Genomic DNA, 114,294 nt, shown 5'->3' on the forward strand with positions numbered 1-114,294 from the left:
ACCTTCTTCGACCACAGCGTCGCGCCGGCTTCGTCGACCACAGCCACCCAGTGATGGCCCTTGCCGGCATCAACACCCGCCCAGACATGGGTCCTTCGCTCGCTCACTCGCCCCTCCTCGATCCCAGCGACATCCCGTTGGCCCGAGGAACACCCCGCCGTCGTCTCCGTAAACAGCGACCGCACACAGCGCGCATATCTCAATCAGCAGCCAGGGCGCCCCGGAGAGCCGGACGGCCACTCCTCAGAAGCCACTGAAGGCAGAGAACCATAAGCCACATCCGGCCCTCCCGGGCCGCCTAACACCTTACGGAGAACCATGACCGTTCCCGCCGGACCGGCCGCCCGGTGGGCTCGCTGGACGGCCCTGCTGCCGGACCGGCGCACTCTCGCCGGTCTGTGCCGCGCACCGCGCGCCGACCTGCCGGCCGGGCTGACCGTCGCCGTGGTCGCCCTCCCGCTCGCCCTCGGCTTCGGCATCTCCTCCGGCGCGGGCGCCGCCGCCGGACTCGCCACCGCCGTCGTGGCGGGCGCGCTGGCCGCGCTGTTCGGCGGCTCCGACCTCCAGGTGTCGGGGCCGACCGGCGCGATGACGGTGGTGCTGGTCCCGATCGTCCACCGCTACGGCACCGACGGGGTGCTGACCGTCGGCCTGCTGGCCGGCGTGCTGCTGGTCTGCCTGGCGCTGCTCCGGGCCGGGCGCTGGATGGCGTACGTGCCCGTCCCCGTGGTGGAGGGCTTCACGCTCGGCATCGCCGGAGTGATCGCGCTCCAGCAGGTCCCGGGCGCGCTCGGGGTGCCCAAGCCCGACGGCGACAACCCGGCGGCGGTCGCGGCCCGGGCGGCCGGCGCCTTCCTGGGCACCCCGCACTGGGCGGCCCTCGGCCTCGCGCTGGGCGTCGCCGCCGTGCTGCTGATCGGCACCCGGTTGCGCCCCGCCGTCCCGTTCTCCCTGCTCGCGGTGGTCGCCGCCACCCTGCTCACCCGGTGCGCGGACCTGCCGGTGGCCACCATCGGCCACCTGCCCGCCGGACTCCCGGCCCCCTCGCTGGACTTCCTCCGGCTCGCGGACCTGCCCACCCTGCTGCCCCCGGCCCTGGCCGTGGCGGCGCTCGCCGCGCTGGAGTCGCTGATGTCGGCGACCGCGGCCGACGCCATGCGGGTCGGCGAACGGCACGACAGCGACCGGGAGTTGTTCGGCCAGGGCCTGGCCAACCTGGCCGCCCCGCTGTTCGGCGGCGTCGCCGCGACCGGCGCGATCGCCCGGACCGCCGTCAACGTCCGCTCCGGCGCGGTCTCCCGGCTGGCCGCGCTGACCCACGCCGCGGTCCTCGCCGTGATCGTGTTCGCCGCCGCGCCACTGGTGTCCGGCATCCCGCTCGCCGCGCTGGCCGGCGTGCTGATCGCCACCGCGGTGCGGATGGTGGAGGTCGGCTCGGTCCGCGCACTGGTCCGCAGCGGGCGCGGCGAGGCGGCGGTGCTGCTGCTCACCGCGGTCGCCACCCTGGCGTTCGACCTGGTGACGGCCGTCGTGGTCGGCCTGCTGGTGTCGGGCGTGCTGGCGCTCGCCGAGGTGGCCCGGGCCGCCCGGGTCGAGCAGGTCCCGCTGCACGAGGACCTGCCGCCCGCCGACCACCACGACGAGGAGCGGGCCCTGCTCGCCGAACACATCGTGGCCTACCGGATCGACGGGCCGCTGCTGTTCGCCGCCGCGCACCGCTTCCTGCTGGAACTGACCGGGGCGGCGCAGGTCCGGGTGGCGATCCTGCGGATGTCCCGGGTCAGCGCGATCGACGCCAGCGGCGCGACGGTGCTCGGCGACGCGATCACCGAACTGGAACGCCGCGGCACCCTCGTCCTGGTCTCCGGCCTCCGCGCCGAACACCACCGCCCCCTGGACGCCCTCGGCGTCCTGGACCGCCTCCGCGCCGAGGGCCGGGTCTTCGGCACCACCCCGGAAGCGATCGGCTGCGCCCGCCGCCACCTCCAGCACGACCGCACCCCGGGCGTCTGAACCCCTGACCGTGACCGGCGGCCGGCGGCGGAACTGCGCGCAGGTCCTCCCGGTCGGGGCGGCCGGGTCATTCTCCGGGACCGCACCGGGGCGGCCGGCCGGTGGCCGCCAGTTGCCGGCCACGGGAGCGCGGCCACGGGCCGAACCGCCTGCTCCGCCCGGCCCGGCCTGGCACCGCTTCGGCCGCCGAAAAGGTCGCGCCCGGGCGGCGGAGGCGGGGCAGAATCGGGGCGTGGCGGAGATGCGGGCGTTCCTGGAGGCGGTGGTCGGCCGGGCGGCCGGGCCGGAGGGCGGTTCGGCGGCCGAGGTGGCGGAGGCGGCCCGGCGGGCCCGGGTGCGGACGGCGGTGCTGCTGGAGGGCCTGAGCGACCTCGCGGCGGTCGAGGCGCTGGCCGCCGCCCGGGGGCGGGACCTGGCGGCGGAGGGGGTGGCCGCCGTCCCGATGGGCGGGGCGATGAGCGTGGGCCGGTTCGCCGCCCTGCTCGGCCCGCCCGGGTTGGGGCTGCGGCTGGCCGGGCTCTGCGACGCGAACGAACGCGGCTGGTACGAGCGGGGGTTGGCGCGGGCCGGGGCGCCCGGGGACGGCATCTTCGTCTGCGCCGCCGACCTGGAGGACGAGCTGGTCCGGGCCCTCGGCACCGCCCGGATCGAGGAGGTGTTCCGGTCCGCCGGTGACCTCCCCGCCTGGCGGATCTTCGAGCGCCAGCCCGCCCAGCGGGAGCGGACACCGCAGCAGCGCCTGCGCCGTTTCCTCGGCACCCGGAAGGGCCGCAAGATCCGCTACGGCCGGCTGCTCGTCGAGGCCCTCGACCCGGCCGCCGTTCCCGCCCCGCTCGACGGCCTGTTCCGGTACCTCGGGACGGCTCCGACACCCCACTGCTAGAATCCCCACAGGTTCCCCGACGCGGGAACCTTCTTCGTTTTCCGGGCGGTTCGGCCGCCCCCACTCCCATCCGCGCACCCGTACCGGCCCCCGGTACGGGCTTTCGGCATGCCCGCGCACCGCCGACGCGCCCCGCCCCGCCCCACTCCGAGAGGACGCCCGACCGGCCATGACGAACAGTCAACTCCCTTCCCCGCTACGGACCGCGGCCTTCCGCCGCTTCTGGCTCTCCCGGGCGGTGTCCGGCCTCGGCTCCGCCGTCACCACCGTCGCGCTGCCCGTCCTGGTCTACCGGGAGAGCGGGTCCCCGCTGCTGGTCTCGCTGGTCGCGGCGGCCGGCACCCTGCCCTACCTGGTGTTCGGCCTGCCGGCCGGCGCGCTCGCGGACCGGGTAGACCGGCGGGCCCTGATGGTCGCGGCGGACACCCTCAGCGCCCTGGCGCTGGCCTCCGTCCCCGCCGCCCGGGCGCTCGGCGTGCTGACGGCCGCCCAGGTGGTGGCCGTGGCCTTCCTGGCGTCCGGCCTGGCGCTGTTCTTCGACGCGGGCGGGTACGGCCTGGTCCCCGCGCTGGTCGGCAAGGAGCGGCTGGCCCGGGCCAACAGCGCGCTCTACGGCGCGGAGACGGTGGTGCGGATCGTCGGCAGCGCCGTCGCCGGCGGACTGATCGCGCTGTTCGACCCGGCCGGGGCGCTGGCCCTGGACGCACTGAGCTTCGCCGGGTCCGCGCTGCTGCTGCGCGCACTCGGATCGGCGGGTGCGACCGCAGACCGTCCCGCAGCCGAGGCCCGACCCGCCGCCGAGGCCCGCGCCATGACCGGGGACCGTCCCGGCCTGGTCGCCGAGGTCCGCGAGGGCCTGCGCTTCCTGGCCGGCCACCGGACGCTGCGCACCATGACGGCGGTCGGCACCCTGCAGTCGTTCTCCGGCGGCGCGGTGGTCGGGCAGTTGGTGGTGCTCGCCGACCGGGGCCTGGGCCTGCACGGTGCGGACGGCCGGATCGGCCTGCTGTACCTGGCCTGGAGCGGCGGCGGCATCGGCGGCTCGCTGCTGCTGCCCCGGCTGCGGCGGCGCTTCGGGGCGTTCGAACTGCTGCTGGGCGTGCTGCCGGCCGGGGCGCTGCTGGGCACCGCGGTGGTGCTGGCCACCGACTGGCGGATCTGCGTCCCGGCGCTGGCCGCCTGGGGCACCGCGTACCTGGTCGTGCTGGTCAACACCATGACCTACGCGCAGGAGGTCACCCCGCCGGAGCTGCAGGGCCGGGTCAACACCGCCCGCCGGACGCTCTCCTCCGGTCTGGGCGTGCCGCTCGGCGCGCTGGTGGCGGGCACCGTCACCGCCACCGCCGGCCTGCGCCCGGGCCTGGCGACCGCCGTGGTCGCGCTGCTGCTGGCCGCCGCCCTGGTCTGGAGCGTCCACCTGCGGGACACCCGGGGGCTGCGCCGCCGGGCGGCGGTCAGGACCGGCTGACGACCACTCGGACGACCGTCCTGGACCCCTCGGGGGTGAGCACCGCCGTCCCGGCGGGGGAGAAGTTGAGGACCCGGTGCGGCAGTTCGGCGGGGAAGGTCCAGTCGACGCCGTCCCGGCGGCGCAGCTCCCGGGTGTCCCGCAGGGCGGCGTCGGGGTGGGCGTCGGAGGGGGAGGCGTGCAGGGCGGCGACGTAGGACTCGGCGTCGGCGGGCGGCAGGGCGAAGCGCAGGAAGAACACGTCCGGGCCCGCGGCCGAGTCGTCGTCGCTGTAGTAGCGCACGCCCTCGGCGCCCTTGGGCAGGGTCAGGCCGTAGTAGCGCAGCAGGGTGGGCAGGTTGCGCGGGCCGCCCAGGTTGGCGCAGTCGTACTGCCGGTACGCGCGGGCGTCGTGCGGCCTCAGCGGCCAGCAGGCGCCCCAGGCCCGCCGGGCGCCGAACAGGCCCCCGCCGAGCACCAGCAGGACCACCAGCACCCAGGCCAGCGGCCTGCGGCTCCAGCTGCGGACAGCCGTCACTTCCCACCCCCGGACGATTCCCGCCCGGGGACGCCTGCGGTCGGCGCACACGGACGACCCGCTCCCGGGCAGCGGTTCATCGGATCATAGAACGGACCGGCGGACCGTCGGCGCCGCCACCGGCGTCCCGGCCCCGACGAAGGCCGCCAGCAGGAACACCGCGGTGGGCCCGATCCACTGCACCCGTACGGACGTCCGCCTCTCACCCGGAATCCGTCCCCCACGACGATCCCGCCCCGGCTTTCGCCCGCCACTGCGCCCACCTGCACCCCCTTGTCGGGGCAGCGGGCCGTCAGGCCGCCGCCAGGGCGGGCAGCCGGTGTGCCAGCAGGGCCAGTTGCACCTGCGTGGTCACCCCCGTTTTGGCCCGGATCCGGCGCAGGTAGGTGTCCACGGTGTGCGGGCTGAGCCCGAGCCGCCGGGCGATCAGCGCGTAACTGGCGCCCTCGCCGACCAGGCGCAGCACCTCCAACTCGCGGCGGCTGAACCCGTCGGCGGACGGTACGGACGAAGCGGACGGGGGCGGGGCGGTGCGCATCTGGGCTCCTGGGGGACGGCGGTGGAGAGGGGCGGGTCAGGACAGCGGACGGCAGAGCGGCAGCTCGCAGGCGCCGCCCCAGGCGGTGTCCATGCCCCGCGGGACGCCCACCGGACCGGGCTGTTGCGGCAGTTCGGCCGCGCCCCCGGCGGCCGACGGGACGACAGCCACCGGGACGGCGGAGACCAGCGGCGCGCCCGCGAACAGGACGGCGGCGGTGAGGGCGGCAGTGGCGAGGGCGCGCTTCATGGGGGTCTCCGGGAGGTGACGGGACACGGGGAAGAGGCCGGTCCGGCGGTGCCGCCGGGCGTCTTTCGGCCTGCGCCTAGCATGTCCCTGCGCAGGTCGCGGCACCATCGTCCGGCCACCTCAGCAACTGCGGTGGCAACAAGCTGACCGGGGGACAGACATGGACATAAGCTCCGCAAGGCCCCGATCCGACGCCGCCGCCGACCCGGCCGAACTCGCCGTCTACGACTGGGTGCTGCGCCACGGCCGGTGCGAACCCGGCGCCCTCGCCGGGCACTTCGCCGCCCTCGGCCTCGACCCGGACCGCGCCCCCGCCGCCCTCGACCGGCTGGTGGCGCACCGCCTGGTGCACCGCGACCCCGCCGACCCGCACCGGGCCCGCGCCGTCGGGCCGGACGCCGCCGCGAACGACCTGGCCGTCCCCGCCGAGGCCGAGATCGCCCGCCGCCGCGCCGAACTGGCCGCCGACCAGGCCCGGGTGGCCGCCTTCCTGCCCACCTGGCAGCACCGGGAGACGGCCGCCCCCGCCGACCGCGACTTCGAGGTGCTGCCCAGCCTCCCCGAGGTCCGGGCCGCCCTCGACCGGGCCTCCGCCGACTGCCGCACCGAGGTGCTGGCCAGCCAGCCCGGCGGCAACCGCGACCCCTCGGCGATGCAGGAGGCGCTGCGCCGCGACCACGCGCTGCTCTCCCGCGGCGTCCGGATGCGCACCCTCTACCACCACACCGCCCGGTTCAACGGCCCCAGCCAGACCTACGTGGAGGCCGCGACCGCGCTCGGCGCCGAGTACCGCACCGTGCACGAGCTGTTCGGCCGGATCATCGTCTTCGACCGCAGCACCGCCTTCGTCCCGCTCTCCGACGGCTCCTGGGGTGCCCTGGTGGTCCGCGAACCGTCGATGGTCGCCTACCTGTGCGGGATCTTCGAGCAGAGTTGGGCGGTCGCCCGGCCGTTCGCCTCCGCCGCCGAGGACGGGCTCGAACAGGTCGCCCAGGAGATCGACCGGACCATCCTGCAGCTGCTCGCCGCCGGACTGAAGGACGAGACGGTGGCCCGCCGGGTCGGCCTCTCGCTGCGCACCGCCCGCCGCCACATCGCCGACATCATGGCCCGGTTGGGCGCCGAGAGCCGCTTCCAGGCGGGCGTCGCCGCCGCCCGGGCCGGCCTGCTCGACGCGCCGGAGGAGCCGGCCGCGGACTGACCGGCCGCGGACTGACCGCCCACCCGCTCACCCCGCCCGCCGTGTCACGGGACCCCGGGACCGCGACCCCGGTACCGGCCTCTCGTGACTGTCCGTCACCGCGCCCGCCGCGCAGGATGGTCATCACAGCGAGCGACGCCGGACCGACCGGCGCGAACCTCCGGGAGGTGGCGGCCGTGCAGTGGTACGAGGACCTGGAACCGGTCCGGGCGGCGCCCGAACCCGGCGGGCTGGAAGCCGAGTTGGCGACCTTCCTGCGCGGTGCCACCGGCCGGGCCGACCCGGCCCTGCTGTGGAGCGAACAGGAGCCGGCCGGGGCGGACACGCCCGACGTGCTGGCCGGGGCGCTCCGCCGGGAGCTGCGGCGCACCGTGCTGGCCGTCGCCGACGGCCCGGCCGGCCCCTGGCGGCGGCACGCCGCCGCCGTGCTGCTGGTGCAGCGCCGCGGCGCGAGCGAGGTGGTGCTCAGCCCGCCCCCGGGCGGGGCCGGCCGCCGCCGCGCCTTCCGGCTGCGGGCGGCCGCCTGCCTGCTGGTCCCCGCAAGCTGGAGCTACCGGCTCGACCCGCGCGGCAACGGGCAGCCGTTCGCGCTCGCCCTCCCCTAGATCCCCCGCCGGATCCCCCGCTGGATCCCCCCCGCCGACTGCGCACCGGTCGGCCCGCACCCCCTCCGTACGGCACGGCACGTCCGTCCGTCCCATCGCATCCGATCGAGGATAGTGACATGAACATGAAGAGCAAGCTGGGCCGAGCCACCGTCGCGGGCCTGTTGAGCACCGTCCTGTGCGCCGGAGCGACCGCCGTCGAGGTGGTCGCGACCGCAGGCCCGGCAGCCGCCGAATACACCGACCCGTTCGGCTGCGGCAACACCTGCAACACGACCGGCGCGGTCACCGCCGCCATCGGCGCGGCGCGCGACGCCGCCAACACGGCGAAGGCCGACAACGCCCGCTTCACCCAGCAGGTGGTGAGCGGGATCGCCCAGGAGGTCCCCGGCTACAACATCCTGGTCTTCAAGTACATGGGCACCGACAGCTACGACATCCCGTGGTTCTACAACGACTTCGACGCCTCCGGCCTCCGGGGCGTGGTCTTCAGCCAGGAGGTCAAGCTCCAGCACTACGACTCGATCGGCGGCCCCGCCGGCTACGACCGGTTCTACATCTGGGTGTTCTACGGCGACTCCACCTTCGTCAACAAGGGCGACGGCGGCTTCATGAACTGGGCCTTCCTCGGCCAGGACTCCGACAGCACGGTGAGCGGCGGCCGGCGCATCCACTTCCCGGACCGCTCGGTCGCCCGGTACGACCCCAACACGCCGATCACCCCGGGCGTGCCCGCCACCCCGGGCACCCCGTCCACCCCGTCCGCCCCGGTCGACCTGGGTGCCCCGATGACCAGCGGCATCGCGTCGACCGACAGCACCGTCAAGGCGCTCAGGCCGACCGTCATGAACGGGCGGACCCCGCTGGTCAAGAGCGGCAGCGTGGTCGCCGCCCCCTCGGGGAGCGCCGCCACCGGCTGGACCTTCAACCCGCTCGGCGGCGGCAAGTACAAGATCGTCAACACCGCCACCGGACTCGCCCTCACCGAGAACACCAAGACCTACTTCGCCGGGGCGAGCGCCTGGACCGGCGCCGCCACCCAGAAGTGGGAGGTGGTCGCCAAGGGCGTCGGCTACCAGATCCGGATCGACGCCGACAACTGCCTCACCTACGACGAGGACAACAAGACCCTCGGCGTCTGGACCTGCACCTCCGACGCGAACCAGCAGTGGAAGCTGCTCTGACCGGGTGTCACCCCTCCTCGAACGGCTCCTCGCTGAACCGGAACCGGGCCCGGGGCGGTTCGACGTGCAGCAGGAACTCGGCGACCGGGCCGTCGGGGGAGTGCAGGGCGCAGGAGGCGGAGATCTCGTCGTAGGCGCGGTCGAACCCCTCCCGGTCCTCCGCGTCGGCCAGCCGACGGGTCTCGGCGAACAGCGGGGCGACCGCCGGGAAGGCCGGGCCCGGGGTGAACTCGCCCGCCAGCCAGGGGAAGTCGGCCTCGGTGATCCGGATCGAGCCGGCCGGCTCGGTGCCGTGGAAGAGCTGCCAGGTCTCGTCGGTGAAGGCCATCGGGGAACTCCTTGGGGAGGGGAAGCGGGGCGGCACCATCCTCCCGGGTGGGGCGGACAGCGGGGTGGCCCGCCGGGTGTTCACTCGTCCGAGTGGATTTTGGAATCCGGACGGGTCAACGGGGTACCGGTGACGACGGGCTCACGGGCTCGTTAGGCCGTGCGCCGACAGTTGTCGACGATTCATGACGATTCATCAGGGGCGGGACCAAGTGGCTCAGCCGTTCGAACTGCCGGACTTCTACGTGCCCTACCCGGCGCGGATCAACCCGCACTACGAGGAGGCCCGGGTCCACACCAAGGACTGGGCCCGCGCCTTCGGGATGCTGGAGGGATCGGGCGTCTGGGAGGAGCACGACCTCGACTCGCACGACTACGCGCTGCTCTGCTCCTACACCCACCCGGACTGCGACAGCGAGGCGCTGAACCTCGTCACCGACTGGTACACCTGGGTCTTCTTCTTCGACGACCACTTCCTGGAGATCTTCAAGCGGACGCTGGACCGCGAGGGCGGCAAGGCCTACCTGGACCGGATGCCCGCCTTCATGCCGATGGACCCGGACGCCGAGTACCCGGAGGCCACCAACCCGGTCGAGGCCGGCCTGGCCGACCTGTGGCAGCGCACCGTCCCGCACATGTCCGCCGACTGGCGGGCCCGGTTCGCCGAGTCCACCCGCAACCTGCTGAACGAGTCGCTCTGGGAGCTCTCGAACATCAACGCGGGCCGGATCTCCAACCCCGTCGAGTACATCGAGATGCGCCGCAAGGTCGGCGGCGCCCCCTGGTCGGCCGGCCTGATCGAGTACGCGGCGAACGCCGAGGTGCCCGAGGCGGTCGCGCACTCCCGCCCGCTGCGGGTGCTGCGGGACGCCTTCTCGGACGGCGTGCACCTGCGCAACGACCTGTTCTCCTACGAGCGGGAGATCGGCGAGGAGGGCGAACTCTCCAACGGCGTCCTGGTCCTGGAGACCTTCCTCGGCTGCTCCACCCAGGAGGCCGCGGACGCCGTCAACGACCTGCTGACCTCCCGGCTCCAGCAGTTCGAGAACACCGCGCTCACCGAACTCGTCCCGCTGTTCGCCGAGCACGGCCTGGACGCCGAGCAGATCGCCCGGGTCGGCGCCTACGTCAAGGGCATGCAGGACTGGCAGTCCGGCGGCCACGAGTGGCACATGCGCTCCAGCCGGTACATGAACGGCGGCGGCGCCGCGGCCCCCGTGCCCGGCCCCCGGGGCCTGGGCACCTCCGCCGCCAACATCCGCCTCGCCGCGGGCATCCGCGGCCTGCGCAGCTTCAGCCACACCCCGCACCGCAAGGTCGGCCCCTCGGTGCTGCCCGAGTTCCCGATGCCCTACCCGCTCACCCTCAATCCGCACCTGGGCGCCGCCCGCGAGTACGTGGTCGGCTGGGCCCGCGAGCACGGCCTGCTCGACCCCGAGCCCGGCGTCCCCGGCTCCGACATCTGGAGCGAACGCAAGCTCCGCGACTACGACTTCGCGCTCTGCGCGGCCGGCATCGACCCCGACGCCACCCCCGCCGAGCTCGACCTCTCGTCCGCCTGGCTGACCTGGGGCACCTACGCCGACGACTACTACCCCGTGGTCTTCGGCCGCCCGCGCGACCTGGCCGGCGCCCGGGCCGCCAACGAGCGCCTGCACGCGCTGATGACGATCGACGGCACCCTCCCCTTCGCCCCGCGCAACGCCCTGGAGACCGGCCTCGCCGACCTCTGGCGGCGCACCATCGCCCCGTTCTCCACCGCCGACCGGGAGAAGTTCCGCAAGGGCGTCGGCGACATGCTCGACAGCTGGCTGTGGGAGCTCGCCAACCAGGCGCAGAACCGCATCCCGGACCCCGTCGACTACATCGAGATGCGCCGCGCCACCTTCGGCTCCGACCTGACGATGGGCCTGGCCCGGCTCGCCCAGGGCTCGGTGATCCCCGAGGCCGTCTACGCCAGCGGCACCGTGCGCGCCGTCGAGAACTCGGCGGCGGACTACGGCTGCCTGGTCAACGACCTGCACTCGTACCAGAAGGAGATCGAGTACGAGGGCGAGTTCCACAACCTGGTCCGGGTGGTGGAGAACTTCTTCTCCTGCGACCACACCGTGGCCGCCGCCATCGTCGCCGACCTGATGGCTTCCCGGCTGAGCCAGTTCCAGCACGTCGTCGACGGCGAACTCCCGCTGGTCAAGGAGGACTTCGCCCTCGACGCGGAGGCCGGGGCGGCCCTGGACGGCTACGTCCGCGGGCTGCAGGACTGGATGGCCGCCGTCCTCAACTGGCACCGCCAGTGCCACCGCTACGGCGAGGACGTGCTGCGTCGGCACTTCGCCCCGAAGACCGCCGTCACCCCGGAGCTCGGCACCTCGGCGATGCGCATCCTGCAGTCCATCGGCCGCTAGCCGGCACGCAGCAGGGGGAGGGGCCGCGAACGACCCCTCCCCCTCACAAACCGCCGACCGCTACTGCCAGTTGTTCGGCTGCTGCTGCTGCTGCTGCTGGTGCTGCCCCTGGTGCGGGACGGGACCGGCCGCCGGCCGCGGCGGGTGGCGGTGGCCCCGCGGGTGCCGGGTCAGGGTGTAGCCGAGCACCCCGGCCAGCGCGGCCAGCACGCCACCGGCGACCGTCCACCACCAGCGGGTGTTCCAGCCGGAGAAGAGGTCCGAGTACCAGTGGGTCTCCTCCGCGACGGGCGCCGCCGCGTGCGCGGCACTCGTGCTCGGAGCCGGCGTCGCGCCCGCCCCCGCACCGCCCGCCCCGGCCGCCGCCGTCGCGCCGGCGTTCACCGGCGGCACCAGCGGGGCCTTCAACTCGCCGCCCTCGGGCTGCGCGTCGTCCACGCCGCCCTTGGTCGCCACGTGCACGTGCACGGTGGAGGCCAGGCCGAGGTCGGTCTGCGGGATGTCCGTGGTGGACAGCTTCACGTAGTACGTGCCGGGCAGCGGGTCGCCCGACCAGGGCTCGGCCCAGGACCGGATCTGCCGCAGCGTGCAGCTCAGTTCCAGGGCGCCCGCGCCCTGCTCGGCGGTGCTGGTCTGCGGCCCGGCCGTGCAGGACTGGCGGCGGCGCAGCCCGTCGAACAGCTCGACCGACCAGGTCTGCGGGCCGTGCCGGTCCGCGGCCGCCGGCAGGGTGACCTTGACCTGCACGGTCGCGGTCTGGCCCGCCGAGGCCGGGAACGCCCAGTACAGGTAGTCGCCGGTGGAGACCGGGACGTCCGCGTCCTGCCCGGCCGCCAGCGTGGTCGCGGTCAGGAAGCTGGTGCCGACCGAGTTGACCACCGGCTTCGCGGTGCCGCTCGCGGACGGCGAGGCCGAGGCCGCCGGGGACGCGGCCGAGGCGGTGCCGGGCGCCAGCAGGAACAGCCCGGCCAGGGCGGCGGCGGAACCCGCCGCGGTGAGGAGCTTGCGCATCGTCAGTTCTCCCGCCAGACGGCGATCCGCCAGCGTGCCAGCCAGCCGAAGATCAGACCGGCGAGCAGGCCCGCCAGGGTGAGGACACCGAGCAGGATCCAGCCGCGGCCGAGGCCCATCGCCGGACCGTCGGGCGCCGGGGAGGCCGCCGTCACGTCGACCGTCAGCTCCAGCGGCAGACCGGAGTCGGCCTGCACGTTCGCCGTCGAGGCGAAGGAGTTGCTGACGACCAGGCAGACCGTCCGCCCCGCCGCGCCCTTGGACCCGGCGGTCGGCGAGGGCGAGACCTCGTCGTCCGCCGAACCCGGCGCCGACCAGCGCACGCCCGTGGACGCCACGTCGGTGCGGCCCGAACCCGCGTCGTTGCCGCGCACCAGCTCCTGGCCGGTGCTGTCGGTGGCCTGCAGCAGCACCCCGTAGTCCCGGGCCACCGCCCGGTCCGGGGTCACGCTCACCGAGGCCCGCAGCTCCTGGCCCGGCTGCACCGGCACCCGGTACACCCGGTGCTCGGAGAACTTCTCCCGGTCGGTGTACACGCCCGGCGTCAGCACCGGCGCGTCCGCGCACTTCTCCGCACCGGCCACCTTCGCCGGGGTCACCGCGTGGGTGTCCTGGGCCCGGTTCACCAGCTGCTTGACCCGCTGGGTCATCTGCTCCTGGGTGCGGACGTCGGTGAAGGTGCCGCCGGTCGCGTTGGCGATGCACAGCAGCTGCTGGCGGGTCTTGTCGTCGTGCGCCAGGCCCAGCGTGTCGATCACCAGGTGGATGCCCTGGGCGGCCAGCTCGCGGGCCACGTCGCACGGGTCCGGCGGGGCGCAGGTGTCCTCGCCGTCGGTGATCAGCACGATCCGGCGGGTGGTCGGTCCGGTGCCCAGGTCCTGCGCGGCCGCCCGCAGCGCCACCCCGATCGGGGTCCAGCCGGTCGGCCGGACCGTCGCCACGGCCGTCTTGGCCTGCGTCTTGTCGGTCTTCCCGACCGGGTAGAGCTGCTGGGTGTCCTTGCAGCCCTCCTTCTGCTCGTTGCCCGGGTAGGTCGCGCCGAGCGTCCGGATGCCGAACTCGGTCTCGGCCGGCAGCGCGTCGATGACCTCGTTGATCGACTGCTGGGCCACCGCCATCCGGCTCTTGCCCTGGATGTCGGTGGTCCGCATCGACCCCGAACCATCCAGGACCAGGTCGACCTTGGGCGGTTCGGTGGCGGCGGGCGGGGCCCCTGGCTCGTCGGCGTGTGCGGGGAGCCCGCCGAGCACGGTGGCCGCGGCTATCGCGAGCGCACCGAGCAGCGCGGCCCCGCGGGCCGTCCGTCGTGGTGTCTTCGTGGTGATCACCCGCCGCATCCTAGGGACCGTCAGTTGCGATCACCCAATGCGGGTCCACCCCGCCGCCTAGGCTGGGGACCGGTCACGGCGGCGACGGGGGAGAGCCCATGACGGTGCGTCTGACGGGGGTCGGCAAGCGGTACGGGCGCGGCGGCCCGTGGGTCCTGCGCGAGGTCGAACTCTCCCTGGAACCGGGGGAGATCGTCCGGATCGAGGGCGCCAACGGCAGCGGCAAGTCCACCCTGCTCAAACTCCTCGGCGGCCTCGAACGCCCCAGCGCCGGCACCCTCACCGCCCCCGCCCGCCGCGCCTACGTCCCCGAACGCTTCCCGCCCGCCCTGCCGTTCGACGCCCGCGCCTACCTGCGCCGGCACGGACGCCTGCGCGGCCTCTCCGCCGCGGAGGCGCTGCGCCGCGCCGACCACTGGCTCGAACGCTTCGGCATCACCTCCTACGCGGACACCCCCGTCGGACGCCTCTCCAAGGGCACCTGCCAGAAGGTCGCCGTCGCCCAGGCCCTGCTCGCCGAGGCCGAACTCCTCCTGCTCGACGAAGCCTGGACCGGACTCGACCGGCCCGCCCGCACCGAACTCGACCTGGCGGTCGCCGAACGCGCCGCCGCCGGCGGCCTGGTCGTCCACGTCGACCACGACCCGACCCGGCTGGCCGGCCTGCTCACCGCCGTCCGCACCGTCGAGGACGGCACCCTGCACACCGCCCACCTCCCCACCCCCGACCAGGACGGCCCCCGCACCACCCTCGTCGTCTCCGCCCCCACCCTCCCGCCCTGGCTCCCCCCGCACACCCTGCACCCCGACGGCACCGCCGAGTTGGACGTCCCCGCCACCCACTCCGACACCGTCCTGCGCCGCCTCCTCGCGGCGACACCCCCGGTGCACATCCACGCCGTGCGCTCCAGGGTTGTGCCTTCCGGGCCTGCTGGGAGCGAAGCTCCGGGGGCCCGAGGAACGGCGGAGCCGAGTGGCTGAGGTCCAACAGGCTGCGATGCGCCACCCCGTTTCGGGCCGAAGGTCCTTGGCCGACGCCCCGTAGCGCCCCGCTCGGTTCCGGCGCCCAGCCCCTCGGCCCCGCCGTTCCCCGGGCCCCTGGAGCTTCGCTCCCGGCGGGCCCCTGAATACGACTCCGCCTGCCGAAAGGGAATTCCTCCGTGACACTGCGCGTGCTGACCCGCTATCACCTGGAGCTGCTGGTGCGCTCGCAGAGGTGGCTGGCCCCCGGGCTGGCGTACGTGGTGGTGCTGGGGTTGGGGCTGTCGGGCGGGGACGACGTGCTCTCGGCGGCGGCGTTCTCCGCGGGGCTGCTGGTCCCGGTGACGGTGTGGCTGACCCGGGGGGCGGTGACGGCGGAGCCGCCGCAGTCGCGGGCGTGCCTGGTGGTGGCGGCCGGCTGGCGGCGGGTGCAGCTCTCGGCGCTGTTCGCGGCAGCGTCGGCGGGCCTGGCCCTGGGCGGGCTGGGGCTGCTCGCGGTGCTGCTGGTGGGCAGCGGGGGTTCGCCGGCGGCGCTGCTCGCGGGGGTGGTGGCGACGGTGGTGTGCGCGCTCTCGGGGGCGGCCGTCGGCGCGCTGTGCAACCGGCCGGTGGTGGTGGGCGCGCAGTACGCGGTGCCGCTGGGGCTGGGCGGGGTGGTGGCGGTGCTGCTGGTGCCGGGGTCGCCCGCGAACGCGGTGGTGCGGGCCCTGGTGCTGGGGTCGCGGCGGCACGCGGCGGGGGTGCCGTGGTGGACGCTGCCGGTGGCGGCGCTGCTCGCGGCGGCGGGCTGGTGGGCGGCCGCGCTGGCGGCCGAGCACCGGGGCGAGTAGCGGGCACGAGGAAACGGACACACCGGTCGGGATCGGGAGGAAAGCGGTGAATCCTGGCTAGGGTGCTGGGGGACGTGCCCGCATCCCCGTCGGAAGGAAGCCCCGCCGTGAGCAACCTCTTTGCGATCGCCTACCCGGACGTCTCCACCGCGCAGAAGGTCCGCGACGAACTGATCGGCCTGCAGAAGCAGAAGCTGATCGACCTGGAGGACGTCGTCGTCGTGGAGCGCCGCGAGGACGGGAAGATCAAGCTGCACCAGGCGGTGTCCAACACCGGTCTCGGTGCGGCCTCCGGCGCGCTCTGGGGCGGCGTGATCGGCCTGCTGTTCTTCATGCCGTTCCTCGGCGCGGCGATCGGCGGCGCGACCGGCGCGGCGGTCGGCGCGTCCACCGACACCGGGGTGGACGACAACTTCATGCGGCAGGTCGGGCAGAAGATGGCCCCGGGCAGTGCCGCGGTGTTCGCGCTGGTCCGCTCCGCGACCGAGGACAAGGTGGTCCCGGCGATCGCCCAGTTCGGCGGCGAGCTGATCCAGACCTCGCTGAGCCACGAGGAGGAGGAGCACCTGCGCGAGATCGCCGAGGCGGCGAACCCCGCGTCGACGCTCTGACCGGCACGTTCTGACCGCCGGTGGCGACCGACTCGGTGACCCGGCCGGCCCGGGCGTCCGGCGCGCCGCGGGCCCGGACCGGCCGGTGGACCGAACTGGCGCTGGTGCTGGCCGCGGTGGGCCTGGCCGTGTTCGGGTACGTCGAGGTCGGTGTCGACCTGGACGGCCGGGCCCCGGCGGACGTTGCCCAGTACGGCGGGGCGCTCGGCGTGCTGGCACTGCTCGCGCACGGGGTGGTGCGCTGGCGGGCCAAGTGGGCGGACCCGCTGCTGCTGCCGATCGGGGTGCTGCTCAACGGCATCGGACTGGTCGTCATCTACCGGCTGGACCGCAACCCGGGCGGCGCGGCCGCCCCCACCCAACTGCTCTGGTCCACCCTCGGGGTGGGCCTGTTCATCGGCGTGGTGGTGCTGCTGCGCGACCACCGCCGCCTCCAGCGCTACGCCTACGTCGGCGCCTTCGTGGCGCTGGTCCTGCTGGTGCTGCCGGTGTTCTTCCCGCCGGTGTACGGCTCGCGGATCTGGATCCAACTGGGCCCGCTGTCCTTCCAGCCCGGCGAGTTCGCCAAGATCCTGCTGGCGGTCTTCTTCGCCGCCTACCTGGCCGCGCACCGGGACGCGCTCGCCCTGACCGGCCGTCAGGTGCTGTGGTTCCGGCTGCCGCTGGGCCGGGTGCTCGGGCCGGTGCTGCTGATCTGGGCGGCCTTCGTCGGGGTGCTGGTGCTGGAGACCGACCTCGGCACCTCGCTGCTGTTCTTCGGCCTGTTCGTGGTGATGCTGTACGTGGCCACCGCGCGGACCGGCTGGATCGTGATCGGCCTGCTGCTGTCCGCCGTCGCCGCGGTCGGCGTCGGCCGGCTCTCCCCGCACGTGCACAGCCGGGTCACCGAGTGGCTGCACCCGATGGCCTCGATCGAGGCCGGCCGGGGCGCCAACCAGATCGCCCAGTCGCTGTTCGCCTTCGCCTGGGGCGGCGAACTCGGCACCGGCCTCGGCCTCGGCCACTCCGCGCTGATCGGCTTCGCCACCAAGTCCGACTTCATCCTGGCCACCATCGGCGAGGAACTCGGCCTGACCGGCCTGCTCGCGGTGTTCCTGCTGTACGCGCTGCTGGTCTCCCGCGGCTTCCGCACCGGCCTGGCGCTGCGCGACCCGTTCGGGCGGCTGCTGGCCGTCGGCCTGGCCGCGCTGATCGCCCTCCAGGTGTTCGTGGTGGCCGGCGGCGTCCTCGACCTGATCCCGCTGACCGGCATGACGCTGCCGTTCATCGCCCAGGGCGGCTCGTCCGTGGTCACCAACTGGGTGATCGTGGCGCTGCTGGTGCGGATGAGCGACCTGGCCCGGCGGCCCGCCCCCGAGGAGCGCCCGTGAGGCCGACCCGCCCCGAGGGCACCAACGGCGGCCCGCAGGGACTGCCCGGCATCTCCACCACCGGCCGCCGGGCCGGCACCTTCTGCGTGCTGCTGATGGTCGCCCTCGCCGTGCAGGCCACCCGGGTGCAGGTCTTCCAGAAGCACGAGCTCGACCACAACAGCGCCAACCAGCGCCCGCTGATCCAGCGCTACGCCCAGCCCCGGGGCAACCTGCTGGTCGCCGGACAGCCCGTCACCGGCTCCGCCCCCACCGGCGGCCGGCTCGCGTACAAGCGCACCTACACCGACGGCGCGCTGTACGCCGCCGTCACCGGCTACTCCTCGCAGACCTACGGCAACACCCAGCTGGAGGGCGTGTACGACGACCTGCTCTCCGGCACCGACCCCGCGCTGGCCGGCTGGGCGGTCTGGGACGCCGTCACCTGCAAGCAGCGGCCCGGCGGCGACGTGGTGACCACCATCGACCCGGCCGCCCAGCGCGCCGCCCTGCAAGGGCTCGGCGGCCAGAAGGGCGCCGTCGCCGCGATCGAACCCGCCACCGGCCGGATCCTCGCCCTCGCCTCCACCCCCAGCTACGACCCCGGCACCTTCGCCGGCACCTCGGCCGCCGACCAGGCCGCCTGGAAGAAGCTCCAGGACGACCCCGACCAGCCGATGCTGAACCGGGCACTGCGGCAGATCTACCCGCCCGGCTCCACCTTCAAGGTGGTCACCGCCGCCGCCGCGCTGGCGAACGGCGTGGTCGCCGACGTCGACGCCCCCACCAACGCCCCCTTCCCGTACGTGATGCCGGGCACCACCACCCCGCTGAACAACGACACCACCGCCTGCGACCGGGCCGGGCTCTCGCTCGACGAGGCGATGACGCTCTCCTGCAACAGCGTCCTGGGGTACCTCGGCGTGCAGACCGGACTCGACCCGATGGTGGCGATGGCGAAGAACTTCGGCTTCGACGACGCCAGGCTCGACATCCCCGTCCGGGCCGCCCGCTCCAACTTCGACACCGCGATGAACAAGTCGCAGCTGGCCCTCTCCTCGATCGGCCAGTACAACACCGCCGCCACCCCGCTGGTGATGGCCATGGTCGCCGCCGGGGCCGCCGCCGACGGCCAGGTGATGTACCCGCAGCTGGTCGACCGGCTCACCGAGGCCGACGGCAGCCAGGTGAAGCTGCTGCGCCCCACCCTCTACCGGCAGGCCTTCGGCGGCGGCGTCGCCAACCAGCTGCGCCGGCTGATGGTCGACGTGGTCGAGAACGGCACCGGCCGCAACGCCCGCATCCCCGGCGCCGAGGTCGGCGGCAAGACCGGCACCGCGCAGCACGGCGTCGACAACTCCGGCACCCCCTACGCCTGGTTCATCGCCTGGGCCCGCCCGGCCGGCTCCACCGCCACCCCGCCGGTCGCCGTCGCCGTGGTCGTCGCCGACAGCCAGGCCGACGAGATCACCGGCGGCGGACTCGCCGCCCCCATCGCCAAGTCCGTCATGCAGGCCGTGCTCGGCCGCTGAGACCCGCCCGCCGAGCCCCGTCCGCCGAGCCCCGTCCGCCGAGACCCGCACCCCAGGAGAACAGGACACCGATGAGCACCACCCGCCTGCTCCGGCGCAAGCCCGTCGACACCCTGATCGCCGAGGCGGGCGGCACCGGCGCCGACCACCTGCGCCGCTCGATCGGACTCTGGCAGCTCGCCGCGATCGGCATCGGCGCCACCGTCGGCACCGGCATCTTCTTCGTCCTCACCACCTCCGTCCCGGAGGCCGGGCCCGCCGTCGTCCTCTCCTTCGTGATCGCCGCCGTCACCGCCGGCCTCACCGCCCTCTGCTACGCCGAACTCGCCTCCGCCATCCCGGTCTCCGGCTCCTCCTACTCGTACGCCTACGCCACCATGGGCGAGGGCGTCGCCTTCGGCGTCGGCGTCTGCCTGCTGATGGAGTACGGCGTCTCCGCCTCCGCGATCGCCGTCACCTGGGGCCAGTACCTCGACCGGTTCACCGACCTGGCCTTCGGCGTCCGGCTGCCCGCCGCGCTCACCGCCCCGCCCGGCGACGGCGGCACGGTCAACCTGCCCGCCGTGGTCCTGGTGCTGCTGGTCACCGTCCTGCTGATCCGCGGCATCGGCGAGTCCGTCAAGGTCAACGCCGTGATGGTGGCGATCAAGCTGACCATCCTGGTGCTGTTCGTCGCCGTCGGCCTGACCGGCTTCAGCGCCGGCAACTTCACGCCCTTCGCCCCCAACGGCTGGGAGGGCGTCCAGACCGCCGCCTCCACCATCTTCTTCTCCTTCATCGGCCTGGACGCCGTCTCCACCGCCGGCGAGGAGGTCCGCGACCCGCGCCGCACCCTCCCGCTGGCCATCCTGATCTCGCTCACCGTGGTCACCCTGCTCTACGTCGCCGTCGCCGTCACCGCGGTCGGCGCCCAGCCCTGGCAGCGGTTCGACGGCCAGGAGGCCGGGCTCGCCCGGATCCTGCAGGACGTCACCGGCCAGAGCTGGCCCGCGCTGGTCTTCGCCGCCGGCGCGATCGTCTCGATCTTCTCCATCACCCTGGTGGTGATCTACGGCCAGACCCGCATCCTGTACGCGATGGGCCGCGACGGCCTCCTCCCGTCCCTCTTCACCGAGGTCTCGCCGCGCACCGGCACCCCCGTCCGGAACACCGTCGTGGTCGGCACCGCCGTCGCCCTGCTCTCCGCGGTCTTCCCGCTCCGGCTGCTCGCCGACCTCACCTCGATGGGCACCCTGTTGGCGTTCACCGCCGTGTCGATCGGCATCGTCGTGCTCCGCCGGACCCGCCCCGACCTGCCGCGCGGCTTCAAGGTCCCGCTCTACCCCGTCACCCCGCTGCTCAGCACCGCGTTCTGCGTCTACCTGATCACCAAGCTGCACCGCGACACCTTCCTCGCCTTCGCCGTCGCCCTGGCCCTCGCCGCCGTCCTCTACTTCGGCTACAGCGCCGGGCACTCGAAGCTGGAACGCGGCTGACCGTCGCTAGGGTGGCCGAGGCACACCGCTCGAACACGGGAGTGACATTGGGCGCCACCGGACGACGCCGCTTCCTCGGACTGGCCGCGGGCGCGGCCGCCGGCCTCACCGCCTGCGGGCCGGGCGGCCACCCCGCCCACCCCGGCGCCACCGGCACCCCCGGCCCCGCGCCCTCCCCGTCCTCTTCCGGGGCCGCCGTCACCGAGAACTCCCGCCCCGGTGACGCCGACTGGCGGATCGTCAACGCCGGACCGGCCCGGGCGATCGAGGGCTGGGCCGACCGGGTCAGCGCCCTGCCCGGCGAACCCGTCGGCCTGCACGTCTCCACCACCGCCCCCGGCTTCACCGTCACCGCCTACCGGATGGGCTGGTACGGCGGCGCCCGGGCCCGCAAGGTCTGGAAGTCCGGCCCGCTCCCCGGCACCGCCCAGGCCCCGCTCACCGTCGACAAGGCCACCCGCACCGTCAGCACCGCCTGGCCCCGCAGCACCACCCTCGACACCACCGGCTGGCCCGAGGGCTGCTACCTGCTCCGCCTCGACACCGACGGCGGCGCCGGCCAGCGCTACGTCCCGCTGACGATCCGCTCCCGCGCCACCGCCGGCACCACCGTGCTCGTCAACGCCGTCGCCACCTGGCAGGCCTACAACGAATGGGGCGGCTACAACCTCTACAACGGCCCCACCGGCGGCCTCCCCACCCGCTCGCTCGCCGTCACCTTCGACCGCCCCTACCAGTACGACGACGGCGCCGGACTCTTCCTGGTCTACGAGGCCCCGCTGCTCGCCCTCGCCGAGAAGCTCGGCATCCCGCTCTCCTACACCACCGGCATCGACCTCGCCGCCGACCCCGCCCTGCTGCACGGCGCCAAGGCGCTGCTCTCGCCCGGCCACGACGAGTACTGGTCCCCCGAACAGCGCGCCCACGTCACCGCCGCCCGCGACGCCGGCACCCACCTCGCCTTCCTCGGCGCCAACTGCTGCTACCGGCGCGTCCGTTACGAACCCTCACCGACCGGCCCCGACCGCACCGTGGTCTGTTGGAAGGGCGCCTGGAAGGACGACCCCGGCTACCGGGCCGGCCACCCCGCCACCACCGACTTCCGCTCCCCGCCCGCCGCCGACCCCGAATCCTCCCTGCTCGGCGTCCTCTACGACGGCTACCCCGTCGACGCCCCCTACGTCGTCACCAACCCCGGCCACTGGCTCCTCGCCGGCACCGGCGCCAAGAACGGCGACAGCTTCCCCCACCTCGTCGGCGTCGAGTACGACCGGGTCGACCCGTCCTTCCCCACCCCCGCCGGCATCGAACTGCTCGCCCACTCCCCGGTGGTCTGCGAAGGCCGCCACTCCTACGCCGACACCGCCCTCTACACCGCCCACAGCGGGGCCCAGGTCTTCGCCACCGGCACCATGCGCTGGGTCGAGTCCCTCGAAGCCACCGGCCCCGCGGGCAACGGCGCCATCCACAACATCGACGGCCGCGCCGGCGACTTCACCCGCCGCGTCACGGAGAACCTGCTCCGCAAGTTCAGCGCCTAGGCGCACACCGGGGCAATCAGGGGCCCGGGGAACGGCGGCGCCGAGGGGCGGGTGGCCGACGGGCCGCGAAGCTCTGACCCCGTTTCGGGCCGAAGGTCTTTGGCCGACGCCCCGTAGCGCCCCGCTGGGTTCCGGCCCCACGCCTCTCGGCCCCGCCGTTCCCCGGGCCCCTGAATTTCTCCCGTCCCGCCTGCCGAAGAGTTCCCTACTTGTTGCCGATGTGCAGGAGCTTGGACACCGCCGGCCCCGCCGCCGCCGCGCCGTGGCCGCCGCCCTGGACCTCCGCGGCGACGGCGAGGTTGCCGGAGTAGGCGGTGAACCAGGAGTTGGTGTCGGCCGAGTTGTCGACCTCCGCGGTGCCGGTCTTCGCGCCGGACCCGGCCGGCAGCGCGGGCTTCACCACGGCGGCAGTACCGCTCTGGACGGTCTTGGTCATCAGGGTGCGCAGATCCTGGGCAACCTGCGGGGAGAGGGTGCGGGCGGCCTTCACCTGGTCCATCCCGGGGACCAGGACGGGCTGCCGGAAGACCCCGGACTGCACGGTCGCCGCGACCGAGGCCATGGCGAGCGGGTTGGTGCGCACCTTGCCCTGGCCGATGAACTCGCTGGCCGCGCCCGCCATGTTGCTCTCGACCGGGATGTCGGTGTCGAAGTTGGACAGGCCGGTCTTCCAGACCAGCCCGAGGCCGAACACGTCCTTGGCGATCGAGGGCAGCGAGTTCGGCTTGAGGACGTCCTTGCCCTTCTCGATGAAGGAGGTGTTGCAGGAGTTCACGAACGCGTCGGTGAGCGTGTAGTCGGGGTGCGCGCCCGGCTCGTCGTTGGTGACGGAGCGTCCGGTGACCATGGTGGTCTCGGGGCAGGGCATCGGGGTGGTCGGCGTGATGCCGGCCTCCAGCAGGGCTGCCGAGGTGAGGATCTTCATGGTGGAGCCGGGCGCGGTGCCGCCGGAGAAGGCCCGGTTCTGGCCGGTCGCGGGGGAGAAGGCGTAGGCCAGGATGTTGCCGGTGCTGGGCTCGACGGCGACCAGCGAGGAGGGCTTGCCCTGGGCGGAGATCGCCGACTCGGCGGCGGCCTGCAGGTCCGCGTCCAGGGTGAGCTTGAGGTTGGGGACGGGCTTCGGCTCCTTGATGGTGAAGAGCTTCTCGGGCGTCCCGGTGCCGCCGTCGTTGGTGATCACCACGCCGCTGCCGGCGTCCTCGGGCTTCCCGCCCTGCGGCGTCGCCGACTTGAGCTGGTTGAGCAGGCCGGTCAGCGATGGGTACCCCGTGAGCGGCTTGTTGTTGCGGTCGGTGACGGTGGACGGCGCGGCGTAGACGGGCTTCACCGCGAGGGTCTGGCCGGTCTTCAGCTTGGGGTGCAGCACGCTCGGCGCCCAGTGCACGGCGGCGGTGTTGTCGCTCATCTTGACCACGCCGAGCACGCCGTCGTAGTTCCACGGGACGCCGGTGTCGGCGAACTCCAGCGAGGCCTTGAAGCTCTCCAGCACCCCGGTCGGCCCGGTCGGCGCACTGGCGCTCGCGGAGGCGCTCGCCGCACCCGAGGGCGCCGCCGAGGCGGACTTGCCCGCGCTGGGGGAGGGCGCCGTGGTGGGGCCGCCGGCCGTCAGGTGGACGGCGCTGGGCTTGACCGAGGTCTGGAAGGCCTGCAGCGCGGCCTGCGCCCGGTCCGGGTCGTCGGTGAGCTTCGCGGCGCCGGCCAGGTCGCCCTTGCCCCAGGCGTCCAGGAAGGCCTTGGCGCCGGACGCGGCCAGTTCGGGGCTGGGAGGCTCGGCGACCACGGTGCGGGGCTTGGGCGCCTCGGCCTTGCCGGAGCCGCCGGAGACCAGGGCGTACGCGCCGTAGCCGCCGCCGACGAGCAGCACCGCGGCGGTCGCGGCGACACCGATCTTCGCGCCCTTGTTCACGTGGAGTCCCCCAGGGTGAGTCGTGGCCGTCGACAGTCAGCGGCCACGACACCATAAACGGGCACCATCCGTGCACTCACGACACGCCCCCCGTTTGTGACAGTTCCGGTACATGTCGACGGGTGTGGCCGCCGACCGGGCCGGGCCCGGTCAGATCCAGGTGCTGAGCCACATCCGGGCCCGCCAGTCCGGCATCGGGATCGTCTCGCCGGTGAACAGCGGGAAGAAGTACAGGAAGTTCCACATGATCGCGGCGACCAGCAGGCCCGCCCCGGTGGCGCCGGCCAGCCGGCGGTCGGGGGAGGCGTCGGCGGGGCCGAGCAGCGCGCCGACCATCATCGTCACGGCCAGCACCAGGAACGGGACGAAGCAGACCGCGTAGAACAGGAAGATGGTGCGCTCCTGGTACAGGAACCAGGGCAGGTAGCCGGCCGCCAGGCCGCACAGCACCGCGCCGGCCCGCCAGTCGCGGCGCAGCAGCCAGCGGTACAGGCAGTAGAGCACCGCGGCGATGCCGGCCCACCACAGGAACGGGGTGCCGATCGCCAGCACCTCGCGGGCGCACTCGGTGGTGGTGCAGCCGGCCTGGCCGTTCTTCGGGGACTCGTAGAAGAACGAGACCGGGCGGCCGAGGACCAGCCAGCTCCACGGGTTGGACTGGTAGGTGTGCGGGCTGTGCAGGTGGGTGTGGAACTCCCAGACCTCGTGGTGGTAGTGCCACAGGCTGCGCACCCACTCCGGGATCCAGGGGTAGTCGGTGCTGCGCCCGGTCGCCCAGTTGCGGTAGTAGCCGCCCTGGCCGGGCTCGGTGGAGGAGGCGATCCAGCCGCTCCAGGACACCAGGTAGGTGACCAGCGCGGAGGCGCCGATGGTCAGGCCGGACCAGAAGAGGTCCCAGCCGCCGCGCAGCATGACCAGCAGCAGGGCGATCCGGCGCTGCAGCCATGGCGCGGACGACCCGGGCGCGGCCAGCTCGTCGAGCGGGGTCCGCAGGCGGCCGCCGACCAGGCGGCGGGCCGAGGACTCCCAGAGGGCGGTGAGCAGCACGAAGGCGAGGATCGCCGGGCCGCCGCTCCACTTGGTGCCCATCATCAGACCCAGGCAGACGCCGGCGGCGATCCGATAGGGGCGCCACCCGAGGACCCACCAGCCGCCGTCCAGGCCCCGCGCGGCCCGCTCGGCGATCAGCGCCCGGCTGCGGTCCCGGTCGATCAGCAGCAGGCCGAACGCGGCGAGGAACCAGAACATCACGATCAGGTCGAGGATCGCGGTGCGGCTGAGCACGAAGTGCAGGCCGTCCACGGAGAGCAGCAGCCCGGCCACGCAGCCCAGCAGGGTCGAGCGGAACATCCGGCGGGCGATCCGGGCGATCATCAGCACCGACAGGGTGCCGAGCACGGCGACCATGGATCGCCAGCCGAACGGCGTCATGTGGAACAGCCACTCGCCCAGGCCGATGATCCACTTGCCGACCGGCGGGTGCACCACGTAGGCCGCGTCCGGGCGCGGCGAGACGAACGGGTTGGGCGCGGTGATCAGGCCGTTGGCGTCGTCGGGCCAGTTCGTCTCGTAGCCGCCGTGCCAGACCGTGTACGCGTCCTTGGCGTAGTACGTCTCGTCGAAGATCAGCGCGTGCGGGTTGCCGAGGTTCACGAAGCGCAGCACGCCGGCGAAGACCGCGACCAGCAGCGGGCCGAGCCAGCCGGACCAGCGGCACAGCCAGGACCAGAGCGGCGCGGGGACCCGCAGGCCGAGCCGGGCCAGCAGCGGGGACGGCTCGACCACGGCGGGGGTCACGCCCGGGCCGTCCGGCATCGGCGGCACCAACTGCTCGTCCAGCGGCGGGCGGCGCGGTGCGCGGTAGCCCGCGCCGACCAGGGCACGGGCCCATCGGGAGGCCGGTCCGCTCTCCGCGCGCGGCGCCGGAACGGCGGCCGGGTCGGCCGAATCCAGCACGGTCACGCCGCCCCGCTCGGGGTGGTCCATACCACTCTCCATGTCGCCGTTCACGGCCACATCGTAGGGGCAACGGCGGAAGTCACAAGGGGCACCCACCGGCCCCGGTCCGGGCCGGGGCGCGGCCGTCCTGCCCAGCACCGCTCCGGGTAGGGGAGGATGGTGCCGTGACTGGTGTTCTCGTACTGGCAGGTACCCCCATCGGCGACGTCGAGGACGCGCCGCCCCGACTGCGCGCCGAACTCGCCGGGGCCGACGTGATCGCGGCCGAGGACACCCGGCGGCTGCGCCGGCTGACCCAGGCGCTCGGCGTGGTCCCGGCCGGCCGGGTGGTCTCCTACTTCGAGGGCAACGAGGTCGGCCGCACTCCCGAGCTGGTCGCCGCGCTGCTGGACGGCTCCCGGGTGCTGCTGGTCACCGACGCCGGCATGCCCTCGGTGTCCGACCCCGGCTACCGGCTGGTGGACGCGGCGGTGGCCGCCGGGATCAAGGTGACGGCGGTGCCCGGGCCGTCCGCGGTGCTGACGGCGCTGGCGCTGTCCGCGCTGCCGGTCGACCGGTTCACCTTCGAGGGCTTCCTGCCGCGCAAGGCCGGCGACCGGTCCCGGCAGCTCGCCCAGGTCGCCGCCGAGCCGCGCACCATGGTGTTCTTCGAGGCCCCGCACCGGATCGCCGAGACGCTGGCGGCGATGGCCGAGGCGTTCGGCGCCGACCGGCCCGCCGCGGTCTGCCGGGAGCTGACCAAGACCTACGAGGAGGTCCGGCGCGGCCCGCTCGGCGAGCTGGCCGCGTGGGCGGCCGAGGGCGTCCGGGGCGAGATCACCGTGGTGGTGGCCGGCGCCCCGCCGGCCGCCCCCGAGGAGGTCGGCCCTGCCGAGCTGGCCCGGCTGGTCGCCGTCCGCGAGGAGGCCGGGGAGCGCCGCAAGGAGGCGATCGCGGCGGTCGCGGTCGAGCTGGGCCTGCGCAAGTCGATCGTCTTCGACGCCGTGGTGGCCGCCAAGCACGCGCCCTGACCGGCGCGAAACACCATGTGCTGATCGGCTTGTATGGCAATGGCCGGATTCGCGCGTACGTTGGAATGAGCACCCCAGCGGAGGGCCAATTCGGGACCAAGACTTGGCAAGCCGGGCATCGGACGGAGCCTCCCGGGCATTCCCTGGGATGGAAAGACCCGCACCGGACCCCAGGTCCGGTGCCGGGCTCCGAGCGAAGCGAGGTGGCGCATGAGCGACACGATCGACAGCCCCCGGAACGGCGGAGAACCCAGCGGACTCGGCGTGGCCAGCAGGCCGCGCACCGTCGTGGAGACGGTCCGCGAGGCCTACTCCTTCGCCTGCCTCAACTGCGGCTACGGCTGGGAGCAGGCCTACGACATCGAGCACCACGTCGGCCGCGACGGCCGCACCGTGGTGGAGTACAAGGCGAACGGCGTGCGGGTGCCCTCGCCGCTGCGCGAACTGGTCTGCCCGGGCTGCGGCGGTGAACGCGTCCGGATCATGCGGGCCGGCCGGGTCGCCGGCGTCGCCACCCTGCCGGCCCCCGGCTGGCCCCCCACCGCCGAACCCGAGGGCCCCCCGGAACCCACCCGCCTCCGGGCCCGCCGCCGCCTCTTCTTCCGCTTCCGCCGCACCGACTGACCCCGCTGGCCCCGCCCGGGCCGGGCCGGGCCGACGAAAGTCCCGGGCTCCGCCAGGGCGCGTCGGACTCGGCCAGGACGCGCCCGGGGGTGCGGAGCATGCGGGTCGGACGTGTGCTCGGCGATGGTCCGGGAGCCGTGCGGCGGCTCGAACCGGTGGTAACGCCCCCGGTCGGCGCGCGGGTCGAGCACCGGGTCCGAGCGGTGAACGCAGGGCCCGAGAGAACGGACGAGGCGGCCGGACCACTAGGATTCCGGGGTATGGCGGCCCCGGAAGAGCACACCAGCACCGACGCGTACTACGTCACCACCCCGATCTACTACGTGAACGACCGGCCCCACCTGGGGCACGCGTACACCACCGTCGCGGGTGACGTGCTGACCCGCTGGCACCGCCAGCGCGGCGAGGACGTCTGGTACCTCACCGGCACCGACGAGCACGGCCAGAAGATCCTGCGCACCGCCGAGGCCAACGGCGTCACCCCGCAGCAGTGGTGCGACCAGCTGGTCGAGGAGGCCTGGAAGCCGCTCTGGGAGCACCTGCGGATCGCCAACGACGACTTCATCCGCACCACCCAGGCCCGGCACACCGACCGGGTCCAGGAGTTCGTCCAGGACCTGTACGACAAGGGCGAGATCTACCGGGGCAGTTACACCGGCCCGTACTGCGTCGGCTGCGAGGAGTACAAGCTCCCCGGCGAACTGCTGCCCGGCGCGACGGACGCGGAGAAGCTCTGCCCCGTCCACAAGCGCCCCGTCGAGTGGCTGGAGGAGGAGAACTACTTCTTCCGGCTCTCCGCGTACGGCCCGAGGCTGCTGGAGTTCTACGCCGCCCACCCGGACTTCATCCAGCCCGCCTCCGCCCGCAACGAGGTGCTGCGCTTCGTCGAGCAGGACCTCAAGGACCTGTCGATCTCCCGCTCCACCTTCGACTGGGGAGTCCCGCTGCCCTGGGACGACAAGCACGTCCTGTACGTGTGGGTCGATGCCCTGCAGAACTACATCACCGCGGCCGGCTACGGCACCGACCCCGAGCGCTTCGCCCGGCTCTGGCCCGCCTCCGTGCACCTGGTCGGCAAGGACATCCTGCGCTTCCACGCCGTCATCTGGCCCGCCATGCTGATGGCCGCCGGACTGCCGCTGCCGCGCCGGGTGGTCGCCAACGGCTGGCTGATGGTCGGCGGCGAGAAGATGAGCAAGTCCAACCTGACCGGCATCGCACCCACCGACCTGACCTCGCACTTCGGCGTCGACGCGTACCGCTACTACTTCCTGCGGGCCATCCCGTTCGGCACCGACGGGTCGTTCTCCTGGGAGGACTTCACCGCCCGCTACACCTCCGAACTCGCCAACGACTTCGGTAACCTGGCCTCCCGGGTCGCCGCCATGGTCGGCAAGTACTTCGACGGCGCGCTCCCCGCCGCCACCGCGCCCGGCCCCGCCGAACAGGCCCTCGCCGACGCACTGGTGAAGGCCACCGCCGAGGCCGACCGGAAGATCGGCGAGGAGCTCGACTTCGCGGGCGGCATCGCGGCCGTCTTCGAGTTCGTCAAGCTGGTCAACGGCTACCTCACCGAGCAGGAGCCCTGGAAGGCCGCCAAGTCCCCCGACGGGCAGGACCGGCTCGCCACCGTTCTGTACACCGCCGCCGAGGCGCTGCGGGCCACCGCCGTCCTGCTCAATCCGCTGATGCCGGACTCCGCCGCCAAGCTCTGGGCCTCGCTCGGCGCCGAGCCCGCGCTCGGCGCGCTCGCCGAGCAGCGGATCGCCACCGTCGCCGACTGGGGGCGGCTGCCCGCCGGGGTCACCGTCACCAAGGGTGAGATCCTCTTCCCCCGACTCGAAGAGAAAGCAGTCTCCTGATGGCCGGCAAGAAGGAACAGGACCGCACCCCGCCGCCGCTCCCCGAGCCGCTCGCGGTCCCCGTCGCCGACTCGCACACCCACCTCGACATGCAGTCCGGCACCCCCGCCGAGGGGCTGGCCCGGGCCGCGTCGGTCGGCGTGACCACCGTGGTCCAGGTCGGCTGCGACGTCCCCGGCTCGCGCTGGGCCGCCGACCTCGCCGCGCAGTACGAGCAGGTGCACGCCGCCGTCGCCCTGCACCCCAACGAGGCCCCGCGGATCTTCCTCGGCGACCCCGACGGTTGGTCCGGGCAGCGCCGCGCCCCCGGCGGCCAGAAGGCCCTGGAAGAAGCCCTCGCCGAGATCGACCGCCTCGCCGCCCTCCCGCACGTCCTGGCCGTCGGCGAGACCGGCCTCGACTACTTCCGCACCGGCCCCGAGGGCGTCGACCTGCAGAAGGAGTCCTTCCGCCGGCACATCGAGATCGCCAAGCGGCACGGCAAGGCCCTGGTCATCCACGACCGCGACGCCCACGACGACGTCATCGCCCTGCTCCTCGAAGAGGGCGCCCCCGAACGCACCGTCTTCCACTGCTACTCCGGCGACGCCGCGATGGCCCGCACCTGCGCCGAACACGGCTGGTACCTCTCCTTCGCCGGCCCCGTCACCTACAAGGCCAACCACCCCCTCCGCGAAGCCCTCACCGCCACCCCCCTCGACCGCGTCCTGATCGAGACCGACGCCCCCTTCCTCCCCCCCCACCCCTACCGCGGCCGCCCCAACGCCCCGTACCTGATCCCGGTCACCCTGCGCGCGATGGCCGACCACCTGGCCCTGGGCGAGGACGAGTTGGCGACGGCGATCGCGGCGAACACGGCCCGAGCCTTCGGCTACTGAGCGCATCCGGATGGCGGGCGTGCTCGTTAGCATGGAGGCAGTGAGGAGGCTGTGATGACCGCCGAACCGATCGACTGGATGCGCCCGCCCTCCAACGGCTGGACGTACGACCAGCTCAGCGTGATCGATCTGCCGTTCAAATGGGAACTGGTGGACGGAGCGATCGTGGTCCGTGGGCAGACGAAGTGGTGGCATGACCGGGTGCGCAACGAGCTGTACTCGGCGCTTCGGGGGGCTCGGGTCGAGCCCTATGTCGCGGACGCCGAGAGGTGCGTTCTGTTCGACGAGTACACCGTCCTCCTGCCCGATGTCGTCGTCTTCGACAAGACCGGCTTGAACGTGTTCGAGCTGGAGTGCACTCCGCCCGAGTCGGTAGTCCTGGCCGTTGAGGTGGTGTCGCCCGGCTCACGTGTCATGGACCGCTTCAGCAAGCCCGGAATGTACGCCGAGAAGGGCATCCCCTCCTACTGGCGTGTCGAGCGCGGTGACGACGACCTGCCCGTCGTCCACGAGTTCCGGCGTGACGAGTTGCAGGGCGTCTACCTCCCCGTCGCCGTGCACGAAGGGTTGCTCCGCACCGAGCTGCCGTTCCCCGTCGAGATCGACCTCAAGCAGTTGGTGGAGCTCTGAGCCTTATCCTTGGCGGGTGAGCACCACCGAACCCACCTCTGACGGCCACCTGCTGGGAGCCGCCGACATCCGTGCGCTGGCCGAGGCGTTCGGCGTGAAGCCGACCAAGCAGCGCGGGCAGAACTTCGTCATCGACGGGAACACCGTGCGGCGGATCGTCCGGGCGGCGGGGGTGACGGACGAGGACGCGGTGGTCGAGGTCGGGCCGGGGCTCGGGTCGCTGACGCTGGCGCTGCTGGAGGTGGCGCGGCACGTCACGGCGGTGGAGATCGACCCGGTGCTGGCCCGGCACCTGCCGGACACCGTCAAGGGCCGGATGCCCGCCAAGGCGGACGGCTTCGACCTGGTGCTCAGCGACGCGATGGAGGTCACCGAGCTGCCCGGCCCCGCGCCGACCGCGCTGGTGGCGAACCTGCCGTACAACGTCGCCGTCCCGGTGCTGCTGCACATGCTGGAAACCTTCCCCAGCATCGAGCGCACCCTGGTGATGGTGCAGAGCGAGGTCGCCGACCGGCTCGCCGCCAAGCCCGGCAACAAGGTGTACGGCGTGCCGTCCGTGAAGGCCAACTGGTACGCGGACGTGAAGCGCGCCGGGGCGATCGGCCGGAACGTGTTCTGGCCCGCGCCGAACGTCGACTCCGGCCTGGTCTCGCTGATCCGCCGCGACCCGCCGGTCACCACCGCCACCCGCCGCGAGGTGTTCGCCGTGGTCGACGCCGCGTTCGCGCAGCGCCGCAAGACCCTGCGGGCCGCCCTCGCGTCCTGGGCCGGCTCACCCGCCGCCGCCGAGGAGGCGCTGCGCGGCGCCGGCATCGACCACACGCTGCGCGGCGAGATGCTGACGGTGGAGCAGTTCGCCGCGATCGCCGAGCACAAGCCGAAGTCCCAGCCCCAGGAGCAGTGATGGTCACCGTCCGCGTCCCCGCCAAGGTCAACGTGCAGCTCGGCGTCGGCGGGGTCCGTCCCGACGGCTACCACGACCTGGCGAACGTCTTCTTCGCCGTCGCGCTCGGCGACCAGGTCACCGCCACCCCGGGCGAGGGCGTCACGCTCAGCTGCACCGGGCCGGACGCGGCCGCCGTCCCGCTCGACGACAGCAACCTGGCCGCCCGCGCCGCCCGCCTGCTCGCCGCCCACCACGGCCTCGCCGACCCGGGCGTGCACCTGCACATCGACAAGGCGATCCCGGTGGCCGGCGGCATGGCCGGCGGCAGCGCGGACGGTGCCGCCGCGCTGCTCGCCTGCGACGCGCTGTGGGGGCTGGACACCCCGTTCGAGACCCTGCTCGCACTCGCCGCCGAACTCGGCTCCGACGTCCCGTTCGCGCTGCTCGGCGGCGTCGCGCTGGGCCGCGGCCGGGGCGAGCTACTGGAACCGCTGCCGGTCACCGGCATCTTCCACTGGGTGTTCGCGGTCGCCGACGGCGGACTCTCCACCCCGGCCGTCTACCGTGAGTGCGACCGCCTGAGGGAAGAAGCCGGCCTGGGATCGTCCGCCGCTGACATCCCGGACCCGGACGCCGACCCCGCCCTGCTCGCCGCCCTCGCCGCCGGCGACCCCGTCGCCCTCGCCGCCGCCCTCACCAACGACCTGCAGGCCGCCGCCGTCTCGCTGCGCCCCTCGCTCGCCGCCACCCTGCGGGCCGGCACCGAGGCCGGCGCCCTGGCCGCCCTGGTCTCCGGCTCCGGCCCCACCTGCGCCTTCCTCGCCAAGGACGCCGACGCCGCCACCACCCTCGCCGCCGCCCTCCGCACCTCCGGCACCTGCCGCACCGCCCACCCCACCCACGGCCCGGTCCCGGGCGCCCAGGTGGTCAGCGCACCCAGGCCTTGAACGCCTCGGTGTCCAGGGTGATCCCGACCGGGTCGGGCAGCACGGCGGGCTTGCCGAAGGGCCGCCGCACCAGGCTCACGTACTGGCCGTCCTCGGGCTCGCTGTGCACCAGCACCTCGCAGCTGTCCCGGTCGACCAGCAGGTAGACCGGGATGCCGGTCTCGGCGTAGGCCCGCGGCTTCTCGTCCCGGTCGCGGCGGTCGGTGTCGCTGTCGTACGAGGTCACCTCGACGACCATGACGACCTGGTCGGGGTCGGCCCACTCACCTTGGCCGGCGAAGTTTCCGTCGGGGGCGAGCACGCCGTCCGGCTTGGCGTTGCCCTTGCGGTAGGTCTCCACCCGCAGGCCGCGTTCGGGGTACAGCCACAGGTCGGGGCGTTGCTGCATGCACTGCTTCATCACCCAGCGGATGATCTCGTCGTGGTCGCCGTCGGGCACCGCCTTGACTCCGATCCGTCCGTGGATGAACTCCATCCGGACACCCTCGCGCTCGGCCGCCAGCGCGATGCGCTCGAACTCCTCGGCCAGCATCTGCGGCCGGTTCTCCACCGCCGTCATCACAACCTCCGGCTCACCGTCGTGGTCCTCGCACGGTACCGCGCCGCGGCGACGGGCAGGGAGACGACGGGCGCCCGCCGTCCGCCGTGCGCGGGTGGTGGTTCAGACCTCTGCTTGACCTGGAGCGCGCTCCGGGTTCCAGACTCGTGGACGCGGCCCGCACCGGGCGGGTCGCGGAGACGAGGGGAATCCCGGCCATGCGCAAGCGCACCATCGGTACCGATCCGCGGACCCGGCGCGAGGTCAGCGTGCTCAGCCTGGGGGCGATGCTGTTCGGCACGCTCACCGACGAGGCGACCTCCTTCGCGGTGCTGGACCGGTACGTCGAGGCGGGCGGCACGTTCGTCGACACCGCCAACAACTACGCGTACTGGCAGGACGGCAGCCAGGGCGGCGTCAGCGAAGAGGTGATCGGGCGGTGGCGGGCCAGTCGCGGGATCACCGACGAGGTGGTGATCGCCACCAAGCTCGGCGCCCGCCCGAAGGCCCCCGGCACCGGGTTCGTCGAGAACGGCGAGGGCCTGTCCGCCGAGGTGATCCGGACCTCCTCGGAGGCCAGCCGGAAGCGTCTCGGCGTCGACAAGCTCGACCTGCTGTACGCGCACATCGAGGACCGGACGGTGCCGCTGGCGGAGACCGTGCACGCGTTCGGGGAACTGGTGAACGAGGGGACGGTCGGCCTGCTCGGCGTCTCCAACCACTGGTCCTGGCGGGTCGAGCGGGCCCGCAACCTCGCCGCGCAGGCGGGCCTGCCGGGGTACGAGGTGCTCCAGTACGGGCACAGCTACCTGCGGCGGCGCGGTGACCTGCCCGGCCTGACCTGCGCGGACGGCGACCAGGCCGCCGTCCAGGGCGACCTGATCACGTACCTGAAGGAGAGCCCGGAGCTGACCCTGGTCGCCTACTCGCCGCTGCTCGGCGGCGGCTACGTCCGGGCGGACAAGCCGCTCGGCCCGTCCTTCGACCACGCCGGCACCCCCACCCGGCTCGCCGCGCTCGACACCGTGGCCCGGGAGACCGGCGCCACCCGCAACCAGGTCGTGCTGGCCTGGCTGCTCGGCGGCGAACTCCCGGTCATCCCGCTGGTCGGCGCCTCCTCGGTGGCGCAGCTGGACGAGAGCCTGGCCGCGCTCGACCTGGAACTGACCGCCGAACAGCGGGCGTTGCTGGACGCCGCCCGGTAGGACGGGGAGCACGGCCGCGCGGCACTAGGCTGGAGGTTCGTTACAGCCCCTTCCTCAGGAGTGCAGCTTCGTGGCCGTCAACCTCGCCACCATCGAGTCCGTCACCAAGGTGTACGGCACCAGGGCCCTGCTGGACGGGGTCAGCCTCGGCGTCAGTGAGGGCGACCGGATCGGCGTGGTGGGCCGCAACGGCGACGGCAAGACGACGCTGATCCGGATGCTGGCGGGGCTGGAGGAGCCCGACAGCGGGCGGGTCACCCACTCCGGCGGGCTGCAGATGGCGGTGCTCACCCAGCACGACTCGCTGGACCCGGAGGCCACCATCCGGCACGAGGTGATCGCCGACCGGGCCGACCACGAGTGGCTGGGCGACGCCCGGATCCGCGACATCATCCAGGGCCTGTTCGGCGGCCTCGACCTGCCGGGCTTCCCGAACGGCCTGGACACCGTGATCGGCCCGCTCTCCGGCGGCGAGCGCCGCCGGATCGCGCTCGCCAAGCTGCTGCTCGGCGAGCCCGATCTGGTGGTGCTGGACGAGCCCACCAACCACCTCGACGTCGAGGGCATCGCCTGGCTCGCCAAGCACCTGCAGAACCGCCGCTCCGCGCTGGTCTGCGTCACCCACGACCGGTGGTTCCTCGACCAGGTCTGCACCCGGATGTGGGACGTCCAGCGCGGCGAGGTCCGGGAGTACGAGGGCGGCTACTCGGACTACGTGTTCGCCCGCGCCGAGCGCTCCCGGATCGAGGCCACCGAGGAGCAGAAGCGGCAGAACCTGGCCCGCAAGGAGCTGGCCTGGCTGCGCCGCGGCGCCCCGGCCCGGACCTCCAAGCCGCGCTACCGGATCGAGGCCGCGAACGCGCTGATCGCGGACGTGCCGGAGCCGCGCGACAAGTCCGAGCTGATGAAGTTCGCCAACGCCCGCCTCGGCCGCACCGTCTTCGACCTGGAGGACGTGACCGTCAAGGCCGGCGACAAGCTGCTGCTGGAGCAGCTGACCTGGCAGCTCGGCCCGGGCGACCGGATCGGCCTGCTCGGCGTCAACGGCGCCGGCAAGACCTCGCTGCTGCGCGCCATGCAGGCCGCGTACGCGACCGAGGGCGACGTGCAGCCGGCCGGCGGCGTGATCAAGGTCGGCAAGACCGTCCGGCTCGCCTACCTTTCCCAGGAGGTCGCCGAGCTCGACCCGGCCACCCGGGTGCTGCAGGCCGTCGAGCAGGTCCGCGGCCGGGTCGACCTCGGCAAGGGCCGGGAGATGAGCGCCGGGCAGCTGTGCGAGCAGTTCGGCTTCGGCAAGGACAAGCAGTGGACGCCGGTCGGCGACCTCTCCGGCGGCGAGCGGCGCCGGCTCCAGCTGCTGCGGCTGCTGATGGACGAGCCGAACGTGCTGTTCCTCGACGAGCCCACCAACGACCTCGACATCGAGACCCTCAACCAGCTGGAGGACCTGCTCGACGGCTGGCCGGGCTCGATGGTGGTGATCAGCCACGACCGGTTCTTCATCGAGCGCACCACCGACACCTGCTACGCGCTGCTCGGCGACCGCCGGATGCGGATGCTGCCGAACGGCGTCGACGAGTACCTGGAGCGCCGCACCGCGATGGCCGAGGCCGCCGCGGCCGCTGCCGCCGCCCAGGTCCCGGCCGCCGCCGCGGACCCCTCCGGCCTCTCCGCCGGCGACCTGCGGGCCGCCAAGAAGGAGATGCAGAAGCTGGAGCGGCAGATCGCCAAGCTGGACCAGCAGGAGTCCAAGCTGCACACCCAACTCGCCGAGCACGCCGCCGACTTCTCCAAGGTCGCCGAGCTGGACGGGCAGCTGCGCAAGGTCCGCGAGGAGAAGGAGGAGCTGGAGCTGGCCTGGCTGGAGCTGGCCGACCAGGTCTGAGCGCTCACCCCGCCAGCAGCTGGTCAAGCTCGTCGGCGGCCCGGGCCAGCGCGCTGCGGTCCGGGTCGTGCGGGCCGGTCGGCCGCTCGGTCCGCCCGGCCGGCGGCCGGTGCGCCCGGGCCGCCCCGGTCAGCCGGTCCAGCGCGTCCAGCACCCGTGCCACCACGGCCGGTTCGGGCTCCCGCCCGCCGTAGCGCAACTGGGCGGCGTACGCGGCCACCGCCCCGGACAGCCGCTCCAGGGCGGCCGTCGCGGGCAGCCACCGCTCGGCCAGCCGCCCGGCCGGCGGCGGCTCGGACAGGCCCAGGGCCACCTGCTGCCGGGCGTCCGCCAGCGCCCGGTACGCCGTCCGGCGCAGCCACACCTGGGCCACCGGCTCGTCCCGGCCCGCCACCACCGAGGCCAGGTAGGCGCGGACGGCCGCGGCGGCGGCCACGATGCCCGGCTCGATCCGGTGCGGCGGGCGCTCCGGCCACAGCAGGTAGCCGAAGACCAGCACGATCGCACTGGCCAGCACGGTGTCCAGCACCCGGGGCCAGAACTCGGCGGCCCCGCTCCCGCCGCCGAGCTGCACCAGCAGCAGCGCCACCGGCGTGATCACCGCGGTGTTCAGCCCGTAGTGCGCGGCCGCCGAGTACGGCAGCAGCGCCACGCAGCCCGAGACGACCGCCGCCAGCACCCAGGAGTCGGTGGTCAGGGCCAGCAGCACCGCCGTCACCGCGACGCCCAGCACCGTGCCCAGCGCCCGGCTGACGGCGCGCTGGAACACCGAGCCCAGGTCCGGCTTCAGGACGAACGCCACCGTCATCGGCACCCAGTAACTGCGCTCCAGTGTCAGCCCGTTGACCACCGCCTCGGCGACCGCCACGCACAGCGCCACCCGCAGGCCGTAGCGCACCGAGCCGCGGGAGAGCAGCCGGGCCCGCAGCCGCCACGGGTCGGGCGGCGGCGGGGCGGCGGTGCCCAGCGCGGCCGGGCGGCCCGCCACGGTGTCGGCGGCGGCCCGCAGCGCGGTGTCGAAGGCCGTCCGGGACGGGGTGTCCGGCACCCAGTCCGGATACCGCGGCTCGGGGCCGCCGGTGATCTGCGCCGCCAGCCGGACCGGCAGCTCCGCCACCTCCGGCGGCACCGGCCGCCAGGCCCAGAGCAGCCCCGCCGCGGCCTCGGTCGCGCCGAGCGCCGCCTCGTACGAGCGCCGCAGCCGGCCCAGCCGCTCCGACTCGGCCCGGCCCGGCCGGAGCGGCGGCAGCAGGTCCTGCAGGTGGTTGAGCCGCCCGGTCAGCAGGCGGCGGGCCGCCGGGCCCTCCGCGGTGCCGAGCGCGGCCAGCAGGCCGCCGAGCGCGGTGTAGACGTCGGCGAGGGCCCGGGCGCGCGGATCGGTCCGGACGTCGGTGCGGTAGCGCAGGCCCAGCAGCAGCACCAGGGCCGCGCCGCACGGCAGCATCGCGGGCGCCGCCCACCACGGGTGCGGCAGCGCCATCCCGCCGCCCAGCGCGGCCGAGACCAGCAGCAGCATCCCGGCCGCCGAGCCGCGCGGGCCGGTCGCGGAGAGCGCCCCGCCCGCGAAGCCGACGACCGTCAGCGCCGCCCCGGTCGGCAGGCCGCCCGCGCCGGCGTGCTGCAGGCCCGCCCCGATCAGCATCCCGCCGGTGGACGCGGCCAGCGCCAGCCCGATCCGCGGCGCCCGCAGCCGCAGCGGCTCCACCCGGTCGTTCATCGTCGCGTGCAGCGCCCCGAGCGCCGCGAACACCCCGAGGTCCAGCCGCCCGCCCAGCAGCCCCGCGAACAGCGGCACCGCCGTCCCCAGCGCGGCCCGCACCATCGGCCCCCACGCCACCGCCGGCCGGCTCGGCCGCAGCGCCAGCGCCCACCAGGCGGACCCCGTCCGGGGAGCACGACCGCGGCCGGGAGCTGACACAGGATCACGCGCCTTCGCTGCAATGGAGTTCGCGGCTGCTGGGCGACATTGCACGGCAGATCGGGTCTTCTCGGGCAGTTTAGCCCTCCGACCTGGCGGAAGCGGATTTCCCAACGGGTCGGGCGAGCATGTAATGTCTTCCTCGTCGCAAGGGGAAGCCGCGAGGTGGAACCGAGCAACAAGCCCCTATAGCTCAGTCGGTAGAGCGTCTCCATGGTAAGGAGAAGGTCTGCGGTTCGATTCCGCATGGGGGCTCGGAACCAGAAGGCTCCGCCGTGAGGCGGGGCCTTCCGCGTTTTCCCGGAGGGTCCTCTGGCGGGCCGGGCGATTGTGCGCTGTGATGGTGCGTCGGTCGGTCGGCCGGACCGGGGAGGTGGCGGGGATGAGTGCGCGGCTCGTGGTGGCGGACGACCACCGGTTGATGGCCGAGGCCCTGGGGTCCGCCCTGCAGCAGCGCGGGCACCGGGTGCTGGGCGTCGGATCGCCGTGCGCCGGAGTGCTCGACCTGGTCGCGGGACGCCGCCCCGAGGTCTGCCTGCTCGGCACCGGGGACCGGCCGGAGGACCCGTTCGAACCGCTGCGCCGACTGCGCCGGGAGCGGCCGGAGATCGCCGTCGTGGTGCTCGGCCCGCTGGGCGCGCCGGCCCGGGTGGCGGCGGCGTTCGCCGCGGGCGCGGTCGGCTACGTGCGCAGTGACGAGCGGATCGACGTGGTGGACCGGGCGATCGCCCGGGTGCGGGCCGGGGAGGCAGCGGTCGCGGTCGACGTGCTGCGGGCCGCCTTCGACCACCTGCTGTGGCCGGTCGCCGAGCCGGACGACGAGGCGGTCCGGCTGCTGCGCCTGCTCACCCGCCGGGAGGTCCAGGTGCTGGCACGGATCGCGGACGGCGAGGACACCGCGGCGATCGCCGCCGCCATGCGGATCGCCCCGTCCACCGCCCGGACGCACGTGCAGCGGGTGCTCACCAAGCTGGGCGCGCGCTCCCGACTGGAGGCGGCGGCGCTCGCCGCCCGGACCGGCCTGCTCGACCAACTGGCCTGAGAACCAGGGAACTTGCAGGCACGCGGACGGGAGAGATCAGGGGCCCGGGGAACGGCGGGGCCGAGAGGCTTCGGGTCGGGGCACGGTGGGGCGCGACGGGGCTGTCGCCGAGGACCTCCGACCCGGAACGGGGTGGCGCCCAGCGGCCCGTCGGACACCGGCCCCTCGGCTCCGCCGTTCCCCGGGCCCCTGACGGGGCTTCGCTCCTCGGGCTCGGAAAGCCTCGGGAAACTGCCGGTTCAGGCGGATGTCCTATGCTCCGGACCAGGAACACCTGAATGTCGCGGAGGTCGAGGGCATGAGCAAGTACCTGGTCACGGGCGGAGCCGGCTACGTGGGGAGCGTGGTGGCGGCGCACCTGCTGGAGGCCGGCCACCAGGTGACGGTGCTGGACGACCTGTCCACCGGGTTCGCCGAAGGGGTGCCGGACGGCGCCGAGTTCGTCCGCGGCCGGATCCAGGACGCCGCCGACGTGCTCGACCCCTCCTTCGACGGCGTGCTGCACTTCGCCGCCTCCTCGCAGGTCGGCGAGTCGGTGGCCGACCCGGAGAAGTACTGGCGCAACAACGTCGCCGGTTCGCTCGAACTGGTGACGGCGATGCGCAAGGCCGGCGTGGGCCGACTGGTCTTCTCCTCGACCGCCGCCGTGTACGGCGAGCCGGAGGAGGTGCCGATCAAGGAGACTGCGCGCACCTCGCCGACCAACGCCTACGGCGCCACCAAGCTCGCCGTGGACCACCTGATCACCTCCGAGGCGATCGCCCACGGCCTGGCCGCCGTCAGCCTGCGCTACTTCAACGTGGCCGGGGCGTACGGCCGTTACGGCGAGCGGCACGACCCGGAGTCGCACCTGATCCCGCTGGTGTTCCAGGCCGCGCTCGGGCAGCGCCCGCACATCTCGGTGTTCGGCGAGGACTACCCGACCCCGGACGGCACCTGCATCCGCGACTACATCCACATCGCCGACCTGGCCGAGGCGCACCTGCTGGCGATCGCCGCCGCCAAGCCCGGCGAGCACCTGATCTGCAACCTCGGCAACGGCACCGGCTTCTCGGTGCGCGAGGTGATCGAGTCCGTCAAGCGGGTCACCGGCCGGGAGATCCCGGTCCAGGTGGCCGGCCGCCGCCCCGGCGACCCGGCCGTCCTGGTGGCCGCCGCGGACCGCGCCCGGGACGCCCTCGGCTGGGTCCCGAAGCGCCCGAACCTGGACGAGATCGTCGCCGACGCCTGGGAGTTCACCGTCGCCCACCGCGCCTGACCTGCCCGCTCCCGAGCCCGGCCCCGACCCCCGAAGTCCCTGTGTACAGGAACTTCACCAAACCCCCACGCCGCCCGGGCGTCCGCCCGTACGCTGAGTGCGGCACCGGTGGGGGTCGGGCCACGAGCAGGGGGGCAAGGACGAATGGGGCGGATTCGCGTCCTGGTGGTCGACGGCCACCGGATCTTCGCCGAGGCGCTGGCGACCGCACTGGCCGCCGAACCCGACGTGGACGTCGGGGCGGCGGGCAGCGCGGCAGCGGCCGAACGCGCACTGGAACGGGCGGCGACCGAACGCCGCCCGTACGACGTGGTGCTGATCGACGTCGACCTCGGCGCCACCCCGGCACCCGCCCGCCCGACTGTGGTGCCGCCGCCCCGGAGCGTCCCGGCCGGGCCCCAGCAGCGGCCCGCGGCAGCACCGCTGACGGTCCATCAGCTGCCCGCCGAGGGCCGGCCGCTGCCCGACGGCACCGCACTGGTCGCCCGGGTCCGCCGGGCCCACCCGGAGCTGCGCGCCGTGGTGCTGGCCGCCGCCGACGACCCGCAGCGGGCCGCCCGCGCCCTCCAGGCCGGCGCCAACGGCTGGGTGGCGCGCGAGAGTTCGCTCGGCGCGCTGATGGCCGTGGTGCGCGGCGTGCTGCGCGACGAGACCCACCTGCCGCCCGCGCTGCTGACCGGCGTGATCCGCGAACTCACCTCCGCCCGCCGGGACCGCTCGGAGAGCGAGCGCCTGGTCGCCGCGCTCACCCCCCGCGAGGAGGAGGTACTGCGCTGCATGGTGGCCGGCCTCGGCCGGCAGGCGGTCGCCGAGCGGCTGTTCCTCTCCCCGCACACCGTCCGCACCCACATGCAGAACGTCCTGGGCAAGCTGGGGGTGCACTCCACGCTCGCCGCGGTCGCCGTCGCCCGTCGGGCCGGGATCGCCCCCTCCGAACCCCCGGGTCCGTTCCCCGCGCCCGTCCCCCCGCCGACCGTCGCCTCAACCACAGGCCCCGGCGCGGGCTGACCGAGCCCCGCCTTCCCGCACGTTCCACTCCGTGAGTCGAGTCAGGGATACCGGAGGACAGATGTCGCCGCACCCCACTGCCGCACGCCCCGAAGCGTCAGGTGTTCGCACGCCCGCCCAGCGGACCGGCTCCACCGGCCTGCGCACCCTCGTGGTCGGGGGCGGGGCCGCCGGAACCGCGCTGGTCCGCGACCTGGGCCGGACCCCGGAGTTCGGGCTCGTCCCGGTCGGGGTGCTCGACGACGACCCGGGCAAGGCCGGGCAGGAGGTCTCGGGCAGTCGCGTGCTGGGCCGCCTGGCCGACCTCACCCACCTGGCCCTGGCCCACCGCGCCCAGGTGGTGGTGCTCGCCATCCCCGGCCTCCCGCACCAGCGGGTCCGCGAACTCGCCACCGCCGCCGCCGCGGCCGGCGCCGCCGTCCGCTACCTGCCGTCCTTCCTCTCCGCGCTCCGCCGCGAGGTGGTCGGCTCCGACATGCGCACCCTGGACGTCAACCGGCTGATCGGCCGGCACGAGGTGCACGTGGTCTCCCCGGACGTCCGCACCGTCATCGAGGGCCGGCGCGTCCTGGTCACCGGCGCGGGCGGCTCGATCGGCAGCGAACTCTGCCGCCAGGTCCAGGCGTTCGGGCCGGCCGCGCTCTACATGCTCGACCACGACGAGTCCAACCTGCACCGGCTCCAGCTCGACATCTGGGGCGAGGCGCTGCTCACCGACGAGTCCCTGGTGATTGCCGACATCCGGGACCGCCCCCGGATCCAGCAGATCTTCCGCGACCTCCGCCCCGACGTGGTCTTCCACGCCGCCGCGCACAAGCACCTCCCGCTGCTGGAGCGCCACCCCAGCGAGGCCGTCAAGTCCAACGTGCTCGGCACCGACCACCTGGTCGAGGCCGCGCTCGCCACCGGCGTCGAACGCTTCGTGCTGATCTCCACCGACAAGGCCGCCGACCCGACGTCCGTGCTCGGCGCGAGCAAGCGGCTCGCCGAGCTGATCGTCCAGGCCAACGCCCGGGACGCCCGCAACCTCGGCACCGGGGTCTTCGCCGCCGTCCGCTTCGGCAACGTGCTCGGCTCGCGCGGCTCGCTGCTGTCCGTGCTGGAGGAACAGCTGCGCAGCGGCGGGCCGGTGACGGTCACCCACCCCGACGTCACCCGCTTCTTCATGACCATCGAGGAGGCCGTCGGCCTGGTCCTGGAAGCCGGGCGGATGGCCGAGGGCGGCGAGGTCTTCGTCCTCGACATGGGCGAGCCGGTCCGGATCGTCGACCTGGTGCACAACTTCGCCGAACAGGTGCAGCTCGGGGCGGACGAGGTCGAGATCCGCTACACCGGCCTGCGGGCCGGCGAGAAGCTGAACGAGGCGCTGTTCTCCGACGCCGAGGAACGCCTCCCCACCGTCCACCCCCGGATCTTCGCCACCGTCGCCGACCACGCGACCGTCCCCGAGGACCTGGCCGGCGGCCTCACCGGGCTCTACGACGCGGCGACGGTCAACTCCGACCCCGAAGTCCGCGAGCGCCTGGCGGCGCTGCTCCCCGGCTACCAGACCGCCCACCCGCGCACCCCGGCCCTGACCACTCCGTACCCGGACGGCTTCTGAAACCAGGAGGCTCGGGAGGGCAGAACCAGGGGCCCGGGGAAACTCTGCGGCAGACGCTGAGTAATCAGGGGCCCGGGGAAACTTTGCGGCACACGAGACGGCATTCAGGGGCCCGGGGAACGGCGGAGCCGAGGGGCTGATCGCCGGGACACAGTGGGGCGCTACGGGGCGTCGGCCAAAAGACCTTCGGCCCGAAACGGGGTCGGCGCTTCGCGGCCCGTCGGTCACCCGCCCCTCGGCACCGCCGTTCCCCGGGCCCCTGGAGCTTCGCTCCCAGGGCGGAGTTTCGCTCCCGGCGGGCCCGTGGAGCTTTGCTCCCGGAGGCTCAGCCTGCGCGGTCGAAGGGGGCGACCAACTGGCGGAGGAGGGTGGCGAGTTCGGTCTGCTGGGCGGGGGCGAGCTGGGAGAGGATCTCGCGTTCGTGGGAGAGCAGGCCGGCCAGTGCCTGGTCGGCCTTGTCGCGGCCCTCGTCGGTGAGCCGGACCAGGACGCCGCGGCGGTCGTCGGGGTCGGGGAGGCGGACGACCAGGCCCTTCGTGGTGAGGCGGTCGATCCGGTTGGTCATGGTGCCCGAGGTGACCAGGGTCTGGGTGAGGAGCTGACCGGGGGAGAGCTGGTAGGGGGAGCCGGCCCGGCGCAGGGCGGTGAGGACGTCGAACTCCCAGGGTTCGAGGCCGTGCTCGGCGAACGCGGTGCGCCGGGCCCGGTCGAGGTGGCGGGCGAGGCGGCTCACTCGACTGAGGACCTCCAGCGGGTCCACGTCGAGGTCGGGGCGCTCTCGGCGCCATGCTGCGACCAGGCGGTCGACCTCGTCCTCCATGACGATCAGTGTATCGGGGGTTGTGTCGATGTGAAGTCTCTTGACATCAAGAGATAACAAAGGAAGTCTTCGGCGCGACAGAGATATCTTGACGTCGAGATACTTCGGAGGTCCGCCGTGCCCGCCGCCTGGGACGCCGAGCAGTACCTGCGCTACGCCCGCGAACGCGCCCGCCCGATGGCCGACCTGCTCGCCCGGGTGCCCGAACTCCCGCCCGCGCCACGCATCCTGGACCTCGGTTGCGGCCCGGGGAACTCCACCGCCGCGCTCCGCCGCCGCTGGCCGGACGCCCGTTTGCTGGGGCTGGACAACTCGGCCGCCCTGCTGGCCGAGGCCCGGACGGCCGGCGAGCCGTCCGCGGAGTACCGGGAGCAGGACGTCACGGCCTACGACCCGGCGCCCGAGCACCCGGACCTGATCGCCTCCAATGCCGCCCTGCACTGGATGGACACCGACACCGCCGACCACCTGGAGCTGCTGCCGCGCTGGGCGGCGGCGCTGCGCCCCGGCGGGGTGATCGCCTTCCAGCTGCCGGGGAACTTCGCCGCCCCCAGCCACACCCTGCTGGCCGAGCTGCGCCGCGGCCCGCGCTGGCGCGACCGGCTGGCCGCCGCCCGCCCGGACGCCTCCTGCCACGCCCCGGAGCGCTACCTGGCGGCGCTGGCGGCGGCGGGCTGCACCGCGGACGTCTGGGAGACCACGTACCTGACCGTCCTGACGGGGGCGGACCCGGTGCTGGAGTGGGTCAAGGGCTCCGCGCTGCGCCCGGTGCTGGACCTGCTGCCCGAGGAGGCGGAGCGGGCCGCGTTCCTGGCCGAGTACGGGGCGCTGCTGCGCGCGGCGTACCCGGCGGGGGAGCACGGCACGGTGTTCCCGTTCCGCCGGGTCTTCGCGGTGGCGGTCAAGCAGTGAGCGGAGGACGGACGGTCCGTCAGTTCTTGCGGTCGCCGACCAGTTTGGGGTGCCGCTCCAGGCCCTCCAGGCCGTGCCAGGCCAGGTTGACCAGGTGGGCGGCGACCTCCGCCTTGCCGGGCTTGCGGACCTCCAGCCACCACTGGCCGGTCAGCGCCACCATGCCGACCAGCATCTGCGAGTACATCGGCGCCAGCCGGGCGTCGAAGCCGCGGGACTTGAACTCCAGGCCGAGGATGTCCTCGACCTGGGTGGCGATGTCGCCGATCAGCGAGGCGAACGAGCCGGTGGACTGGGCGACGGGGGAGTCCCGGACCAGGATCTTGAAGCCGTTGGTGGAGGTGTCGATGTAGTCCATCAGCGCGAAGGCGGCCTGCTCCAGCAGCTCGCGGGAGTGCCCGCCGGTGAGCGCGCCGGTGACCATGTCGAGCAGGAGCTGCATCTCGCGGTCGACGACCACCGCGTACAGCCCCTCCTTGCCGCCGAAGTGCTCGTAGACGACGGGCTTGGAGACCCCGGCGCGCTCGGCGATCTCCTCCACCGAGGTGCCGTCGTAGCCGCGTTCGGCGAAGACCGACCGGCCGATCTCCAGCAACTGCTCGCGGCGCTGCTTGCCGGTCATCCGCACGCGGCCGCTCCGGCCCCCGCCGCGTCGCGGGGGCTGCTGATGGCCGGCGCTGTCTCCGTTGGTCCCGTTCACCCCTCCATCATGCTGTAGGCGCTGACTCATGCGGCGCGGCGGGCGGCGATCCGCTCCGCGCCGGGCCAGCGGACGTCCCGGGCCCAACCCGCCTGCTCGAACCAGCGGATGATCCGGGCGGAGGAGTCGACCTGGCCGCGCAGCACGCCGTGCCGGGCCGAGGTGGGGTCGGAGTGGTGCAGGTTGTGCCAGGACTCGCCGCAGGACAGCACGGCCAGCCACCACACGTTGCCGGACCGGTCGCGGGACTTGAAGGGGCGCGAACCCACCGCGTGGCAGATCGAGTTGATCGACCAGGTGACGTGGTGCAGCAGCGCGACCCGGACCAGCGAGCCCCAGAAGAAGGCGGACAGCGCGCCCTGCCAGCTCCAGGTGACCAGGCCGCCGACCACCGGCGGAACGGCCAGCGAGATCAGCGTCCAGAGCCAGAACAGCCGGGAGATCGTCCTTATGGCCGGATCGCGGACCAGGTCGGGGGCGTAGGTGAGCTGCGAGGTCTGCTCCTCGTCGAACAGCCAGCCCATGTGCGCCCACCACAGGCCCTTGAGCAGCGCGGGCAGGCTCTCGCCGTAGCGCCAGGGGGAGTGCGGGTCGCCGTCCTTGTCGGAGTAGCGGTGGTGCTTGCGGTGGTCGGCGACCCAGCGCACCAGCGGGCCCTCGACGGCCATCGAGCCGGCCACGGCGAGCGCCAGGTGCAGGCCGCGGCCGGCCTTGAAGGAGCCGTGGGTGAAGTAGCGGTGGTAGCCGACGGTGATGCCGTGGCAGGTGAGGAAGTACATGAAGACGCCCAGCCCGGCGTCCAGCCAGGACAGCCCGCGGCCCCAGGCCACCGGGACGGCGGCGGCCAGTGCCAGGAAGGGCACCGCGATGAACAGGGCGAGGGCGACGCGTTCCAGGGGGCCCTGGCGCTCGCCGCCCCTGGTGGCGGAGAGCTGCTGGGGGATCGGGTGGTCCTCGGCGGCGCGCGGCGGCGCCTGCCCGGCCTCGATGGTCATGGCGCTTCCCGGGGGGAGGAGGGGTGGGGTGCGACGAGTACCTACGTCTGCGTAACTTACGGCATCGTAGGTAGTGCGGGCGGGGAAGCGGAAGAGGGCCCGGGCGCCGTGTCGCAGTGTTCGCCCGGCGGATTCCGACCGGTCGGCGCGCGGGGGCCGGGGCGTCGTTCGGGTGCCTTGACGGAAGGTGGTGGAGCTACGGGCCGTCAGCCCGTAGGCTGTGCTGGGCGCGGAGACGCGCTTTTCCGCCGTGGTGTAATGGCAGCACAGGGCCCTTTGGAGGCCTTTGTCTGGGTTCGAATCCTAGCGGCGGAGCCCGTTCCGACCGTTTCGGACGCTTTTCGTCCAGCTCGTCTCGGTATTCTCGGTGCACGCTCGTCCCGCATCGACCGAGGAGCTCCCCCGCGTGAGTGCCAACCAGCCCGCTGCCGTGATCGTGCTCGCCGCCGGCGGCGGCACGCGGATGAAGTCCAGGGCCCTGCCGAAGGTGCTGCACGAGATCTGCGGCCGCTCGCTGGTGGGCCACGCGGTCGCCGCGGCCGAGGAGTTGACGCCGGGTCAGCTGGTCGTGGTGGTCGGCCACCTGCGCGAGCTGGTCGAGGCGCACCTGGCCGAGCAGTACCCGGCGGCCCGCCCGGTGGTGCAGGAGCAGCAGAACGGCACCGGCCACGCGGTGCGCACCGCGCTGCAGGCGCTGGCCGCGGACGGCGTGAAGCTGGACGGCACCGTGCTGGTCACCACCGGCGACGCCCCGCTGCTGACCGGCGCCACGCTGGGCGCGCTGGCCGCCGCGCACGCCGAGCAGGGCAACGGCGTCACCGTGCTGACCGCGGTGGTCCCGGACGCCACCGGCTACGGGCGCATCCTGCGCGGCGCGGACGGCGCGGTCGCCGCGATCGTCGAGCACAAGGACGCCACCGCCGAGCAGTTGGCGATCACCGAGATCAACTCCGGGGTGTTCGCCTTCGACGCCGAGCTGCTGGCGCTCGCCCTCTCGCTGGTCGGCACCGACAACGCGCAGGGCGAGGAGTACCTGACCGACACCCTGGAGATCCTCCGCCGGGAGGGCCACCGGGTGGGCGCGGTGGTGGCCGCCGACCACCGGGAGATCGTCGGCATCAACGACCGGGTCCAGCTGGCCGAGGCCCGCCGGCTGCTGAACGACCGGCTGCTGGAGAACGCCATGCGGGCCGGCGTCACCGTGGTCGACCCCGCCTCCACCTGGTTCGACGTCCGGGTGACCTACGAGCCGGACGCGCTGGTCCACCCGAACACCCAGCTGCACGGCGCCACCCGGCTGGGCGAGGGCTGCGAGGTCGGCCCGAACACCACGCTGACCGACACCTCGGTCGGCGCCGGGGCCCGGGTGAGCAACACCACGGCCGAGCGCGCCGAGATCGGCCCGGAGGCCGTGGTCGGCCCGTACGCGTACCTGCGGCCCGGCACGAAGCTGGCCCGGAAGGCGAAGGCCGGCACCTACGTGGAGATCAAGAACTCCGAGCTGGGCGAGGGGGCGAAGGTCCCGCACCTGTCGTACATCGGGGACGCGACGATCGGCGAGGGCACCAACGTGGGTGCGGCGTCCGTCACAGTGAACTACGACGGCGTGGACAAGCACCGGACCGTCATCGGGGCGCACTGCCGCACCGGTTCGGACAACATGTTCATCGCCCCGGTGACGGTCGGTGACGGGGCCTACACCGCCGCCGGATCGGTCATCACCCATGACGTACCTGCGGGTTCGCTCGGCGTGGCCCGGGCCCAGCAGCGCAACATCGCGGGCTGGGTGGCCCGCAAGCGGCCCGGTTCCGCCTCCGCCCGCGCGGCCGCCGAGGCCGGTGGGACGGAGTAGCCGGGAGGGGTTGCCGGGGATCTTGAGGAGTGGTCCCCGGCCGCCGGTCGCGGCCCGGGGCGCGTAACCTGAAGTACACACGTGCGCCATCGGGCCTGCTCGGCCGTGCCCCGGCGTACTCACTCAGCGTTGCAGCAACCCGAGGAGACGGTGCAGTGAGCGGGATCACGACCTCCGGCGAGAAGAAGCTCAAACTCTTCTCCGGCCGTGCCCACCACGAACTTGCCGAGGAGGTCGCCCGGGAGCTGGGCACCGAACTCGTCCCGACCAAGGCCCTGGACTTCGCCAACGGCGAGATCTACGTCCGCTTCCTGGAGTCCGCCCGCGGCGCGGACTGCTTCGTGATCCAGAGCCACACGGCTCCGATCAACCAGTGGATCATGGAGCAGCTGATCATGATCGACGCGCTGAAGCGCGCGTCGGCCCGCAGCATCACCGCGATCCTCCCGTTCTACGGCTACGCCCGGCAGGACAAGAAGCACCTCGGCCGCGAGCCCATCTCGGCCCGCCTGGTCGCCGACCTGCTCCGCCAGGCCGGTGCCGACCGGCTGATGGCCGTGGACCTGCACACCGCGCAGATCCAGGGCTTCTTCGACGGCCCGGTGGACCACCTGTTCGCGCTGCCGATGCTGGCCGACTACGTGGGCGACCGCGTCCCGGACCGCTCCAAGCTGACCGTCGTCTCCCCGGACGCCGGCCGGGTGAAGGTCGCCGACCAGTGGTGCGACCGCCTCGGTGCCCCGCTGGCGATCATCCACAAGCGCCGCGACATGTCGCAGGCCAACACCATCCTCTCCGCCGAGGTGGTCGGTGACGTCAAGGACCGGGTCTGCGTCCTGGTCGACGACATGATCGACACCGCCGGCACCATCTGCGCCGCCGCCGACGCGCTGTTCGACGCGGGCGCCGCCGACGTCATCGTCGCGGCCACCCACGGCGTGCTCTCCGGCCCCGCCGCGGACCGGCTGAAGAACTCCCGGGTCAGCGAGTTCGTGTTCACCAACACCCTGCCGACCCCGGCCCAGCTCAACCTGGACAAGATCACCACGCTGTCGATCGCCCCGTCGATCGCCGCCGCGGTGCGCGAGGTGTTCGAGGACGGCTCGGTCACCAGCCTCTTCGAGGGCGTGCACTGACCCCTCGTCGGACCCCGGTCGGCCCCCTGCTCCGCCCCGGAGCCGGGGGCCGATTTCACGTCCGCGCCATCGCCCGGTTAGGCTGGGGAGAATGCTCGGCGAGGGTAGCCCTTCACAAGGTGCTCCGTGATCGACGCGCGAGAACGATGCGCCTTGATCGAACCGCCGAGCGTCCCCCTGAAACACTGAGGGTGTGGCCCGGCGGTTCTGTCGTTCCTGCACCCCTTCGCCTTCCCGAGGAGCGCAGTCGTGTCCGAGATCCGCCTTGCCGCCGAAGCCCGCACCGAGTTCGGCAAGGGTGCCGCCCGTCGCGCCCGCCGCGCCGGCTTCGTCCCCGGTGTCGTGTACGGCCACGGCCACGCCCCGGTGCACCTGAACCTGCCCGGCCACGACCTGATGATGGCCCTGAAGACCCCGAACGCGCTGCTGGTCGTCCCGATCGACGGCAAGGACGAGTTCGTGCTGCCGAAGGCCGTCCAGCGCGAGGCCATCAAGCGCAACATCGAGCACGTCGACCTGCTGCTGGTCAAGCGCGGCGAGAAGGTCACCGTCGAGATCCCGGTCCACACCGAGGGCGAGCTGGCCCCCGGCGGCAACCTGATCGAGAACGTGCTGAACGCCCTCCCGGTCGAGGCCGAGGCCACCCACCTGCCCGAGGCCGTCACCGTCTCGGTCGAGGGCCTGGAGGCCGGTACCTCCATCACCGCCGGCGACATCACCCTGCCCTCCGGCGTGACCCTGGCCGTCGAGGCCGACACCGTCGTGCTGCAGGTCATCGGCGCCCAGGCCCCCGAGGCCGTCGAGGACGAGGCCGCCGGCGACGAGTCCGCCGAGGCCTGACCACCTCCCGCCCGCTGCCCCGGCCGTCCCGCACCCGCGTGGACGGCCGGGGCAGCGGCGTGTCCGGGACGGCGGCGGTACCGGGATGATGGCGGTACGGAGAACACCCGCGTGAGGAGCGGCATGAGCGAGTACGACGGCCCCTGGCTGGTGGTGGGCCTCGGCAACCCCGGCAAGGAGTACGCCCGCAACCGGCACAACATCGGCTTCATGGTGGTCGAACTGCTGGCGCAGCGGATGGGCGCCAGGTTCAAGGCCCACAAGAGCCGCGCCCAGGTCGCCGAGGGGCGGCTGGCCGGCCGGCGGGTGGTGCTCGCCGAGCCGATGACCTTCATGAACCTCTCCGGCGGACCGGTCACCGCGCTGCGCGACTTCTACAAGGTCCCGACCGCCGCGATCGTCGCCGTGCACGACGAACTCGACCTGGACTACTCGGCGTTGCGGCTCAAGCTGGGCGGCGGCGACAACGGCCACAACGGCCTGAAGTCGATCACCAAGTCGCTCGGGCCGGACTACTACCGGGTGCGCTGCGGCATCGGCCGCCCGCCCGGCCGGATGGAGGTCGCCGACTTCGTGCTCAAGGACTTCTCCGCCACCGAGCGCAAGGACCTGGACTGGTTCGTCGACCGGTCCGCCGACGCGGTCGAGGCGCTGCTCCAGGACGGCCTGGAGCGGGCCCAGCAGAACTACCACTCCTGACCCCCGGTGCACACCACGCTCCGTGCACAACGTTCATGCAACGCTTGCCCGGTGGAAGCTGACTGGGGGTCAGCAGCGGCCCCGGATCGGATACCGTCGGAGTCGGTCCACAAGGATTGAAGTGCCGTCTCTGGGGGTAAGGCCGTGATCCGGTCGAAGCGGATGGGCAAGGTCGTCGGAGGAGCCGTGCTGTGCCTGGCCGCCGGGGGGTGGGGCGCCGCGCCCGCCGCGGCCGCCGAACCCAGCGCCGGCCCCGAGCCCGCCGCCGCCAGGCTCGCCCCGCCCACCGGCTCGGTGGGCGCGGTCGGCGTGTACGCCGTCGGCGGCGGCCTGGTCGTGGCGGCCGGCGGCGCGGCCACCTGGCTGCGCAAGCGCAAGAAGGTCTGAACGCACTGCGGCCCGGCTCCCCGGAGGGAGCCGGGCCGCGGCCGTTCCGGGCGGGCCCCGGTCAGCCGGTGTTGCGCAGGCCCGCCGCGATGCCGTTCACGGTCAGCAGCAGCGCCCGGGCCCGCAGCGGGTCCTCCGGGCGGCCCGCCGCCACCTCCTCGCGCTGGCGGCGCAGCAGCGCCACCTGCAGGTAGGAGATCGGGTCCAGGTAGGCGTCGCGGACGTTGAAGGTCTGCTTCAACACCTCGTTGTGCTCCAGGAGTTCGCTCTCGCCGGTGAGCCGCAGCACCTCGCGCAGGGTCAGGTCGTGCTCGGCCACGATCTGGTCGAAGACGTGGTGCAGCTCGGCCGGGACCAGCTGCTCGACGTAGTGCCGGGCGATCCGCAGGTCCGTCTTGGCCAGCGTCATCGCGACGTTGGACAGGAAGTTGCGGAAGAAGTGCCAGTTGGCGTGCATCTCGTCCAGCACGTCGCCCAGGCCCGCCGCGCGGGCCGCCGCCAGGCCGGAGCCGACGCCGTACCAGCCGGGCACGATCTGCCGGGACTGGGTCCAGCCGAACACCCACGGGATCGCCCGCAGGCCGTCCAGGCCCGCGCCGGAGTCCGGGCGGCGGGACGGGCGGGAGCCCAGGTGCAGCGAGGCCAACTGGTCGACCGGGGTGGCGGCGAAGAAGTACTTCGGCAGGTCCTCCTGCTCGACCAGCGCCCGGTACGCGGTGTGCGCGGCCTCGGAGACCCGGTCCATCGCGGCGTCCCAGCGGGCCAGCTCCTCCGGAGCCTGCCGGGGCGCGGTGTGCAGCGCGGACGCGGCCAGCGTGGCGGAGAGGGTCAGCTCCAGGTTCTCCCGGGCCAGCGACGGCAGCAGGTACTTGTCGGAGATCACCTCGCCCTGCTCGGTGACCTTGATCTCGCCCTCCAGCGTGCCCCACGGCTGCGCGAGGATCGCCTCGTGCGAGGGGCCGCCGCCGCGGCCGACCGTGCCGCCGCGGCCGTGGAACAGCCGCAGCCGGATGCCGTACCGGTGCGCGACGTCGCGCAGCCGGCGCTGGGCCCGGTGGATCTCCCACTGCGAGGTGGTGATGCCGCCGAACTTCGAGGAGTCCGAGTAGCCGAGCATGACCTCCTGGATGTCGCCGCGCAGCGACACCAGCAGCCGGTACGACGGGTCGGAGAGCATCTCGTCCAGGATCCGGTCGGCCTCCTGGAGCTCGTCGGTGGTCTCCAGCAGCGGCACGATGCCGATCTTGGCGATGCCCGCGTGCAGGTCGATCAGGCCGGCCTCGCGGGCCAGCACCGCGGCCGCGAACACGTCGTCCGCGCCCTGGCACATCGAGATGATGTACGACTCGACGATCTCGTCGCCGAACCGCTCGAAGCCCTCGCGGATGGTGGTGAACACGCCCAGCGTCTTGGCACCCGCGGCGTCCAGCGGCGCCGGGGTCGGGGCCAGCGGGCGGCGCGAGCGCATCTCCTTCGACAGCAGGCGCTGGCGGTACTCGCGCGGCATGTCGGTGTAGCGCCACGCCTCCTCGCCGAGCCGGTCGAACAGCTGGCCCAGCGCGTGGTGGTGCGCCTCGGCGTGCTCGCGCACGTCCATGGTGGCGAGCTGCAGGCCGAATGCCTCGATGGTGCGGATCGCCCGGGCGAGGCGGCCGTCGGCGATCAGGCCGCCGCGGTGCGCCCGCAGCGAGTCCTGGATCAGCCGCAGGTCGGCGATCAGGTCCTTGGTGCCGACGTAGTCGCGGCCCGGGCTGGGCGCGGTGCCCGCGGCCAGCCGGTCCCGGGTGTTCTCCAGCTTGATCCGGACGCAGGTGGCCTTCAGCCGGTACGGCTCCTCGGCGTTCATCCGCTTGTAGCGCGGGCTCAGCTCCGGCAGGTGTGCCAGGTCGGCGTCCAGCGAGGCCAACAGCTCCTCCGAGGCCCCGGCGAGCCGCACCGAGGTGGAGAGCGAGGCGCGCAGGTCGTCGACCGCCTCCAGGGCGTCCTTGATGCCGTACTCGTGCTGCAGGTTGAGCACGTCCCAGGTGACCCGCGGGGTGACGTTCGGGTTGCCGTCCCGGTCGCCGCCGATCCAGGTGCCGAAGGTCAGCGGGCGCACGCCCTCGGGCAGCGTCAGCCCGACCCGGGCCAGCTCCTCGTGCAGCTCCTCCAGCACCTCCGGGACGGCGTCCCGGTACAGCTCGTCCAGGTAGTAGACGGCGTTGCGGGCCTCGTCGGTGGGCTCCGGGCGGGCGATCCGCAGCTCGTCGGTCTGCCAGAGCAGGTCGATCACCTCGGCGAGCCGGCGGTCCGCCTGGCGGCGGGCCGAGGTCTGCCGGGCGCTGTCGACCCGGCCGGTGGCGGCCTGCTCGCGGTGGATCCGCTCCAGCAGCTCGCCGATCCGGCGCAGCTTGTTCAGCACGCTGCGGCGGGCCGCCTCGGTCGGGTGCGCGGTGAACACCGGGCGCACCGCGAGGTTGGCCAGGGTGTCCGCCAGGTGCTTCGGGTCCGCCTCCTTCAGCTCGTCCACGGTCTGCGAGAGCAGCGAGCCCTCGCGGGCCCGGCGGGCCGCGAACTCCCGGCCGCGGTGCACCTGTTCGGTGACGTTGGCCAGGTGGAAGTAGGTGGAGAACGCCCGCACCAGCTTCGCCGCGGTGTCCAGGTCGATCTCGGCCAGCAGTTGCGCGGTCGCCTCGCCGTCGGTGCGGCTCAGCAGCCGCACCTGCTCGACCAGGCCCAGCAGTTCGGGGCCCTCCTGGCGCACGAGGGTCTCGCCGAGCAGGTCGCCGAGGCGGCGGATGTCCGCGCGCAGGGCGGCGTTCTCTGCTTCTGCGTCGGCGATCGGGGATGGGTTGTCCGCCGAGGTGGGGACCGGAGCGGTCACGGCTGGCTCCCTGTGGTGGTGGGGTTCGGCAACGGCTCTGCCATCACCGCGGTGCGGGTGACGGGTGCGGACCGCGCTGTCCGACGGGCAACAGCATAGGTGGCACGGGGTGCCAGAACGGAGAGGTGGCCGGATGCCGGACAGGTCGCGCGGTTTTCCCCGCCGCCCCCGTTTGTGCAGGTTTCCGCGCGGCCCCCCGCAGGGGGTTGCGTATCGTGGCCGCATGAGTGAGAAGCCGGCGGGGGACGGCGTGTGGTGGTGGGCGCGGCGACGCAGTGCGGTACTGGACGTGGGGCTGGCGGTGGTCTCGGGGCTGGAGTGCGCCTTCGGGGCGTACGGGCTGATCCAGGACCGGCTGCACCTGGGCGTCCCGGCCGCCGTGGTGTGCGTGGTGCTGGGGGCGCTCGCGGGGGCCTCGCTGCTGGTGCGGCGCCGGTGGCCGGTGCTGCCGGTGGTGGTGGCGCTGGTGTTCGTGCCCGGGTTCTTCGGCGTGGTGCTGCTGGTGGTGTCGCTGTACACGCTGGCGGCGACCTGGGAGTGGCCCTTGCGGCGCGGCCGGGTGGTCGGGCTCGCCGCGCTCGCCATGGTGGAGACCTTCGGGATGGTCTGGTTCGCCATGTCGGCGCCGCCGAAGACGCCGCCCGCCGAACCGCTGCCGCCGACCTGGGTGTACGCCGTGACGGCGGCCTTCGTCGCGGTCGGCATGGCGGTGGCCCCGGTGGTCAGCGGCCTGTACGTGGGCGCGCGGCGGCGGCTGGTGGAGTCGCTGAAGGACCGCGCCCAGGGCCTGGAGACGGAGCTGACGCTGCTGGCCGAGCAGGCCAGGGAGCGGGCCTGGCGGGCCCGGGCCGAGGAGCGCACCAGGATCGCCCGCGAGATGCACGACGTGGTCGCGCACCGGGTCAGCCTGATGGTGGTGCACGCCGCCGCGGTGGAGCGGATCGTCCCCAAGGACCCGGTGAAGGCCCAGCAGTCGGCGAAGCTGATCGGCGAGACCGGCCGGCAGGCGCTGGACGAGCTGCGGGAGATCCTCGGCGTGCTGCGGATGACCGAGCCGCGGGAGCAGGTGGAGGCCCCGGTCGGCGGCCTCGGTGAACTGCCGGAACTGGTCGAGCAGTCCAGGATCGCGGGCATGGCGGTGTCGCTGACCGTCAGCGGCGACCCGGCCGGGTACGCCGCCGAGGCCGAGCAGACCGCCTACCGGGTGGTGCAGGAGGGCCTGACCAACGCGCACAAGCACGCCGGCGGGGCCCGGGTGGCGGTGCTGCTGGCGTACGTGCCCAACGGGGTGCGGGTGTCGGTGGTCAACGACTGCCCGGGCGCGGACGGGGTGGCGCTGCCGAGCGGCGGCAACGGCCTGGTCGGCATGCGGGAACGGGTGCTGGCGCTCGGCGGGGCGTTCCACTCCGGGCCGGAGCCGGACGGCGGCTTCCGGGTCGAGGCGGTGCTGCCCTCCCGGCTGCGGCTGGCCCGCGAGCCGCTGGGCTGACGGGCCACTGGGCTGACCGGACGCCGGGCTGACGGGCCGTCAGCGGGGTCGGGGCCCCGGCGGTCAGTCCTCGGCGGTGCGCAGCCGGTGCGGGGCCAGACCGAGCACCAGGGTGGCGATCGCCCGGTCGACGCCGTGCCCGAGGAACCACTCGCCGGTGTGGTCGAGGCTGTAGACCCGGCCCTGCTCGTCGATGGCCAGCAGCGCCTGCCCGTGCAGCTCCTCGCCGAGCGGGGCCAGCCGGGTGTCCAGGGCCCGGCCCAGGTCGGCCAGCGCGCGCGGGGCATGCAGGCCGCACCGCGGGTCCAGCAGGAACGGCGTGCGGGCCAGCACCTGCCCCGGGCCCGGCACGTCGAAGGCCAGGCCGCCGAACTCGGCCCAGGCCTCGATCGCGGCCGGGAACACCGCGTGCTGCGGCTCCAGCGGGCCGCCGTGCGCGACCAGGGCGTCGGCCCACTGCTCGGCCTGCCGGATCTCCCAGCGGCCGGGGTGCCAGCCGGCCTGCTTGAGCGCGGCGGCGACGTCGGCCGGGAACCTGGGCCGGTTGCGGACGGTGCTGGCGTTCAGGGCGGGCTCCGTGGTTCGGGGACGGGGGACGTGCGGTGCGGCAGGACGCGTGCTGCGGCCGGCGGCGGGACGTGCGATGCGTGCAGTGCGGTGCGGTCAGCGGCCGGACGGTCCGACCTGCACGCTGGCCACGTTCAGATGATCCAGCAGCGGGCCGCAGGAGCGGCACGGCGGGGCGTGCGTGCCGTGCGCCGGGTCGCCCTCCTCGCGGATCCGCACCGTGGTCATCCGGGCCCCCTTGAGCGCCTTGCGGGCCTCGTGCAGCGTCATCGGCTTGCGCGCCGCCCGCTTCGACCGGGAGGCGTCCACCTGCGCCAGGTACTGCGACAGCAGCGCCGCCTCCGGGCAGCGGCCGAGGAAGCGCTCGCGCTTCTCCACCGGCAGCGCCGCCAGGAACTCGCCGACCAGCGGGTGCAGCATCGGGGCCGGCGCGGACTTCTCCCCGGCCAGCGTGTGCACCTCGCCGCCGCGCAGCGACAGCGCCGCGGCCACCGCGGGCAGCAGGCTGTCGCGCTGGTGCCGCAGCACCGGGGGCGGGCCCGACTCATCCATGACTGCTCCTCGGCTTCGGTGCGGCGCACCGGCAGTTCTCAGCTGCCGGGGGTCTGCTGACGGAGGGTGAAAACCCGCGGGCCGGACGGTCCACGGAGAGTGAATCCTCACCCCGGGACGTCCAGCCTGCCAAACCGCACCGACGCCCGCGGCGCCGGGGTCCGGACACGGGGCGCACGGAGGTGTACGGAGGGCCGAACCGCCGCCGCGCGCGCCCCGGGCGGCCGCCCCCGGTTTTGCCGATTGTCCCCCGACGGCCCCGGCCGGGCCGGTACCGTTCGAGCGACGCGGCGGCAAGGGGGGTCTTGCGATGGGGTCGAACGTCGTGGCGCACGAGGCGCCAGGGGAACACGTGCCCACACCGGGCAGCACCGAACGACAGCCCGACCGGCGGATCGGACTCGCGGTGGTCGGGGCCGGCTACTGGGGCCCGAACCTGGTCCGCAACGCCCAGCAGACCGCCGCCCTGCGGCTGCACTGGCTGTGCGACCTGGACGAGCAGCGCTCCCGCCGGGTCCTCGGCGAGTACTCCACGGTCGCCGCCACCACCTCCTTCGACGAGGTGCTGGCCGACGAGCGGGTGCAGGCGGTCGCCATCGCCACGCCCGCCGCCGCCCACCACCGGCTGGCCCGGGCCGCCCTGGAGGCCGGCAAGCACGTCCTGGTCGAGAAGCCGATCACCACCACCGTCGAGGAGGCCGCCGACCTGGTCGCCCTCGCCGAGCGGCGCGGCCTGGTCCTGATGTGCGACCACACCTTCTGCTACACCCCCGTGGTGCGGCGGATCCGCGAACTCGTGCACGCCGGCGAGCTCGGCGACGTCCAGTTCTTCGACTCGGTCCGGATCAACCTCGGCCTGGTCCAGCCCGACGTCGACGTGCTCTGGGACCTCGCCCCGCACGACCTGTCGATCCTCGACTTCGTGCTGCCGCCCGGCGTCGAACCGGTCGGCGTCAGCGCCCAGGCCGCCGACCCGATCGGCGCCGGCCGGGCCTGCGTCGCCTACCTGACGCTCCGGCTGTCCAACGGCGCGCTCGCGCACTGCCACGTCAACTGGCTCTCCCCGACCAAGGTCCGCACCACCATGATCGGCGGCTCCCGCCGCACCCTGGTCTGGGACGACCTCAACCCGCAGGCCCGGCTCGCGATCCACGACCGCGGCGTCGACCTCACCCCGCCCGACGAACTCACCGACGCCATCCGGCACCGCGCCCTGATCTCCTACCGGGTCGGCGACATGGTCGCCCCCGCCCTGGTCGAGCAGGAGGCGCTGCGGAACGTGATGGGCGAGTTCGCCGCCGCCATCACCGAGGGCCGGGCCCCGCTCACCGACGGCCGGGCCGGACTGCGCGTGCTGCGCCTGCTGCACGCCGCCTCCCGCAGCCTCGAACTCGGCGGCGCGACCGTCCCCGTGGACGCCACCGGCTCCGACACCGACCTGATCATCCGTCAACTCCACGCCCAAGCCCAGCAGAAGGCCGCCGCACGATGAACGCCGCTGTCCCCCTCGAAGGCTCCCGCTGCCTGGTCACCGGCGGCGCCGGCACCATCGGCTCCACCGTCGTCGACCAGCTCCTCGAAGCCGGCGCCCGCGAGGTGGTCGTCCTCGACAACTTCGTCCGCGGCCGGCTGGAGAACCTGGCGCACGCCCGGGAGACCGCCGCCCCCGGGCAACTGCGGGTGGTCGACGGCGACATCCGCGACCGCGCCCTGCTGCGCGAACTGCTCGCGCCCGGCACCGACGCGCTGTTCCACCTCGCCGCGATCCGGATCACCCAGTGCGCCGCCGAACCCCGGCTCGCCCTGGAGATCATGGTCGACGGCACCTTCGACGTGGTCGAGGCCGCGGCGGAGGTCGGCGTCGGCAAGGTGATCGCCTCCTCCACGGCCTCGGTGTACGGCCTCGCCGACACCTTCCCGACACCCGAGACCCAGCACCCGTACCACAACGACACCCTGTACGGCGCCGCCAAGGTCTTCAACGAGGGCCTGCTGCGCAGCTTCCACGCCATGCACGGCCTGGACTACGTCGCGCTGCGCTACTTCAACGTGTACGGCCCCCGGATGGACGTGCACGGCCGCTACACCGAGGTGTTCATCCGCTGGATGGAGCGGATCGCCGCCGGGCAGCAGCCGCTGATCTTCGGCGACGGCGCCCAGACCATGGACTTCGTCTACACCGAGGACATCGCCCGGGCCAACCTGCTCGCCGCGACCGCCCCCGTCACCGACCGGGTCTACAACATCGCCTCCGGCACCGAGGTCTCGCTGCGCGGCCTCGCCGACGCGCTGCTCGAAGCCATGGACTCCGACCTCGGCGTCGAGCACGGACCCGCCCGCGACACCGCCGGCGGCGTGGTCCGCCGGCTCGCCGACATCTCCGCCGCCGAGCGCGACCTCGGCTGGAAGCCGGAGCTGGGGCTCACCGACGGCCTCCGCAAGCTCGTCGCCTGGTGGCGCGAGCAGTAGCCGCCCGCCGGGCCGCGTGAGCAGGGGCGCGGGGAACCGCGCGGATCGGAAGGCTCCCGTCAGCAGGATCGCGCCGGGACGGGCCAGTTGCAGGTGGGCGCGACCCCCGACGCGAAGGAGTCCCATGTCCACCATCCCCGTCATGATCCCCTGGCTCGGCGAGGAGGAGGCCCGGGCCGCCGCCGACGCCGTCCGCTCCGGCTGGGTCGCGCAGGGCCCCCGGGTGGCCGCGTTCGAGCAGGCGTTCGCCGAGTCCACCGGCGCGCCGCACGCCGTCGCGGTCTCCAACTGCACCACCGCCCTGCACCTCGCCCTGATCGGGGCCGGCGTCGGCCCCGGCGACGAGGTGGTCGTCCCCTCGCTCTCCTTCATCGCCACCGCCAACGCCGTCACCTACGTCGGCGCCGTCCCCGTCTTCGCCGACGTCGACCCGGCCACCGCCAACCTCACCCCCGACACCGTCGCCCCGCTGCTCACCGACCGCACCCGCGCCGTGATCGCCGTCGACCAGGGCGGCGTCCCCGTCGACCTGGACGCGATCCGCACGCTGGTCGAACCGCGCGGCATCGCCGTGGTCGAGGACGCCGCGTGCGCCGCCGGCTCGCTCTACCGGGGCCGCCCGGCCGGCGCGGGCGCCGCGATCGCCGCGTACTCCTTCCACCCGCGCAAGCTGCTCACCACCGGCGAGGGCGGCATGATCACCCTCCAGGACGGCGAACTCGCCGCCCGGCTGCGGCGGTTGCGCGAGCACGGGATGAGCATCTCGGCCGCCGACCGGCACGCCGGCGCGGGCGGGGCGGGCGTGGTGGAGACCTACGACGAGATCGCCTTCAACTACCGGATGACCGACGTGCAGGCCGCGATCGGCCTGGTCCAGCTCGGCAAGCTGCCGGCCATGGTCGCCCGGCGGCGCGAACTCGCCGACCGCTACCGGGAGTTGCTCGGCCCCGAGCTGGCCGCCCGGCTGGTCGCCGACCCGGCGCACGGCAGCTCCAACTTCCAGTCGCTCTGGCTGCTGCTCCCCGAGGACGCCCCGGACCGGGGCGAGGTGCTCGGCCGGCTCGCCGCCGACGGCGTTTCCGCGCGGCGCGGCATCATGGCGGCGCACCTGGAGGCCCCGTACAAGGGGACGGCGCGGGCGCCGCTCCCTGTCACCGAGCTGATCACCTCGCGGTCGCTGATCCTGCCGCTGTACCACTCGCTGACCCACGAGCAGCAGGAGCAGGTGGTTTCGGCGCTGCTCGCGGCGCTGGGGCGTTGACGCGGGGGCGCACCCACCTGCAACCCGCTGTCCGTGCCGCGACCTTTCCCGCATTCTCCTTCCGCTTCGCGCAGTTCCTCGCGCCCCCGGTTTCACGCGTGCGCGTAGGCATCCGCGTCCCTGGCTCGAGCTTGAGAGGGTTCTTACTGTGACCGACATTCCGCTGGTCGACCTGCACGCCTCGCACGCCGAGATCGCCGACGAGGTCCGGGCGGGCTTCGAGGCGGTACTGGCGAGCGGGGCCTACATCAAGGGCCCCGACGTGGTGGCGTTCGAGGGGGAGTACGCGGCGTTCTCCGGGGTGCGGCACGCGGTGGGGACGGCGAACGGCACCGATGCGTTGGAACTGGCCTTGCGGGCAATGGAGTTGCCGCCCGGCGGGGGAGTGGTGCTGCCCGCGAACACCTTCGTGGCGACCGCGGAGGCGGTGGTGCGGGCCGGGCTGACGCCGGTGCTGGTGGACGTGGACGAGGAGCACCTGCTGATCGACGTCGAGCGGGCCGCCGAGCGGCTGGGGGACGCCGTCGCGCTGATGCCGGTCCACCTGAACGGGCAACTCGCGCCGATGGAAAGCCTGTTGGAGATCGCCGGGGGCCTACCGGTGGTGGAGGACGGGGCCCAGTCGCAGGGGGCGACCCGGCACGGGCGGGTCTCCGGCAGCTGGGGGCGGATCTCGGCGACCAGTTTCTACCCGGGCAAGAACCTCGGCGCGTACGGCGACGCGGGCGCGGTGGTCACCGACGACGCGGAGCTGGCGCGGGCCGTCCGGCTGATCGGGGACCACGGTTCGGCCCGGAAGTACGTCCACGAGCGGTTCGGGTTCAACTCGCGGATGGACACCCTGCAGGCCGTGGTGCTGCGGGCCAAGCTGCGCCGGCTCCCGGCCTGGAACGAGGCCCGACGGGCGGCCGCCGAGCGGTACGACAAGCTGCTCGGCGGTTTGGACGGGATCACCCTGCCGCATACCCTGCCCGGCAACGAGCACGTCTGGCACCTGTACGCGGTCCGGGTCGAGCGGGACCGCGACGGCGTGCTGGCGGCCCTCCAGGAAGCCGGGATCGGGGCCGGCGTGCACTACCCGGTGCCGGTGCACCTGCAGCCGGCGTTCCGGCAGCTGGGGCACGCGGAAGGCGCTTTCCCGGTCACCGAGCGGGCCGCCGGGCAGCTGCTCACCCTGCCGCTGTTCCCGCAGCTCACCGAGGGGCAGCAGGTCCGGGTCGCGGAGGCGCTGACCGCCGCGCTGCGCGGCCGCTGAGACCGTCCCGGTACCCGGCCGGGCGACAACCGGCCGGGTACCCACCGCGGCCCCGAACCCGGGAGGCCGTTGCCCTACGCTGGTCCCCGAGGATTTCGGCTTGAGCCAGTGGGGGACCACAGATGACGACAGGTCGGCCCGGCACCGCCGCTGCCGCCGTGCCCAACGCCGCGTACGCGGGCCAGGTGGTGCAGTTCCCGGACCCGGTCCGGGCCGAGCGGCACCCCCGCGGCGTGCGCATCGACGAGGCCGGGTACCCGGACTTCGCGCCGTACGCGGCGGCCGCCGCCGAGGTGGCCGACCCGCCGGAGGGCTTCGGCGTCGACGAACTGCGCCTGACCGACTACGTGTCGGCGAACGCCGCGCTGTACACCAAGGGCCACGAGCTCTGGGCCGACCTGGACACCGCCGTCGCCACCCCGCCCGGCTGGACCTGGCACCACGCCGTCGGCGGCGCCCCCGCCGGCTGGCGCCGGATGGAACTCGTCCCGGTCGAGGTCAAGGCACTGCTGCGGCACCACGGCGGCCTGTCCCGCTCCACCGCCGACCACACCCGGCGCGGCACCCGCCCGCTCCAGGAGCACCGCCCCGTCCACTTCTCGCTCACCAAGGACGGCGGCGACCCGCTGGTCGTCACCGAGGACCTGGTGCAGCGCGCCGAACAGCGCCTCGGCCACCCGCTGCCGGCCCCCTACCGGGACTTCCTGAAGCTCACCGGCGGCCGCGGCCCGGTCGGCGTCGCCCTGGACGTCGACCTCGGCCTGCTGGTCGACCAGCCGTTCCTCACCCTCAGCGAGGAGTACGGCACCCACGACCTGGTGTACGCCAACAAGTGCCTGCGCGACCACCTCACCAAGGACTACCTGGCCGTCGCCTACCTGCAGGGCGGCCTGCTCGCCCTCAAGGTGCGCGGCGAGCGGACCGGTTCGGTCTGGTTCCTGCCCTACGACGACGCCCGCGACGCGGGCGCCGAGGAGGCCCCCGAGCAGCGCGTGCAGCGCCTGCTGCTGCCCTGCGGCGACAGCTTCGACGCGTTCCTGCTGCGCCTCGCGGGCAGCCCCGCGGAGCTGGAGACCGTCGCCGAACTCATGGTGGACGGCGGCTTCGCCCGCGCCGTCCCGGTGAACTGACCGAACGACAGGGGTGGGACGAGACGTGGTGACCACGTACGCGCAGGCGCAGGAGACCGCCGAGGACTGGATCAACGCCGGGGTGCCGCGCTCGCAGCACCGCGAGGTGAAGGTCCGCGAGTTCGACCTCGGCTACGTCTGCTGGGCCGTCGACGGCAGCGAGACCGGTGGCGGCCCCGGCACCTCGCCGCGCCTGGTGATCGCCCGCGACAGCGGCGCCAGCACGCTCTGGCCGCCGCTGCCGGTCAACGAGGTGGTCCGGCAGTTCGAGGAGCTGTACGGCGCCCCGAGCGAGCCCAACCCGGCCGGCCCGGCCAAGCCGGTCCGCGGCGCGGTCGAGGCGACTTCCTTCCTGCTCAGCCCCCCGCAGTGGCTCCAGGAGGCCGGGGCGGCCGCGATCGCGGCCGAGGCCGCGAGCCTGGGCGGCAACGCCGGTCCGGGCGGGAACGTTCCCGCGCCGCCCGCGCCGCCGGTGTCCGCCGCGCCGCCGGCCCGCCTGCCGGAGCCCGGCGGGGAGGGCCCCAGCTACTTCACGGGTGCCACCGGGACCCCCGCGCCCGGCACGCCCGTCCCGCCGCCGCCCGGTTCGGAGGCCGCGACGGTGCTCGCCCCCGGGGTGCCGTTCCCGTCCGGTGACGGCCCGTCAACCCCGTTCCCCGGCGCCCCGGTTCCGCCCCCGCCGGGCTCCGAGGCGGCGACCGTGCTCGCGCCCGGCCTGCCGTTCCCGCCCGACGGCCCGGCGGGCCCCGTGCCGCCGCCACCCGGGGCCACCCCGCCGTTCCCCGCGCCCGGCGCGGACCCGGCGGCCACGCTGCTCGCCCCGCCGCCCGGCGCCACCCCGCCGTACCCCGTCGGCGGCCCGCCCGGGGCGGTCCCGCCCCCGCCCGGGGCGCCTGCCCCCGGTGTGCCCGGGCTGGAGCACGCCGCGACCATGCTCGCCACCGACGGCCCGCCCGGGCTGATGGGCCTGCCCGGCGCCCCCGGTCGACCCGGCGGCCCCGCCCCGGCCGGTCGCGGCGGTGCCGGCGCACCCCCGCCGCCCCCGCCCGGCCAGCTGCTGGCCAACGGCGGCGGCCCGGCGCCCTCCGGCACCGGTCGCGGCGGCCCCGGCACCCCGCCGCCGCCCCCGCCGAACGAGCTGCTGCCGAACACCGGCGGCGGCCCCGCGTCCTCCGGCACCGGCCGGGGCGGCCCCGGCGCGCCCCCGCCGCCCGCCCCCGGCGAGCTGCGCCCCGACGGCGGACAGCCGGCCCCGGCCGCCCCGCCGACCGCGGCGCCCGCCGCCGGGTCCGAGGCCGCCGCCGTGGCGTACCAGGCGACCCAGCTGGCCCCGGCGATCGAGCTGCCCGTGCCGCCGCCGGGCGGCGCCGTCCCGCCGCCGTTCCCCGGTGCGCCGCAGGGGGCCCCGTTCCAGGCCCCGCCGCCGTTCCCGGGCGCGCCGGTGCCCCCGCCGCAGGGCGCGCCGTTCCCGCCGCCGGGCCAGGGCTTCCCGCCCGGCGGTCCGGCCCCGGCCGCGCCGCCGTCCGGCACGCCCACCATCGGCCCCGGCTCGACCGCGGTGGTCAACTACCGGGCGCCGGACGGCTCCGAGCGCAGCCTGGTGATGACCTCCGAGCCGGGCACCCCGCACCCGGAGTGGAAGGCGCTGCAGGAGCTGCGCCGCCTCGGCGTGCCGCCGGACCAGGTGCTGGAGGTGCACACCGACCTGGAGCTGTGCGACCTGCCGGCCGGCTACTGCGCCCGGATGGTCAAGGCGTCCTGGCCGAACGCCCGGATCAGCCACACCGCCCCGTACGGCCGGGACACCGCGGCCCGGCAGGCCGGCATGGCGGTGCTGAACGAGCACGTCGAGCAGCTGCACCAGCTGGTGTCCGCGCCGCCGCGCCCGCGCACCGTCCGGGTGCCGCTGCCCGCGCCGGGCTCGGTGCCGCCGTCGCCGGTGCCGCCGCCGCAGCAGCTGGCCGGCGAGTTCGGGCAGCTGTTCGGCCACGGAATGTTCCGGTTCGAGCAGCGTGCGGTGGCCCGGCAGGGCGTGCCGGAGCCGGTCGCGCAGACCCTGATGTGGGTCGGCCTGCCGCGCGAGTTCCCGCCGTTCTTCTGGGCCCAGGCCCAGGAGGGCCGGCCGATCCCGACGCTGGCCGAGCTGGCCGCCGAGCGCGGCCTGCCGCCCGGCCCGGACTTCGGCGGCTACCTGGTGCTCGGCAACGACTACGGCCGGCAGCTGTGCGTCCAGTACGGCACGGCCGCGGTGGTCGCCGTGGACGTAGAGAACCCGGCCGAGCCGCCCCGGTTCGTCAACAGCGGCGTCCCCGAGTTCGTCCACTGCCTGCTGGTGCTGGCCCGGATGTGGCGGCTGCGCCACGGGCTGACCCCCGAGCAGGCGGGCCGCTGGACCACCGACTTCCAGGCCCAGCTGCTGGCCGCCGACCCGGCGGCCCTGCAGACCCCCGAGAGCTGGTGGGCGGTCCTGGTCGAACAGCTCTGGGACGGCCTGCTGTAGGCGGTCCGCCGCACCCCGCCCCGCGGCCGGTTCGCCCGGCCGCGCGGCAGTGGCCTGTTTGGTTTGCGTTCGTATCTGCGCAAAATAGGTCAATGGGACGGCATCGCCGCCCCACCCGAACCACGCACCCGGCGGGGCTGCGCAGCCCGCGAGCACGAGGAGAACAGCCGAAATGAGCGACGCCGTGTCCCAGTACGGCTTCACCGTCTCCCGGCGCGGCTACGCGCCCGACCAGGTCGACGCGGCCGTCACCGCGCTCAGCCGGGACCGCGACCGGGCCTGGGAGCGGCTGAGCGTGCTCGGCGCCGGGCTGCGCGAGATGGAGAAGCGCCTCGCCGACGTCCGGCAGGCCGCCGAGGACGCCCCCGACCCCGACTTCGGCGAGCTCAGCGACCAGGCCGCGGCCCTGCTCGGGATCGCCCTGAACGAGGCCGACGCCATCCACGCCAAGGCCAAGCGCTCCGGCGAGGACGCCCGGGACGCCGCGCACGAGGCCGGCGAGGCCGCCGCCCGGGACGCCAAGGAGTACGCCGCCAAGCTGCGGGAGGCCGCCGACCAGGCCGCCCGCCGCACCGACGAGCGCTCCCGGGCCGAGGCCGAGCGGATCCGCGCCGAGGCCGACGCCGAGGCCCGGGCCGTGGTGCACGCCGCGACCGGCCACGCCGCCCGGGTCCGGGTCTCCGCCGCGCAGGCCTCCGAGCAGTCCGAGGCCGCGCTCGCCGAGCGCCGCCGGAAGGCCGACGTGGAGGTCGCCCTCGCCGAGACCAAGGCCGACGAGGCGGTCGCGAAGATCACCGCCGACGCCGAGCGCCGGGTCCGGGAGGCCGAGCAGCACCGCGAGGCGATGCTCGCCGAGGCCCGCCGGCTGGACACCGACGCCCAGGCCAAGGCCGACGCCGCGCTGGCCGGGGCCCGGGAGAAGGCCGCCCGGATCAAGATCGCCAGCGAGCGGGAGCAGGCCGACTTCACCAAGCGCCTCGACAAGGTGCAGACCCACCTGGACCACATCAAGGGCACCCTGGCCTCGCTCACCGGCGCCGCCGTCGGCGCCGTCGAGGAGGTCGACCTCGGCGCGCTGAAGGCCGACCTGGCCAAGGCGGTCGGGGACAAGGCGGTCGGGGACAAGCCGGTCGGGGACAAGGCGCCTGCCGGCAAGGCTCCCGCCGACAAGCCGGTCGCCGACAAGCCGACCACCGCCCCGGCCGTGGACCAGCCCACCACCGTCCTCAAGCCCGTCCTGGACAAGGAGCCCGCGGACCGGGCCCCCGCCGGGCAGCCCCGGGCCGAGGACCCGCGCAAGCCCTACGCCGCGCCCGAGGCCGCTCCGCCGGCCAAGCCCGCGAGCTTCGCCAAGGAGCCGCTCCCGGCCGCGCCCGCGACCCCGCCGGCCGCCCCGCCGAAGCCCGGGACGGCCCCGGCTCCGGCCCCGGCCGCCGAGCCCGCGCCCGAGGCCGAGACCAAGATCATCCCGAAGATCGTGATCGTGGACGACGGTATCGACCACGACACCCGCCCGGACCGCAACCGCATCCAGCGCAAGGGCTGAGCCGCCACCGCCCCGGGCCCCGCGAAGGGCCCGGGGCGGTGCGGGTCAGAGCACCTCGACGGCGGCGCCGGTCAGGCGGCGGCGGCAGTCCAGGACGTACCGGGCGTGCTCGGTGATCGCCGCGTAGTCGAACTCGTCGTGGTCGGCGAGCAGGACCACCGCGTCGGCGGCGGCCAGCTCCTCGGGGGTGGCCTCGACCCGGCGGACGCCGGCCAGCGGGCCGCCGTCGTGCTCGGCGGCGCGCTGGCCAGGGATGTGCGGCTCGGCGACGTGCACGCCCGCCACCACGTGCGGGTCGGCGGCCCGGACCTCGGCGCCCATCCGGGTCAGCAGCTCGACCACCCGGGCGGCGGGCGTCTCGCGGGCGTCGCCGGTGTTCTTCTTGTACGCCAGGCCGAGCACCAGCACCCGGGAGCCGTTGACCGAGCGGCGCCGCTGGTTGAGCGCGTCGGCGAGGCGGCGCACCACGTAGTCGGGCATGTGGCTGTTGACGTCGTTGGCCAGCTCGACGAAGCGGAAGGACTGGCCGAGGGCGCGCTCCACCCGCCAGGACAGGTAGGACGGGTCGATCGGCAGGCAGTGCCCGCCGACGCCGGGGCCGGGGGTGAAGCGGAGGAAGCCGAAGGGCTTGGTGGAGGCCGCGTCGATGGCCTCCCAGACGTCGATGCCCAGGTCGTGGGCGAACATCGCCAGCTCGTTGACCAGCGCGATGTTGACGTGCCGGAAGGTGTTCTCCAGTAGCTTCGTCAGCTCGGCCTCCTTGCAGGAGGACACCGGTACCGTCCGCTCGACCAGCTGCCCGTAGAAGTCGCCGACGGCGGCCAGGCCCGCGGGCGTCGTCCCGGAGACCACCTTCGGGGTGTTCTCCAGCTTCCACACCGGGTTGCCCGGGTCGATCCGCTCCGGGCTGTAGCCGAGGTGGAAGTCGGCGCCGGCCCGCAGGCCGGAGCCGGCCTCCAGCAGCGGGGCGAGCAGTTCCTCGGTGGTGCCGGGGTAGGTGGTGGACTCCAGCACCACGGTCGCGCCGGCCTTCAGGTGCCGGGCCAGCAGCTTCGCGGACGCCTCGATGTAGGAGAGGTCGGGCACGCCGTCCCGGAGCGGGGTGGGGACGGTGATCACGGCGACGTCGAAGCCCGCCACGTCGGCCGGGTCGGCGGTCGGCAGGTACCGCCCGGAGTCCAGCAGCGGGCGCAGCCGCTCGCCCGGGATGTCCTCCACGTAGGACTCGCCGACGGCGAGCCGCTTGATCCGGCGTTCGTCCACGTCGTACCCGACGACCCGGTGGCCGACCTCGGCGGCGCGAACCGCGAGCGGGAGTCCGACGTAGCCCTGACCTGCGATGACAACGCGCATGACGAAGTAACCCCCTGGAAATGACCGGCGTCCCCACACCTTCTTCACACGAGGGTACGGAGCCGCGGCCTCCGTGCGGGGCGCTTCGCCCGAAGTGGCCGGGGACGGTCGGGGCGGGTCCGCGGACGGGCGCGGCGGGCCGTGTGCGAACGCGGCGACGCCGAGATCCGCGGCGCCCGCCGGAGCGGGCGCCGCGAGTCCCGGCGTGAGTGGCACGGGCGCCCCCACCCAGGGTCGCCCGGCCTTCGCACTCCCGACCCCCATCGAGGTGCGACCGCGCTTCCGCAACCATCCCCCACGGTTGGGTGCGGCCTGCGCTGAGCTCAATCCTGCGCGGTGACCATGGACGCACAGTGACAGCAATGTGTCGACCGCATGATCTCTGGACGAGCCGCGTCGAATACCGGTGAGTTCGGGCCGACCGGCCGGTCGGGCCGCCGCGCCGCGTACCCGGGCGCGGCGCGGCGTAGGCTGGACACCCCCCGGGCGCACCGCGTTCCGGGCCTGTCGCGCTGCCCGGCCGCCCCGCGGGCGCCGGGCCACTCCCCGCCGTGGAGAACTTGACGTATGAGCCTGTCCGGACTGCTCGATGTCGTCGTACGGGACGCCGCCCTCGCCGAGGCGATCGAGGCGGCGGCCACGGGACACAGGCAGCACCTCGACCTGGTCGGCCCACCCGCTGCCCGGCCGTTCGCCATCGCCGCGCTGGCCCGCTCGCTGGCCGCCCGCGCCGGTGAGCGGGGCCGCCCGGTGCTGGCGGTGACCGCCACCGGCCGGGAGGCCGAGGACCTCGCCGCCTCGCTGCGCTCGCTGCTGCCCCCCGACGCGGTGGCCGAGTTCCCGGCCTGGGAGACGCTGCCGCACGAGCGGCTCTCCCCGCGCTCGGACACCGTCGGCCGCCGCCTCGCGGTGCTCCGCCGGATCGTCCACCCCAGGGCCGACGACCCGGCCGCCGGGCCGGTGCAGGTGGTGGTCGCGCCGGTGCGCAGCGTGCTCCAGCCGCAGGTCAAGGGCCTGGCCGAGCTGGAGCCGGTGGCGCTGCGCCGGGGCGAGCAGCACGACCTGGACGAGGTGGCCCGCAAGCTGGCGGCCGCCGCCTACGTCCGGGTCGAACTGGTCGAGAAGCGCGGCGAGTTCGCCGTCCGCGGCGGCATCCTGGACGTCTTCCCGCCGACCGAGGAGCACCCGCTGCGGGTGGAGTTCTGGGGCGACGACGTCGAGGAGATCCGCTACTTCAAGGTCGCCGACCAGCGCTCGCTGGAGATCGCCGAGCACGGGCTGTGGGCGCCGCCCTGCCGGGAGCTGCTGCTGACCGACCAGGTGCGCGCCCGGGCGGCCGAACTCGCGGCGGAGCACCCCGAGTTGGGCGAGATCCTGGACAAGATCGCGCAGGGCATCGCGGTCGAGGGCATGGAGTCGCTGGCCCCGGTGCTGGTCGACGACATGGAACTGCTGCTGGACGTGCTGCCGGCCGGCTCGGTCGCGGTGGTCTGCGACCCGGAGCGGGTCCGCACCCGGGCCGCCGACCTGGTCGCCACCAGCCAGGAGTTCCTGGCGGCGTCCTGGGTGGCCGCGGCGGCGGGTGCCGACCGGCCGATCGACCTGGAGGTGATCGACGTCTCGGCGGCCTCGCTGCGGTCGCTGGCGGACGTCCGCGAGCACGCGGCGGGCATCGGCCTGCCCTGGTGGTCGGTCAGCCCGTTCGCCACCAGCGACTCCAGTGTCAACGGCATCCTCGAACGCGACGCCGACACCCTCACCCTCGGCATGCACGCCGTGGAGGCGTACCGGGGCGACACCGCGCGGGCGATCGCCGACGCCAAGGAGCGGCTGGCCGCCGACTGGCGGGTCGTCATGGTGACGGAGGGCCACGGCCCGGCGTCCCGGCTGGCGGAGGTGCTCGGCAACGAGGGCATCGCGGCCCGGCTGGTCGCCGACCTCGACGGGGCCCCGACCCGGGACGTGGTCCACGTCTCCTGCGGCTCGATCGAACACGGCTTCGTGGACGAGGAGTTGAAGCTCACCGTCATCACCGAGACCGACCTGTCCGGCCAGAAGTCCTCCACCAAGGACATGCGCCGGATGCCGTCCCGCCGCCGCAACGCGGTCGACCCGCTGACGCTGGCGGCCGGCGACTACGTGGTGCACGAGCAGCACGGCGTCGGCCGGTACGTGGAGATGGTGCAGCGCACCGTGCAGGGCGCCACCCGCGAGTACCTGGTGCTGGAGTACGCGCCCGCCAAGCGCGGCCACCCCGGCGACCGGCTGTTCGTGCCGACCGACCAGCTCGACCAGGTCACCAAGTACGTCGGCGGTGAGGCCCCGACGCTGCACCGGCTCGGCGGCGCGGACTGGGCGAAGACCAAGCAGCGGGCCAAGAAGGCGGTCAAGGAGATCGCCGCCGACCTGATCAAGCTGTACTCGGCCCGGATGGCGGCCCCCGGCCACGCCTTCGGCCCGGACACCCCGTGGCAGCGCGAACTGGAGGACGCCTTCCCGTACGCGGAGACGCCCGACCAGCTGACCACCATCGGCGAGGTCAAGTCGGACATGGAGAAGTCCGTCCCGATGGACCGGCTGATCTGCGGCGACGTCGGCTACGGCAAGACCGAGATCGCTGTGCGCGCGGCCTTCAAGGCGGTGCAGGACGGCAAGCAGGTGGCGGTGCTGGTGCCGACCACACTGCTGGTGCAGCAGCACTTCTCGACCTTCGCCGAGCGGTACGCCAACTTCCCGGTCACCGTGAAGGCGCTGTCCCGCTTCCAGACCGACACCGAGGCGAAGGCCGTCCTGGAGGGCCTGTTCGAGGGCTCGGTGGACGTGGTGATCGGCACCCACCGGCTGTTCTCCTCGGAGACCAGGTTCAAGGACCTCGGCCTGGTCATCGTCGACGAGGAGCAGCGCTTCGGCGTCGAGCACAAGGAGCAGCTGAAGAAGCTGCGGGCCAACGTGGACGTGCTGACCATGTCCGCGACCCCGATCCCGCGCACCCTGGAGATGGCGGTCACCGGCATCCGCGAGATGTCCACCATCACCACCCCGCCGGAGGAGCGGCACCCGGTGCTGACCTTCGTCGGCCCGTACGACGAGAAGCAGATCTCGGCCGCGATCCGGCGCGAACTGCTGCGCGAGGGCCAGGTGTTCTACATCCACAACCGGGTCGAGTCGATCGACAAGGCGGCCGCCCGGCTGAAGGACCTGGTGCCGGAGGCGCGGATCGCCACCGCGCACGGGCAGATGGGGGAGACCCAGCTGGAGAAGGTGGTGGTCGACTTCTGGGAGAAGGAGTTCGACGTCCTGGTCTCCACCACGATCGTCGAGTCCGGCATCGACATCTCCAACGCCAACACGCTGATCGTCGAGCGCGGCGACACCTTCGGCCTGTCCCAGCTGCACCAGCTGCGCGGCCGGGTCGGCCGCGGCCGGGAGCGCGGCTACGCGTACATGCTGTACCCGCCGGAGAAGCCGCTGACCGAGACCGCGCACGAGCGGCTCGCCACCATCGCCCAGCACACCGAGATGGGCGCGGGCATGTACGTGGCGATGAAGGATCTGGAGATCCGCGGCGCCGGCAACCTGCTCGGCGGCGAGCAGTCCGGCCACATCGCGGGCGTCGGCTTCGACCTCTACATGCGGATGGTCGGCGAGGCCGTCGCGGAGTTCCGCGAGTCGCTGGAGGGCGGGGGCGGCGAGCCGGAGGAGGAGCCGCTGGAGGTGAAGATCGAGCTGCCGGTCGACGCGCACGTCCCGCACGACTACGCGCCCGGCGAGCGCCTGCGGCTGCAGGCGTACCGCTCGATCGCCGCCGTCAACTCCGAGCAGGACATCGCGCACGTCCGCGAGGAGCTGACGGACCGTTACGGCAAGCTGCCCGAGCCGGTGGAGAACCTGCTGCTGGTGGCGGGCCTGCGGTTGTTCGCCCGGCGCTGCGGCGTCGGCGACATCACCCTGCAGGGCAACTTCGTCCGGTTCGGCCCGGTCGAGCTGCGCGAGTCCCAGGAGCTGCGGCTGAACCGGCTCTACCCGCGCACCCAGGTGAAGTCCTCGGCCCAGCAACTGCTGGTGCCGCGGCCCAGCACCGGCAGCCGGATCGGCGGCAAGCCGCTGGTCGGGCGGGAACTGCTGGCCTGGTGCGCCGAGTTCCTCACCACGATGTTCGACGACCTGAAGCGGTAGCGGGGCCGGGAGGCTCCGACCGGGGCGCGCAGTGCGGGAGACCGCCTGCGCGCCCCGCGCCGTTCCCGCCGGAGCTGCGGATTCCGTTCGGGCCGGCACCGGACCGGCATCGACCGGGTAACGGGCGTGGGACGGTCCGTCCGGTGAAGGTAGCGTGTGCGCAGCACTGCCGAGCACCGCCGTCACCGAGGAGCGCCCATGTCCGCCCGCGCCGTGTCCGGCCCCTACCGGACCTGGGTCACGGTGGTGTGCGCCGCGATCCCGGTGCTGACCCTCGGCATCCTCGGCATGGCGCCGTCCGTGGTGCTGGCCGTCGGCCGGCGGCGCCGGGCCGACGTGGTCGGTGCGGTCGTCATCGGGCTGATGCAGCTGGTGCTGTACATCGAGATGGGCCTGACCCCGAAGGACGGTCAGATCAGCAACCTGGTCGGGGCGCTGGTCCTGGTGCCGCTGTGGATCGGCACGCCGGTGCACTTCCTGCTGATGAACCAACGCCGGTTCTGGCCGGTCACCAAGACCGACCCCGCGGCCTACGGGTACCCGCCCCAGGCGGTCGGGCCGCAGGGCTGGCCGGCCCCGACCTACCCGGCCGTGGCGTACCCCGCGTACCCGACCCCGGCGCAGCCCGCCCCGCCGGTCAACCCGTACCTGACGCCGTATCAGCCCGCCGCGCCCGTCGCACCTGCCGTCCCCGTCACGCCCGCTGCCGCGACGCCCGCCCCGGCCGCGCCCGCCGCACCGATCGCGCCCGGCCAGACCGGGGCCGCCGAGCTGCGCGAACTCGGCGAACTGCTGCGCCGGCAGGCCGGGGACGGGCAGCCGTGAGCCGGGTGGTCGGCGGGCGGTACCGGCTGGCCGAGAAGATCGGCCACGGCGGGATGGGCCAGGTCTGGGCCGCCCACGACGAGCGGCTCGAACGCCGGGTCGCGGTCAAGCTGCTGCGCGCCGACCTGCTGCCCGGCGCGACCGGCCCCGGCGACGGCCGGGACGACCTGCTGCGGCAGCGCTTCCTGCGCGAGTGCCGGATCGGCGCCGGGCTCGACCACCCCGGCCTGGTCACCGTGTACGACGCCGGCGCCGACGGCGAGGAGCTGTACCTGGTGATGCAGCGCGTCCCCGGTCTCAGCCTGGCCGACCTGGTGGCCGAGGAGGGCCCGCTGCCGGTCGAGCAGGCCGTGGCCGTCGCAGGCCAGCTCTGCGCCGCGCTCGGCGCCGTGCACGGGGCCCGGGTGGTCCACCGCGACCTGAAGCCCAGCAATGTGATGATCCGTCCGGACGGGCGGGCGGTCCTGCTCGACCTCGGCATCGCCGCCGCCCTCGACCCCGGCGCCACCCGGCTCACCCTCACCGGCAGCCCGCTCGGCAGCCCCGCCTACATGGCCCCCGAACAGGCGATGGCCGCCGAGGCCGACCACCGCAGCGACCTCTACGCGCTCGGCTGCATGCTGCACGAGATGCTGGCCGGCGAACCCCCGTTCCCCGCCCCCACCGCGCTCGGCGTGCTGCGCCGCCAGGTCGACGACCCGCCCGTCCCGCTGCGCCGGCTGCGCGCCGAGGTGCCCGCCGCGCTGGAGGCGCTGGTGCTGCGGCTGCTCGCCAAGCGCCCCGCGGAACGGCCCGCCGAGGCCGCCGAGGTGCACGCCATGCTGCTGCCGATGCTGCCCGCCCCGACCGGCCGGGTCCGCACCCGGCTGCCCGCCGTCCCCGACCCCGGCGACCCCTACCGCTACCCGCACCACCCGCAGCCCGGCCACCCCGCCGAGCCCCCGCCGCCCGCCGCCGCCGAACCCCCGCCGGCCGTCCCCGGGACGCCCCGCCCGGTGCTGCCGCACCCCGCCGCCGGGCAGGAGACGCTGGCCGGGGCCTGCGCCCGACTCTCCGACCTGGTCGGTGCCGGACGGCACGCCGAGGTGCTCGACCTGTCCGCCGCGCTGCTGCCCCGGGCCGTCGCCGAACAGGGCGAGGACGCCCCGCTGGTGCGCACCGTCCGGGCGATCCGGGCCCGCACCCTGCTCACCGAGCGGCGCTGGGCCGACGCGCTGCCCGAACTGCGCCGGCTCGCCGCCACCGCCGCCCCGCACGACCCCGCCGCCCTCGACCACCGCCGGCACGCCGCCCGCTGCCTGGAGCACCTCGGGCACCGGGCCGAGGCGCTGGCCGAGTACCGCGCGGTGCTCGCCGCGCTCCCGCCCGAGGCCCCGGCCACCGCCGAACTGCGCGAGCGGATCGGCCTGCTGCTGGCCGCCACCGGCCACGCCGCGACCGGCTGGCAGACCCTGCTGGAACTCCTGCTGGAGACCGAGCGCCGGCACGGCCCGCACCACCCCGACGTCCGCCGCCTGCGTGCCCACCTCGAACAGCTCGGCACCCACCGCACCGGCACCACCCACCCCTACCCGGGCTGAACGACCGTCAGCGCAGCGCCACCCAGAACGCGCTGGTCCCCTCGGTGGCCTGGTCGAAGGCCAGTTGCCCGGGCAGTGCGGTCAGGCCGGAGCCGGTCCGGCCGTAGCGCGGCGGGGCCCCGGGCAGGCCGAGGTTGATCGCCGAGGTGCTGACGAAGGAGCCGCGCCCGAAGCCCGGCGGGGTGGCGCCGTTGGCGAGCAGCGCCACCCAGTACGCCCCGGCGGGCAGCACGGCGGGCGCTCCCGGCGCCGGGGTCAGTGGGGCGGTCCGCACCCCGGTCGAGCTCCAGGCCGCGCTCTGGTCGCCGCCCGCGGCCAGCTGGACGCCGTTCGCCCCGTACAGGCCCACCAGGTTCTGACCGACCGTCAGGCCGGACCCCGCCGAGGTCACCGCGACCACGGCGGCGGTGACCTGCTGCGGGGTGCGCAGCAGCACCCGGACCAGCTGCAGCACGCCGGTCGCGGGCACTCCGGTGCTGCCCAGCGCGGACGGGTCGAAGGACCAGGTCAGCAGGCCCTGGTCGGCGGGGTGCGGGGACGGGTCGAGCAGCGGGGTGACGGTGTCCGCACTGGCGAAGGACAGCTGGCCGGGGCCGCTGCGCAGGCCGTCCGGGGCGGGGCGCCAGCCGGTGGCGTTGTTCGCGTACTCGCCGGTGACCAGGTTCGGGCCGGTGGACAGGCTGCCCTGCCCGTCCCAGTTGACGGCCCGGCCGCCGGCGGCGGTGGACAGCGCCGCGGCCTGCACGCCGACCGAGGCCGACCCCGTCACGGTCAGGCCGTAGTACGGGGACTCGACGTACCGGTCGGTGCCGGGGACCTTGCCGTCCGAGCGGAACGCGGTGACCACTGTGCCGGTGAGCAGTACGGCCGCGGTGCAGCCGGCCACCGAGAAGCCGGAGAACCGGCCGCCGTCGGTGCTGCCGTCCCGGCGGGCGCAGCAGCCGTCGAACTGGACGGCCGCGCCGCCGCCGATCCGCTCCAGGTGGAAGCCGTCCTGCAGGTTCTGGTCGGTGGTGCAGGCGGTGAACACCACGCCGCCGATCGGCTGGTCGTCGGTCCACTCGAAGCCGTGCCGTCCGCTGTGCTCGGAACGGCACTGCACCAGCTGGTTGTTGCTGGAGCGGGTGAAGCGCCACCCCGACAGGCCGCTGCCGAACGCCAGGCACTGCGAGAACTGGGCGTCCCGGACGTCCAGTTCGAAGCCGTTCCCGGCCGCCTTCCAGGTGGCGACCTGGTGGAACCGGACGCCGGTCGGCGCACTGCCGCCCGCCGCGGCGAGCCGGATCGCGCTGCCCCCGGTCTGCGTCACCTGGACGTTCTCCAGCAGCAGCTGGGAGACCGCGCCGGTGGCCTCCAGGCCGACCAGGGCCTGACCGGCCGGCGCGTCGGCGGCGCGCAGGGTGAGGTCCCGGATCGACACCGCGGTGCTGTTCGGGCCGGTGGCGCCGCCGATCCTGACCAGCTGGGCGCCGCTGAACGAGGCCGCCGCGTTGATCACCGTCTCGTTCTGCCCGCCGCCCGAGTACCAGGACGAGCCGCTGCCCTGCACCCTGACCCCGCTCGGCACGGTCAGCGGCGCCGAGATCCGGTAGTTGCCGTTCGGCAGCAGCACCACGTCGCCGGGGCGGGCGGCGTCCAGCGCCTGCTGCAGCTTCACGGTGTCGTCGGCCGTGCCGTCGCCCTGCGCGCCGTAGTCCGTCCGGACGTTCAGCAGGCCGGGCTGGGCCGCCGCCTCGGCCGTCCCGGTGCCGAGCGTCGCCGCCGCGCCCAGCCCGGCGCCGGCCGCCGCGGCCCGCAGCAGGTTCCGTCGGGTCGTCATGTCCCTTTCCCCCCTCGGCAGTTGTCGATCAGGTGGCCGATCCTATGCGAACGGATGTGCGGTCGAAGGGGGTTCGCGGTGGATCTCCGGGGCGTGTCCGCGCGCGGGGTCTGGCACCGGGCGGCGCCGCTCCCTATTGTTCGTCCCAGCCGTGCGCTTCCGTCGCACGCGCGCAGAGAGCACCACCGGACCGCGCTCCAGCCGCCAGGAGGCCCCAGTGATCCGCACCAGCTCCGCCCGCCGCCTGCGCGCCGCCCTCGGCGTCGCGGCCGCCGTCGCCGCGCTCACCGCCTGCGGCGCCGGACCGGCCCGCCAGGGGGCCGCCGCCGTGGTCGGCGACGAGCGGATCAGCATCGCGCAGGTCGAGGCCCGGGTCGGGGCCGTCCGCGACGGTGTGGCCGCGCAGGCCGCCGACACCCGGGCCGGCGCCGCCCAGGAGCAGCCCGGCCTGACCAGGCACGCCGTCTCCGATCTGATCCTGGCGAAGGTCGTCGACCGCGCCCTGGCCGACCGCCACCTCGACGTCAGCGCGGCCGAGGTGGACGCCGCCCGGGCCGGCGACGCCCGCACCGTCGGCAGCGACGCCGCCCTGGTCCAACTCCTGCTCACCAAGCAGGGCGTGCCCGCGGACGGCATCGACGCCTTCTACCGGCGACAGGTCGGCCTGGCCAAGCTGGCCGGCGGCCAGGACCCGTCCGGCCCCGAGGGCGACGCCGCGATCCGCAAGGCCCTGGTCGACGCCGGCACCGCCCTGCACATCACCGTCAACCCGCGCTACGGCAACTGGAACGCCGCCCGGATCGGCATGACCGACACCCTCGACAACTGGCTCCCGGCCATGCTCCCCCTCCAGTAGCGCGGCGGCGACGGCCCGGCTCGACACTCGGCGGCCGGCTGTCGGCAGGCCGGGCGTTCCTGCACCGGTGGGCGCCGCCGTCCCGGTGGCGGGGTTCCCCAGTGGTCCCAGGGCCGGTCGTCGAACCCCCGGCGCGGCCCCGCGGTGTCCGGTGCGGCGAGCGGTCCCCTCCTGTCCGAGGGCGGGTGAGGAGGGTGCGTGCCAGCCCCCCTGGGGCTGGGGGAGCCGTGGGGCAGGCGGGGGTTTGACGACAGGACCCTAGGCCCGGCTCCCCGGCCGGGGCCGCCCTCCGGTGGCGGCCGGCGGGCTCGGCCGGTCGGGCGACCGGGCCCGCGTGGTGGGGCCGGGAAGCCGCCCGGGCCGGTGAGGCTGGGCACCTCTGCCCAGCCCTGCCGCCCCGGTTGCGAGGTTCCCCGTGGTCGACCGCCGTCCGTTCCTCCCGCGACTGCTGGGCGCGCTGTGCGCGGCCCTGCTCCTCCCGCTCGCCGCGGCGCCCGCAGTGCCCGCAGTGCCCGCAGTGACCTCCGCCCCGGCGGCGCCCGGCGTCACCGCCGCCGTCGCCGTCCACCGCCCGGCCGGTCCGGCCCCGGCAGCCGAACCGGTGGCGGCCGAACCGGTGGCGGCCGACCCGATGGCGGCCGACCCCGCTCCGGTGGCCGAACTCCCCGCCGCCGGCACCCCCGAGGTGCTCCCGATGGTCGGCCTGGCCGCGCTCGGAGTCCTGCTGGCCGGCCTGCTCGCCCTGCTCGCCCGGGCCCGCCGCCGGCCCTGAGCCCGGCACCAGGCCCGGGAGCCGACCGGGGTCGCGTAAGTTCGACCTCGTGGAGACTCCGAAGCTGACCCTGTTGACCACCACCCACCGCGTCGCCCCCGGCCTGCTCTCCTGGCCCGCCTGGGACGCGCTCCGCTCCGCGCCCGCCGTGCTGGTCGGCGCCGCCGACCACCCGCAGCTGCCCGCGCTGCGCGCGGCCGGGGTCGAGCCCCGGGTGATCGAGCGCGGCTCCGCGCCCGCGCTGGCCCGCGAACTGCTGGCGCAGGCCCCCGCGGTGTGGCTGGAGAGCCCGGACGGCGACCCGGGGCTGACCGACGCGCTGGCCCGGATCGCGGTGGAGGAGGCCGGCGAGCACCCGGAGATCGAGGTGCTGCCGGGCTCGTACGACCTGCCGGGCGCCCGGCTGCTGGACCTGGTCGCGGTGATGGACCGGCTGCGCTCGCCCGGCGGCTGCCCGTGGGACGCCGAGCAGACCCACGAGAGCCTGGTGAAGTACCTGGTCGAGGAGGCGTTCGAGCTGGTCGAGGCGATCGAGGAGGGCGACCGGCCCACCCTGCGCGAGGAGCTCGGCGACGTGCTGCTCCAGGTGTTCTTCCACTCCCGGATCGCCGAGGAGCACGCCGAGGACCCGTTCTCGATCGACGACGTGGCCGGCGACATCGTGGAGAAGCTGACGTACCGCCACCCGCACGTGTTCGGCGACGTGAGCGTGACCGGCTCGGCCGAGACCGAGGCCAACTGGGAGCAGCTGAAGGCGGCCGAGAAGCAGCGCGAATCGGTGCTGGACGGTGTCCCGGCGGGCCTGCCCGCGCTGGCGTACGCGGCGAAGCTGGTCTCCCGGGTGCGCCGGGCGGAGTTCACCGGCGTGCCGGACGCGGCGTACGCGCTGCCCGCCGAGCTCACCGCGGAGTCGGCGGGGGAGCTGCTGCTGGCGGTCGCCCAGCGTGCCCACGACCGGGGCGTGGACGTGGACGCGGCCCTGCGCGCGGCGGCCCGGCGCTACCGCGCGGCGGTCCGGGCGGCCGAGGGCCTGTCGGACGAGGACTGACGGGCCGGACCGACGGGGCTGACGGGCCGGACGAGGACTGACGGGCCGGACCGACGGGGCTGACGGGCCGGACGAGGACTGACGGGCCGTCAGCCCGCCAGCGGGACGTCCTGGACGGGGCGGCGCTGGAGCGGCACGACGACCTCGCCGATCGCCTCGCCGACCAGGGCGAGCAGTTCGGCCAGCGGGTCGAGGTGGCGGGGCAGGTCGGCGAGCTGGACGATCCGCTCGCCGTCCGGCCCGGTCACCGCGAACAGGTCGATCGGGCCGAGGTGCTTGGCGGCGGTGTCGACCAGCGCGGCGAGGTCCGCGGGGTGGTGGATGTCGCCGGAGACGCCGACCACCGGGCAGCCGGGGCGGTCGAGTTCGGCGGCGAGGTCCTCGGCGGCACCGGGTCGCAGGTCGGCGATGAGCAGACCGGCGGCGCCGGCGGCGGAGAACCGGCGGGCCAGGTCGACCCCCGAACCTCCGTCGAGCACCGCGATGACCACCACTGCACCGGCTACTCGCATGGTCTGCTCCCTTCACAGAGCGAACCCGTGGGCAGCCCGCACGCCACCCACTCTGGTTGTCGGAGGATCGTAGGCACGCCCCGACGCTCCGCAACAGGGATTACCCACCAGGTGACCAGACTCACGCGACGGCGCTTCCCGATACGGTCAAGACATGCCAGACCAGCCCCACGACACCCGCCCGCCACTCTTCACCTGGGAGTTCGCCGCCGACCCGTACCCGGCGTACGCCTGGCTGCGGGAACACGCGCCGGTGCACCGCACCACCCTGCCGAGCGGCGTCGACGCCTGGCTGGTCACCCGGTACGCGGACGCCCGGCAGGCGCTCGCCGACGCCCGGCTCTCCAAGAACCCTGCGCACCACAGCGAGCAGGCGCACCGCACCGGCCGGGTCGGCATCCCGGGGGAGCGGCAGGCCGACCTGATGACCCACCTGCTGAACATCGACCCGCCCGACCACACCCGGCTGCGCCGCCTGGTGTCGAAGGCGTTCACCCCGCGCCGGGTCGCCGAGTTCGAACCGCGGGTGCAGCAGCTCACCGACCGGCTGATCGACTCCTTCGCCGGGTGCGGCGAGGCCGACCTGATCCACGAGTTCGCCTTCCCGCTCCCCATCTACGCGATCTGCGACCTGCTCGGCGTGCCGGCCGAGGACCAGGACGACCTGCGCGACTGGGCCGGGATGATGATCCGGCACACCGGCGGGAAGCGCGGCGGGGTCGGCCGCGCGGTCAAGCAGATCCGCGGCTACCTGGCCGACCTGATCCACCGCAAGCGGGCCGACCTCGGCGACGACCTGATCTCCGGCCTGATCCGGGCGAGCGACCACGGCGAGCACCTGACCGAGAACGAGGCCGCGGCGATGGCCTTCATCCTGCTCTTCGCCGGGTTCGAGACCACCATCAACCTGATCGGCAACGGCATGTACGCGCTGCTGCGCGACCCGGGGCAGCGCACCCTGCTGCAGGAGTCGCTGGGGCGCGGCGAGTCCGCCCTGCTGGAGACCGGCGTCGAGGAACTGCTGCGCTACGACGGCCCGGTGGAGCTGGCCACCTGGCGGTTCGCCACCGCGCCGCTGCGGATCGGCGGGGTGGAGATCCCGGTCGGCGACCCGGTGCTGGTGGTGCTGGCCGCGGCGGACCGCGACCCGGCCCGGTTCGCCGCCGAGAACACCCTCGACCTGGCGCGTTCGGACAATCCGCACCTCGGTTTCGGCCACGGCATCCACTACTGCATCGGCGCCCCGCTGGCCCGACTGGAGGGGCAGCGGGCGATCGGCAGCCTACTGACCAGGCTTCCGGACCTCCGGCTGGCGGCCGATCCGGCCGAGCTGCGTTGGCGGGGCGGGCTGATCATGCGCGGGCTGCGCGACCTCCCGGTCTCCTTCACGCCCCGCTGACGCCGTTTCAGCGGCCGGAGGCCGCTGCCCCCTTGGGCCGACGGCGCGTCCGGCGGGGGCGCGTTCCACGCTCGGGCCACGGACAAACCCGGACATACGTGGATGGTTTGTGCACGAGAAGTGAGAGTGCGTAATTTCGGCGTGATTGCGGTGATATGAGCTTGTGATCCTCCGTCAGCTCTGCCTAGTCTCCGAACTGCCCGCAGCCGTGGGCCCCGAGCGCGGCACGCCGAGTCCTGTCCGCCGCGTCCCCGGGCCACCGAAACAGGTACCGGACAGGAGTGGGGGAACCAGTGTGAACGCCGTCGTCCCAACGGCTAGTGCCGCGTCAGGCAACCTTCGCCCGTCGCGACGCCCGGCACGCACTCTCGCCGCACCGGCCGAAAACCCAAGTACACCCAGTACGAGGGCTTCCGGCCGGCACGCCGAGAGCACGCACCGACCGCCGCTCCTTGACGGCAAAGGTTGCCTGACGCGGCACTAGGGGTGAAGCCGCCGGGGAGCGGACGCAGCCGCGTCCGGTCCCGCCGGCGGCCGGGCCAACCTCCCGGTCCGAACCCGACAGCTCACCCCGCAGGCGTGCGGAGAGGAAATCCCGTGCTGTTCTCCTCCAACGGTCGTCACCGCCGTAGTACCAAGGCCGAGAAGTTCGTCGCCGCCGCCGGCGTCGCTTCGATCGGCCTGGCCCTGCCCCTGCTCGCCGCCACCCAGGCGGCCGCCGCGCCGAACGACGTCTGGGACCGGGTGGCCCAGTGCGAGAGCGGCGGCGACTGGAGCATCAACACCGGAAACGGTTTCTACGGCGGCCTGCAGTTCACCTCCGCCACCTGGCGCTCCTTCGGCGGCGCCCAGTACGCGCCGCGCGCCGACCAGGCCGGCCGGGCCGAGCAGATCGCGGTGGCCGAGCGGGTGCTCGCCGCGCAGGGCCCCGGCGCCTGGCCGGTCTGCTCCAAGCGCGCCGGGCTCGCCCGGGGCGGCGCGCCCGCCGACACCGCCTCCCGCGGCCAGGAGCGCCCGGCCGCCCCGCAGCCGGCCAAGCCCGCCACGAAGCCCGCCGCCAAGCCCGCGAAGCCGGCCGCGCCCGCCCCCGCGCAGTCGCCCGCCCCGCAGGCCGCCCCCGCTGCCGGCGGCTACACCGTCCAGGACGGCGACACGCTCTCCGGGATCGCCGCCGCGCGGAACCTGGCCGGCGGCTGGGAGCACCTCTACACGGCGAACCGCGCGGTGATCGGCGCCGACCCCGACCTGATCGAGCCCGGACAGGTGCTCGCGCTCTGACCCCGCCGGGCCCCGGCCCGATGACCGGCTGACGCTCCGTCCACTCCGGGCGCGCGCCGCGCAGTTCGCGCCGCCCGGAGCGGCGGAGCGGTCGGCATTCAGGTGAACTACCGATGAGTAGCCGGGCCACACCGTGAGACGGGGCCCGGCCGGGCGTGGCCCCGGGGCGGTCTGCGGCTAGGCTCTGGTCGTAACGACCACACATCCGCTTCCGCTAGGAGATGCCTCGTGCCGTCCATTGATGTCGTCGTAGCCCGTGAGATCCTCGACTCCCGCGGCAACCCCACGGTCGAGGTCGAGGTCGGTCTCGACGACGGCAGCACCGGTCGCGCGGCCGTCCCGTCCGGCGCCTCCACCGGCGCCTTCGAGGCCCTGGAGCTCCGCGACGGCGACAAGAACCGCTACTTCGGCAAGGGCGTCGAGAAGGCCGTCCTCGCCGTGATCGAGCAGATCGGCCCCGAGCTGGTCGGCTACGACGCCACCGAGCAGCGCCTGATCGACCAGGCCATGCTCGACCTGGACGCCACCCCGGACAAGTCCTCGCTCGGCGCCAACGCCATCCTCGGCGTCTCGCTCGCCGTGGCGCACGCCGCCTCCGAGGCCAGCGACCTGCCGCTGTTCCGCTACCTGGGCGGCCCGAACGCCCACGTGCTGCCCGTCCCGATGATGAACATCCTCAACGGCGGCTCGCACGCGGACTCCAACGTCGACATCCAGGAGTTCATGATCGCCCCGATCGGCGCGGAGTCCTTCTCCGAGGCCGTCCGCTGGGGCGTCGAGGTCTACCACACGCTCAAGGGCGTGCTGAAGGAGCGCGGCCTCTCCACCGGCCTGGGCGACGAGGGCGGCTTCGCCCCCAACCTGGACTCCAACCGCGAGGCCCTCGATCTGATCACCGAGGCGATCAAGAAGGCCGGCTACACCCCGGGCAAGGACGTCGCGCTCGCCCTGGACGTCGCCGCCTCCGAGTTCTTCGAGGACGGCGCCTACCAGTTCGAGGGCAAGGCGCTCTCCTCCGCCGACCTGATCGCGTACTACGCCGAGCTGGTCGCCGACTACCCGCTGGTCTCCATCGAGGACCCGCTGGACGAGTCGGACTGGGACGGCTGGAAGGCCATCACCGACGCGATCGGCGACAAGGTCCAGCTGGTCGGCGACGACCTGTTCGTCACCAACCCGGAGCGCCTGCGCAAGGGCATCGAGACCGGCACCGCCAACGCGCTGCTGGTCAAGGTCAACCAGATCGGCTCGCTCACCGAGACCCTGGACGCCGTCGAGCTGGCCCAGCGCAACGGCTACCGCTGCATGATGTCGCACCGCTCCGGCGAGACCGAGGACGTCACCATCGCCGACCTCGCCGTCGCCACCAACTGCGGCCAGATCAAGACCGGCGCCCCGGCCCGCTCCGAGCGCGTCGCCAAGTACAACCAGCTGCTGCGCATCGAGGAGATCCTCGACGACGCCGCCGAGTACGCGGGCCGCTCCGCGTTCCCGCGGTTCCGCGCCGCGAACTGACGGGCGCAGCGAGGGCCGACGCACGGCCGAGCCTGTTGTGACCGGTGCCCCGGCTCCCACCGCGTAGGGTGGGAGCCGGGGCACCGGCATGCGCAGGAGGGGCGAGCAGATGGCCAAGTGGAGGATTCCCGGGTTGGCGGCGCGACCGCGCTTCACCAGCCGGGCCACCGTACTGCTGCTCGTGCTGTGCTCGCTGGTGGCGATACTCGCCTACCCGGCCCGCCAGTACATCGCCCAGCGCGGCGAGATCGCCCAGCAGCGCGCCAAGGCCGAGCACGCCCGCCAGCAGGTCGACGAGCTCCGCCGGGAGAAGGCCCGCTGGCAGGACCCGGAGTACGTCAAGGCACAGGCCCGGCAGCGGCTGCACTACGCGCTGCCCGGCGAGACCCCGTTCGTCTCGGTCGGCCCGCGGCCCGCCGGCGCCGCCGCCTCCTCGGCGGACGCCGCCGCCGGGCAGCCGAAGGCCCTGCGGCCCTGGTACACCACCCTCTGGGGGTCGGTGGACGCCGCCGACGCGGCCGACGCCGCCCCGCCCGCCCGCCCGCACCTGGCCGCCCGCCGAACGCCCCTGACGCCCCGCCACTTGCCCCCGTCCCCCTGACGAACAGACCCCTGATGAGCAACCAGAACCCTCCCGCGTCCGACGCCCCCGACGTGTCCGACCGCGACGTCGCCGCCATCGCCGCCCAGCTCGGCCGGGTGCCGCGCGGCCTGCGCGGCGTCGCCCACCGCTGCCCCTGCGGCAACCCGGACGTGGTGGAGACCGCGCCCCGGCTGCCCGACGGCACGCCCTTCCCGACGCTGTACTACCTGACCTGCCCCCGGGCCGCCTCGCTGATCGGCACCCTGGAGGCGGAGGGCGTGATGAAGGAGCAGACCGCCCGGCTCGCCGAGGACCCGGAACTCGCCGCCGCGTACCGGCGGGCGCACGAGGACTACATCGCCCGCCGGGACGCCATCGAGGTGCTGGAGGGCTTCCCGAGCGCCGGCGGCATGCCCGACCGGGTCAAGTGCCTGCACGTGCTGGTCGGCCACTCGCTGGCGGCCGGCGAGGGCGTCAACCCGCTCGGCGACGAGGCGATCGGCCTGCTGGAGGACTGGTGGGCCAAGGGCCCCTGCGTCAGCCCCGCCGAGGTCGACGCGGCCGGCGAGCGGGTGGCCCGCAACCGGGCCAAGGACCAGGACCACGCGGCGGTCATCGCCGCCAAGGAGGCGCTGAGCGCCGAGCGGGCGGCCCGCAAGGCCGCGGCCGACGCCGACAGCGACGCCGACGCCGACACCGAGGAGGACGGGCAGCCGTGACCACCACCCGGGTCGCCGCGATCGACTGCGGCACCAACTCGATCCGCCTGCTGATCGCCGAACTCGACCCGGAGACCGGGGAGATCGCGGACCTGGACCGCCGGATGCTGATCGTTCGGCTCGGCCAGGGCGTCGACCGGACCGGCCGCCTGCACCCCGAGGCGCTGGACCGCACCTTCGCGGCCTGCCGCGAGTACGCGGAGGTGATCGCCGCGCACGGGGTCGCCCCGGACCGGGTCCGGATGGTCGCCACCTCCGCCTCCCGGGACGCCGAGAACGCCGCCGAGTTCACCGCCGGCGTCAAGGAGATTCTCGGCGTCACCCCGACCGTGGTGAGCGGCGAGGAGGAGGCCCGGCTCTCCTTCACCGGCGCCACCCGCGAACTGCTCGGCGGCCCGCACCGCCCGCCGTACCTGGTGTTCGACCTCGGCGGCGGCTCCACCGAATTCGTGCTCGGCGAGCGGGACGTCCGGGCCGCGCACTCGATGGACATCGGCTGCGTGCGGATGACGGAGCGTCACTTCGCGGGCGGGCAGCCCACCGAGGCGCAGATCGAGGCCGCCCGGGCCGACATCCGGGCCGCCCTGGACGCCGTCGCGCGCACCGTCCCGCTGGACACCGGCGCCACCCTGGTCGGCCTGGCCGGCACCGTCACCACGGTCGCCGGGATCGCCCTGGAACTGCCCGGCTACGAGTCCGAGCTGATCCACCACGCGGTGCTGGACGTCCGGCAGGTCCGGGAGACCGCCGAGTGGCTGCTGCACTCCTCGCACGCCGAGCGGGCCGCGATCCCCGTGATGCACCCCGGCCGGGTGGACGTGATCGCGGCCGGCGCGCTGGTGCTGCTGGAGGTCATGGAGCGCACCGGGGCCACCGAACTGCTGGTCAGCGAGCACGACATCCTGGACGGAATCGCCTGGTCGATCGCCTGACCCGGCCCGCCGGGCGGCCCCGCGCCGGGCCGCCCGGCGTGTCGCGCCGAGAACCTTCGTGAATTTCTTCACATGGCATTCCAGCCTTTCGACCGAGCCGGGTGTCCGCTCCGTCCGAAATGTGGGACCGAAGGTGCCGCTGGCGGGTTGCTCATGGGATCGCAGGTCATCCGGCGTTCATCCGGAGGAAATCGAAACCCCGCTCGGGAACCCGCGCCCCACCAGGATCGTTGCTGCTCAACGCGGCCCTCGACGCCGGACCGGGCCCGGCGGGGCCGCGAAGGGGGTGCGGAGACCCCTCCGGGGCGGAAGTGTGGGCGCGCAGTGTAGCACCCGGTGTCCAGAGGCTTGTGATGGGCCTCACGAACGGCCCATCGGGAGGGGGTGGATACTTTCGGATATGAGCACCACGGAGCGTCCTCGCATCCTCATTGTCGGCGGTGGTTACGTCGGCCTGTATGCCGCGATGCGCATCCTCAAGAAGATGCGTTACGGCGAAGCGACCGTCACGGTCGTCGACCCGCGGTCGTACATGACGTACCTGCCCTTCCTCCCCGAGGCGGCCGGCGGCAACGTCGCCCCTCGCAACCTCGTCGCACCGCTGCGCAGCGCCCTGAAGAAGGCGGAGGTGCTCACCGGTCACGTGACCGAGGTGGACCACGCCCGCAAGGTCGCCACCATCCAGCCCGCGGCCGGCGACTCCTACGAACTGCCCTTCGAGTACCTGGTCGTGGCGACCGGCTCGGTCTCCCGCACCTTCCCGATCCCGGGTCTGGCGGAGCACGGCATCGGCATGAAGACGGTCGAGGAGGCGATCAGCCTCCGCAACCACGTCATGGCGCAGCTGGACAAGGCCGAGTCCACCACGGACGAGGACGTCCGGCGCAAGGCCCTGACCTTCGTGGTCATCGGCGGCGGCTTCGCCGGCATCGAGACGGTCGCCGAGATCGAGGACATGGCGCGCGACGCCGCCAAGATCTACAAGACCGTCAGCCGGGACGACATGCGCTTCGTCGTGGTGGAGGCGGCCAACCGCATCCTCCCCGAGATGGGCCCCGACCTCGGTCTGTGGACCAAGGAGCGGCTGGAGGAGCGCAACATCGAGGTCTACATCGAGACCTCGATGGACTCCTGCGTCGACCAGCACGTGGTGCTGAAGAACGGCATGGAGTTCGACGCCTCGACCATCGTGTGGACCGCCGGCGTCAAGCCCAACCCGGTCGTGAACCGCTTCGGCCTCCCGCTCGGCCCGCGCGGCCACGTGGACACCGCGGCGACCCTCCAGGTCCAGGGCTTCGACTACGTCTGGGCGGCCGGCGACAACGCCCAGGTCCCCGACCTGGCCGCCGGCGAGGGCGCCTGGTGCCCGCCGAACGCGCAGCACGCCGTCCGCCAGGCGGCCGTCCTCGGTGACAACGTCATCGCGGGCATGCGCGGCTTCCCGCAGGCCGAGTACAAGCACAAGAACCTCGGCGCGGTGGCCGGCCTCGGCCTGCACAAGGGCGTGGCGATCCTGTTCGGCAAGGTCAAGCTCAAGGGCCGGCTGGCCTGGTGGTTCCACCGCGCCTACCACGGTGCGATGGTCCCGACCATGAACCGCAAGATCCGGGTCTTCACCGACTGGACCCTCGCCATGTTCCTCAAGCGCGAGACCGTCGGCCTCTCCGAGATGGAGAAGCCCTTCGACGCGTTCCAGGAGGCGACCGGCCCCGCGCCGAAGCCCGCCGTCGCCGCGGCCGAGCCCGCGAAGGAGCTCGCCGCGAGCAAGTAAGGCGACCAGACCCGGGGCCGATCCCCGGGTACGAGTCGGAGGCCCTCCGCCCGGCAGCGCCGCCGGACCACGACCTCCGTGGTGCTCAGCCGGTTCCGTTACCGGGCGGAGTACAGCAAGCAGTCGACGAAGGCCCCCACCCCGCGCGGGTGGGGGCCTTCGCGCGTCCCGGGCCGGTCGACGACCCGTCAGTCCCGGCCGGTGGGCCCGGTGCGCTCGGCCAGCCGCTCGGCGCGCTGGCGGGCCGCCTGCGGGGTGCCCAGGCCGAGGCCGAAGGCGAGGTCCTGCCAGGTCATCCCGCGGCCGCGGGCCATCTTCAGCAACCCGCCCTCCAGCTCGTCGAGTTCGGCCCGCACCAGCGGCAGCAGGGTCAGCGCGGCCGTGATGTCGGCCCGGTCCACCTCCGGCTCGCCCTCCTCGGCCAGTGCCGCCCCGCTGAGCAGGAAGGCCACCAGCCGGACCGCCTCGTGCGGGCCGGGCAGCACCGGGTTGGTCTGCCGCCCGCGCTGCCCGGGGGTGGCGGCGTGCCGCTCGGCGATCCGGAACAGCGCGGCGGGCGCCCGCCGGGCCCGGTCGGCCTCCGGATCGGGCCGGTCGAAGGGGTCGGCGTCGGGGGCCGCTTCGGGGATCGCGTGCTGCGGGGGAGTGTCGGGCATGGCGACAGGATGCCCGGGCGAACGGGGCAACGTCAACAGATTGCGTTGAACGATCCGTTCAACTGCGGGGCCGCCATGCCCCGTGATCGGCTCATCACCGCAGGTCACGAAGGGTGGGCAGGGGAGTGCCCAGAGCCGGACTCGAACCGGCACGGCCTCACGGCCAAGCAGTTTTAAGCTGCCCGTGTCTGCGTTCCACCATCTGGGCCTGGGACCGCGTCGAACTCGTCCCCGAGCCTAGTCGGCCCGGTGGCGGTTTCGCATATTTCCGGGGGTGGAAGTTGTCATGCTTCCATGACATCTGACGAAGCGTCTGTCATTTCGGCCACCGTCCGGCGCTTCTCGGCCACCGTCGGCCACGGCCCGCCGCACGGACCGCTCTCGGGGGCGGGGTCATACCGGAGGAGGAGAGCGGCGCGGCGGCCGTACGCCTGGCGGCGGTGGGGCAACCGTTCGGCGGGGCGACGAACCGGGCGGGCGCCGACGGGAGGATGGGGTAGCGGTCGGATCAGGTCCAGGGCCGCCGCACCGTGACGAACCCGGCCATCCTCGGAGAAGGAGTCCCCACCGTGAGCACCTCGACCGCGTACGCAGCCCACACCGGTCTGGCGGCGGCCCGCGCCACCGGTCTGAACAAGGTCTACGGCGAGGGCGAGACCCGCGTCGTCGCGCTGGACGACGTCTCCGTCGCGTTCGGGCAGGGCGAGTTCACCGCGATCATGGGGCCCTCCGGCTCCGGCAAGTCCACCCTGATGCACTGCATGGCCGGGCTGGACAAGGTCAGCTCCGGCTCGGCCACCATCGGCGACACCGAGCTGGTCGGCCTGAAGGACAAGCAGCTCACCAAGCTCCGCCGGGACAAGATCGGCTTCGTCTTCCAGGCCTTCAACCTACTGCCGACCCTGACGGCGCTGGAGAACATCACGCTCCCGATGGACATCGCGGGCCGCAAGGTCGACCAGCCCTGGCTGGACCGCGTGGTCGACACGGTCGGCCTGTCCGGCCGGCTCTCGCACCGCCCCGCCCAGCTCTCCGGCGGCCAGCAGCAGCGCGTCGCCTGCGCCCGCGCGCTGGCCTCCAAGCCGGAGATCATCTTCGCCGACGAGCCCACCGGCAACCTGGACTCCCGCTCCGGCGCGGAGATCCTCTCCTTCCTGCGCAACTCGGTGCGCGAGCTCGGCCAGACCGTCGTGATGGTCACCCACGACCCGGTGGCCGCCTCCTACGCGGACCGCGTGGTCTTCCTCGCCGACGGCCGGATCGTCGACGAGCTGACCGGCCCGACCGCCGACACCGTCCTCGACCGGATGCGTCGCTTCGACGCCAAGGGCCGCACCAGCTGACGGCCCGTCAGTCGCCGAACCGACCGCCACCACCCCAGGACTGACCCCATGTATCGCACCGCACTGCGCAACGTGCTGGCCCACAAGGGCCGACTCCTGATGACCGCGCTCGCCGTCATGCTCGGCACCGCCTTCGTGGCGGGCACCCTGGTGTTCTCCGACACCATGGGCCAGGCCATGCGCAACAGCTACTCCAGCAGCTTCTCCGACGTCTCGGTGCTGGTCTCCAGCCACGGCGGCGGCGACCGCGGCGGCCCCGGCGAGGAGCCGCAGCCGCGCGAGAAGGACGACAAGTCGCTGACCGACGCCACGGTCAAGGAGCTGGCCGCGCTGCCCGGCACCGACCGGGCCCGCGGCGTGGTCACCGGCTTCACCGCCGTCGCCGACAAGAACGGCAACCTGATCGGCGAGGCGTGGAGCGCCCGCGGCGCCAACTTCGCCCCCGACGCCTCCGGCGCCGACCTGCGCTACCCGATGGCCGAGGGCCGCGGCCCGCGCACCGCCGGCGAGATCGCGTTGAACAAGCAGGCCGCCGACAAGGCCGGCTACCACGTCGGCGACAAGGTCCGGGTGGCCGGCAACGGCGCAGCCGAGGACACCACCCTCACCGGCGTGTTCACCACCGACGACCCGCAGGTCAGCTCCGGCGGCACGCTCGCCCTGATGGACACCGCCACCGCCCAGCAGCGCCTGCTGAAGCCCGGCCGGTTCAACTCGGTGGTCCTGACGGCGAAGGCGGGCACCTCCGAGGCCCAGCTGCTCGACCAGGCCAAGGGCAAGCTGGCCGGCGCCGACTACCAGCTGCAGACCGGCCAGCAGCTGAAGGACGAGCAGACCAAGATGGTCGCCGACTCGATCGGCAGTCTGAAGACCATGCTGCTGGTATTCGCCGGCATCTCGCTGTTCGTCGGCATCTTCATCATCGTCAACACCTTCACCATGCTGATCGCCCAGCGGATCAAGGAGCTGGCCCTGCTGCGCGCGGTCGGCGCCAGCCGCGGCCAGGTGACCCGCTCGGTGCTGGTCGAGGCGCTCGCCATCGGCGTGCTCGCCTCGCTGGTCGGCCTGCTCGCCGGCATCGGCATCGGTGCGGGCCTGCAGTCCCTGCTGCACGCCTTCAACGAGGGTCTGCCGACCGGCAGCCTGGTGATCGCTCCGGCGACGGTCGTCGGCACCCTGGTCACCGGCGTCGTGGTGACGGTGCTCTCCGCGCTGCTGCCCGCGGTCCGGGCCTCCCGGATCCCCCCGGTGGCGGCGATGAGCAGCGGCGACCAGCCCACCACCCAGCGCGGCCTGCTGATCCGCAACGCGATCGGCGCGCTGCTGGCCCTCCCCGGCCTGGGGCTGATCCTGGTCGGCGCGAACCGGACGGGCGGGCTCGCCCAGCTCCTGCTGGCAGTGGGCGCGGGGCTCACCCTGATCGGCGTGTTCGTCCTGCTGCCGCTGCTGTCGCGCCCGGTGATCGCGCTGGTCGGCCCGCTGCTGGCCAAGGTGTTCGGCACCCCCGGCAAGCTGGCCCGGCTGAACGCGGTGCGCAACCCGCGCCGCACCGCCACCACCGCCGCCGCGCTGACCATCGGCCTGACCCTGGTCTCCACGCTGACCGTGATCGGCAACTCGGTCACCAGCGCCCTCACTTCGATGGTCGGCGGGACGATGAAGGCCGACTACCTGGTGGCGATGGCCAACCACCGCGAGCTGTCCGACGACCTGGCCCCGCTGATCGCCAAGGCGGCCGGAGTGAAGGCGTCCAGCCCGGTCGACAACGTCTGGTGGGACATCGAGGGCGTGGGCGAGGGCCGTGCCATCGAGGGCTACGACGCCGCCGCCTTCGACCAGTTGGTCAACCTGTCGATGAAGTCCGGCTCCACCGCGGCCCTCGGACAGGACCAGGTGCTGGTCGACGCGGACTTCGCCGCCAAGCACCGACTGGCGGTCGGTTCCACCCTGCGGGCCACCCCGCCCCGGGGCGAGGCGGTGACGCTCACCGTCGGCGGCGTCTTCGCGCACACCGACGGCCTCTCCCCGATCGTGGCGTCCAACCGGCTGATCGAGAGCCACGACGCCCACCCGCTGGTCCAGCAGATCCTGGTGAAGGGCACCGCCGGTCCGACCGCCGAGCTGAAGCAGTCCCTCAAGGACGCCACCGGCCGCAACCCGGTGATGGAGGTCCAGACCATGAAGGACCTGGTGAACCGGTTCAGCCGGATGATCTCGACCGCACTCAACATGATGTACGGCCTGCTCGGCATGGCGGTGGTGGTCGCCATCCTGGGCGTCGTCAACACGCTCGCCATGTCGGTGTTCGAGCGCAAGCGCGAGATCGGCATGCTGCGGGCGATCGGCCTGGAGCGGCGCGGCATCAAGCGGATGATCCGCCTGGAGTCCGTGGTGATCTCGCTCTTCGGCGCCTTCATCGGCGTCCTGCTCGGCTGCTTCCTCGCCTGGGCCACCCTCCGGGTGCTGGCCGCCGACCTGAAGGGACTGACCACGGTGATCCCGTACGGCAGCGTTCTCCTGTTCCTCGGCCTGGCCGCCCTGGTCGGCATCGTCGCCGCCCTCTGGCCGGCCCGCCGGGCCTCCCGGCTGGACATCCTGAGCAGCATCAAGACCGACTGACGCCGCTCCGGCCCGCCCGCGCGGACGCCGCCCCTCCCCGACCGGGGGAGCGGGCGGCGTCCGGGCGTCGGCCCCGGGGTCAGCGGGTCTCGACCACGACCTTCTCGATCACCACGTCCTGCACCGGGCGGTCGTTGCGGCCGGTCTCGACGCCGATGATCGCGTCCACCACCTGCTGGCTCGCCGGGTCCGCCACCTCGCCGAAGATGGTGTGCTTGCCGGTCAGCCAGGTGGTCGGGGAGACCGTGATGAAGAACTGCGAGCCGTTGGTGCCCGGGCCCGCGTTGGCCATCGCCAGCAGGTACGGCTTGGTGAAGGCGAGGTCCGGGTGGAACTCGTCGGCGAACTCGTAGCCCGGGCCGCCGGTGCCGTTGCCCAGCGGGTCGCCGCCCTGGATCATGAAGCCCTCGATCACCCGGTGGAACACCGTGCCGTCGTACAGCGGCGCGTTGCTGGGCTGCCCGGTGTTCGGGTCGATCCACTGGCGCTCGCCGGTGGCCAGCTCCACGAAGTTCTTGACCGTCTTGGGGGCGTGGTTCGGCAGCAGCCGGACCACGATGTCGCCCTTGTTGGTCTTCAGGGTGGCGTACAGCTCCTCGGCCATCGGGGGCCGCCTTTCTGATCGTCCGTCACGTGCGGAACCCACCCTGCCCGTTCGGCGTCCCCCCGTGCGGGCGACACGGAATCCTCCTCACGACTGACGCGGAATACTTTGCCAAACCATTACCGTTGTGCTGTGTGTGGGTGGTGCCGTGCCGCCCCGGAGGGAATGTGATGAGAAGCAGGAACCCGGTCTTCTCGCGGGAGGGGTCCTTCACCCGCGACGACCACTACGCGGGATTCGGCACGCAGACGGCCGCCCAGCCCGGGCCCGCGTACGGCGCCCCGTCGGCCGGCGGCCCGTACGCCAACGACCCGTACGGCAACAACCCTTACGGCACCCCGGCCACCGCGGTCGGCACGCCGACGGACGCCGAGCTCGCCGAGATGTACGGCGCCCCGTCCGCGGGCCCGCTGCAGACCGGTCGGATGACCATGGACGACGTGGTCGCCCGGACGGCCATGACGCTGCTGACGCTGGTCGCGGCCGGTGCCGTCGCCTGGTTCGCCCTGCCGATGGACAACTTCGCCCCGGCGATCGGCGCGGCCCTGGTCGCGATGGTCCTCGGCCTGGTGATCAGCTTCAAGCGGAGCGTCAACCCGGGGCTGATCCTGGCCTACGCCGGGCTGGAGGGCTTCTTCCTCGGCGCGATCAGCAAGGCCTTCGAGATGTACAAGCCGGGCATCGCCATCCAGGCCGTGCTCGGTACCGCGGCGGTGTTCGCCGCGACGCTGATCGCCTACAAGAGCGGTCGGATCAGGGTCACCCCGCGCTACACCCGGATCGGCATCTCGATCGCCATCGGCTTCACGATCCTGATGATGGTCAACCTGGTCGCCATGATGTTCGGCGCCGACTTCGGCCTGCGCTCCGGCCCGCTCGGCATCCTGGTCGGCCTGGTCGGCATCGCGCTCGGCGCGTTCTTCCTGACCCTCGACTACGCCGAGATCGAGCAGGGCATCCGCCAGGGCGCCCCGGAGAAGGAGGCCTGGCGGGCTGCCTTCGGCCTGACGCTCTCGCTGGTCTGGATCTACCTGGAGATGCTGCGCCTGATCGCCATCCTGCGCGGCGACGACTGACCTGCGGCACGGCCGGCGGGCCCCGGAGGAGCGATCCTCCGGGGCCCGCCGGCTTTTTGGCTACGCTCGGGGCCATGTCCGAGCACAGCCCCGCGCACGACCTCGCGCACGACCCCGCCACCCCCGAGCGGCTGAGCGCCGCCGCCGACCGGCTCGCGGACCGGTTCCGGGCGATGCCGCAGAGCCGCCTGCTGGCCGCCGTCGAGGGCCACCCGTCCCGGGCCGCGGCCGCGCTGGCGCTGGCCGACCGGCTGGCCGCCGCCGCCCGCGCGCTGGAGGGCCTGCCGCCGCTGCCGGTGCCGGACTGCGGGGCGTTCGCCGTCGGCGACCAGATCGCCGTCACCGGCCACGACCTGGCCCTCGCGGCCGCCGACCGCCCGGCCGAGCTGGCCGCCGCGCTGGCCGACCTCGACGACACGGACCGCCGCACCGCCTGACGGTCCGTCAACTGCCCGGCGATCCGTCACCGGCGATCCGCCAACTGCCCGGCGGGGCAACGCGAAGGGGCGCCGACCGGGTGCGGGCAACCCCTTGCCGCGCGGTCGGCGCCCCTTCGCGGGCGTCCCGGGTGGGTCAGATCGAGGCGACCACCCGGTCGGCGAGGACGTAGACCGCCTCGTCGTCGGTGGAGAAGGTCAGCGAGTACGAGCCGGAGAACCGGGAGCCGCCGAGCAGCCGGACGTCCTCGCCGGCCCGGACCGCGTCGATCAGGCGGTAGGCGGCCTCCCGGTCGCCGGGGGCGACGCACAGCGTGGTGCCGTCGGCGAAGGCGTACACGTCCAGGGTGCCGAGCGGGCCCGGGCGGACGTCGGTCAGCGCGACGCAGTCCTCGGCCAGCGCGGCCAGCCGGTCGTCGGTCCACTCGCGGGACGGGGTCGGGCTCGGCACGAAGTCGGGGTGCGAGGGGTGGCGGCGCGGGTCCGGCGCGGCGGCCGGCTCGGCCTCGGCATCCAGCAGCCCGGCCTCCAGGCCGGTGGCCAGCAGGTCGGCCTCCCGGCGGGCCCGGACGTCGCCGTTGTCGCCGGCGGCCGCGAAGCCGCCGCCCTGCGCCGGGTGGCGCGGGCCGTCGTGCCCGGGGGCGGCCGAACCGCCGTCCGCGGGGCCCTCCTTGATCAGGTCCTCCAGCGCGCTGCGCAGCGCCTCGTTGAACTCCGGGTCCATCACGCCGCCGTTGTCCACGGCCTCCTGCGGCCCGGTCGGGCGCGGGAAGAAGATCGGCCAGTCCTCGCCGACGGTGGTGAACGGGGTGTCGAACAGCGGGGAGTCCTCGGCGGCCCTGGCCTCCTGCTCGGCCCAGAACGCCCGGGCCTCGGTGATCTCCCGCTCCCGGTCGGCGGCCAGCGCCTCGGCAACGGCGCGGCGTATCAGCGCCTCGTCGAACTGCGGGGCGGGCCGGGCGGCGGTGTCCAACTTCCGTGCCAGGGCGCGGAGGTGGAGCAGGACGGCGGCGGTCAGGACGATCAGGACCAGCAGCAGGGAGAGGAAGAGGGCACTCACGGAACGTACTCCCAACGAGGAGCGGAACGGGGTTACGCCTCCACACTGCCGTATCGGCCGCCGTTACTGCAGTGGCTGATGTCCGGTTTGCGGGGGACTTTCCGACTCGTCCTCAAATTGTTAGGTAATACCGTTCTACGCAGCGGAGTTGATCCAATCCGCTGCGTCGACAATTCGCTCCCGGGCGGACGAAAAACGGGCCGGATCGCACCCGAGGTGTGATCCGGCCCTCAATCACGCTCGGTGACTCCGGACGGGTGAGACGCCCGTCACAGTGCCACCGACGGCCTCAGCTGAGGCGCTCGATGACCATCGCCATGCCCTGGCCGCCGCCGACGCACATGGTCTCCAGGCCGAACTGCTTGTCGTGCCACTGCAGGGAGTTGATCAGCGTGGTGGTGATCCGGGCGCCGGTCATGCCGAAGGGGTGGCCGACCGCGATCGCGCCGCCGTTCACGTTCAGCCGGTCCAGGTCGATGCCCAGGTCCCGGTAGGACGGGATGACCTGGGCCGCGAAGGCCTCGTTGATCTCGACCAGGTCGATGTCGCCGATCGACAGACCGGCCCGCTTCAGCGCCTGCTTGGACGCCTCCACCGGGCCGTAGCCCATGATCTCGGGGGAGAGGCCGGAGACGCCGGTGGAGACCACCCGGGCCAGCGGCGTGATGCCCAGCTCGCGGGCCTTGGTGTCGGACATGACCACCAGCGCGGCCGCGCCGTCGTTCAGCGGGCAGCAGTTACCGGCCGTCACGGTCCCGTCCGGGCGGAACACCGGCTTCAGGCCGGACACGCCCTCCAGGGTCACGCCCGCGCGCGGGCCGTCGTCCGCGCTCACCACGGTGCCGTCCGGCAGCGTCACCGGGGTGATCTCGCGCTGCCAGAAGCCGGCCTCGATCGCCGCCTCGGCCAGGTTCTGCGAGCGCACGCCGAACTCGTCCTGCTCGGCCCGGGAGATCCCCTTCAGCGCGGCCAGGTTCTCCGCGGTCTGGCCCATGGCGATGTACGCGTCCGGCAGCAGGCCGTCCTCGCGCGGGTCGTGCCACTCGCCGCCGCCGGTCTCCGCGCGGTGCTTGGTGCGGGCCTGCGCCTCGTCGAACAGCGGGTTCATGGTGCCCGGCATGCCGTCCGAGGTGCCGTGGATCGAGCGCGAGACGGTCTCCACGCCGGCCGAGACGAAGATGTCGCCCTCGCCGGCCTTGATCGCGTGCAGCGCCATCCGGGTCGTCTGCAGCGAGGAGGAGCAGTAGCGGGTGATCGTCGCGCCCGGCAGGTAGTCCATGCCCATCTGGACGGCCACGATCCGGGCCAGGTTGTGGCCCTGCTCGCCGCCCGGCAGGCCGCAGCCCAGCATCAGGTCGTCGATCTGCCGCGGGTCCAGCTCCGGCACCTTGGCCAGCGCCGCGCCGATGATCTGCGCGGTCAGGTCGTCCGGGCGGATGTCCTTCAGCGAACCCTTGAACGCCCGGCCGATCGGCGAACGGGCGGCGCTGACGATGACGGCTTCGGGCATGGCGGGCTCCTCGCTGAGTGACCTCGGGACGGGCGATCCGGTGGATCTCCCCGGGAAAGTTACCGCTTGGTAGCTCCGGCGTCATCCGCCTCCGGATGTGAGTTCGCCGACGCGCCCGCCCGCGGCTCCGGACCCTCCGCCGGAACGGCCGCCCCCGCCTCCTCGCTGCCGGGCAGCGCCAGCCGGAACCGCTGCTTCAGCGTCGCCCACCGCCACGTCCCGTTCTCCGGCCCGGCCGCCGACACCTCGGTGCCCGAACGCCCCGCCGCCGCGGCCGCGGCCATCGCCATCGGCAGCACCGCCTGCGGCTCGGCCGCCGCGCCCGCCGCCGGGACGTCCTGCGGCCACAGCTCCAGCACCGCGCACAGCGAGGGCAGCAGCGCCATCGCCGCCGTCGCGTACCCCTGCGCCGACGGGTGGTAGCGGTCCGCCGCGAACAGCTCCGGCCGGGCCGCGAACTCCGGGCCCAGCAGCGAGCCCAGCGAGACCGTCCGGCCGCCCGCCTCCACCACCGCGATGGTCTGCGCCGCCGCCAACTGCCGGCTGACCCGGCGGGCCACCCAGCGCAGCGGCGGCCGCACCGGCTTGATCGTCCCCAGGTCCGGGCAGGTCCCGACCACCACCCGGCAGCCCGCCGAGACCAGCCGCCCCACCGCCTCGCCCAGCTCCCGGACGCTGCGCGCCGCCGGGGCGTGCCGGGTCACGTCGTTGGCGCCGATCATCACCACCGCGACCTCCGGCCGGGCCGGCAGCACCGCCTCCACCTGCCGGGCCAGGTCGGAGGAGCGCGCGCCCGAGCGGGCCACGTTCACCAGCCGCACCCGGCGCTCCGCGACCGAGGCCAGCCCCGCGGCGAGCAGCGCGCCCGGCGTCTCCTGGGCCCGCTGCACGCCCAGGCCCGCCGCCGTCGAGTCGCCCAGGAACGCCAGCACCAGCGGAGCCCGCCGGTCCGCCGGGTCGGCGAACGCCTCCCCGTACACCCCGTCCGCGCGCGGCGGATCACCCTCCAGCAGGCCGATCGCCCGCACCGCCAGCCGGCTCTCGGTCAGCAGCAACCCGGCCAGACCCACCCCCAGCAGCCCCAGCCCCCCGCCGCCGTACGCCGCCGCCGTGGCGATCCGCCGCGCCACCCGGGCCCTCGACGCCTGCGATCCACCCATCCGGCAACCCCCTCTCCCTCCGCTCCGCTCCCCCCTCTGGTACCCGCCCACCACCCCCGCCTACCGGGAACCACCCACCTGCCGGACGAGAGAGCAGACCGCAGCCGCGCCGCACTCCCGCCGGAGGCGGCCTGCCGGCCTGCGGCCGGACCGGAGAGCGAACCGGCCCGCCGGGGGGCGGGAGAGCGGACGGAGAGAGGGAGGTGAGCCCGCGCCGCACTCCCGCCGGAGGCGGCCTGCCGGCCTGCGGCCGGACCGGGGGTGCCTCCGGCGGGAACTCGTGATCCGCCCGCCGGAGGCGGGTGAGTGGGCGTTGCGGCTGTGCCGTGCTCCCAGTGGGGGCGGTCTGCCTGCCAGGGGGAGCGGACGGGGAGCGGGGGGCGAGCCCGCGCCGGGCTCCCGCCGGAGGCGGCCTGCCGGCCTGCGGCCGGACCGGGGGTGCCTCTCCCCGGAACCCGTTGTCCGCCCGCCGGAGGCGGGTGAGTGGGCGCGGTGGCTGTGCCGTGCTCCCGCCGGAGGCGGTCCGCCGGCCTGCGGTCGGGCCGGGGCGACCTGCTGGGGGCCTGCCGGGGGAGCTGATGAGAGGGACGAGGCTGCGCCGTGCTCCCGTCGGGCCGGGGTGTCTCTCCCGGGGAGCCGTTGTCCGCCCGCCGGAGGCGGTTTGTCGGTCTGCGGCCGGGGCGGGGGTGTCTCTTCCGGAAGTTCGCGGTTCGCCTGCCGGAGGTGGCGGGGGCCGGTCTCCCGTCCGGGGTGGTGGCCGTGGTGGGGGGTTGGGGGTGGGGCGGGGGCCTAGGCTGGGGGTTTCGGGAAAATCAGTGATGCCACGGACCGGGAGGACCCCCGTGCGGTACCACAATTCGATCATCGAGCTGGTCGGCGACACCCCCTTGCTGAAGCTCAACAAGGTCACCGAGGGCATCAGCGCCACCGTGCTTGCCAAGGTCGAGTACTTCAACCCGGGCGGTTCGGTGAAGGACCGGATCGCCATGCGGATGATCGAGGCGGCGGAGGCTTCCGGCGCGCTCAAGCCCGGCGGCACCATCGTCGAGCCCACCAGCGGGAACACCGGGGTGGGGCTGGCGATCGTGGCCCAGCAGAAGGGCTACAAGTGCATCTTCGTCTGCCCGGACAAGGTGTCCACGGACAAGATCAACACGCTCCGGGCCTACGGCGCGGAGGTCGTGGTCTGCCCGACCGCGGTCGCCCCCGAGCACCCGGACTCGTACTACAACGTCTCGGACCGCCTGGTCCGGGAGACCCCGAACGCCTGGAAGCCGGACCAGTACTCCAACCCGGAGAACCCGGCCTCGCACTACCACTCCACCGGCCCGGAGATCTGGGAGCAGACCGCGGGCAAGGTGACCCACTTCGTGGCGGGCGTCGGCACCGGCGGCACCATCTCCGGCACCGGCAACTACCTGAAGGAGGCGTCCGGCGGCAAGGTGCAGGTGGTCGGCGCGGACCCGGAGGGCTCGGTCTACTCGGGCGGCACCGGCCGGCCGTACCTGGTGGAGGGCGTCGGCGAGGACTTCTGGCCGACCGCGTACGACCGGAACGTCGCGGACCGGATCGTCGCGGTCTCCGACAAGGACTCGTTCCGGATGACCCGCCGGCTGGCCAAGGAGGAGGGCCTGCTGGTCGGCGGTTCCTGCGGGATGGCCGTGGTGGCGGCGCTGGAGGTGGCCCGCGAGCTGGGTCCGGACGACGTGGTCGTGGTGCTGCTGCCGGACGGCGGCCGCGGCTACCTGTCGAAGATCTTCAACGACGACTGGATGGCCGACTACGGCTTCCTGCCGACCGCGACCGACGAGGCGCACATCGGCGAGGTGCTGGCCCGCAAGGACGCCGTCGAGCACGAGGGCATCCCGCAGTTCGTGCACATGCACCCGGGCGAGACGGTCGCGGAGGCGGTCCGGGTGCTGCGGGACTTCGGCGTCTCGCAGATGCCGGTGGTCTCCCCGGGCGCCGGGCACCCGGACATCATGGCCGGCGAGGTGGTCGGCTCGGTGGTGGAGCGCGAGCTGCTGGAGGGGCTGTTCGGCGGGCGCATCCAGCTCACCGACACCCTGGACGGCGTGATGTCGAAGCCGCTGCCGGTGGTCGGCTCCGGCGAGTCGGTGACCAACCTGATGTCGGTGCTGGAGAAGGCCGACGCGGTGGTGGTGCTGGTGGAGGGCAAGCCGCAGGGCATCGTCACCCGCCAGGACCTGCTGGCCTTCCTGACTGCCCGGGCCGGTCACTGACACCCGCTCAAGGTGCCCTGTCCGCCGATCGGGTGAGCGAAAAGTCGGTACGCGGACGTCACAGCTGCGCATCATCCGGTTAACACGCGCAGGGCATCTTTGAAGCACGGCAAGAAGCCGAGCACGGCGGTGGCGGGTAACGGGAGCGGCTCCCCGGACCCCGGGGCCGTCGGCGACACGACGGTCGGCCCTGACCCGGCCCGCCGTGTCCGTCCGTGGGGGACGCCGTCGTCCCGCCCCTGTCCAGGACAGGGTGCGGCGGCTCCCGCGGCAGATCACGCGCCGAGAGGCGCGGCTCCGCGAGCTCCCGGGTGGGGGAGCGCGCGCGAGGCGGCAGGGCCGGTCCGGGTTCGCCCGGGCCGGCCCTCGCCGCGTTTCCGGCGGGGTGCCGCGGGGCGGTGGGCAGGGCCGTTTCCGCTCGGCCCGGCGGACCGCCTACGCTCACTGTCATGACCAGCACTGACCTGCCCGAGCAGGACGCCCCGCGCTACGTCCGCCTGTCCATCGAGCTGATCGCCGAGATCACCGACGAGCAGGCCCTGAAGGCCGCCGCCCTGAGCCAGGTCGCCGACGACGAGTACCTGGACGACGAGGAGCGGGCCCAGGCCACCGAGGCGATCGAGGTCGACCCGACCGGCTCGCTCGCCCACTTCGTCGACCCGGTCGCCCTGCTCGGCGACGTTCCCGGTGTCGAACTCGCCTCCGCCACCTGGGAGTCCGCCACCACCGACTACGACCCGGACGACGAGAGCTGGGACGAGTACGAGGTGCAGTGACACCTGTTCCCGCCGACTCCCGCGCGGCAGCCGCAGAAGCCCGGTCCGGTGCCCCCGACCGGGCTTTTGTCCGTTCTATGGACTCCTTGGGTACTCTCGTACGATCTACACATGAATGCGTGATCTTGGACCGAGGAGCGTGGACGTGACCGCAGCGGAGAAGCAGGACCGGCCGCGCGGCGGCGGCTGGAGCCGGCGCAGCATGCTCTCCGGGCTGCTGGGGGCGCCCGTGCTGCTGGTCGCGGCCTGCTCCGGGAGCAAGGACGTGACCGGCCGGACCGGCGCGTCCGGTGCGTCCGGTGCGAGCGGCGGCACCCCGGCCGGGTCGAGCACTCCGAAGCCCTCGGTCGCGAAGATCACCGTCAGCCCCGCGGACGGCACCACCGCCGCGCCGTTCGCCGACCCGGTCACCGTCACCGTCCAGGACGGCACGCTGACCTCGGTCACCGTCACCGACGGCGCCGGGAAGGCGATAGCCGGGCAGCTCGCCGCCGACGGCGCGAGCTGGACCTCCACCGACCGGCTGGCCAGCGGCAGCACGTACGCGGTGACCGCCGCCGCGGTCGACAAGGACAAGCGCCCCGCGGACGCCAACGCGCGCTTCTCCACCGCCTCCCCGGCCAACACCTTCGTCGGCTACTTCACGCCCGAGGACGGCTCCACCGTCGGCGTCGGCATGCCGGTGTCGATCAACTTCAACAAGCCGGTCACCGACCGGAAGGCCGTCGAGCAGGCGATCACCGTGGTCGCCGACCCGCCGGTCGAGGTCGTCGGCCACTGGTACGACGCCACCCGGCTCGACTTCCGCCCCGAGCGGTACTGGGCGAAGGGCACCAAGGTCACCCTGAAGCTCCGGCTGAAGGACGTGGCCGGCGCCAAGGGCGTCTACGGCACCCAGTCCAAGGACGTCACCTTCACCGTCGGCCGCAGCCAGGTCTCGGTCGCCGACCTGAGGGCCGACACCCTCACCGTCACCACCGACGGCGTGGTCAGCGCCACCTACCCGGTGATCGGCGGCGCCCCCGACCACCGCACCTGGGGCGGGAAGATGGTGATCTCCGAGCGGTACCAGGAGACCCGGATGAACTCCGCGACGGTCGGGCTCGGCAGCGAGTACGACATCCCGGACGTCCCGCACGCCCAGCGGCTGACCACCTCGGGCACCTTCATCCACGGCAACTACTGGTCGCCCGCCGCGCAGTTCGGCAGCGCCAACACCAGCCACGGCTGCATCGCCCTGCAGGACGTCCAGGGCGGCGGCGACCCGGGCACCAACGCGGCCAGGTTCTTCGGGAGCTCGATGGTCGGGGACGTGGTCGAGGTGGTCAACTCCGGTGACCGGACGGTCAACCCGTCGAACGGCCTGAACGGCTGGAACCTGAGCTGGGCGGACTGGAAGGCCGGCAGCGCGCTCTGACGCCGCGCCCCCCAAAGGACGGTTAAAATATTCGTGTGCGGGGGGACGCACCACTGTGCTGAGCTTGGCTCCGCGACCAGGGCCGTCCGGGCCCCGCGATCGTCCTCAGCCGCAGGAGCCTGCCATCAACACCCCCACCCGTCGCTCCGTCCGCGCCGGCATAGCCCTCACCGCCGGAGCCGTCGCGCTCACCACCGGCCTCGCCGCCTGCAGCACGGTCGAGCAACTGAGCGCGGGCGACAAGCTCGACAACGCCTTCCAGAAGCTCGGCGACGCCAAGTCGCTCCGGATCGACCTGTCCTTCGACGCCACCCCCGAGCAGGTGGTGGCCTTCGGCAAGGCCGTCGACAGCCCGATCGAGCAGCAGGCCGCCGACCTGATGGGCGACCTCCGGCTGTCCGTCACCCTGACGTCCGACAAGCCGCTCAAGGACAGCGAGGCGTTCAAGAACGGCTACACCGGCACCACCAACCCCTACGACCTCAAGGGCGTCGCGGTCGGCTACACGTTGACCGCCAAGAAGTCCGGCAAGACCTACGCCGACATCCGCCTGGTCGACCGGAAGATGTACGTCCAGGCGGACGTCCGCGGCATCGCCGGCCTGGCCGGCCAGGACCCGGCCCAGATCGACCAGGCGGTCGCCCAGCTGCCGCCCGCGGCCGCCCCGATCAAGGACGTCGTCGACGGCAAGTGGCTCGCCGTCGACCTCGGCAAGCTCCAGGAGCTGTCCGAGCAGGCCGCCAAGGGCGGGAAGCCCGGCGACTCCGGCAAGATCGACCCCAACGACATCGGCCGCGCCACCCTTCCGGACGGCCTGCCCGGCGCCGACGGCGCCGCCGTCCAGGAGTTCGCCAAGTCGCTGAAGGACGCGTTCAGCAAGAACGTCACCCTGGAGGAGAAGGGCAAGGAGGGCGACGCGGACGTGATCCGGGTCTCCGCCCCGCTCCGCCCGCTGGTCAAGAGCTTCACCGACTCCGCCAAGGCGCTCACCCGGAGCATCCCCGGCTCCCCGGCCCTCCCGCTGGAGGACGAGGACCTCTCGGACGTCCCGGACCGCAAGCTCTCCGCCGACGTGCAGATCAAGAACGGCCGGGCGCAGGCCGTGCTGTTCGACCTCGCCCAGCTCGACGACAAGGCCGACGGCTCGGCGCACCTCCCGCTCCGGGTCGGCTTCTCCGGCGACACCGCCCCGCTGACCGCCCCGACCGGCGCCACCGTGCTCGACCTGGACAAGGTGAAGGAGCTGGTCGCCTCGATGGGCCGCTCCACGGCCGGCTCCGCGGGCGACGCCGACTACGGCGACCTGCCCGCCACCGAGCTGACCGCCGGCCAGATCGCCGAACTGGCGAAGCTCGGCGTCGACGGGAACACCGCCCGGGCGATGGCCCGGGCCGGCCTCAGCTTCGAGGAGATGAAGGAGATCGCCCCCGGCAGCCACCGCGGCTGACGGACCGTCGCGCACCGCGGCCCGCCGCAGGACACCCTCCTGCGGCGGGCCGCGCCGCGTCCGGGCCCGGGGTCCGCGCCGGGCGGCGGCAGTGCGACGTCCGGAAGCCGCCGGACCGGGCCGCCCCGGCGGCGCAGGCTGGAGGCGTGAACACCACCGCCACCGCCACTGCCACCGAGGTCCGGGCCGTCCCCGCCGCCGTGCTCGCCGAACTGCGGCGCACCGACGACGCCGGGCGCCCCGCCGTCCCCTTCACCGTCGAGGACGGCGGCCACCCGCTGCGCTGCTGTCTCACCCGGGCCCGCCCCGGCGAGCGGATCGCCCTGGTCTCCTACGCGCCGCTGCGCCGCTGGGCCGCCGCGACCGGCTGCGACCCCGGCGCGTACGTGGAGACCGGCCCGGTCTTCCTGCACGCCGAGCCGTGCGCGGGCTTCGCCGGCGGCTGGCCGGACGGCTTCCACGGCACCCACCGGGTGCTGCGGGCCTACGGCGCGGACGGCCGCATCCTCGGTGGCCGGCTCGGCGAACCCGCCGAACTGCCCGCGCTGGCCGCCGAGTTGCTGGCCGATCCGGAGACGGCCGTGCTGCACGTCCGGGCCGTCGAGTTCGGCTGCTTCCTGCACGAGGTGCACCGGGCCGGGTGACTCAGCCCCGCGGCTTGGCGTAGTCGACGTAGCCCTGCCAGTCGAGCATCACGCAGGGCGCGTCGCCGAGCACCCAGGCGTCGTGTCCGGGCGGGCAGACCATGAAGTCGCCCGCGCCGAACTCCTCGGCCTGGCCGTCGTCCATCTCCACCCGCAGCCGCCCGGAGATCACGTACCCGACGTGCGAGGCCAGGCAGCTGTCGGTGCCGGCGATCGGCTTCACGTGCTCGGACCAGCGCCAGCCCGGCTCGAAGACCGCTCGGCCGATGCCGCCGCCCGCCAGGTTCACCAGCGCCAGCTGCCCCTTGCCGCCCTCGAACGGGCGGACCTCCTCCGGCTGGTCCAGACTCATTCGCTCCAACCCGGCCATCTCACTCCACCTCCGGCCGAGAACGACCCGCGCCCCCGTCGCCGGGCTCGGCGGCGGGGGCGCGGCTTGACGTCTCCATCATCGGCACCGGGCCGGACGGACGCGACGCGGGACGGTCAGTCGCCGGACCGCCCGGCGGTGGCGGCCAGCACGATGTCGATCCGGTCGCCGACGAACTTGTCGACGTCCTGCTGCCAGTACGTCCACGGCAGGGGGACGATCGGGCCGAGCGCCCGCAGGTGCTCCATCGCCTCGGCCTCGCGGCCGGACCGGCCCAGCACCCAGACCAGCCAGCCGTGGGCGTACAGGCGGCGCGGGCTGTCCGGGGCGGCGGCCGCCAGGTCCGCGATCACGGCGTCCGCGGCGGCCCGCACCGCCGGGGCGGCGTAGGCGCCGTCCCCGGCGTCCCCGCGCCGGAACTCCTCGTAGTACGCCTCCAGCTTGAGCGCCGTGAACAGGCTGCCGGCCGGTGCGGCGGCGATCGCGGCGTCCACGAAGGCGTGCATCTTCTCGTGGCTGCCGTGCCACTTGTCGCACCGGTACTGCAGGGCCCGGGCGTGGGCCCGGAAGTGCAGCGGATCGCGGTCGACGATCTCCGCCCAGAGCTCCAGGAACCGGGCGTTGTCCCAGTTCTGGCCCATCGCCAGGGAGATCTGCGCGACGTACGGCGACGGGTCGCCCGGGTCGGCCAGCCGGACCGCCTCCGCGGCAACCGCCGCGGCGTCGCCGAGGACCTTGTGGAAGGCGTTCGCCCGCTCCTGGCTGACCCGGTCGGCGCTCCAGCCGGTGCGCACCTTCCAGGCCAGGGCGATCAGCGCGTCGAGGTCGACCACGGCGGCGTCGGCGCTCTCCGGGCGCTCGGCGCGCCAGGCCCGCAGCCAGGCGTCGTCCTCGACGGCCGGGCCGGAGAAGCGGCGGATCAGCGCCCAGCGCCGGTCCTGGTCCTGGCCGGCCCCGGCCAGCAGGTCGGCGGCGGGGTGCCAGTCGCCGGTCCCCAGGGCGGCCAGCGCGGCGTCCACGTCCGGGCCGGTGATCCCCGGGTCGGGGACCAGCTCGGCCCGGGGCACCAGGCCGTGCTCGGCGGGGACGATGGTCGGCCGGTTCGCGTCCTCGACCCGGGCGATGGTGGCCTTCGCGGCCGCGGTGGCGGCCTCCAAGTGGGCGGTGCGGCGCTTCATCAGCCAGGTGGCGACCTTGAAGCCGACCAGCAGGACGAGCGGGATGATGACGATCAGTCGGGCCATCGGGGCGGTGCTCCAGGGGTGACGGGGTGTCAGGACGCGGCGGGTGCGGCGGCGGTGCGGGCCTCGGCCAGCAGGGCGCGCAGCGGGGCGGCGTCCGGGGTGTCGGCGACGGCGGCGTCCAGCGCGGCGGGCAGCCGGTCGCCGAGGTCGCCGGGCAGGACCAGCGCGGCCGGGCGGCTCCAGGACAGCTCCCAGCGGGCGGTCCGGTCCGAGGCCAGGGCCAGCACGGTGAGCGTCCGCAGCGCCTCGCGCAGCAGCGGGCGGCGGAACTCGCGGGCGGCCCGGCCGGTGGCCTGCTCGGCCTCCTCGCTCTGCGGCAGCCGCTTCGCCAACTCCTCGCCGCGGCCCGCCTCCAGGGCGTCCAGCAGGGCCTCGACGGTGCCGTGCAGGCCGCTGCCGGTGAGGGCGCGCAGGACGGGCTGGGCCGCCTCGCGGCAGTCCGCGAGCAGCGTCTCGTGCACCAGCTCCGGCCACTCCACCCGGCGCTTGGCGGCGGCCTCCGGGACGAGGTCCAGCGTCTCCAGGTCGCCGAACAGCCGGTCGGCCTCGCGCAGCAGGCCGACCGCGGGCGCGGCGGAGCCCAGGCCGGGCAGGCCGGGGGTGTCCGGCAGGGCCTCGATCGCGGCGACCCGCTGCCGGATCGGCGGGTGCGAGTCGTACGGGTCGGGCTGCTCGTCCGGCAGGTCGAGGCCCATCGCGGTGAGCTCCTCGCGCCGCTGCGGGTCGGCCAGCAGGTGGGCCAGGCCGCCGTAGAACTGGCCGCGCAGCGGCAGCAGGCCGGCCGACCAGCCCATGGTGGCGTAGCGGTTCAGGTAGAAGCCCTGGGCGGCGCCGAGCACCGGGATGCGGCGCAGCGCGGCGGCGGTGGCGTCCCGGCCGGCGACCTCGGCGGCGTGCCGGTCGGCGGCGAACTCCTCGCGGCGGCTGACCGATTCGGTGACCCGGAAGTACAGCTTGGCGTACTGGGTGAACGCCTTGGCGAGGAAGCGCTCGATGCCGCCGTTGCCGGGGTCCTCCTCGCGGGCCTTGCGGCCGCGGGCCTGCCGGTAGGCGTTGTCCTGGGCGATCTCGGCGGCCTTGTCGGCCCGGTGCCGGTCGGCGCGGTGGTGCAGGGTGGCGATGGAGTGCAGCAGCGCGGTGCGGCCGGCCACGGTGACGGCGCCGAGGCGGACGTCGTTGTTGGCGTAGTGGCCGAACTCGTGGGCGAGCACCGAGTCCAGTTCGGCCTCGGTCAGGCCGAGCAGCAGCGGGGCGCCGATCGCCAGGTGGCGCGGGCCGCGGACCAGGCCGAGCAGCCGGGTGTCCTCCGAGACGTAGGCGTTGACGTCCGACACCAGCCGGATCTCGGCGGGCCCGCGGACGCCGGTGGCCTCGGCGATCCGGTCCACCCGGGCCCACAGCCCGGGCTGCTCGGCCCGGGTCAGCACCAGCCCGTCCCGCCCGGTGGCGCGCGGGCGCCTGGTCAGGAACACCACCCGCAGCACCGGGTAGGCGATCGCGGCGCTCAGCGCCCAGAGCTTGACCATGCCGGAGTGGAAGCGGTCTGAGCTGACGACCAGTTCGACGTTGGCCCACACCAGGCCGACCACCACGGCGGCCGAGAGGAGGTAGAACCCGACGAGCAGCGCGACGGCCAGCAGCGCCCGGGTGGAAGTGCGCATGCCGGTGCGCTCGATGGACATACGGGGTGCCCCCAGGGGGTTCGATCATGTGTGCGGCCGGGTGATCGTACCGACACGACCTTCGCCTTTTCGACAACTTTTGGATGACGAAATCCGCTCTTGACCGGCCGTCACGGCACGCTCCGCGAAGGGACGCCGCGCACCGCCCGCCGCACTAGGCTCGGTGACATGACCGAGCACCAGCTTTCCCACGGCTTCGAGACCCTCGCCATCCACGCGGGCCAGGAAGCGGACCCCCGGACCGGGGCAGTCGTGACGCCGATCTACCAGGTGTCCACCTACAAGCAGGACGGCGTCGGCGGCCTGCGCGAGGGCTACGAGTACAGCCGCTCCGCGAACCCGACCCGCACCGCGCTGGAGGAGTGCCTGGCCGCGATCGAGGGCGGCGCCCGCGGCCTCGCCTTCGCCTCCGGCCTGGCCGCCGAGGACACCCTGCTGCGCACCCTGCTCAAGCCGGGCGACCACATCGTCATCCCGAACGACGCCTACGGCGGCACCTTCCGGCTGTTCGCCAAGGTGCTGACCCGCTGGGGCGTCGAGTTCTCCGTCGCCGACACCCACCACCCCGAGAAGGTCCGCGAGGCGATCCGTCCGACCACCCGCGCGGTGTGGGTGGAGACCCCGTCCAACCCGCTGCTGGGCATCACCGACCTGGCCGCGGTCGCCGAGATCGCGCACGCCGCGGGCGCGAAGCTGGTGGTCGACAACACCTTCGCCAGCCCCTACCTGCAGCAGCCGATCTCCTTCGGCGCGGACGTCGTGGTGCACTCCACCACCAAGTACATGGGCGGCCACTCCGACGTGGTCGGCGGCGCCCTGGTGGTCGCCGACGCCGGCCTGGCCGAGGAGGTCGCCTACCACCAGAACGCGATGGGCGCGGTCTCCGGCCCGTTCGACGCCTGGCTGGTGCTGCGCGGCATCAAGACCCTCGGGGTGCGGATGGACCGGCACTCGGAGAACGCCGTCAAGGTCGCCGAACTGCTGTCCGCGCACCCGAAGGTGACCCAGGTGCTGTACCCGGGCCTGCCCACCCACCCGGGCCACGACATCGCCGCCAAGCAGATGAAGGCGTTCGGCGGCATGGTGTCGTTCCGGGTCGCGGGCGGCGAGGAAGCGGCCGTCGCGGTCTGCAACCGGGCCGAACTCTTCACCCTGGGCGAGTCGCTGGGCGGCGTCGAGTCGCTGATCGAGCACCCCGGCCGGATGACCCACGCCTCCGCCGCGGGCTCCCCGCTGGAGGTGCCCGCCGACCTGGTGCGGGTCTCGGTCGGCATCGAGTCCGCCGACGACCTGCTCGCCGACCTGGAGCGGGCGCTCGGCTGACGGTCCGTCAGCGGTTCAACGGCGGCCCAGCAGGCCGTCGTTGAACCGGCCCAGCAGCACGCAGAACAGCGCCCGCTCCTGCGGCGTCCAGCCCGCCGTCAGCTCGGCGATCACCTTCCGCCGCTCCTCCCGCACCTCGGCCAGCCGCCCGGCCCCCAGCGGGGTCAGTGCCAGCCGCACGGTGCGCCGGTCCGCGGGGTACGGCACCCGGGCCAGCAGCCGCTCGCGCAGCAGCGGCGCGGCCTGCCGGGTCACCGTGGAGGAGTCCACGCCGAGCGCGGCGGCGAGCGTCTTCACATTGGCCGGACCGGCCGCGGCCAACTGGTCCAGCAGCAGGAAGGCGGCCCGGTCCAGCTCCTCGGCGGCACTGATCCGCCGCGCGAACACCGCGACCTGGTAGGGAAGTTGGCGGTCGGGATCGGGAATCTCGGGCGAGGGAAGGCTCATCGCGGCTCACGGGGGTGCGGGCGACTCGTGCCCAGCAGCGTACGCGCGCCGGGCGGGCACCGGAACCACGCGGTCATAGGGTGGCGCCCATGCACAGTTGGCCGATCACCCTCGACGACGTCCGGGGTGCGCAGAAGATGCTGGCCGGGGTGGCCCGGGTGACCCCGATGCAGACCAGCCGGTACCTGTCCGGGGTGGCCGGGACGCCGGTCCACCTCAAGTGCGAGAACCTGCAGCGCACCGGGTCGTTCAAGCTGCGCGGGGCGTACCTGCGGATCGCCGGGCTGCTGCCGGTGGAGCGGGCCGCCGGGGTGGTCGCCGCCAGCGCCGGCAACCACGCGCAGGGGGTGGCGCTGGCCGCCGCGCTGCTGGGGGTGCGCTCCACCGTCTTCATGCCGGTCGCCGCCCCGCTGCCGAAGGTCGCCGCGACCCGCGACTACGGCGCGGAGGTCCGGCTGCACGGCGCGAACGTCGACGAGGCGCTGCGGGCGGCGCGCGCGTACGCGGACACCACCGGCGCCGTGTTCATCCACCCCTTCGACCACCTGGACGTCATCACCGGCCAGGCCACCCTCGGCCTGGAGGTGCTGGAGCAGTGCCCCGAGGTGCGCACCGTGCTGGTCGGCACCGGCGGCGGCGGGCTGCTGGCGGGCGTGGCGCTCGCGGTCAAGGCGGTCCGCCCGGACGTCCGGGTGATCGGCGTGCAGGCGGCGGCCGCGGCCGCGTACCCGCCCTCGCTGGCGGCGGGCCGCCCGGTCTCGCTGGAGCGGTTCGCCACGATGGCCGACGGCATCATGGTGGGCCGGCCCGGCGACATCCCGTTCGAGGTGGTGAACGCCCTCGCCGACGGCGTGCTGACGGTCTCCGAGGACGCGCTGTCCCGGGCCCTGCTGGTCGCCCTGGAGCGGCTGAAGCTGGTGGTGGAGCCCGCCGGGGCGGCCCCGATCGCCGCGCTGCTGGCCGAGCCGGGCCGGTTCGAGGGCCCGGTGGTGGCGGTGCTGTCCGGCGGCAACATCGACCCGCAGCTGATGCAGCGGGTGCTGCGGCACGGCCTGGCCGCGGCCGGCCGCTACCTGTCGCTGCGGGTCCGGCTCACCGACAAGCCGGGCGCGCTGGCGGACCTGCTGGGCGTGCTGACCCGGGTGGACGCCAACGTGCTCGACGTCGCGCACGTGCGGATCGACCCGCAGCTGGGCCTCACCGAGGTCGAGGTGGACCTGCACCTGGAGACCAAGGGGCCGGAGCACTGCGCCGCGGTGATCGGCGAGCTGCGGGAGGCCGGGTACGTGGTGAGCCGCTGAGCCCCTCCGGGGCCGGTGCGACCCCGGTTGTCAGTGGTGGCTGTGATGCTGTGAGCCGGGTCACCTGCGGGGCTTGACGCGATATATCGTGAGTGCCAGCATCTTGCGATGTATCGCGAGCTTCGCCCCGGCGGGCCCGGGTACCACATCGGATGAATCCCCGCGGATCCCCGCAGATCCCCATAGCACCCCACAGAGCCCCGCAGAACCCCCACAGAACCGATTCGCATCAGGAGATGAGGCAGGCCCATGGCGTCAGCCATCGAAGCCGAGAACCTGGTCAAGACCTTCGGCGACGTCCGCGCCCTGGACGGCGTGAGCCTGGACGTCCCCGAGGGCACCGTGCTCGGACTGCTCGGCCCCAACGGCGCCGGCAAGACCACCACCGTCCGGGTCCTGACCACCCTGCTCCAACCCGACTCCGGCCGCGCCACGGTGGCCGGCGTCGACGTGCTCAAGCACCCCAACAAGGTGCGCAGCCTGATCGGCCTCTCCGGCCAGTACGCCGCCGTGGACGAGTACCTCACCGGCCGGGAGAACCTCCAGATGGTCGGCGAGCTCTACCAGATGAGCGCCCGCGACGCGAAGAAGCGGGCCCTCGAACTGCTGGAGTGGTTCAACCTCTCCGAGGCGATGGACCGCACCGCCAAGACCTACTCCGGCGGCATGCGCCGCCGCCTCGACCTCGCCGCCGCCCTGGTGGTCCGGCCCCCGGTGATGTTCCTCGACGAACCCACCACCGGCCTCGACCCGCGCAACCGGCTCGCCCTCTGGGAAGTCATCGAGACGCTGGTCGAGCAGGGCACCACCCTGCTGCTCACCACCCAGTACCTGGAGGAGGCCGACCGCCTCGCCCACGACATCGCGGTGGTCGACCACGGCAAGGTGATCGCCCGCGGCACCGCCGACGAGCTCAAGGCGCAGATCGGCGGCGAGCGGATCGAGGTCGTGGTGCACGACGCCCTCCTCGTCCCCGAGGCCGTCGCCGCGCTCTCCCCGTACGCCAAGGGCGACCCGGCGGTGGAGAAGAACACCCGCCGGATCACCGTCCCGGTCAGCGGCGGCGCCAGGGTCCTCGCCGACGCCATCCGCGAACTGGACGCCCGCTCCATCGAGATCGACGACATCGGCCTGCGCCGCCCCACCCTGGACGACGTCTTCCTCTCCCTCACCGGCCACGCCACCGAGGGCGGCGCCGAGGAGGACGAGGGGGCCGCCCCCGCCGGGAAGGGCCGCCGCGCCAAGGGGAAGGACGCCTGAGATGACTCTCGCCAGCACCGAGGGCGCCATCGGCGGCGTCCCCGTCACCCCGCGCCGCGGCGTCGCCGCCACCGCCCACGACTCCTGGGTGGTCGCCAAGCGCAACCTGCGGCGGATGACCCGCATCCCCGAGATCGTCGTGTTCGGGCTGATGCAGCCCGTCATGTTCGTGCTGCTGTTCTCGTACGTCATGGGCGGCGCCATCGCCATCCCCGGCGCCCAGCCCAGCCACCAGGTCTACATCGAGTACCTGATGGCGGGCATCTTCGCCCAGACCGTCACCTTCGCCGTCGCCGGCGCCTCGGCCGGCATCGCGGAGGACATGACCAAGGGCCTGGTCGACCGGTTCCGCTCGCTGCCGATGGCCCGCGCCGCCGTCCTCACCGGCCGCACCCTGGCCGACCTGGTCCAGACGGCGTTCACCGTCGTGGTGCTCGCCCTGGTCGCGCTGCTGGTCGGCTGGCGGATTCACGACGGCGTCCTGAAGGCGCTCGGCGCGTTCGGCCTGCTGCTCCTGCTCGGCTACGCCTTCTCCTGGATCGGCGCGCTGATCGGCCTGTCCGTGCGCAGCCCCGAGGCCGCCACCTCGGCCGGCCTGATCTGGCTGTTCCCGCTGACGTTCATCTCCAACGCGTTCGTCCCGGTCAGCTCGATGCCCAGCTGGCTCCAGCCGATCGCCTACTGGAACCCGTTCTCGGCCACCGTGCAGGCCTGCCGCAGCCTGTTCGGCAACCAGATCGGCCCGGTGCCGGACTCCTGGCCGATGGAGCACGCCGCCCTGGTGTCGGTGGTCTGGTCGCTGCTCATCCTGGCCGTCTTCTCCTGGCTCTCGGTGCGCAAGTACCGCCGCGCGGCGGGCTGACGCGGCGTCAGGGGCCCTGTCGGGAACGCGGCGGACGGTTCCGGAAACGGCGGACGGTTCCGGAAACGGCGGACGGCCGCTCCCCCCACCCGGGGGAGCGGCCGTCCGCCGTTGCGCGGGGCGGGGCGTCAGCCGGAGAACGGCTTCGCGTCGATGATCTTCACGCCGGCCTTCTTGCCGTTCGGCAGCTCGTACCGGGCGTCCTCGCCGACCGACTTGCCGATGATGGCCTTGCCCAGCGGCGACTGCGGGGAGTACACGTCGATGTCGCCGTCGGTGACCTCGCGGGAGGCCAGCAGGAACTCCATGGTGTCGTCCAGGTCGCCGTCGAACGCCACCTTCACCACCATGCCGGGGGCCACCACGCCGGAGTCCGCCGGGGCCTCGCCGACCTTCGCGCGCTCCAGCAGCTGGCTGAGCTGGCGGATGCGGGCCTCGGTCTTGCCCTGCTCGTCCTTGGCCGCGTGGTAGCCGGCGTTCTCCTTGAGGTCACCCT

95 protein-coding genes, 3 tRNA genes, 1 pseudogene and 1 riboswitch (1 of these 100 only partly in view) are annotated in these 114,294 nt (G+C 73.9%); of the genes and pseudogenes, 69 read left to right on the forward strand and 30 right to left on the reverse strand.

What is annotated here, in order from left to right; all coding sequences use genetic code 11:
• The first annotated feature begins 318 nt into the window (after positions 1-318).
• The 3 genes from ACIOHG_RS03590 to ACIOHG_RS03600 all read left to right on the forward strand — a co-directional run bounded on the left by ACIOHG_RS03590 (position 319) and on the right by ACIOHG_RS03600 (position 4,364).
• Complete coding sequence (locus tag ACIOHG_RS03590) at positions 319-2,013, forward strand: SulP family inorganic anion transporter (protein ID WP_400944870.1); 1,695 nt, start codon at positions 319-321, stop codon at positions 2,011-2,013.
• A gap of 232 nt (positions 2,014-2,245) precedes the next feature.
• Positions 2,246-2,896, forward strand: coding sequence for a TOPRIM nucleotidyl transferase/hydrolase domain-containing protein (locus ACIOHG_RS03595; RefSeq protein WP_400944872.1), 651 nt, complete (start codon positions 2,246-2,248; stop codon positions 2,894-2,896).
• 169 nt (positions 2,897-3,065) lie between these two features.
• Positions 3,066-4,364, forward strand: coding sequence for an MFS transporter (locus ACIOHG_RS03600; protein ID WP_400944874.1), 1,299 nt, complete (start codon positions 3,066-3,068; stop codon positions 4,362-4,364).
• Here ACIOHG_RS03600 and ACIOHG_RS03605 read toward each other — a convergent pair.
• The 3 genes from ACIOHG_RS03605 to ACIOHG_RS03615 all read right to left on the reverse strand — a co-directional run bounded on the left by ACIOHG_RS03605 (position 4,351) and on the right by ACIOHG_RS03615 (position 5,668).
• Positions 4,351-4,881 (reverse strand): hypothetical protein, encoded by a 531-nt coding sequence (locus ACIOHG_RS03605; protein ID WP_400944876.1) that lies wholly within the window; start codon positions 4,879-4,881, stop codon positions 4,351-4,353. The two genes, ACIOHG_RS03600 and ACIOHG_RS03605, sit on opposite strands and share 14 nt — an antisense overlap.
• Before the next feature lie 292 nt (positions 4,882-5,173).
• The gene (locus tag ACIOHG_RS03610) at positions 5,174-5,419 is read right to left on the reverse strand and encodes a response regulator transcription factor (RefSeq protein ID WP_400944878.1); all 246 of its coding nucleotides are present in this window, start codon (positions 5,417-5,419) and stop codon (positions 5,174-5,176) included.
• A gap of 36 nt (positions 5,420-5,455) precedes the next feature.
• Entirely contained in the window at positions 5,456-5,668 is a 213-nt protein-coding gene (locus tag ACIOHG_RS03615; protein WP_400944880.1) for a hypothetical protein, read from the reverse strand.
• Between the two features lie 160 nt (positions 5,669-5,828).
• Between ACIOHG_RS03615 and ACIOHG_RS03620 the strand changes: the two genes are divergently transcribed.
• The 3 genes from ACIOHG_RS03620 to ACIOHG_RS03630 all read left to right on the forward strand — a co-directional run bounded on the left by ACIOHG_RS03620 (position 5,829) and on the right by ACIOHG_RS03630 (position 8,658).
• Positions 5,829-6,869 carry a LuxR C-terminal-related transcriptional regulator gene (locus ACIOHG_RS03620; RefSeq protein ID WP_400944881.1) on the forward strand — a complete coding sequence of 347 codons (1,041 nt, stop codon included), beginning with the start codon at positions 5,829-5,831 and terminating at the stop codon, positions 6,867-6,869.
• A 167-nt stretch (positions 6,870-7,036) separates the two neighbouring features.
• Positions 7,037-7,474 carry a hypothetical protein gene (locus ACIOHG_RS03625; RefSeq protein WP_400944883.1) on the forward strand — a complete coding sequence of 146 codons (438 nt, stop codon included), beginning with the start codon at positions 7,037-7,039 and terminating at the stop codon, positions 7,472-7,474.
• Positions 7,475-7,593: 119 nt separating this feature from the next.
• Positions 7,594-8,658 carry an RICIN domain-containing protein gene (locus ACIOHG_RS03630; protein ID WP_400944885.1) on the forward strand — a complete coding sequence of 355 codons (1,065 nt, stop codon included), beginning with the start codon at positions 7,594-7,596 and terminating at the stop codon, positions 8,656-8,658.
• Between the two features lie 7 nt (positions 8,659-8,665).
• On the opposite strand, the gene ACIOHG_RS03635 is transcribed toward ACIOHG_RS03630, so the two are convergent.
• Complete coding sequence (locus tag ACIOHG_RS03635) at positions 8,666-8,986, reverse strand: hypothetical protein (RefSeq protein WP_400944887.1); 321 nt, start codon at positions 8,984-8,986, stop codon at positions 8,666-8,668.
• A 211-nt stretch (positions 8,987-9,197) separates the two neighbouring features.
• Between ACIOHG_RS03635 and ACIOHG_RS03640 the strand changes: the two genes are divergently transcribed.
• Positions 9,198-11,390, forward strand: coding sequence for a germacradienol/geosmin synthase (locus ACIOHG_RS03640; RefSeq protein ID WP_400944889.1), 2,193 nt, complete (start codon positions 9,198-9,200; stop codon positions 11,388-11,390).
• 60 nt (positions 11,391-11,450) lie between these two features.
• Here the strand turns inward: ACIOHG_RS03640 and ACIOHG_RS03645 are convergent, their stop codons facing one another.
• Both ACIOHG_RS03645 and ACIOHG_RS03650 read right to left on the reverse strand, forming a co-directional pair.
• On the reverse strand, positions 11,451-12,401 hold the full coding sequence (locus tag ACIOHG_RS03645; RefSeq protein ID WP_400944891.1) for a peptidase: 951 nt from the start codon (positions 12,399-12,401) through the stop codon (positions 11,451-11,453).
• 2 nt (positions 12,402-12,403) lie between these two features.
• Positions 12,404-13,738: a VWA domain-containing protein gene (locus ACIOHG_RS03650; RefSeq protein WP_400944893.1), complete on the reverse strand. Its 1,335-nt coding sequence runs from the start codon at positions 13,736-13,738 to the stop codon at positions 12,404-12,406.
• Positions 13,739-13,827: 89 nt separating this feature from the next.
• Here ACIOHG_RS03650 and ACIOHG_RS03655 point away from each other — a divergent pair, with 89 nt between their 5' ends.
• From ACIOHG_RS03655 to ACIOHG_RS03685, 7 genes are all read left to right on the forward strand, one after another.
• Entirely contained in the window at positions 13,828-14,709 is an 882-nt protein-coding gene (locus ACIOHG_RS03655) for an ATP-binding cassette domain-containing protein (protein WP_400944895.1), read from the forward strand.
• Between the two features lie 179 nt (positions 14,710-14,888).
• Positions 14,889-15,539 (forward strand): ABC transporter, encoded by a 651-nt coding sequence (locus ACIOHG_RS03660; RefSeq protein ID WP_400944897.1) that lies wholly within the window; start codon positions 14,889-14,891, stop codon positions 15,537-15,539.
• Between the two features lie 107 nt (positions 15,540-15,646).
• Complete coding sequence (locus ACIOHG_RS03665) at positions 15,647-16,150, forward strand: DUF1269 domain-containing protein (protein ID WP_400944899.1); 504 nt, start codon at positions 15,647-15,649, stop codon at positions 16,148-16,150.
• A gap of 35 nt (positions 16,151-16,185) precedes the next feature.
• The gene (locus ACIOHG_RS03670; RefSeq protein ID WP_400945737.1) at positions 16,186-17,520 is read left to right on the forward strand and encodes an FtsW/RodA/SpoVE family cell cycle protein; all 1,335 of its coding nucleotides are present in this window, start codon (positions 16,186-16,188) and stop codon (positions 17,518-17,520) included.
• A 95-nt stretch (positions 17,521-17,615) separates the two neighbouring features.
• A complete protein-coding gene (locus ACIOHG_RS03675) occupies positions 17,616-19,031 on the forward strand; it encodes a penicillin-binding transpeptidase domain-containing protein (RefSeq protein WP_400945739.1) in 1,416 nt (471 codons plus the stop codon).
• Between the two features lie 71 nt (positions 19,032-19,102).
• Positions 19,103-20,506 carry an APC family permease gene (locus ACIOHG_RS03680; protein WP_400944901.1) on the forward strand — a complete coding sequence of 468 codons (1,404 nt, stop codon included), beginning with the start codon at positions 19,103-19,105 and terminating at the stop codon, positions 20,504-20,506.
• A gap of 11 nt (positions 20,507-20,517) precedes the next feature.
• Positions 20,518-22,047, forward strand: a complete 1,530-nt coding sequence (locus ACIOHG_RS03685) for a N,N-dimethylformamidase beta subunit family domain-containing protein (protein WP_400944903.1) — start codon at positions 20,518-20,520, stop codon at positions 22,045-22,047.
• A gap of 205 nt (positions 22,048-22,252) precedes the next feature.
• Here ACIOHG_RS03685 and ACIOHG_RS03690 read toward each other — a convergent pair whose 3' ends face one another.
• Entirely contained in the window at positions 22,253-23,953 is a 1,701-nt protein-coding gene (locus tag ACIOHG_RS03690) for a penicillin-binding transpeptidase domain-containing protein (RefSeq protein ID WP_400944905.1), read from the reverse strand.
• Between the two features lie 150 nt (positions 23,954-24,103).
• A complete protein-coding gene (locus ACIOHG_RS03695) occupies positions 24,104-25,939 on the reverse strand; it encodes a dolichyl-phosphate-mannose--protein mannosyltransferase (protein WP_400945741.1) in 1,836 nt (611 codons plus the stop codon).
• A gap of 137 nt (positions 25,940-26,076) precedes the next feature.
• On the opposite strand from ACIOHG_RS03695, the gene rsmI reads away from it, so the two are divergent.
• The 7 genes from rsmI to ACIOHG_RS03730 all read left to right on the forward strand — a co-directional run bounded on the left by rsmI (position 26,077) and on the right by ACIOHG_RS03730 (position 32,749).
• Complete coding sequence (gene rsmI, locus ACIOHG_RS03700) at positions 26,077-26,922, forward strand: 16S rRNA (cytidine(1402)-2'-O)-methyltransferase (protein ID WP_400944907.1); 846 nt, start codon at positions 26,077-26,079, stop codon at positions 26,920-26,922.
• A 210-nt stretch (positions 26,923-27,132) separates the two neighbouring features.
• The gene (locus ACIOHG_RS03705) at positions 27,133-27,546 is read left to right on the forward strand and encodes a hypothetical protein (protein WP_400944909.1); all 414 of its coding nucleotides are present in this window, start codon (positions 27,133-27,135) and stop codon (positions 27,544-27,546) included.
• Between the two features lie 260 nt (positions 27,547-27,806).
• Positions 27,807-29,408 carry a methionine--tRNA ligase gene (gene metG, locus ACIOHG_RS03710; protein ID WP_400944911.1) on the forward strand — a complete coding sequence of 534 codons (1,602 nt, stop codon included), beginning with the start codon at positions 27,807-27,809 and terminating at the stop codon, positions 29,406-29,408.
• On the forward strand, positions 29,408-30,286 hold the full coding sequence (locus ACIOHG_RS03715; RefSeq protein WP_400944913.1) for a TatD family hydrolase: 879 nt from the start codon (positions 29,408-29,410) through the stop codon (positions 30,284-30,286). Before metG ends, ACIOHG_RS03715 begins: the two co-directional genes overlap by 1 nt.
• A gap of 54 nt (positions 30,287-30,340) precedes the next feature.
• Positions 30,341-30,916, forward strand: a complete 576-nt coding sequence (locus tag ACIOHG_RS03720; RefSeq protein WP_400944915.1) for a Uma2 family endonuclease — start codon at positions 30,341-30,343, stop codon at positions 30,914-30,916.
• Between the two features lie 16 nt (positions 30,917-30,932).
• Complete coding sequence (rsmA, locus tag ACIOHG_RS03725; protein ID WP_400944917.1) at positions 30,933-31,820, forward strand: 16S rRNA (adenine(1518)-N(6)/adenine(1519)-N(6))-dimethyltransferase RsmA; 888 nt, start codon at positions 30,933-30,935, stop codon at positions 31,818-31,820.
• A complete protein-coding gene (locus ACIOHG_RS03730; RefSeq protein WP_400944919.1) occupies positions 31,820-32,749 on the forward strand; it encodes a 4-(cytidine 5'-diphospho)-2-C-methyl-D-erythritol kinase in 930 nt (309 codons plus the stop codon). The genes rsmA and ACIOHG_RS03730 overlap by 1 nt, the downstream gene beginning before the upstream one ends.
• Here ACIOHG_RS03730 and ACIOHG_RS03735 read toward each other — a convergent pair.
• Positions 32,730-33,308, reverse strand: coding sequence for a Uma2 family endonuclease (locus ACIOHG_RS03735; RefSeq protein WP_400944921.1), 579 nt, complete (start codon positions 33,306-33,308; stop codon positions 32,730-32,732). The genes ACIOHG_RS03730 and ACIOHG_RS03735 overlap by 20 nt on opposite strands.
• A 197-nt stretch (positions 33,309-33,505) precedes the next feature.
• Between ACIOHG_RS03735 and ACIOHG_RS03740 the strand changes: the two genes are divergently transcribed.
• Both ACIOHG_RS03740 and ACIOHG_RS03745 read left to right on the forward strand, forming a co-directional pair.
• Positions 33,506-34,492 carry an aldo/keto reductase gene (locus ACIOHG_RS03740; RefSeq protein WP_400944923.1) on the forward strand — a complete coding sequence of 329 codons (987 nt, stop codon included), beginning with the start codon at positions 33,506-33,508 and terminating at the stop codon, positions 34,490-34,492.
• A 70-nt stretch (positions 34,493-34,562) separates the two neighbouring features.
• Positions 34,563-36,377: an ABC-F family ATP-binding cassette domain-containing protein gene (locus ACIOHG_RS03745; RefSeq protein ID WP_400944925.1), complete on the forward strand. Its 1,815-nt coding sequence runs from the start codon at positions 34,563-34,565 to the stop codon at positions 36,375-36,377.
• Positions 36,378-36,381: 4 nt separating this feature from the next.
• Here the strand turns inward: ACIOHG_RS03745 and ACIOHG_RS03750 are convergent, their stop codons facing one another.
• The gene (locus tag ACIOHG_RS03750) at positions 36,382-38,214 is read right to left on the reverse strand and encodes an FUSC family protein (protein ID WP_400944927.1); all 1,833 of its coding nucleotides are present in this window, start codon (positions 38,212-38,214) and stop codon (positions 36,382-36,384) included.
• Positions 38,215-38,477: 263 nt separating this feature from the next.
• Between ACIOHG_RS03750 and ACIOHG_RS03755 the strand changes: the two genes are divergently transcribed.
• From ACIOHG_RS03755 to ACIOHG_RS03775, 5 genes are all read left to right on the forward strand, one after another.
• Positions 38,478-38,550: transfer RNA gene (locus tag ACIOHG_RS03755), tRNA-Thr, on the forward strand.
• Positions 38,551-38,677: 127 nt separating this feature from the next.
• Complete coding sequence (locus ACIOHG_RS03760; protein WP_400944929.1) at positions 38,678-39,337, forward strand: LuxR C-terminal-related transcriptional regulator; 660 nt, start codon at positions 38,678-38,680, stop codon at positions 39,335-39,337.
• A gap of 298 nt (positions 39,338-39,635) precedes the next feature.
• Positions 39,636-40,595 carry a UDP-glucose 4-epimerase GalE gene (gene galE, locus ACIOHG_RS03765; RefSeq protein WP_400945743.1) on the forward strand — a complete coding sequence of 320 codons (960 nt, stop codon included), beginning with the start codon at positions 39,636-39,638 and terminating at the stop codon, positions 40,593-40,595.
• Positions 40,596-40,739: 144 nt separating this feature from the next.
• A complete protein-coding gene (locus tag ACIOHG_RS03770; protein ID WP_400944931.1) occupies positions 40,740-41,603 on the forward strand; it encodes a LuxR C-terminal-related transcriptional regulator in 864 nt (287 codons plus the stop codon).
• A gap of 61 nt (positions 41,604-41,664) precedes the next feature.
• A complete protein-coding gene (locus ACIOHG_RS03775; protein ID WP_400944933.1) occupies positions 41,665-43,206 on the forward strand; it encodes a polysaccharide biosynthesis protein in 1,542 nt (513 codons plus the stop codon).
• 325 nt (positions 43,207-43,531) lie between these two features.
• Here ACIOHG_RS03775 and ACIOHG_RS03780 read toward each other — a convergent pair whose 3' ends face one another.
• Complete coding sequence (locus tag ACIOHG_RS03780) at positions 43,532-44,026, reverse strand: MarR family winged helix-turn-helix transcriptional regulator (protein ID WP_400712699.1); 495 nt, start codon at positions 44,024-44,026, stop codon at positions 43,532-43,534.
• Between the two features lie 117 nt (positions 44,027-44,143).
• Here ACIOHG_RS03780 and ACIOHG_RS03785 point away from each other — a divergent pair, with 117 nt between their 5' ends.
• Complete coding sequence (locus ACIOHG_RS03785) at positions 44,144-44,938, forward strand: methyltransferase domain-containing protein (RefSeq protein ID WP_400944935.1); 795 nt, start codon at positions 44,144-44,146, stop codon at positions 44,936-44,938.
• Between the two features lie 19 nt (positions 44,939-44,957).
• Here the strand turns inward: ACIOHG_RS03785 and ACIOHG_RS03790 are convergent, their stop codons facing one another.
• Together ACIOHG_RS03790 and ACIOHG_RS03795 are read right to left on the reverse strand one after the other, a co-directional pair.
• Positions 44,958-45,668 carry a TetR family transcriptional regulator gene (locus ACIOHG_RS03790; protein WP_400944937.1) on the reverse strand — a complete coding sequence of 237 codons (711 nt, stop codon included), beginning with the start codon at positions 45,666-45,668 and terminating at the stop codon, positions 44,958-44,960.
• A complete protein-coding gene (locus tag ACIOHG_RS03795; protein WP_400944939.1) occupies positions 45,665-46,633 on the reverse strand; it encodes an acyl-CoA desaturase in 969 nt (322 codons plus the stop codon). Before ACIOHG_RS03795 ends, ACIOHG_RS03790 begins: the two co-directional genes overlap by 4 nt.
• Positions 46,634-46,877: 244 nt before the next feature.
• On the opposite strand from ACIOHG_RS03795, the gene ACIOHG_RS03800 reads away from it, so the two are divergent.
• From ACIOHG_RS03800 to ACIOHG_RS03825, 6 genes are all read left to right on the forward strand, one after another.
• A tRNA-Gln gene (locus ACIOHG_RS03800) sits at positions 46,878-46,948 on the forward strand.
• A 91-nt stretch (positions 46,949-47,039) separates the two neighbouring features.
• Positions 47,040-48,485 (forward strand): bifunctional UDP-N-acetylglucosamine diphosphorylase/glucosamine-1-phosphate N-acetyltransferase GlmU, encoded by a 1,446-nt coding sequence (gene glmU, locus ACIOHG_RS03805; RefSeq protein WP_400944940.1) that lies wholly within the window; start codon positions 47,040-47,042, stop codon positions 48,483-48,485.
• A gap of 155 nt (positions 48,486-48,640) precedes the next feature.
• Positions 48,641-49,621, forward strand: coding sequence for a ribose-phosphate diphosphokinase (locus ACIOHG_RS03810; RefSeq protein ID WP_400944941.1), 981 nt, complete (start codon positions 48,641-48,643; stop codon positions 49,619-49,621).
• Between the two features lie 249 nt (positions 49,622-49,870).
• Positions 49,871-50,461, forward strand: a complete 591-nt coding sequence (locus ACIOHG_RS03815; RefSeq protein ID WP_400944943.1) for a 50S ribosomal protein L25/general stress protein Ctc — start codon at positions 49,871-49,873, stop codon at positions 50,459-50,461.
• Positions 50,462-50,584: 123 nt separating this feature from the next.
• A complete protein-coding gene (pth, locus tag ACIOHG_RS03820) occupies positions 50,585-51,160 on the forward strand; it encodes an aminoacyl-tRNA hydrolase (RefSeq protein WP_400944945.1) in 576 nt (191 codons plus the stop codon).
• A gap of 144 nt (positions 51,161-51,304) precedes the next feature.
• Positions 51,305-51,547 carry a hypothetical protein gene (locus ACIOHG_RS03825; RefSeq protein ID WP_400944947.1) on the forward strand — a complete coding sequence of 81 codons (243 nt, stop codon included), beginning with the start codon at positions 51,305-51,307 and terminating at the stop codon, positions 51,545-51,547.
• Between the two features lie 61 nt (positions 51,548-51,608).
• Here the strand turns inward: ACIOHG_RS03825 and ppc are convergent, their stop codons facing one another.
• Positions 51,609-54,410: a phosphoenolpyruvate carboxylase gene (ppc, locus tag ACIOHG_RS03830; protein ID WP_400944949.1), complete on the reverse strand. Its 2,802-nt coding sequence runs from the start codon at positions 54,408-54,410 to the stop codon at positions 51,609-51,611.
• A gap of 223 nt (positions 54,411-54,633) precedes the next feature.
• Here ppc and ACIOHG_RS03835 point away from each other — a divergent pair, with 223 nt between their 5' ends.
• Positions 54,634-55,899, forward strand: coding sequence for a sensor histidine kinase (locus ACIOHG_RS03835; RefSeq protein ID WP_400944951.1), 1,266 nt, complete (start codon positions 54,634-54,636; stop codon positions 55,897-55,899).
• A 63-nt stretch (positions 55,900-55,962) separates the two neighbouring features.
• Here ACIOHG_RS03835 and ACIOHG_RS03840 read toward each other — a convergent pair whose 3' ends face one another.
• Positions 55,963-56,466, reverse strand: a complete 504-nt coding sequence (locus tag ACIOHG_RS03840) for an SUKH-3 domain-containing protein (RefSeq protein ID WP_400945746.1) — start codon at positions 56,464-56,466, stop codon at positions 55,963-55,965.
• A gap of 96 nt (positions 56,467-56,562) precedes the next feature.
• The gene (locus tag ACIOHG_RS03845) at positions 56,563-57,018 is read right to left on the reverse strand and encodes a YwqJ-related putative deaminase (protein WP_400944953.1); all 456 of its coding nucleotides are present in this window, start codon (positions 57,016-57,018) and stop codon (positions 56,563-56,565) included.
• Positions 57,019-57,370: 352 nt separating this feature from the next.
• Here ACIOHG_RS03845 and ACIOHG_RS03850 point away from each other — a divergent pair, with 352 nt between their 5' ends.
• The 7 genes from ACIOHG_RS03850 (at position 57,371) to ACIOHG_RS03880 (ending at position 67,179) form a co-directional block, all read left to right on the forward strand.
• Complete coding sequence (locus tag ACIOHG_RS03850; protein ID WP_400944955.1) at positions 57,371-58,510, forward strand: Gfo/Idh/MocA family protein; 1,140 nt, start codon at positions 57,371-57,373, stop codon at positions 58,508-58,510.
• A complete protein-coding gene (locus tag ACIOHG_RS03855; RefSeq protein ID WP_400944957.1) occupies positions 58,507-59,487 on the forward strand; it encodes an NAD-dependent epimerase/dehydratase family protein in 981 nt (326 codons plus the stop codon). The genes ACIOHG_RS03850 and ACIOHG_RS03855 overlap by 4 nt, the downstream gene beginning before the upstream one ends.
• A gap of 124 nt (positions 59,488-59,611) precedes the next feature.
• Complete coding sequence (locus ACIOHG_RS03860) at positions 59,612-60,748, forward strand: DegT/DnrJ/EryC1/StrS family aminotransferase (protein ID WP_400944959.1); 1,137 nt, start codon at positions 59,612-59,614, stop codon at positions 60,746-60,748.
• A 148-nt stretch (positions 60,749-60,896) separates the two neighbouring features.
• The gene (locus tag ACIOHG_RS03865) at positions 60,897-62,003 is read left to right on the forward strand and encodes a DegT/DnrJ/EryC1/StrS family aminotransferase (RefSeq protein WP_400944961.1); all 1,107 of its coding nucleotides are present in this window, start codon (positions 60,897-60,899) and stop codon (positions 62,001-62,003) included.
• A 122-nt stretch (positions 62,004-62,125) separates the two neighbouring features.
• Positions 62,126-63,133, forward strand: a complete 1,008-nt coding sequence (locus tag ACIOHG_RS03870) for an SMI1/KNR4 family protein (protein ID WP_400944963.1) — start codon at positions 62,126-62,128, stop codon at positions 63,131-63,133.
• A gap of 25 nt (positions 63,134-63,158) precedes the next feature.
• A complete protein-coding gene (locus ACIOHG_RS03875; protein WP_400944965.1) occupies positions 63,159-65,633 on the forward strand; it encodes an SUKH-4 family immunity protein in 2,475 nt (824 codons plus the stop codon).
• A 172-nt stretch (positions 65,634-65,805) separates the two neighbouring features.
• Positions 65,806-67,179 carry a hypothetical protein gene (locus tag ACIOHG_RS03880; protein WP_400944967.1) on the forward strand — a complete coding sequence of 458 codons (1,374 nt, stop codon included), beginning with the start codon at positions 65,806-65,808 and terminating at the stop codon, positions 67,177-67,179.
• A gap of 45 nt (positions 67,180-67,224) precedes the next feature.
• Here ACIOHG_RS03880 and ACIOHG_RS03885 read toward each other — a convergent pair whose 3' ends face one another.
• Entirely contained in the window at positions 67,225-68,532 is a 1,308-nt protein-coding gene (locus ACIOHG_RS03885; protein WP_400944969.1) for a nucleotide sugar dehydrogenase, read from the reverse strand.
• 567 nt (positions 68,533-69,099) lie between these two features.
• Between ACIOHG_RS03885 and mfd the strand changes: the two genes are divergently transcribed.
• The 3 genes from mfd (at position 69,100) to ACIOHG_RS03900 (ending at position 75,113) form a co-directional block, all read left to right on the forward strand.
• Positions 69,100-72,708: a transcription-repair coupling factor gene (gene mfd, locus ACIOHG_RS03890; RefSeq protein ID WP_400944971.1), complete on the forward strand. Its 3,609-nt coding sequence runs from the start codon at positions 69,100-69,102 to the stop codon at positions 72,706-72,708.
• 198 nt (positions 72,709-72,906) lie between these two features.
• Positions 72,907-73,533 (forward strand): hypothetical protein, encoded by a 627-nt coding sequence (locus tag ACIOHG_RS03895; protein WP_400944973.1) that lies wholly within the window; start codon positions 72,907-72,909, stop codon positions 73,531-73,533.
• Entirely contained in the window at positions 73,530-75,113 is a 1,584-nt protein-coding gene (locus tag ACIOHG_RS03900) for a protein kinase (protein WP_400944975.1), read from the forward strand. The genes ACIOHG_RS03895 and ACIOHG_RS03900 overlap by 4 nt, the downstream gene beginning before the upstream one ends.
• Before the next feature lie 7 nt (positions 75,114-75,120).
• On the opposite strand, the gene ACIOHG_RS03905 is transcribed toward ACIOHG_RS03900, so the two are convergent.
• Positions 75,121-76,932, reverse strand: a complete 1,812-nt coding sequence (locus tag ACIOHG_RS03905) for a glycosyl hydrolase family 28-related protein (protein ID WP_400944977.1) — start codon at positions 76,930-76,932, stop codon at positions 75,121-75,123.
• Positions 76,933-77,149: 217 nt separating this feature from the next.
• Between ACIOHG_RS03905 and ACIOHG_RS03910 the strand changes: the two genes are divergently transcribed.
• The 3 genes from ACIOHG_RS03910 to ACIOHG_RS03920 all read left to right on the forward strand — a co-directional run bounded on the left by ACIOHG_RS03910 (position 77,150) and on the right by ACIOHG_RS03920 (position 79,608).
• Positions 77,150-77,788: a SurA N-terminal domain-containing protein gene (locus ACIOHG_RS03910; RefSeq protein ID WP_400944979.1), complete on the forward strand. Its 639-nt coding sequence runs from the start codon at positions 77,150-77,152 to the stop codon at positions 77,786-77,788.
• A 415-nt stretch (positions 77,789-78,203) separates the two neighbouring features.
• On the forward strand, positions 78,204-78,560 hold the full coding sequence (locus ACIOHG_RS03915) for a hypothetical protein (protein ID WP_400944981.1): 357 nt from the start codon (positions 78,204-78,206) through the stop codon (positions 78,558-78,560).
• Between the two features lie 49 nt (positions 78,561-78,609).
• The gene (locus tag ACIOHG_RS03920) at positions 78,610-79,608 is read left to right on the forward strand and encodes a MazG family protein (RefSeq protein WP_400944983.1); all 999 of its coding nucleotides are present in this window, start codon (positions 78,610-78,612) and stop codon (positions 79,606-79,608) included.
• An 89-nt stretch (positions 79,609-79,697) separates the two neighbouring features.
• Here ACIOHG_RS03920 and ACIOHG_RS03925 read toward each other — a convergent pair whose 3' ends face one another.
• Positions 79,698-80,120 carry an SDR family NAD(P)-dependent oxidoreductase gene (locus ACIOHG_RS03925; RefSeq protein ID WP_400944985.1) on the reverse strand — a complete coding sequence of 141 codons (423 nt, stop codon included), beginning with the start codon at positions 80,118-80,120 and terminating at the stop codon, positions 79,698-79,700.
• A 154-nt stretch (positions 80,121-80,274) separates the two neighbouring features.
• On the opposite strand from ACIOHG_RS03925, the gene ACIOHG_RS03930 reads away from it, so the two are divergent.
• From ACIOHG_RS03930 to ACIOHG_RS03960, 7 genes and pseudogenes are all read left to right on the forward strand, one after another.
• A complete protein-coding gene (locus ACIOHG_RS03930) occupies positions 80,275-81,519 on the forward strand; it encodes a cytochrome P450 (RefSeq protein WP_400944987.1) in 1,245 nt (414 codons plus the stop codon).
• A gap of 446 nt (positions 81,520-81,965) precedes the next feature.
• Positions 81,966-82,113: riboswitch (cyclic di-AMP (ydaO/yuaA leader) on the forward strand.
• A 3-nt stretch (positions 82,114-82,116) separates the two neighbouring features.
• Positions 82,117-82,797, forward strand: coding sequence for a transglycosylase family protein (locus ACIOHG_RS03935; protein WP_400944988.1), 681 nt, complete (start codon positions 82,117-82,119; stop codon positions 82,795-82,797).
• Between the two features lie 228 nt (positions 82,798-83,025).
• Complete coding sequence (gene eno, locus ACIOHG_RS03940; protein ID WP_400944990.1) at positions 83,026-84,312, forward strand: phosphopyruvate hydratase; 1,287 nt, start codon at positions 83,026-83,028, stop codon at positions 84,310-84,312.
• A 109-nt stretch (positions 84,313-84,421) separates the two neighbouring features.
• Positions 84,422-84,913 (forward strand): septum formation initiator family protein, encoded by a 492-nt coding sequence (locus ACIOHG_RS03945; protein WP_400944992.1) that lies wholly within the window; start codon positions 84,422-84,424, stop codon positions 84,911-84,913.
• Positions 84,914-84,927: 14 nt separating this feature from the next.
• A pseudogene (locus ACIOHG_RS03950) lies at positions 84,928-85,464 on the forward strand (DUF501 domain-containing protein); the annotation flags it as partial.
• A gap of 146 nt (positions 85,465-85,610) precedes the next feature.
• Positions 85,611-86,546, forward strand: a complete 936-nt coding sequence (locus ACIOHG_RS03955) for an exopolyphosphatase (RefSeq protein WP_400944994.1) — start codon at positions 85,611-85,613, stop codon at positions 86,544-86,546.
• 400 nt (positions 86,547-86,946) lie between these two features.
• The gene (locus ACIOHG_RS03960) at positions 86,947-88,317 is read left to right on the forward strand and encodes an NAD(P)/FAD-dependent oxidoreductase (protein ID WP_400944996.1); all 1,371 of its coding nucleotides are present in this window, start codon (positions 86,947-86,949) and stop codon (positions 88,315-88,317) included.
• A 188-nt stretch (positions 88,318-88,505) separates the two neighbouring features.
• On the opposite strand, the gene ACIOHG_RS03965 is transcribed toward ACIOHG_RS03960, so the two are convergent.
• Both ACIOHG_RS03965 and ACIOHG_RS03970 read right to left on the reverse strand, forming a co-directional pair.
• On the reverse strand, positions 88,506-88,973 hold the full coding sequence (locus tag ACIOHG_RS03965) for a DNA-binding protein (protein ID WP_400944998.1): 468 nt from the start codon (positions 88,971-88,973) through the stop codon (positions 88,506-88,508).
• Positions 88,974-89,099: 126 nt separating this feature from the next.
• A tRNA-Leu gene (locus ACIOHG_RS03970) sits at positions 89,100-89,181 on the reverse strand.
• A 361-nt stretch (positions 89,182-89,542) separates the two neighbouring features.
• Between ACIOHG_RS03970 and ACIOHG_RS03975 the strand changes: the two genes are divergently transcribed.
• Together ACIOHG_RS03975 and ACIOHG_RS03980 are read left to right on the forward strand one after the other, a co-directional pair.
• Entirely contained in the window at positions 89,543-90,316 is a 774-nt protein-coding gene (locus ACIOHG_RS03975; protein WP_400945000.1) for an ABC transporter ATP-binding protein, read from the forward strand.
• A gap of 48 nt (positions 90,317-90,364) precedes the next feature.
• Positions 90,365-92,935 carry an ABC transporter permease gene (locus tag ACIOHG_RS03980; protein WP_400945001.1) on the forward strand — a complete coding sequence of 857 codons (2,571 nt, stop codon included), beginning with the start codon at positions 90,365-90,367 and terminating at the stop codon, positions 92,933-92,935.
• Between the two features lie 79 nt (positions 92,936-93,014).
• On the opposite strand, the gene ACIOHG_RS03985 is transcribed toward ACIOHG_RS03980, so the two are convergent.
• The gene (locus ACIOHG_RS03985; protein ID WP_400945003.1) at positions 93,015-93,539 is read right to left on the reverse strand and encodes a peptidylprolyl isomerase; all 525 of its coding nucleotides are present in this window, start codon (positions 93,537-93,539) and stop codon (positions 93,015-93,017) included.
• 170 nt (positions 93,540-93,709) lie between these two features.
• Here ACIOHG_RS03985 and ACIOHG_RS03990 point away from each other — a divergent pair, with 170 nt between their 5' ends.
• On the forward strand, positions 93,710-94,615 hold the full coding sequence (locus ACIOHG_RS03990; RefSeq protein ID WP_400945005.1) for a Bax inhibitor-1/YccA family protein: 906 nt from the start codon (positions 93,710-93,712) through the stop codon (positions 94,613-94,615).
• A 74-nt stretch (positions 94,616-94,689) separates the two neighbouring features.
• Entirely contained in the window at positions 94,690-95,052 is a 363-nt protein-coding gene (locus ACIOHG_RS03995) for a hypothetical protein (RefSeq protein WP_400945007.1), read from the forward strand.
• 136 nt (positions 95,053-95,188) lie between these two features.
• On the opposite strand, the gene ACIOHG_RS04000 is transcribed toward ACIOHG_RS03995, so the two are convergent.
• The 3 genes from ACIOHG_RS04000 to ACIOHG_RS04010 all read right to left on the reverse strand — a co-directional run bounded on the left by ACIOHG_RS04000 (position 95,189) and on the right by ACIOHG_RS04010 (position 98,782).
• On the reverse strand, positions 95,189-96,112 hold the full coding sequence (locus ACIOHG_RS04000) for a hypothetical protein (RefSeq protein ID WP_400945009.1): 924 nt from the start codon (positions 96,110-96,112) through the stop codon (positions 95,189-95,191).
• Positions 96,113-96,401: 289 nt separating this feature from the next.
• Positions 96,402-97,622 carry an acetyl-CoA C-acetyltransferase gene (locus tag ACIOHG_RS04005; protein ID WP_400945011.1) on the reverse strand — a complete coding sequence of 407 codons (1,221 nt, stop codon included), beginning with the start codon at positions 97,620-97,622 and terminating at the stop codon, positions 96,402-96,404.
• A gap of 59 nt (positions 97,623-97,681) precedes the next feature.
• A complete protein-coding gene (locus tag ACIOHG_RS04010) occupies positions 97,682-98,782 on the reverse strand; it encodes an SGNH/GDSL hydrolase family protein (protein WP_400945013.1) in 1,101 nt (366 codons plus the stop codon).
• 818 nt (positions 98,783-99,600) lie between these two features.
• On the opposite strand from ACIOHG_RS04010, the gene ACIOHG_RS04015 reads away from it, so the two are divergent.
• From ACIOHG_RS04015 to ACIOHG_RS04035, 5 genes are all read left to right on the forward strand, one after another.
• Entirely contained in the window at positions 99,601-101,025 is a 1,425-nt protein-coding gene (locus ACIOHG_RS04015) for a cystathionine beta-synthase (protein WP_400945014.1), read from the forward strand.
• A gap of 449 nt (positions 101,026-101,474) precedes the next feature.
• The gene (locus ACIOHG_RS04020; protein ID WP_400945016.1) at positions 101,475-101,801 is read left to right on the forward strand and encodes a hypothetical protein; all 327 of its coding nucleotides are present in this window, start codon (positions 101,475-101,477) and stop codon (positions 101,799-101,801) included.
• A 139-nt stretch (positions 101,802-101,940) separates the two neighbouring features.
• Positions 101,941-103,218, forward strand: a complete 1,278-nt coding sequence (locus ACIOHG_RS04025; protein WP_400945018.1) for an Ig-like domain-containing protein — start codon at positions 101,941-101,943, stop codon at positions 103,216-103,218.
• Positions 103,219-103,282: 64 nt separating this feature from the next.
• A complete protein-coding gene (locus tag ACIOHG_RS04030) occupies positions 103,283-104,665 on the forward strand; it encodes a hypothetical protein (protein ID WP_400945020.1) in 1,383 nt (460 codons plus the stop codon).
• Positions 104,666-104,811: 146 nt separating this feature from the next.
• Positions 104,812-105,309 carry a DUF1203 domain-containing protein gene (locus tag ACIOHG_RS04035; protein WP_400945022.1) on the forward strand — a complete coding sequence of 166 codons (498 nt, stop codon included), beginning with the start codon at positions 104,812-104,814 and terminating at the stop codon, positions 105,307-105,309.
• A 1-nt stretch (position 105,310) separates the two neighbouring features.
• Here the strand turns inward: ACIOHG_RS04035 and ACIOHG_RS04040 are convergent, their stop codons facing one another.
• The 3 genes from ACIOHG_RS04040 to ACIOHG_RS04050 form a co-directional block, all read right to left on the reverse strand.
• The gene (locus tag ACIOHG_RS04040; protein WP_400945024.1) at positions 105,311-105,679 is read right to left on the reverse strand and encodes a cupin domain-containing protein; all 369 of its coding nucleotides are present in this window, start codon (positions 105,677-105,679) and stop codon (positions 105,311-105,313) included.
• Positions 105,680-105,795: 116 nt separating this feature from the next.
• Entirely contained in the window at positions 105,796-106,923 is a 1,128-nt protein-coding gene (locus ACIOHG_RS04045) for a hypothetical protein (RefSeq protein ID WP_400945026.1), read from the reverse strand.
• Between the two features lie 29 nt (positions 106,924-106,952).
• On the reverse strand, positions 106,953-108,584 hold the full coding sequence (locus ACIOHG_RS04050) for a M48 family metalloprotease (RefSeq protein ID WP_400945028.1): 1,632 nt from the start codon (positions 108,582-108,584) through the stop codon (positions 106,953-106,955).
• Between the two features lie 189 nt (positions 108,585-108,773).
• Here ACIOHG_RS04050 and ACIOHG_RS04055 point away from each other — a divergent pair, with 189 nt between their 5' ends.
• On the forward strand, positions 108,774-109,928 hold the full coding sequence (locus tag ACIOHG_RS04055) for a cystathionine gamma-synthase (protein WP_400945030.1): 1,155 nt from the start codon (positions 108,774-108,776) through the stop codon (positions 109,926-109,928).
• A gap of 15 nt (positions 109,929-109,943) precedes the next feature.
• On the opposite strand, the gene ACIOHG_RS04060 is transcribed toward ACIOHG_RS04055, so the two are convergent.
• Positions 109,944-110,375, reverse strand: coding sequence for a MarR family winged helix-turn-helix transcriptional regulator (locus tag ACIOHG_RS04060; RefSeq protein ID WP_400945032.1), 432 nt, complete (start codon positions 110,373-110,375; stop codon positions 109,944-109,946).
• Between the two features lie 89 nt (positions 110,376-110,464).
• On the opposite strand from ACIOHG_RS04060, the gene ilvA reads away from it, so the two are divergent.
• The 3 genes from ilvA to ACIOHG_RS04075 all read left to right on the forward strand — a co-directional run bounded on the left by ilvA (position 110,465) and on the right by ACIOHG_RS04075 (position 113,798).
• Positions 110,465-111,676, forward strand: a complete 1,212-nt coding sequence (ilvA, locus tag ACIOHG_RS04065) for a threonine ammonia-lyase (RefSeq protein ID WP_400945034.1) — start codon at positions 110,465-110,467, stop codon at positions 111,674-111,676.
• 249 nt (positions 111,677-111,925) lie between these two features.
• Positions 111,926-112,936 (forward strand): ATP-binding cassette domain-containing protein, encoded by a 1,011-nt coding sequence (locus ACIOHG_RS04070; RefSeq protein WP_400945036.1) that lies wholly within the window; start codon positions 111,926-111,928, stop codon positions 112,934-112,936.
• Between the two features lies 1 nt (position 112,937).
• Positions 112,938-113,798, forward strand: coding sequence for an ABC transporter permease (locus ACIOHG_RS04075; protein ID WP_400945038.1), 861 nt, complete (start codon positions 112,938-112,940; stop codon positions 113,796-113,798).
• A 128-nt stretch (positions 113,799-113,926) separates the two neighbouring features.
• Here the strand turns inward: ACIOHG_RS04075 and greA are convergent, their stop codons facing one another.
• Positions 113,927-114,294, reverse strand: partial view of a transcription elongation factor GreA gene (gene greA / locus ACIOHG_RS04080; RefSeq protein ID WP_400712869.1) — the 3' portion only. It continues 130 nt past the right edge of the window; only the last 368 of its 498 coding nucleotides appear in the window; the start codon falls outside the window, past its right edge; the stop codon is at positions 113,927-113,929.

The sequence above is a fragment of the Kitasatospora sp. NPDC088134 genome, assembly GCF_044741705.1.
GTDB lineage: Bacteria > Actinomycetota > Actinomycetes > Streptomycetales > Streptomycetaceae > Kitasatospora.

What these genes read in the sequence shown, in the direction of transcription:
- ACIOHG_RS03590 (WP_400944870.1), top strand. Translation starts at nt 319, where the DNA reads ATGACCGTTCCCGCCGGACCGGCCGCCCGGTGGGCTCGCTGGACGGCC.
- ACIOHG_RS03600 (WP_400944874.1), top strand. Translation starts at nt 3,066, where the DNA reads ATGACGAACAGTCAACTCCCTTCCCCGCTACGGACCGCGGCCTTCCGC.
- ACIOHG_RS03610 (WP_400944878.1), bottom strand. Translation starts at nt 5,419, where the DNA reads ATGCGCACCGCCCCGCCCCCGTCCGCTTCGTCCGTACCGTCCGCCGAC.
- ACIOHG_RS03615 (WP_400944880.1), bottom strand. Translation starts at nt 5,668, where the DNA reads ATGAAGCGCGCCCTCGCCACTGCCGCCCTCACCGCCGCCGTCCTGTTC.
- ACIOHG_RS03620 (WP_400944881.1), top strand. Translation starts at nt 5,829, where the DNA reads ATGGACATAAGCTCCGCAAGGCCCCGATCCGACGCCGCCGCCGACCCG.
- ACIOHG_RS03630 (WP_400944885.1), top strand. Translation starts at nt 7,594, where the DNA reads ATGAACATGAAGAGCAAGCTGGGCCGAGCCACCGTCGCGGGCCTGTTG.
- ACIOHG_RS03635 (WP_400944887.1), bottom strand. Translation starts at nt 8,986, where the DNA reads ATGGCCTTCACCGACGAGACCTGGCAGCTCTTCCACGGCACCGAGCCG.
- ACIOHG_RS03645 (WP_400944891.1), bottom strand. Translation starts at nt 12,401, where the DNA reads ATGCGCAAGCTCCTCACCGCGGCGGGTTCCGCCGCCGCCCTGGCCGGG.
- ACIOHG_RS03650 (WP_400944893.1), bottom strand. Translation starts at nt 13,738, where the DNA reads ATGCGGCGGGTGATCACCACGAAGACACCACGACGGACGGCCCGCGGG.
- ACIOHG_RS03655 (WP_400944895.1), top strand. Translation starts at nt 13,828, where the DNA reads ATGACGGTGCGTCTGACGGGGGTCGGCAAGCGGTACGGGCGCGGCGGC.
- ACIOHG_RS03675 (WP_400945739.1), top strand. Translation starts at nt 17,616, where the DNA reads ATGGTCGCCCTCGCCGTGCAGGCCACCCGGGTGCAGGTCTTCCAGAAG.
- ACIOHG_RS03680 (WP_400944901.1), top strand. Translation starts at nt 19,103, where the DNA reads ATGAGCACCACCCGCCTGCTCCGGCGCAAGCCCGTCGACACCCTGATC.
- ACIOHG_RS03695 (WP_400945741.1), bottom strand. Translation starts at nt 25,939, where the DNA reads ATGGACCACCCCGAGCGGGGCGGCGTGACCGTGCTGGATTCGGCCGAC.
- ACIOHG_RS03705 (WP_400944909.1), top strand. Translation starts at nt 27,133, where the DNA reads ATGAGCGACACGATCGACAGCCCCCGGAACGGCGGAGAACCCAGCGGA.
- metG (WP_400944911.1), top strand. Translation starts at nt 27,807, where the DNA reads ATGGCGGCCCCGGAAGAGCACACCAGCACCGACGCGTACTACGTCACC.
- ACIOHG_RS03715 (WP_400944913.1), top strand. Translation starts at nt 29,408, where the DNA reads ATGGCCGGCAAGAAGGAACAGGACCGCACCCCGCCGCCGCTCCCCGAG.
- ACIOHG_RS03720 (WP_400944915.1), top strand. Translation starts at nt 30,341, where the DNA reads ATGACCGCCGAACCGATCGACTGGATGCGCCCGCCCTCCAACGGCTGG.
- ACIOHG_RS03730 (WP_400944919.1), top strand. Translation starts at nt 31,820, where the DNA reads ATGGTCACCGTCCGCGTCCCCGCCAAGGTCAACGTGCAGCTCGGCGTC.
- ACIOHG_RS03735 (WP_400944921.1), bottom strand. Translation starts at nt 33,308, where the DNA reads ATGACGGCGGTGGAGAACCGGCCGCAGATGCTGGCCGAGGAGTTCGAG.
- ACIOHG_RS03740 (WP_400944923.1), top strand. Translation starts at nt 33,506, where the DNA reads ATGCGCAAGCGCACCATCGGTACCGATCCGCGGACCCGGCGCGAGGTC.
- ACIOHG_RS03760 (WP_400944929.1), top strand. Translation starts at nt 38,678, where the DNA reads ATGAGTGCGCGGCTCGTGGTGGCGGACGACCACCGGTTGATGGCCGAG.
- galE (WP_400945743.1), top strand. Translation starts at nt 39,636, where the DNA reads ATGAGCAAGTACCTGGTCACGGGCGGAGCCGGCTACGTGGGGAGCGTG.
- ACIOHG_RS03770 (WP_400944931.1), top strand. Translation starts at nt 40,740, where the DNA reads ATGGGGCGGATTCGCGTCCTGGTGGTCGACGGCCACCGGATCTTCGCC.
- ACIOHG_RS03775 (WP_400944933.1), top strand. Translation starts at nt 41,665, where the DNA reads ATGTCGCCGCACCCCACTGCCGCACGCCCCGAAGCGTCAGGTGTTCGC.
- ACIOHG_RS03780 (WP_400712699.1), bottom strand. Translation starts at nt 44,026, where the DNA reads ATGGAGGACGAGGTCGACCGCCTGGTCGCAGCATGGCGCCGAGAGCGC.
- ACIOHG_RS03790 (WP_400944937.1), bottom strand. Translation starts at nt 45,668, where the DNA reads ATGAGTCAGCGCCTACAGCATGATGGAGGGGTGAACGGGACCAACGGA.
- ACIOHG_RS03795 (WP_400944939.1), bottom strand. Translation starts at nt 46,633, where the DNA reads ATGACCATCGAGGCCGGGCAGGCGCCGCCGCGCGCCGCCGAGGACCAC.
- pth (WP_400944945.1), top strand. Translation starts at nt 50,585, where the DNA reads ATGAGCGAGTACGACGGCCCCTGGCTGGTGGTGGGCCTCGGCAACCCC.
- ACIOHG_RS03835 (WP_400944951.1), top strand. Translation starts at nt 54,634, where the DNA reads ATGAGTGAGAAGCCGGCGGGGGACGGCGTGTGGTGGTGGGCGCGGCGA.
- ACIOHG_RS03845 (WP_400944953.1), bottom strand. Translation starts at nt 57,018, where the DNA reads ATGGATGAGTCGGGCCCGCCCCCGGTGCTGCGGCACCAGCGCGACAGC.
- ACIOHG_RS03855 (WP_400944957.1), top strand. Translation starts at nt 58,507, where the DNA reads ATGAACGCCGCTGTCCCCCTCGAAGGCTCCCGCTGCCTGGTCACCGGC.
- ACIOHG_RS03860 (WP_400944959.1), top strand. Translation starts at nt 59,612, where the DNA reads ATGTCCACCATCCCCGTCATGATCCCCTGGCTCGGCGAGGAGGAGGCC.
- ACIOHG_RS03870 (WP_400944963.1), top strand. Translation starts at nt 62,126, where the DNA reads ATGACGACAGGTCGGCCCGGCACCGCCGCTGCCGCCGTGCCCAACGCC.
- ACIOHG_RS03880 (WP_400944967.1), top strand. Translation starts at nt 65,806, where the DNA reads ATGAGCGACGCCGTGTCCCAGTACGGCTTCACCGTCTCCCGGCGCGGC.
- ACIOHG_RS03885 (WP_400944969.1), bottom strand. Translation starts at nt 68,532, where the DNA reads ATGCGCGTTGTCATCGCAGGTCAGGGCTACGTCGGACTCCCGCTCGCG.
- mfd (WP_400944971.1), top strand. Translation starts at nt 69,100, where the DNA reads ATGAGCCTGTCCGGACTGCTCGATGTCGTCGTACGGGACGCCGCCCTC.
- ACIOHG_RS03895 (WP_400944973.1), top strand. Translation starts at nt 72,907, where the DNA reads ATGTCCGCCCGCGCCGTGTCCGGCCCCTACCGGACCTGGGTCACGGTG.
- ACIOHG_RS03905 (WP_400944977.1), bottom strand. Translation starts at nt 76,932, where the DNA reads ATGACGACCCGACGGAACCTGCTGCGGGCCGCGGCGGCCGGCGCCGGG.
- ACIOHG_RS03925 (WP_400944985.1), bottom strand. Translation starts at nt 80,120, where the DNA reads ATGCGAGTAGCCGGTGCAGTGGTGGTCATCGCGGTGCTCGACGGAGGT.
- ACIOHG_RS03930 (WP_400944987.1), top strand. Translation starts at nt 80,275, where the DNA reads ATGCCAGACCAGCCCCACGACACCCGCCCGCCACTCTTCACCTGGGAG.
- ACIOHG_RS03945 (WP_400944992.1), top strand. Translation starts at nt 84,422, where the DNA reads ATGGCCAAGTGGAGGATTCCCGGGTTGGCGGCGCGACCGCGCTTCACC.
- ACIOHG_RS03960 (WP_400944996.1), top strand. Translation starts at nt 86,947, where the DNA reads ATGAGCACCACGGAGCGTCCTCGCATCCTCATTGTCGGCGGTGGTTAC.
- ACIOHG_RS03965 (WP_400944998.1), bottom strand. Translation starts at nt 88,973, where the DNA reads ATGCCCGACACTCCCCCGCAGCACGCGATCCCCGAAGCGGCCCCCGAC.
- ACIOHG_RS03980 (WP_400945001.1), top strand. Translation starts at nt 90,365, where the DNA reads ATGTATCGCACCGCACTGCGCAACGTGCTGGCCCACAAGGGCCGACTC.
- ACIOHG_RS03985 (WP_400945003.1), bottom strand. Translation starts at nt 93,539, where the DNA reads ATGGCCGAGGAGCTGTACGCCACCCTGAAGACCAACAAGGGCGACATC.
- ACIOHG_RS03990 (WP_400945005.1), top strand. Translation starts at nt 93,710, where the DNA reads ATGAGAAGCAGGAACCCGGTCTTCTCGCGGGAGGGGTCCTTCACCCGC.
- ACIOHG_RS03995 (WP_400945007.1), top strand. Translation starts at nt 94,690, where the DNA reads ATGTCCGAGCACAGCCCCGCGCACGACCTCGCGCACGACCCCGCCACC.
- ACIOHG_RS04005 (WP_400945011.1), bottom strand. Translation starts at nt 97,622, where the DNA reads ATGCCCGAAGCCGTCATCGTCAGCGCCGCCCGTTCGCCGATCGGCCGG.
- ACIOHG_RS04010 (WP_400945013.1), bottom strand. Translation starts at nt 98,782, where the DNA reads ATGGGTGGATCGCAGGCGTCGAGGGCCCGGGTGGCGCGGCGGATCGCC.
- ACIOHG_RS04015 (WP_400945014.1), top strand. Translation starts at nt 99,601, where the DNA reads ATGCCACGGACCGGGAGGACCCCCGTGCGGTACCACAATTCGATCATC.
- ACIOHG_RS04020 (WP_400945016.1), top strand. Translation starts at nt 101,475, where the DNA reads ATGACCAGCACTGACCTGCCCGAGCAGGACGCCCCGCGCTACGTCCGC.
- ACIOHG_RS04040 (WP_400945024.1), bottom strand. Translation starts at nt 105,679, where the DNA reads ATGGCCGGGTTGGAGCGAATGAGTCTGGACCAGCCGGAGGAGGTCCGC.
- ACIOHG_RS04045 (WP_400945026.1), bottom strand. Translation starts at nt 106,923, where the DNA reads ATGGCCCGACTGATCGTCATCATCCCGCTCGTCCTGCTGGTCGGCTTC.
- ACIOHG_RS04050 (WP_400945028.1), bottom strand. Translation starts at nt 108,584, where the DNA reads ATGCGCACTTCCACCCGGGCGCTGCTGGCCGTCGCGCTGCTCGTCGGG.
- ACIOHG_RS04055 (WP_400945030.1), top strand. Translation starts at nt 108,774, where the DNA reads ATGACCGAGCACCAGCTTTCCCACGGCTTCGAGACCCTCGCCATCCAC.
- ACIOHG_RS04060 (WP_400945032.1), bottom strand. Translation starts at nt 110,375, where the DNA reads ATGAGCCTTCCCTCGCCCGAGATTCCCGATCCCGACCGCCAACTTCCC.
- ilvA (WP_400945034.1), top strand. Translation starts at nt 110,465, where the DNA reads ATGCACAGTTGGCCGATCACCCTCGACGACGTCCGGGGTGCGCAGAAG.
- ACIOHG_RS04070 (WP_400945036.1), top strand. Translation starts at nt 111,926, where the DNA reads ATGGCGTCAGCCATCGAAGCCGAGAACCTGGTCAAGACCTTCGGCGAC.
- ACIOHG_RS04075 (WP_400945038.1), top strand. Translation starts at nt 112,938, where the DNA reads ATGACTCTCGCCAGCACCGAGGGCGCCATCGGCGGCGTCCCCGTCACC.